The sequence below is a fragment of the Caballeronia sp. S22 genome, from assembly GCF_964261745.1.
Classification (GTDB): Bacteria; Pseudomonadota; Gammaproteobacteria; order Burkholderiales; family Burkholderiaceae; genus Caballeronia; species Caballeronia jiangsuensis.
Genome location: NZ_OZ180035.1, coordinates 2907076 through 3022418, shown reverse-complemented (window position 1 = coordinate 3022418; position 115343 = coordinate 2907076). Strand labels below are relative to the sequence as shown.

General features: G+C 61.7%; 95 protein-coding genes and 1 other RNA gene (2 of these 96 only partly in view). 78 read left to right on the top strand and 18 right to left on the bottom strand.

From position 1 onward, the window contains the following. The 3 genes in view from lptC to kdsD are tightly spaced (at most 5 nt apart) and all read right to left on the bottom strand, a layout consistent with a single transcriptional unit that may run on beyond the window. Positions 1-6, bottom strand: the 5' portion of a protein-coding gene (lptC, locus tag ACEN42_RS14130) for an LPS export ABC transporter periplasmic protein LptC (RefSeq protein ID WP_187607438.1). 597 nt of this gene lie to the left of the window's left edge; 6 of the gene's 603 nt are visible here — the first part of the coding sequence; its start codon is at positions 4-6; its stop codon lies off the left edge, out of view. Between the two features lie 5 nt (positions 7-11). Continuing rightward, entirely contained in the window at positions 12-551 is a 540-nt protein-coding gene (locus tag ACEN42_RS14125) for a KdsC family phosphatase (RefSeq protein WP_371880256.1), read from the bottom strand. Beyond that, the gene (gene kdsD / locus ACEN42_RS14120) at positions 551-1534 is read right to left on the bottom strand and encodes an arabinose 5-phosphate isomerase KdsD (protein WP_238285248.1); all 984 of its coding nucleotides are present in this window, start codon (positions 1532-1534) and stop codon (positions 551-553) included. The genes ACEN42_RS14125 and kdsD overlap by 1 nt, the downstream gene beginning before the upstream one ends. A gap of 160 nt (positions 1535-1694) precedes the next feature. On the opposite strand from kdsD, the gene ACEN42_RS14115 reads away from it, so the two are divergent. The 5 genes from ACEN42_RS14115 to purU are packed head-to-tail and all read left to right on the top strand — an operon-like array spanning position 1695 to position 6689. Continuing rightward, entirely contained in the window at positions 1695-3689 is a 1995-nt protein-coding gene (locus ACEN42_RS14115) for a monovalent cation:proton antiporter family protein (protein WP_035497599.1), read from the top strand. A gap of 60 nt (positions 3690-3749) precedes the next feature. Then, entirely contained in the window at positions 3750-4316 is a 567-nt protein-coding gene (locus ACEN42_RS14110) for an adenine phosphoribosyltransferase (RefSeq protein WP_371880255.1), read from the top strand. A 1-nt stretch (position 4317) separates the two neighbouring features. Beyond that, positions 4318-4929: a LysE family translocator gene (locus ACEN42_RS14105; protein WP_371880254.1), complete on the top strand. Its 612-nt coding sequence runs from the start codon at positions 4318-4320 to the stop codon at positions 4927-4929. 13 nt (positions 4930-4942) lie between these two features. Further along, a complete protein-coding gene (locus ACEN42_RS14100; protein WP_371880253.1) occupies positions 4943-5788 on the top strand; it encodes a DUF4743 domain-containing protein in 846 nt (281 codons plus the stop codon). Between the two features lie 31 nt (positions 5789-5819). After that, entirely contained in the window at positions 5820-6689 is an 870-nt protein-coding gene (gene purU / locus ACEN42_RS14095) for a formyltetrahydrofolate deformylase (protein WP_035497603.1), read from the top strand. Between the two features lie 68 nt (positions 6690-6757). On the opposite strand, the gene ACEN42_RS14090 is transcribed toward purU, so the two are convergent. Both ACEN42_RS14090 and uvrA read right to left on the bottom strand, forming a co-directional pair. Further along, positions 6758-7849 carry an AI-2E family transporter gene (locus ACEN42_RS14090; protein WP_187607445.1) on the bottom strand — a complete coding sequence of 364 codons (1092 nt, stop codon included), beginning with the start codon at positions 7847-7849 and terminating at the stop codon, positions 6758-6760. A 109-nt stretch (positions 7850-7958) separates the two neighbouring features. Then, positions 7959-10832 carry an excinuclease ABC subunit UvrA gene (uvrA, locus tag ACEN42_RS14085; RefSeq protein WP_187607446.1) on the bottom strand — a complete coding sequence of 958 codons (2874 nt, stop codon included), beginning with the start codon at positions 10830-10832 and terminating at the stop codon, positions 7959-7961. A gap of 341 nt (positions 10833-11173) precedes the next feature. Here uvrA and ACEN42_RS14080 point away from each other — a divergent pair, with 341 nt between their 5' ends. The 10 genes from ACEN42_RS14080 (at position 11174) to ACEN42_RS14035 (ending at position 24997) form a co-directional block, all read left to right on the top strand. After that, positions 11174-12376, top strand: coding sequence for an MFS transporter (locus tag ACEN42_RS14080; RefSeq protein WP_371880252.1), 1203 nt, complete (start codon positions 11174-11176; stop codon positions 12374-12376). A gap of 117 nt (positions 12377-12493) precedes the next feature. Continuing rightward, positions 12494-13036, top strand: coding sequence for a single-stranded DNA-binding protein (locus ACEN42_RS14075; RefSeq protein WP_371880251.1), 543 nt, complete (start codon positions 12494-12496; stop codon positions 13034-13036). 253 nt (positions 13037-13289) lie between these two features. Continuing rightward, the gene (locus tag ACEN42_RS14070) at positions 13290-14483 is read left to right on the top strand and encodes a tyrosine-type recombinase/integrase (RefSeq protein WP_371880250.1); all 1194 of its coding nucleotides are present in this window, start codon (positions 13290-13292) and stop codon (positions 14481-14483) included. Then, the gene (locus tag ACEN42_RS14065; RefSeq protein WP_371880249.1) at positions 14480-16165 is read left to right on the top strand and encodes a tyrosine-type recombinase/integrase; all 1686 of its coding nucleotides are present in this window, start codon (positions 14480-14482) and stop codon (positions 16163-16165) included. The genes ACEN42_RS14070 and ACEN42_RS14065 overlap by 4 nt, the downstream gene beginning before the upstream one ends. Beyond that, positions 16095-18095: an integrase gene (locus tag ACEN42_RS14060; protein WP_371880248.1), complete on the top strand. Its 2001-nt coding sequence runs from the start codon at positions 16095-16097 to the stop codon at positions 18093-18095. Before ACEN42_RS14065 ends, ACEN42_RS14060 begins: the two co-directional genes overlap by 71 nt. Then, positions 18095-18514 (top strand): hypothetical protein, encoded by a 420-nt coding sequence (locus ACEN42_RS14055; protein WP_371880247.1) that lies wholly within the window; start codon positions 18095-18097, stop codon positions 18512-18514. Before ACEN42_RS14060 ends, ACEN42_RS14055 begins: the two co-directional genes overlap by 1 nt. A gap of 682 nt (positions 18515-19196) precedes the next feature. Continuing rightward, the gene (locus tag ACEN42_RS14050) at positions 19197-19859 is read left to right on the top strand and encodes a response regulator (RefSeq protein WP_371880246.1); all 663 of its coding nucleotides are present in this window, start codon (positions 19197-19199) and stop codon (positions 19857-19859) included. Next, complete coding sequence (locus ACEN42_RS14045) at positions 19834-20664, top strand: response regulator (RefSeq protein WP_371880245.1); 831 nt, start codon at positions 19834-19836, stop codon at positions 20662-20664. The genes ACEN42_RS14050 and ACEN42_RS14045 overlap by 26 nt, the downstream gene beginning before the upstream one ends. Positions 20665-20775: 111 nt before the next feature. Beyond that, a complete protein-coding gene (locus ACEN42_RS14040; RefSeq protein ID WP_238209684.1) occupies positions 20776-21426 on the top strand; it encodes a response regulator transcription factor in 651 nt (216 codons plus the stop codon). A 406-nt stretch (positions 21427-21832) separates the two neighbouring features. Then, entirely contained in the window at positions 21833-24997 is a 3165-nt protein-coding gene (locus ACEN42_RS14035) for an ATP-binding protein (RefSeq protein ID WP_371880244.1), read from the top strand. Between the two features lie 31 nt (positions 24998-25028). On the opposite strand, the gene ACEN42_RS14030 is transcribed toward ACEN42_RS14035, so the two are convergent. After that, complete coding sequence (locus ACEN42_RS14030; protein WP_371880243.1) at positions 25029-25964, bottom strand: LysR family transcriptional regulator; 936 nt, start codon at positions 25962-25964, stop codon at positions 25029-25031. 441 nt (positions 25965-26405) lie between these two features. On the opposite strand from ACEN42_RS14030, the gene ACEN42_RS14025 reads away from it, so the two are divergent. From ACEN42_RS14025 to ACEN42_RS14015, 3 genes are all read left to right on the top strand, one after another. Beyond that, positions 26406-27566 (top strand): porin, encoded by a 1161-nt coding sequence (locus ACEN42_RS14025; RefSeq protein WP_238209691.1) that lies wholly within the window; start codon positions 26406-26408, stop codon positions 27564-27566. Between the two features lie 210 nt (positions 27567-27776). Further along, entirely contained in the window at positions 27777-28190 is a 414-nt protein-coding gene (locus ACEN42_RS14020; protein ID WP_371881131.1) for a CHRD domain-containing protein, read from the top strand. A 25-nt stretch (positions 28191-28215) separates the two neighbouring features. Continuing rightward, entirely contained in the window at positions 28216-29160 is a 945-nt protein-coding gene (locus ACEN42_RS14015; protein ID WP_371880242.1) for an alpha/beta hydrolase, read from the top strand. On the opposite strand, the gene ACEN42_RS14010 is transcribed toward ACEN42_RS14015, so the two are convergent. Next, a complete protein-coding gene (locus tag ACEN42_RS14010; RefSeq protein WP_187607454.1) occupies positions 29130-29978 on the bottom strand; it encodes an EcsC family protein in 849 nt (282 codons plus the stop codon). The genes ACEN42_RS14015 and ACEN42_RS14010 overlap by 31 nt on opposite strands. A gap of 105 nt (positions 29979-30083) precedes the next feature. Here ACEN42_RS14010 and ACEN42_RS14005 point away from each other — a divergent pair, with 105 nt between their 5' ends. Together ACEN42_RS14005 and ACEN42_RS14000 are read left to right on the top strand one after the other, a co-directional pair. Then, entirely contained in the window at positions 30084-31679 is a 1596-nt protein-coding gene (locus ACEN42_RS14005) for an MDR family MFS transporter (protein WP_187607455.1), read from the top strand. Between the two features lie 17 nt (positions 31680-31696). Beyond that, positions 31697-32167: a MarR family winged helix-turn-helix transcriptional regulator gene (locus tag ACEN42_RS14000; RefSeq protein WP_187607456.1), complete on the top strand. Its 471-nt coding sequence runs from the start codon at positions 31697-31699 to the stop codon at positions 32165-32167. On the opposite strand, the gene ACEN42_RS13995 is transcribed toward ACEN42_RS14000, so the two are convergent. Next, positions 32164-33438 (bottom strand): amino acid deaminase, encoded by a 1275-nt coding sequence (locus tag ACEN42_RS13995; RefSeq protein WP_371880241.1) that lies wholly within the window; start codon positions 33436-33438, stop codon positions 32164-32166. The genes ACEN42_RS14000 and ACEN42_RS13995 overlap by 4 nt on opposite strands. A 145-nt stretch (positions 33439-33583) precedes the next feature. Here ACEN42_RS13995 and ACEN42_RS13990 point away from each other — a divergent pair, with 145 nt between their 5' ends. The 4 genes from ACEN42_RS13990 (at position 33584) to ACEN42_RS13975 (ending at position 38079) form a co-directional block, all read left to right on the top strand. Next, positions 33584-34471, top strand: coding sequence for a MurR/RpiR family transcriptional regulator (locus tag ACEN42_RS13990; protein WP_035497626.1), 888 nt, complete (start codon positions 33584-33586; stop codon positions 34469-34471). Positions 34472-34473: 2 nt separating this feature from the next. Then, positions 34474-35958 (top strand): amidohydrolase family protein, encoded by a 1485-nt coding sequence (locus ACEN42_RS13985; RefSeq protein ID WP_187607458.1) that lies wholly within the window; start codon positions 34474-34476, stop codon positions 35956-35958. Positions 35959-35989: 31 nt separating this feature from the next. Further along, the gene (locus ACEN42_RS13980; protein ID WP_371880240.1) at positions 35990-36370 is read left to right on the top strand and encodes a RidA family protein; all 381 of its coding nucleotides are present in this window, start codon (positions 35990-35992) and stop codon (positions 36368-36370) included. A 158-nt stretch (positions 36371-36528) separates the two neighbouring features. Further along, positions 36529-38079, top strand: coding sequence for a trypsin-like serine protease (locus ACEN42_RS13975; protein WP_371880239.1), 1551 nt, complete (start codon positions 36529-36531; stop codon positions 38077-38079). A gap of 123 nt (positions 38080-38202) precedes the next feature. Here ACEN42_RS13975 and queF read toward each other — a convergent pair whose 3' ends face one another. Genes queF through ilvA form a run of 3 tightly spaced genes read right to left on the bottom strand, consistent with a single transcriptional unit; the run spans position 38203 to position 41468 of the window. After that, entirely contained in the window at positions 38203-39027 is an 825-nt protein-coding gene (queF, locus tag ACEN42_RS13970; RefSeq protein WP_371880238.1) for an NADPH-dependent 7-cyano-7-deazaguanine reductase QueF, read from the bottom strand. Next, positions 39024-39938 carry a 5'-nucleotidase gene (locus ACEN42_RS13965; RefSeq protein ID WP_371880237.1) on the bottom strand — a complete coding sequence of 305 codons (915 nt, stop codon included), beginning with the start codon at positions 39936-39938 and terminating at the stop codon, positions 39024-39026. The genes queF and ACEN42_RS13965 overlap by 4 nt, the downstream gene beginning before the upstream one ends. A 6-nt stretch (positions 39939-39944) precedes the next feature. After that, positions 39945-41468: a threonine ammonia-lyase, biosynthetic gene (gene ilvA / locus ACEN42_RS13960; RefSeq protein WP_035497941.1), complete on the bottom strand. Its 1524-nt coding sequence runs from the start codon at positions 41466-41468 to the stop codon at positions 39945-39947. 526 nt (positions 41469-41994) lie between these two features. On the opposite strand from ilvA, the gene ACEN42_RS13955 reads away from it, so the two are divergent. The 19 genes from ACEN42_RS13955 (at position 41995) to ACEN42_RS13865 (ending at position 67820) form a co-directional block, all read left to right on the top strand. Further along, positions 41995-46089 carry an FAD/FMN-binding oxidoreductase gene (locus ACEN42_RS13955; RefSeq protein ID WP_371880236.1) on the top strand — a complete coding sequence of 1365 codons (4095 nt, stop codon included), beginning with the start codon at positions 41995-41997 and terminating at the stop codon, positions 46087-46089. A 36-nt stretch (positions 46090-46125) separates the two neighbouring features. Next, the gene (locus ACEN42_RS13950; RefSeq protein ID WP_035497633.1) at positions 46126-46560 is read left to right on the top strand and encodes an HIT family protein; all 435 of its coding nucleotides are present in this window, start codon (positions 46126-46128) and stop codon (positions 46558-46560) included. Between the two features lie 9 nt (positions 46561-46569). Then, positions 46570-46977: a gamma-butyrobetaine hydroxylase-like domain-containing protein gene (locus tag ACEN42_RS13945; RefSeq protein WP_187607464.1), complete on the top strand. Its 408-nt coding sequence runs from the start codon at positions 46570-46572 to the stop codon at positions 46975-46977. A gap of 84 nt (positions 46978-47061) precedes the next feature. Beyond that, positions 47062-47793, top strand: coding sequence for a bifunctional demethylmenaquinone methyltransferase/2-methoxy-6-polyprenyl-1,4-benzoquinol methylase UbiE (ubiE, locus tag ACEN42_RS13940; protein WP_035497635.1), 732 nt, complete (start codon positions 47062-47064; stop codon positions 47791-47793). Between the two features lie 25 nt (positions 47794-47818). Further along, the gene (locus ACEN42_RS13935) at positions 47819-48832 is read left to right on the top strand and encodes a Tim44 domain-containing protein (protein WP_187607466.1); all 1014 of its coding nucleotides are present in this window, start codon (positions 47819-47821) and stop codon (positions 48830-48832) included. 169 nt (positions 48833-49001) lie between these two features. Then, positions 49002-49673, top strand: coding sequence for an SCP2 domain-containing protein (locus ACEN42_RS13930; protein WP_371880235.1), 672 nt, complete (start codon positions 49002-49004; stop codon positions 49671-49673). 21 nt (positions 49674-49694) lie between these two features. Continuing rightward, a complete protein-coding gene (ubiB, locus tag ACEN42_RS13925; RefSeq protein ID WP_187607468.1) occupies positions 49695-51266 on the top strand; it encodes a ubiquinone biosynthesis regulatory protein kinase UbiB in 1572 nt (523 codons plus the stop codon). 11 nt (positions 51267-51277) lie between these two features. Further along, complete coding sequence (locus ACEN42_RS13920) at positions 51278-51895, top strand: methyltransferase domain-containing protein (RefSeq protein ID WP_371880234.1); 618 nt, start codon at positions 51278-51280, stop codon at positions 51893-51895. A gap of 1190 nt (positions 51896-53085) precedes the next feature. Next, a complete protein-coding gene (gene ltrA / locus ACEN42_RS13915; protein ID WP_371880233.1) occupies positions 53086-54786 on the top strand; it encodes a group II intron reverse transcriptase/maturase in 1701 nt (566 codons plus the stop codon). Between the two features lie 131 nt (positions 54787-54917). Beyond that, positions 54918-55274: an FmdB family zinc ribbon protein gene (locus ACEN42_RS13910; protein ID WP_371880232.1), complete on the top strand. Its 357-nt coding sequence runs from the start codon at positions 54918-54920 to the stop codon at positions 55272-55274. A gap of 132 nt (positions 55275-55406) precedes the next feature. Next, positions 55407-56069: a DUF502 domain-containing protein gene (locus ACEN42_RS13905; protein WP_187607471.1), complete on the top strand. Its 663-nt coding sequence runs from the start codon at positions 55407-55409 to the stop codon at positions 56067-56069. 93 nt (positions 56070-56162) lie between these two features. After that, on the top strand, positions 56163-57965 hold the full coding sequence (aspS, locus tag ACEN42_RS13900) for an aspartate--tRNA ligase (RefSeq protein WP_187607472.1): 1803 nt from the start codon (positions 56163-56165) through the stop codon (positions 57963-57965). Positions 57966-58074: 109 nt separating this feature from the next. Next, positions 58075-58551: a dihydroneopterin triphosphate diphosphatase gene (nudB, locus tag ACEN42_RS13895; protein ID WP_187607473.1), complete on the top strand. Its 477-nt coding sequence runs from the start codon at positions 58075-58077 to the stop codon at positions 58549-58551. Continuing rightward, the gene (locus ACEN42_RS13890) at positions 58548-59843 is read left to right on the top strand and encodes a phosphatidylserine/phosphatidylglycerophosphate/cardiolipin synthase family protein (RefSeq protein ID WP_371880231.1); all 1296 of its coding nucleotides are present in this window, start codon (positions 58548-58550) and stop codon (positions 59841-59843) included. Before nudB ends, ACEN42_RS13890 begins: the two co-directional genes overlap by 4 nt. Positions 59844-60114: 271 nt before the next feature. Continuing rightward, positions 60115-60789 carry a TetR/AcrR family transcriptional regulator gene (locus ACEN42_RS13885; RefSeq protein ID WP_371880230.1) on the top strand — a complete coding sequence of 225 codons (675 nt, stop codon included), beginning with the start codon at positions 60115-60117 and terminating at the stop codon, positions 60787-60789. Between the two features lie 67 nt (positions 60790-60856). Next, positions 60857-62644, top strand: coding sequence for an acyl-CoA dehydrogenase C-terminal domain-containing protein (locus ACEN42_RS13880; RefSeq protein ID WP_371880229.1), 1788 nt, complete (start codon positions 60857-60859; stop codon positions 62642-62644). A gap of 715 nt (positions 62645-63359) precedes the next feature. Further along, positions 63360-65789 (top strand): 3-hydroxyacyl-CoA dehydrogenase/enoyl-CoA hydratase family protein, encoded by a 2430-nt coding sequence (locus tag ACEN42_RS13875; protein ID WP_371880228.1) that lies wholly within the window; start codon positions 63360-63362, stop codon positions 65787-65789. A 14-nt stretch (positions 65790-65803) separates the two neighbouring features. Then, positions 65804-67000, top strand: a complete 1197-nt coding sequence (locus tag ACEN42_RS13870; protein ID WP_371880227.1) for an acetyl-CoA C-acyltransferase — start codon at positions 65804-65806, stop codon at positions 66998-67000. Between the two features lie 55 nt (positions 67001-67055). After that, a complete protein-coding gene (locus tag ACEN42_RS13865; protein WP_371880226.1) occupies positions 67056-67820 on the top strand; it encodes an enoyl-CoA hydratase in 765 nt (254 codons plus the stop codon). Positions 67821-67826: 6 nt separating this feature from the next. On the opposite strand, the gene fdhD is transcribed toward ACEN42_RS13865, so the two are convergent. Beyond that, entirely contained in the window at positions 67827-68654 is an 828-nt protein-coding gene (gene fdhD, locus ACEN42_RS13860; protein ID WP_035497652.1) for a formate dehydrogenase accessory sulfurtransferase FdhD, read from the bottom strand. Positions 68655-68844: 190 nt separating this feature from the next. Here fdhD and ACEN42_RS13855 point away from each other — a divergent pair, with 190 nt between their 5' ends. Further along, the gene (locus ACEN42_RS13855) at positions 68845-69324 is read left to right on the top strand and encodes a nitrate reductase associated protein (protein WP_238209721.1); all 480 of its coding nucleotides are present in this window, start codon (positions 68845-68847) and stop codon (positions 69322-69324) included. Between the two features lie 199 nt (positions 69325-69523). Continuing rightward, a complete protein-coding gene (locus ACEN42_RS13850; protein WP_371880225.1) occupies positions 69524-72637 on the top strand; it encodes an EAL domain-containing protein in 3114 nt (1037 codons plus the stop codon). A 13-nt stretch (positions 72638-72650) separates the two neighbouring features. Here the strand turns inward: ACEN42_RS13850 and ACEN42_RS13845 are convergent, their stop codons facing one another. Beyond that, positions 72651-73046 (bottom strand): acyl-CoA thioesterase, encoded by a 396-nt coding sequence (locus ACEN42_RS13845; protein ID WP_187607483.1) that lies wholly within the window; start codon positions 73044-73046, stop codon positions 72651-72653. 234 nt (positions 73047-73280) lie between these two features. Here ACEN42_RS13845 and ACEN42_RS13840 point away from each other — a divergent pair, with 234 nt between their 5' ends. Next, entirely contained in the window at positions 73281-75158 is a 1878-nt protein-coding gene (locus ACEN42_RS13840; protein WP_371880224.1) for an ABC transporter ATP-binding protein/permease, read from the top strand. A 396-nt stretch (positions 75159-75554) separates the two neighbouring features. Here the strand turns inward: ACEN42_RS13840 and ACEN42_RS13835 are convergent, their stop codons facing one another. Next, on the bottom strand, positions 75555-76943 hold the full coding sequence (locus ACEN42_RS13835; RefSeq protein WP_371880223.1) for an MFS transporter: 1389 nt from the start codon (positions 76941-76943) through the stop codon (positions 75555-75557). A gap of 285 nt (positions 76944-77228) precedes the next feature. Here ACEN42_RS13835 and ACEN42_RS13830 point away from each other — a divergent pair, with 285 nt between their 5' ends. From ACEN42_RS13830 to ACEN42_RS13805, 6 genes are all read left to right on the top strand, one after another. Further along, complete coding sequence (locus ACEN42_RS13830) at positions 77229-78200, top strand: LysR family transcriptional regulator (RefSeq protein WP_371880222.1); 972 nt, start codon at positions 77229-77231, stop codon at positions 78198-78200. Between the two features lie 108 nt (positions 78201-78308). Beyond that, entirely contained in the window at positions 78309-79622 is a 1314-nt protein-coding gene (locus tag ACEN42_RS13825; protein WP_035497661.1) for a Glu/Leu/Phe/Val dehydrogenase, read from the top strand. A gap of 309 nt (positions 79623-79931) precedes the next feature. Further along, positions 79932-80825, top strand: a complete 894-nt coding sequence (locus tag ACEN42_RS13820) for a glutamate/aspartate ABC transporter substrate-binding protein (RefSeq protein ID WP_035497662.1) — start codon at positions 79932-79934, stop codon at positions 80823-80825. A gap of 68 nt (positions 80826-80893) precedes the next feature. Further along, positions 80894-81634: an amino acid ABC transporter permease gene (locus ACEN42_RS13815; RefSeq protein ID WP_035497664.1), complete on the top strand. Its 741-nt coding sequence runs from the start codon at positions 80894-80896 to the stop codon at positions 81632-81634. Next, positions 81634-82311 carry a glutamate/aspartate ABC transporter permease GltK gene (gltK, locus tag ACEN42_RS13810; RefSeq protein ID WP_035497665.1) on the top strand — a complete coding sequence of 226 codons (678 nt, stop codon included), beginning with the start codon at positions 81634-81636 and terminating at the stop codon, positions 82309-82311. The genes ACEN42_RS13815 and gltK overlap by 1 nt, the downstream gene beginning before the upstream one ends. Continuing rightward, positions 82308-83033 (top strand): amino acid ABC transporter ATP-binding protein, encoded by a 726-nt coding sequence (locus ACEN42_RS13805; RefSeq protein WP_035497667.1) that lies wholly within the window; start codon positions 82308-82310, stop codon positions 83031-83033. Before gltK ends, ACEN42_RS13805 begins: the two co-directional genes overlap by 4 nt. Before the next feature lie 48 nt (positions 83034-83081). On the opposite strand, the gene ACEN42_RS13800 is transcribed toward ACEN42_RS13805, so the two are convergent. Continuing rightward, positions 83082-83984 (bottom strand): class II glutamine amidotransferase, encoded by a 903-nt coding sequence (locus ACEN42_RS13800; RefSeq protein WP_238209730.1) that lies wholly within the window; start codon positions 83982-83984, stop codon positions 83082-83084. 179 nt (positions 83985-84163) lie between these two features. Here ACEN42_RS13800 and pyrC point away from each other — a divergent pair, with 179 nt between their 5' ends. The 3 genes from pyrC (at position 84164) to rnpB (ending at position 86483) form a co-directional block, all read left to right on the top strand. Then, positions 84164-85234 (top strand): dihydroorotase, encoded by a 1071-nt coding sequence (gene pyrC / locus ACEN42_RS13795; protein ID WP_371880221.1) that lies wholly within the window; start codon positions 84164-84166, stop codon positions 85232-85234. Between the two features lie 10 nt (positions 85235-85244). Beyond that, on the top strand, positions 85245-86057 hold the full coding sequence (locus tag ACEN42_RS13790) for a DUF3025 domain-containing protein (RefSeq protein ID WP_371880220.1): 813 nt from the start codon (positions 85245-85247) through the stop codon (positions 86055-86057). Between the two features lie 12 nt (positions 86058-86069). Then, positions 86070-86483, top strand: an RNA gene (gene rnpB, locus ACEN42_RS13785) — RNase P RNA component class A. 66 nt (positions 86484-86549) lie between these two features. Here rnpB and ACEN42_RS13780 read toward each other — a convergent pair. After that, complete coding sequence (locus ACEN42_RS13780; protein WP_035497674.1) at positions 86550-86972, bottom strand: OsmC family protein; 423 nt, start codon at positions 86970-86972, stop codon at positions 86550-86552. Positions 86973-87544: 572 nt separating this feature from the next. Between ACEN42_RS13780 and rplM the strand changes: the two genes are divergently transcribed. From rplM to erpA, 3 genes are all read left to right on the top strand, one after another. Further along, positions 87545-87973: a 50S ribosomal protein L13 gene (gene rplM / locus ACEN42_RS13775; protein WP_008351572.1), complete on the top strand. Its 429-nt coding sequence runs from the start codon at positions 87545-87547 to the stop codon at positions 87971-87973. 11 nt (positions 87974-87984) lie between these two features. Then, the gene (rpsI, locus tag ACEN42_RS13770) at positions 87985-88377 is read left to right on the top strand and encodes a 30S ribosomal protein S9 (RefSeq protein ID WP_035497678.1); all 393 of its coding nucleotides are present in this window, start codon (positions 87985-87987) and stop codon (positions 88375-88377) included. 211 nt (positions 88378-88588) lie between these two features. Next, positions 88589-88954, top strand: coding sequence for an iron-sulfur cluster insertion protein ErpA (erpA, locus tag ACEN42_RS13765; RefSeq protein ID WP_035497680.1), 366 nt, complete (start codon positions 88589-88591; stop codon positions 88952-88954). Positions 88955-89018: 64 nt separating this feature from the next. Here erpA and ACEN42_RS13760 read toward each other — a convergent pair whose 3' ends face one another. Then, positions 89019-90110, bottom strand: coding sequence for an anhydro-N-acetylmuramic acid kinase (locus tag ACEN42_RS13760; protein ID WP_371881130.1), 1092 nt, complete (start codon positions 90108-90110; stop codon positions 89019-89021). Between the two features lie 383 nt (positions 90111-90493). On the opposite strand from ACEN42_RS13760, the gene tyrS reads away from it, so the two are divergent. The 3 genes from tyrS to ACEN42_RS13745 are packed head-to-tail and all read left to right on the top strand — an operon-like array spanning position 90494 to position 92863. Further along, positions 90494-91753: a tyrosine--tRNA ligase gene (tyrS, locus tag ACEN42_RS13755; protein WP_371880219.1), complete on the top strand. Its 1260-nt coding sequence runs from the start codon at positions 90494-90496 to the stop codon at positions 91751-91753. A gap of 4 nt (positions 91754-91757) precedes the next feature. After that, positions 91758-92216 (top strand): D-aminoacyl-tRNA deacylase, encoded by a 459-nt coding sequence (gene dtd / locus ACEN42_RS13750; RefSeq protein WP_035497684.1) that lies wholly within the window; start codon positions 91758-91760, stop codon positions 92214-92216. Continuing rightward, positions 92213-92863: a histidine phosphatase family protein gene (locus tag ACEN42_RS13745; RefSeq protein WP_371880218.1), complete on the top strand. Its 651-nt coding sequence runs from the start codon at positions 92213-92215 to the stop codon at positions 92861-92863. The genes dtd and ACEN42_RS13745 overlap by 4 nt, the downstream gene beginning before the upstream one ends. 423 nt (positions 92864-93286) lie before the next feature. On the opposite strand, the gene ACEN42_RS13740 is transcribed toward ACEN42_RS13745, so the two are convergent. Beyond that, positions 93287-94690 carry a transposase gene (locus ACEN42_RS13740; protein WP_371880217.1) on the bottom strand — a complete coding sequence of 468 codons (1404 nt, stop codon included), beginning with the start codon at positions 94688-94690 and terminating at the stop codon, positions 93287-93289. A gap of 191 nt (positions 94691-94881) precedes the next feature. On the opposite strand from ACEN42_RS13740, the gene ACEN42_RS13735 reads away from it, so the two are divergent. From ACEN42_RS13735 to tssF, 17 genes are all read left to right on the top strand, one after another. Then, a complete protein-coding gene (locus ACEN42_RS13735; RefSeq protein WP_371880216.1) occupies positions 94882-95133 on the top strand; it encodes a PBPRA1643 family SWIM/SEC-C metal-binding motif protein in 252 nt (83 codons plus the stop codon). 255 nt (positions 95134-95388) lie between these two features. Then, positions 95389-98097: a type VI secretion system ATPase TssH gene (gene tssH, locus ACEN42_RS13730; protein ID WP_371880215.1), complete on the top strand. Its 2709-nt coding sequence runs from the start codon at positions 95389-95391 to the stop codon at positions 98095-98097. Positions 98098-98150: 53 nt separating this feature from the next. Further along, entirely contained in the window at positions 98151-98681 is a 531-nt protein-coding gene (gene tssB, locus ACEN42_RS13725; RefSeq protein WP_238285159.1) for a type VI secretion system contractile sheath small subunit, read from the top strand. Positions 98682-98719: 38 nt separating this feature from the next. Further along, entirely contained in the window at positions 98720-100216 is a 1497-nt protein-coding gene (gene tssC / locus ACEN42_RS13720; RefSeq protein ID WP_238285152.1) for a type VI secretion system contractile sheath large subunit, read from the top strand. 124 nt (positions 100217-100340) lie between these two features. Then, positions 100341-100826: a type VI secretion system tube protein Hcp gene (locus ACEN42_RS13715; protein ID WP_238285148.1), complete on the top strand. Its 486-nt coding sequence runs from the start codon at positions 100341-100343 to the stop codon at positions 100824-100826. Between the two features lie 99 nt (positions 100827-100925). Continuing rightward, positions 100926-101441 (top strand): type VI secretion system lipoprotein TssJ, encoded by a 516-nt coding sequence (gene tssJ, locus ACEN42_RS13710; protein WP_371881129.1) that lies wholly within the window; start codon positions 100926-100928, stop codon positions 101439-101441. A 33-nt stretch (positions 101442-101474) separates the two neighbouring features. Then, positions 101475-102818 carry a type VI secretion system baseplate subunit TssK gene (gene tssK, locus ACEN42_RS13705; protein WP_238285146.1) on the top strand — a complete coding sequence of 448 codons (1344 nt, stop codon included), beginning with the start codon at positions 101475-101477 and terminating at the stop codon, positions 102816-102818. Between the two features lie 11 nt (positions 102819-102829). Next, positions 102830-103093 (top strand): PAAR domain-containing protein, encoded by a 264-nt coding sequence (locus ACEN42_RS13700; RefSeq protein ID WP_371880214.1) that lies wholly within the window; start codon positions 102830-102832, stop codon positions 103091-103093. Between the two features lie 71 nt (positions 103094-103164). Further along, positions 103165-104439 (top strand): type VI secretion system protein TssL, long form, encoded by a 1275-nt coding sequence (tssL, locus tag ACEN42_RS13695; protein ID WP_371880213.1) that lies wholly within the window; start codon positions 103165-103167, stop codon positions 104437-104439. A 31-nt stretch (positions 104440-104470) separates the two neighbouring features. Further along, positions 104471-108484, top strand: a complete 4014-nt coding sequence (tssM, locus tag ACEN42_RS13690; RefSeq protein ID WP_371880212.1) for a type VI secretion system membrane subunit TssM — start codon at positions 104471-104473, stop codon at positions 108482-108484. 61 nt (positions 108485-108545) lie between these two features. Then, positions 108546-110174 (top strand): type VI secretion system Vgr family protein, encoded by a 1629-nt coding sequence (locus tag ACEN42_RS13685; RefSeq protein ID WP_371880211.1) that lies wholly within the window; start codon positions 108546-108548, stop codon positions 110172-110174. Next, positions 110143-111558, top strand: a complete 1416-nt coding sequence (locus ACEN42_RS13680; protein WP_371880210.1) for a LysM peptidoglycan-binding domain-containing protein — start codon at positions 110143-110145, stop codon at positions 111556-111558. Before ACEN42_RS13685 ends, ACEN42_RS13680 begins: the two co-directional genes overlap by 32 nt. Before the next feature lie 97 nt (positions 111559-111655). Next, on the top strand, positions 111656-112105 hold the full coding sequence (locus ACEN42_RS13675) for a hypothetical protein (protein ID WP_371880209.1): 450 nt from the start codon (positions 111656-111658) through the stop codon (positions 112103-112105). A gap of 863 nt (positions 112106-112968) precedes the next feature. Then, complete coding sequence (locus tag ACEN42_RS13670; protein WP_371880208.1) at positions 112969-113673, top strand: TagK domain-containing protein; 705 nt, start codon at positions 112969-112971, stop codon at positions 113671-113673. Continuing rightward, positions 113670-114482: a type VI secretion system accessory protein TagJ gene (locus ACEN42_RS13665; protein WP_371880207.1), complete on the top strand. Its 813-nt coding sequence runs from the start codon at positions 113670-113672 to the stop codon at positions 114480-114482. The genes ACEN42_RS13670 and ACEN42_RS13665 overlap by 4 nt, the downstream gene beginning before the upstream one ends. Continuing rightward, positions 114463-115023 (top strand): type VI secretion system baseplate subunit TssE, encoded by a 561-nt coding sequence (gene tssE, locus ACEN42_RS13660; protein WP_238286195.1) that lies wholly within the window; start codon positions 114463-114465, stop codon positions 115021-115023. The genes ACEN42_RS13665 and tssE overlap by 20 nt, the downstream gene beginning before the upstream one ends. A gap of 62 nt (positions 115024-115085) precedes the next feature. Further along, a protein-coding gene (tssF, locus tag ACEN42_RS13655) for a type VI secretion system baseplate subunit TssF (RefSeq protein ID WP_371880206.1) crosses the window boundary here: on the top strand, positions 115086-115343 show its beginning. The gene runs 1635 nt beyond the window's last position; the window shows 258 of its 1893 coding nt (coding positions 1-258); the start codon lies at positions 115086-115088; its stop codon lies beyond the right edge, outside the window.

The window sequence follows — 115343 nt, the reverse complement described above, 5'->3', positions numbered from 1 at the left end:
TTGCATGGGCTTCAGCCTCCGAGCGCCGCGGCGAGCAGTTCGTCGTAGCGATGTTGCGCGCGCAGGATCGCGTCGCAGACTTCGCGCACGGCACCGTGTCCGCCGCGCGCTTCCGCGACCCAGTGCACGCGCTGGATCACTTCGGGATGCGCGTTCGCGGGCGCGGCCGCGAAGCCGCAGCGGCGCATGACCGCGAGGTCGGGCCAGTCGTCGCCCATATAGCCGCATTCGTCGGTGGCGATGCCGGTCGTATCGAGCAGTTCGGCGAGCGCGACGGTTTTGTCGGCGACGCCCTGATAGAGATGCGTGATGCCCAGTTCGCGCGCACGCGCCGCGACGATGCCCGACTGCCGGCCCGTGATGATGGCCGTCTGCACGCCGACGGACTGCAGCATCTTCACGCCGTGGCCGTCGAGCGAATTGAACGACTTCATCGCGTCGCCGTCGGCGGTGAAGAAGAGGCTGCCGTCGGTGAAAACGCCGTCGACGTCGAATACCATCAACTTGAGGCGGCTCGCGCGTTCGGCGGCGGTGAGAGGCTTCTGCGCCATCAGATTACCTTCTTGGAGAAGAGGTCGTGCATGTTCAGTGCGCCGATCAAAGTCGCATCGGCGTCCACGACCAGCATCTGATTGATGCGATAGCGCTCCATCAGTTCCACGGCTTCGACCGCGAGATGATCCGGCGCGATCGTGCGCGGATTGCGCGTCATGACATCGGCGAGCTTCAGCGCGCGGAAATCGCCGTCGCGCTGCAGGATGCGGCGCAGGTCGCCGTCGGTGAAAATACCGTGGACGTGACGGTTTGCGTCGATGACCGCCGTCATGCCCATGCGCTTGTCGGTGATCTGGAAGAGCGCGTCCGAAACAGTCGCGTCGAGCGATACGACCGGCACTTCGTCGCCCACGCGCATGACGTCGCGCACGTAGGTGAGAAGACGTCGCCCGAGCGCGCCCCCCGGATGCGAGCGCGCGAAGTCGTCGGGACCGAAGCCGCGCGCATCGAGCACGGCGACGGCGAGCGCGTCGCCGAGCGCCATCGCGGCGGTCGTGCTGGCCGTGGGCGCGAGATTCATCGGGCACGCTTCCTTTTCGACGCGCGCGTTGAGGTGCATGTCGGCCAATTGCGCGAGACTCGATTCGGGACGGCCGGTGATCGCGATCAGCTTCGCCCCGAGCCGCTTGATGAGCGGCAGAATGGCAACAAGCTCCTCGGTTTCGCCCGAATTGGACAGCGCGATGAAGATGTCGTCGGCGGTGACCATGCCGAGGTCGCCGTGGCTCGCTTCGGCGGGATGCACGAAGAACGCGGGCGTGCCGGTGCTCGCGAGCGTCGCGGCGAATTTGCGCGCGACATGGCCCGACTTGCCGATGCCCGATACGACCACGCGGCCGCGACAGGCGAGCAGCGTTTCGACCGCGCTCGTGAAGTTTTCGTCGAGAAGTTCGGAAAGCCCGCGAACGGCGTCGGCTTCGATCTGGATTACGTTGCGAGCCAGCGCCAGTGCCCGGTCGCCATTGATTTTCGCTATCATGCGCGGAGTATAGCAAAGGCGTTTCTGAGCCGCCCCGCCGGGAGCGCGGCGCGCCGCCGCCTATCCGCCCCCGCAAGCCCTGTCGTCAGGGGCCTTTTTAAGATGCCGGAGCGCCAGAAACACGCGCCTCGGAACACTGACGAACGAGGACGCTAGCCGGATGACCTCTCCGCTCGAAATGACGCTGTTGCTGCTGCTCTGCTCCGTGGCAGGCGTCGTCGTATTTCGCTATTTCAACCTGCCGCCGATGCTCGGCTATCTGACGGTCGGCATCATCGTGGGACCGCATGCAGCGGGCATCGCGCCGGATTCTGACCGCGCGCAGCATCTCGCCGAATTCGGCGTCGTCTTCCTGATGTTCTCCATCGGGCTCGAATTTTCGCTCTCCAAACTGCGCTCGATGCGGCGCATCGTGTTCGGCCTCGGCGCGAGTCAGGTTGCGGCGACGATCGCGCTCGCGCTGATCTTCGGCTGGATCGCCAATTTCTGGATGGAGATGTCGTGGCAGGCGAGCTTCGCGCTCGGCGGCGCGATGTCCATGTCCTCCACCGCCATTGTCAGCAAGCTGCTCGCGGAGCGGCTCGAACTCGAATCGGAGCATGGCCGCAACATCTTCGGCGTGCTGCTGTTCCAGGATCTGGCGGTCGTGCCGCTGCTCATCATCATCGCGGCGTTCGGCAACGGCAATTCGTCGCAGCTCGCGATGTGGCTCGGCATCGCGGCGGTGAAGATCGTCGTCGCGTTGACGGTCCTGCTGTTCATCGGCCAGAAGTTCATGACGCGCTGGTTCGATCTCGTCGCGCGGCGCCGCTCGCAAGAGTTGTTCATGCTGAACCTGCTGCTGGTGACGCTGGGCGCGGCGTTCATCACCGACAAGTTCGGCCTGTCGCTCGCGCTCGGCGCGTTCATCGCGGGCATGCTGATCGCCGAGACGCCGTATCGGCATCAGGTGGAAGAAGACATCAAGCCGTTTCGCGACGTGCTGCTCGGTCTCTTCTTCGTGACCACCGGCATGCTGCTGAATCCGCGCGTGATCTGGGAACATCCGCTGCTCGTGCTCGGCTTTTTCGTCGTGCCGATCCTGCTCAAGGCCGTGATGATCACCGGTCTCGCGCGTGCGTTCGGCGCGGCGCCGGGCGTCGCGATGCGCACGGGCCTCGGGCTTGCGCAGGCAGGCGAATTCGGTTTCGTGCTGCTGAACCTGATCCTCGATTCGCATCTCGTCAACTCGACCATCCTGCAGGCGATTCTCTCCGCGATGCTGCTCTCGATGCTCGCCGCGCCGTTCATCATCCAGAACGCGGACCGGATTGTGCTGCGGCTGTCGTCGACGGAATGGATGCTGCAGTCGCTGCAGATGACGAAGATCGCAACGCAAAGCCTCAAGCAGAGCGGCCACGTGATCATCTGCGGTTACGGCCGCGCGGGGCAGAACCTCGCGCGCATGCTGGAGCAGGAAGGCATTTCCTACGTCGCGCTGGATCTGGACCCGGACCGCGTCGCGGCAGCCGCGGCGGCGGGCGAATCGGTCGTGTTCGGCGATGCCGGGCGGCGCGAGTCGCTGCTCGCGGCGGGGCTGCATCGCGCGGCGACCGTCGCGATCACCTACGCGAACACGCCGTCGGCGCTGCGCGTGCTGCACAACATCCACGAACTCGCGCCGACCTTGCCCGTGATCGTGCGCACGGTCGACGACGCCGATCTCGAAAAGCTCACCGCCGCCGGCGCGACGGAAGTGATTCCGGAGATCGTCGAAGGCAGTCTGATGCTCGCGTCGCACACGCTCGTGCTGATGGGCGTGCCGATGCGGCGCGTCGTGCGGCGCGTCGAGGAAATGCGCGACGCGCGCTACAGCCTCCTGCGCGGCTACTTCCACGGCGCCGACGATGTCGACGACGACGATGGCCACGAGCAGGTGCGGCTACAATCCGTACCCATCGACGCAAATTCCGAAGCCGTCGGGCATTCGCTCGACGATCTCGGGCTCGTCGGCAATGGAGTCGAGGTGACCGCGATCCGGCGCCACGGCATCCGGGGCGTCGAACCCGACCCCGAAACCAAGCTGCGCGCGAACGATATCGTCGTGCTGCGCGGCCTGCCCGAAGTGCTTGCGCAAGCCGAGGAACGGCTCTCGCGCAACCGCCGGGCGGCGTAGTCATCCTCTTTTGTCACCAAGGCGAACGCGCGGCCTCACAGCGCGGACTCCGGAGAAGTCATGTCCATTTCCCCTTCGAACGCCCAGCTCGACGCCGCGCGTTTCATCAAGGAGCGCGTGCGCACCGTCGAAAACTGGCCGCAGCCCGGCGTGCAGTTTCGCGACATCACGACGATCCTGCAAGACCGACGCGCGCTGCGCATGCTGATCGATCTGTTCGTGCAGCGCTATATCGACGAGAACGTCAACGTGATCGCCGGCATGGATGCGCGCGGCTTCATCATCGGGCCGATTCTCGCGTACGAGCTGAGTCTCGGCTTTGTACCGATCCGCAAGAAGGGCAAGCTGCCATACAAGACGCTCTCGCAGTCGTACGACCTGGAGTACGGCAGCGCGACCGTCGAGATTCACGAGGATGCGTGCAAGCCGGGCGATCGCGTGGTGATCGTCGATGATCTGGTCGCGACAGGCGGCACGATGATGGCCGGCAAGATCCTGCTGGAGCGGCTCGGCGCGGAAGTGGTGGAAGCGGCCGCGATTATCGATCTGCCCGATCTCGGCGGCTCGAAACTGCTGCGCGCGAACGGCGTGCCGCTTTATACGGTGTGCGAATTCGGCGGACATTGAGATGCCCAACTTTCTGCTCTTTCTTGCCGCATCGGTCGCGATCACGATTGCGCCCGGCCCGGACAATCTGCAAGTGCTCGCGCGCGGCATCTCGCAAGGACGTCTCGCGGGCGTCGTCGCCGCGCTCGGCTTCGCGTTCGGCGTGATCTTCCATACGACGCTCGCCGCGCTCGGCATCGCGGCGCTGCTGCGTTCGTCGCCGGTCGCGTTTCAGGCGGTGAAGCTCGCGGGCGCGGCGTATCTCGTCTGGATCGGCATCAAGGCTTTGCGCAGTCATGGTCTCTCGACGGCGCACGCGCGCCCGAGCCAGCCGCTTTCGACCGTGTTCCGCCAGAGCGTGATCGGCAACATGCTGAATCCGAAAGTCACGCTGTTCTTCATCGTGTTCCTGCCGCAATTCGTCGATCCGCATGGCGCGCAAAGCGTGATGCTTCAGATGTTCGAGCTCGGCGGACTGTTCATGCTGCAGACGGTCGTCGTGTTTTCGCTCTTCGGCATCGGCGCGGGGATGATCGGCGTATGGCTGAAGCGCCGTCCGCGCGTCGGCGTGTGGCTCGACCGGCTCGCGGGTGCGACGTTCATCCTGCTGGGCGTTCGCGTCGCCTTGCGCTGATCGGGGTTTGTGCATGACGCTGCCTGCCATTATTTCCGCGCGCCAGTTCGATGCTGCCGCGCACGCGCCGTTTTTCATCGGCGATGAACGCGTCGGCTGGATTCGCCGCACCGACGTCGACGCGCTGCGGCGCTGGCCCGACGTCTTCGGGATCGACGAGACATCGGTTCGGCTGAACGCATCGCTCGCCGATGTGAATACGCGCAGCGCCGCGCTTGGCGCGGTCATCGGCGCGTTGTACGCGGAAGGCCGGATTCCCGGCTGGCGCGACGAAACCTACGCGATCCGCAACGACTTCGACGCGCCGCCGCTCGCGTTCATCGAGCGTGCGGCGTCGCGCTTCTTCGGCACGATGACCTACGCGGTGCATCTGAACGGCATCGTAAAATATCGCGATAAGCCGCCGCAGTTGTGGATCGCGCGCCGCAGCGAGACGAAGGCGACCGATCCCGGCATGCTCGACAACATCGTGGCGGGCGGCATCGGCTGGGGCTTCGAACTGATGCCGACGCTCGTGAAGGAATGCTGGGAAGAGGCGGGCATGAGCGCCGGGCTTGCGCAAACCGCCGAGCGCGGCCGCACGTTTCATGTGCTGCAATCCTTGTCCGAAGGCACGCAGGCCGAGCAGATCTTCGTCTACGACGTCTCGCTGCCGCCCGATTTCGCGCCGCGCAACCAGGACGGCGAAGTCGGCGAGCATCGTCTTGCACGTATCGAAGAGGTCGCGCGCTGGATCGAGGAGGGCAAGCTCACCGTCGACGCCAGTCTCGCGACGCTCGATTGCATGCTGCGTCACCAGTGGATCGACGAAGACGCGTGCGAAGGTATCGACGCGCTCTTCGATCCGCCGCCGCTCTGAACACCAAGAATCAAACGAACGAGGAAAGGTCATGTCGACCGAACATAGTTTCTACCTGAAGTTGTCGTGCCCGGACCGGCCGGGAATCGTGCATGCCGTGTCGGGTTTCCTGTTCAACCTCGGCGCCAATATCCTCGACTCCGCGCAGTTCGGCGACAGCCGCACGGGCGAGTTCTTCATGCGCGTGCATTTTCAGCAAGTCGGCGGCGATCCCGGTATCGACGCGCTGCGCAAGTCGTTCAGCGACCTCGCCGACGAATTCGGCATGCGCTGGGAGCTGCACGACGCTTCGGTGAAGCCGCGCGTCGTCATCATGGTGTCGAAGATCGGGCACTGCCTGAACGATCTGCTGTTCCGCTATCGCACCGGCCAGTTGCAGATCGAGATTCCGGCGATCATCTCGAATCACAAGGATTTCTATCAACTCGCCGCGAGCTACGACATTCCGTTCCATCATCTGCCGCTGCTGAAGGCGACGCCGGATGCAAAGGCCGCGCAGGAAGCGCGCGTGCTGGAAATCGTCGATCAGCACGATACCGATCTCGTCGTGCTCGCGCGTTACATGCAGATTCTGTCGGCGAACATGTGCGAGAAACTCGCGGGCCGCGCGATCAATATCCATCACTCGTTCCTGCCGAGCTTCAAGGGCGCGAAGCCGTACTATCAGGCGTTCGATCGCGGCGTGAAGCTGATCGGCGCGACCGCGCACTATGTCACGTCCGATCTCGACGAAGGCCCGATCATCGAGCAGGAAGTGGAGCGGGTCGATCACAACATGACGCCGGATCAACTGACGGCGATAGGCCGCGACGTCGAATGCGTGACGCTCGCGCGCGCGGTGAAATGGCACGCGGAGCATCGCATTCTTTTGAACGGGCACAAAACGGTCGTGTTCCGTTAATCGCCCTTCAAATGCAGAAACGCCCGCAAGAAATTGCGGGCGTTTTCATTTATGGCGACCGGATCGAATCAGACAAGCCGCAGATAAATCAGCTCACGCTTGATATACGCGTAGAAAATCGGCGCGGCGACCACGCCCGGAATGCCGAATGCGGCTTCCATTGCGAGCATCGCGAGAAGCAGTTCCCAGGCGCGCGCCTCGATCTGGCCGCCGATGATGCGCGCATTCAGGAAGTATTCGAGCTTGTGGATGACGATCAGAAACGCGAGCGACGCGACCGCCGTGCCGAACGACACCGACAGCGAAATCCCGACGATGATCGTATTGGAGATCAGATTGCCGATCACCGGCAGCAGCCCGACGATGAACGTCACCAGCACGAGCGTCTTGGAGAGCGGCAATCTCTCGTGAAAGACCGGCAGCGCGACGAGCAGATAAAGCGCGGTGAAGACGGCGTTGATCGCCGAAATCTTGATCTGCGCGAACACGATGCGGCGAAACGCGTCGGCGAAGCGCGACACGCGCGCGATGAGCGCCGTGGACAGCGGCAGGCGATGATTCGACGGCCGCGGTGCGCTGACCGCAATGATCGCGCCGATGATCATGCCGATCAGGATATGCCCAAAGCCGCGCGCCATCTCCTTGCCGCCTTGCTGAAGCATTTCGGCGTGCCTGTGCATCAGCTCGGTAGCTTTGTCCTTCATCTGGCCGGCATCGACCGGCAGATAGTTCGCGATCCAGTCGGGCACGCGCAGGCGCGCGCTCGACGTGATGGTCATCAACTGGTCGAGCAGCTTTTGCAGGCTCGGCACGTCGTGCTCGAAATGCTCGATGGTGGCGACGGTGGCGCCCGTCAGCCCGCCGACGATGATCGCGGAAATCAGCCCGACCGCAATGAGTCGCGCGCCCTTGCTCACCACGTGGCGTTCGATGACCGGCGAGATCATGTGGACGAGCTGGAACACGAGCATGCCGGCGAGAAGGCCGCCCAGCAGTTTCAGATCGAGGACCAGCCACATCGCGAAGAGCGCGAGGATATAGCTGCCGATCTCCACCGCGGACAGCTTCGGCAAGCTCATGTCGCTCGTCAGCCTGACGTGGCGTGTGGGCAGGTCCCGTACCCGCGCCTCCTCGTTGGCAGCTTCGTTGCGCTTCGGCATGACTGCGTTCCTTTCCCCTGCTGCGTACGACGGTTATTCGTGCCGCGACGAGCGGCGCATTCCAACAGTCCGGCTGGCGGCGCCCGGCCACGAGGCCCGGCGCCGTGGTTCAAGCCGCCGATTTGGCCCGTTGCAGCAAGGGTGCCAGATATCTGCCGGTAAAACTCGCTTTTGACTTCGCGACCTGCTCCGGCGTGCCCTGGGCGATGATCTGGCCGCCGCCCGCACCGCCTTCCGGACCGAGGTCGATCACCCAGTCGGCGGTTTTGATCACGTCGAGATTATGCTCGATGATGACGACCGTGTTGCCCTGATCTCGCAGCCGATGGATCACTTCGAGCAGCAATGCGATATCGTGGAAGTGCAATCCGGTCGTCGGTTCATCGAGGATATATAGCGTCCGACCGGTATCGCGCTTGCTCAGTTCCAGCGAAAGCTTCACCCGCTGGGCTTCGCCGCCCGACAGCGTGGTCGCGGACTGGCCGAGCCTGATGTAGCCGAGACCGACATCGAGCAGCGTTCTCAGCTTGCGCGCGACCACCGGCACCGCCTTGAAGAACTCGTGCGCCGCCTCGACCGTCAGATCCAGCACTTCGCTGATGTTCTTGCCCTTGTACTGGACTTCGAGCGTTTCGCGGTTATAACGCTTGCCGTGGCATACGTCGCAGGGCACGTAGACGTCCGGCAGAAAGTGCATTTCCACCTTCAGCACGCCGTCGCCCTGGCAGGCTTCGCAGCGTCCGCCCTTTACGTTGAACGAGAAGCGGCCCGGATCGTAGCCGCGCTCCTTGGCTGCCGGCACGCCCGCGAAGAGTTCGCGGATCGGCGTGAAGAGGCCCGTGTAGGTGGCCGGATTCGACCGCGGCGTCCGGCCAATGGGCGATTGATCGACGGCGATCACCTTGTCGAAATGCTCCAGACCTTCGATCGACTCGTACGGCGCAGGCTCCGTTGCCGAGCCGTACAGATGCTGCGCGACCGCGTGCTGCAGCGTGTCGTTGATGAGCGTCGACTTGCCCGAGCCGGACACGCCCGTCACGCAGGTCAAAAGTCCGACAGGCAGGTCCAGCGTCACGCGTTTCAGATTGTTGCCGTGCGCCTCGACGATGCGCAGCATGCGCTCGTCCGGCGCGGTGCGCTCGGTTGGGTAACTGATCGTGCGCTTGCCGGACAGATACTGGCCGGTGATTGAGTTCGCGTCTTTCTGCACCTGAACCGGCGTGCCCTGCGCGACGATCACGCCGCCATGCACGCCCGCGCCCGGTCCCATATCGACGACGTAATCCGCCATGCGGATCATGTCCTCGTCGTGCTCCACCACGATCACCGAATTGCCGATATCGCGCAGATGCTTGAGCGTGTCGATGAGCCGGTCGTTGTCGCGCTGATGCAGGCCGATGGACGGCTCGTCGAGCACGTACATCACGCCGGTGAGCCCGGAGCCGATCTGCGACGCGAGCCGGATGCGCTGCGCCTCGCCGCCGGAGAGCGTTTCGGCACTGCGTTCCAGCGACAGATAATCCAGCCCGACGTTGTTCAGAAACGAGAGCCGCGCGACGATTTCCTTGATCACCTTGTCGGCGATTTCGCCCTTCGCGCCTTCAAGGCGCAGCGTCTGGAAATAGCCGAGCGCATCGCGCAGCGGCCAGCCGCTGATTTCGTAGATGCCGCGCGCCTGATCGTCGGCGCCGACTTTCACGAAGCGCGCCTCGCGCCGCAGACGCGTGCCTTCGCAGGCCGGGCAGGGCTGATTGTTCTGGTATTTCGCGAGTTCCTCGCGCACGGCGGCGGAATCCGTCTCGCGATAGCGCCGCTCCAGATTCGGGATGATGCCTTCGAACGCATGCTCACGAACCGACGCGCGCCCGCGCTCGTTGATGTAGGAGAACGGAATCGCCTGCTTGCCCGAGCCGTACAGGAGGATCTTGCGCACTTTCTCGGGCAGGTCCTCGAATGGCGCGTCGATCTCGAATTCATAGAACGCCGCGAGGCTCTGCAGCATCTGGAAATAGAACTGGTTGCGCCGGTCCCAGCCCTTCACCGCGCCCGCCGCGAGCGACAGCGACGGATGCGCGACCACGCGCTTCGGATCGAAGAACGTGATCTGGCCGAGGCCATCGCACTCGGGGCACGCGCCCATCGGATTGTTGAACGAGAAAAGGCGCGGCTCCAGTTCCGGCAGCGAGTACGAGCAGATCGGGCACGCGAACTTCGAGCTGAAGAGCTTTTCCTTGTCCGTGTCCATCTCGAGCGCGATCGCGCGGCCATCGGCCAGACGCAGCGCGGTTTCGAACGATTCCGCGAGGCGCTGCTTCATGTCCGGCCGCACCTTCAGGCGGTCGATCACGATGTCGATCGTGTGTTTGTCGTTCTTCTTGAGCTTCGGCAGCGAATCGACTTCGTAGATTTTCGCGACGCCCTCGTTCGCAGTGCCGCCGCCCGAGCGGATGCGAAAACGGATGAAACCCTGCGCCTGCATTTCCTCGAACAGTTCGACGTGCTCGCCCTTGCGATCCGCCACCACAGGCGCGAGGATCATCAGCTTGGTTTCTTCGGGCAGCGCGAGCGCGGCATCGACCATTTGCGAGACGCTTTGCGCCTCCAGCGGGATCAGATGATCCGGGCAGTAAGGCGTACCGACGCGCGCGTACAAAAGACGCAAATAGTCGTGGATTTCCGTGACGGTGCCGACGGTCGAGCGCGGATTGTGCGACGTGGCTTTCTGCTCGATCGAAATGGCGGGCGACAAACCTTCGATCAGATCGACGTCCGGTTTTTCCATCAACTGCAAAAATTGCCGCGCATACGCCGAGAGGCTTTCCACGTAACGGCGCTGGCCTTCCGCATAAAGGGTGTCGAACGCGAGCGACGACTTGCCCGACCCGGACAGCCCCGTGATCACGATCAGCTTGTGGCGCGGCAAGTCGAGATTGACGTTCTTCAGATTGTGGGTGCGAGCCCCACGAATGCGAATTTCTTCCACGAGTTCGTTCCGGCGTTTTTCGGGTGCTTTCGGATGATTTCAGCGGCGCTTTCATCTGCACGGACGGGCCATACAGCCATTGCCGGGCGGAAAGAGAGAGGGCCAAACCTGCTACTATAACGACTTTTAAAGGGCGCAGCTCCCGGGCCCAAGGGCCGGATGCACGCCAATCGGCCGGCGCGGGGACTTGCCGGCCATCTGCGGGGCGAGCGCCGGCGCGACGAGCTGTACGCGCACACGATGCGTTCCATATAGTGCCGTTTCGAGCAAGAACAAGGCGACCGCGCCTGGCTGCGCCGCAGGCCAGGCCATACGCGACCCTCATCCTTTTCCCGTTTCTGATGTCCAATCCGTCTGCCACGTCTACACGTCTCTCCGCGCCGGAGCTGCGGGCGACCGTGTCGCTCGCCGCCATCTTCGCGCTGCGGATGCTCGGTCTTTTCATGATCATGCCGGTGTTTTCCATCTATGCGAAAACCATCCCCGGCGGCGACAACGTGCTGCTCGTCGGCATCGCGCTCGGCGCGTACGGCGTCACGCAGTCCATGCTCTATATCTTCTACGGCTGGGTTTCCGACAAGTTCGGACGCAAGCCCGTCATCGCGTTCGGCTTGCTGGTGTTCGCGCTCGGGAGCTTTGTCGCGGCCATCGGGCATTCGATGGCGTGGATCATCGCCGGGCGTGTGATTCAGGGCATGGGCGCGGTGTCGTCGGCGGTGATCGCGTTCATCGCCGATCTGACCCACGAGGAAAACCGCACCAAGGCGATGGCGATGGTCGGCGGCAGCATCGGCGTGTCGTTCGCGGTGGCGATCGTCGGCGCGCCCATCGTGTTTCACTGGGTCGGCATGAGCGGGCTATTCACGGTCATCGGCGTGCTGTCGATCCTCGCGATCGGCGTGGTGTTCTGGATCGTGCCGGATCCGCCGGCGCATCCGGTCCACGTGAAGGCACCGTTCGCCGAAGTGCTGCACAACGTCGAGTTGCTCCGTTTGAACTTCGGGGTGCTCGTGCTGCACGCCACCCAGACGGCGCTGTTTCTCGTCGTGCCGCGCATTCTGGAGGAAGGCGGACTGCCGGTCGCGTCGCACTGGAAGATTTACCTGCCCGTGATGGCGCTCGCTTTCGTGATGATGGTTCCGGCGATCATCGCCGCCGAGAAACGTGGAAAAATGAAGAGCGTCATGCTGAGTGCGATCGGGCTTATCCTGATCGGCCAGTTGTTATTGGGCGCCGCTCCCCATACGCTGTGGTCCGTGGCTGCCATTCTGTTCGTGTACTTTCTCGGCTTCAACGTGTTGGAGGCGTCGCAGCCGTCGCTCGTGTCGAAGCTCGCACCGGGCACGAGAAAGGGCGCGGCGGCGGGCGTGTACAACACGACACAGTCGATTGGCCTTGCCCTTGGCGGGGTGATCGGCGGCTGGCTGCTGAAGCTCGACGGGCCGAGCGCGGTCTTCTACGCTTGTTCGGCGCTGGTGCTCGCGTGGCTCCTCGTCGCGGCATGGATGAAACCGCCGCCGCGCAGAACCGGGCGCGCCGCCTGAGCGATATTTGAATCATCGAATCAAGCCGGCATGGTGTGGACGAATTACGTCTGAAGACGGAATCGGTCCGATTGCAGCATTCGGCTGACAGTTAGCAAGGAATCTACCGGAGAAATCATGGCATCAGTCAACAAGGTCATTCTCGTGGGCAATCTGGGCGCCGACCCGGAAACCCGCTACCTCCCGAGCGGCGACGCCGTGGCGAACATTCGTCTCGCGACGACGGACCGATACAAGGACAAGGCCTCCAACGAGTTCAAGGAACTCACGGAGTGGCATCGCGTGGCGTTCTTCGGCCGACTCGCGGAGATCGTGAACGAATATCTGAAGAAGGGCTCGTCGGTGTATATCGAAGGGCGTATCCGCACGCGCAAATGGACCGATCAATCGGGCCAGGAGCGCTATTCGACGGAGATCGTCGCGGATCAGATGCAGATGCTCGGCGGCCGTGGCGGCGCGGCCGGCGGCGGCGATGACGGCGGCTACAGCCGCAGCGCGCCGATGGAGCGTTCCGGCGGCGGCGGCGGGCGCGCACCCGCAGGCGGACGCCCGAGCGGCGGCGGCGCGGGTGGCGCTGGTGGCGCCGGCGGCGGTTCGAGCCGTCCGAGTGCGCCGGCAGGCGGCGGCTTCGACGACATGGACGACGATATCCCGTTCTGAAGTTTCGTAACCGAGAGTGTAAAGATCGACCCCGCCTTAGTGCGGGGTTTTTCTTTTTCTATAAGGGCCTGCGGGAAGTTGACAGGCTGCAACAGTAAACGAAGGGGTACCGCGGCTCCCGCGTTTTTGCGCTCGTAAGCCGCGATGGTCAATTTCCGGCTGCGAACTAGGCCGGACGGCCTTCAGCAAGCGTTGTCACGGAAAAGACGTAAACATTACCTAGGTTGGATCGCATGCGTGTGCGGAGGCCTCCATGAGCGCGCGATTCCACATCATTGTGATTCGGCATCCAGGCGGTGAGCGTCTGCCCGCATTGCTGGACGCGGATCGACAACCTGTCACATGGATCAACGTCTACCTGATCAAGCGCCTGCGCCTGCGGCTATCAATGAATAGCCTGATCAAGACGCTGTACGTGCTCGGACAGTTGTGGACCTGGTCGACATCCGAGCGCTTCCCGCTTCAAGCGCGACTCGTTTCTGGCCATGGCTTGAGTCAGGATGAAATTGTGAGCCGCCTGTACCCCTGGTTGCGGCGTGATTTCCAGACGTCGGGCAAAGTGACAAAACTCGTCGTTGCGCCGAGTACCGTAGCCTTCCGGCTCAACGTCGTCGCTAAATGCATCACCTGGCACCTCGAGTGCGCGATGTCAGCCTTGCCGGTTGGCGCGCCTGAGATCGCGGACATCCAGTCGAGAGTGAGTTTCACGCAGCGTTGCTTCGCGACGCTCGCCCAAGCCGGACGGACCTCGGCGGAGCATGCCGCTCCGTTATCCTCGGAGCAGTTAGACAGGCTCATCAAGGTCTGCCATCCCGACTGTCCCGAAAATCCTTGGAAGGCGCCGTATCGGCAGCGCAACTACCTCATCGTTCTGCTCTTAGCGATGCTGGGTGTGCGGCGAGGAGAGTTGCTCAAGCTGCGGGTCTCAGATTGTTTGCTATCCGGCGATGCTCCCGCCGTGCGCATCGTGCGGGCACCTGATGATGCCGCTGATCCGCGGGTGGCCGAGCCGCAAGTAAAAACAGAGCCAAGACACGTACCGTGCGACCGGTCTCTGGCACGGATACTCAACGACTACATTTGTGGCTCTCGTCGGCGAATACCGGGTGCTTCGCACATGCCCTTCTTGTTCTTGAATCGCAACGGCGGCCCCTTGAGCCTTGTACGTGTCAATGGGATTCTGAGCCAAGTCGTCGCGTCTCATCCCGAGTTCGAGCATCTCCACCCCCATCAGTTGAGAAGCACATGTGCCACCGAATTCAGGGCAGCCGGGCTCGCTAACGGTCTCGACGACGAACGCGTGACGAGAAACATGATGTACTTCTTTGGATGGCGCTCAGCGGACTCAGTTAAGCCGTATATCGACGCGGCCATCCGACGAGAGGCGCACGAAATCGGGCTGCGCTATCAGGTCACCTTGTTCGCGCGATCGGAGGGGAAATCATGACCAACGACGATGTGAATCGGGCGATGGCCACACACCTGTGGCGTTATGGACTGCCTCGATTGCCCGAAGGCGAGATCGACCGAGATGGTAGACGAGTGGATCTGAGTGGCGTTAGCTGGCGATGCAACGCTGCAACCGCGCACGTCGCCATCAATTGGCCGCGTCTCGAAGTGAGCAACGTCATCGTGAGTTACGCGCTCCGTCGCTGGGCCATCATGCTCACAACGCAAAAATCCGGAGCCAGTGTCGGGCAAGCTGTAAAGACAATAACGAGCGTGCTTGCTGGGAGGGCAATAGAAAGTCGAAGAGTCGTCTCGTCGCGTCGGGCGAGTCTCTGGGAGGGCCTCAGCGACATAGACAATCCTCAGGATCTTCGCCCGGCATTGCGCGCGGTAGTAGAAAGTTCGATCCAAACGCTGCGCGAGTCGAAACAACTTGCCAGCTTCTACGTGATCCGTCGGTGGTACGTCTGGTGCGCCGAAATGCTCACTGGCCTTGGATTCGACAAGTCGTTCGCACAGGATCTTGATGAGATACGAATTCCGGCACGGCCGTCAAAACTGGCTGTAGAACTCGAAGACGAAGATTGCGGTCCGTTGTGGGATGTTGAAGTGACAGTGCTGCGTCGAGCGTTGAACGATGACGCCTCAATGCAGCGCGTCGACGTCATGCAGCGCGTGGCGACGGCGCTCAGCCTCGCCTACGGGCGCAATCCAGCCAACTTCTGCCTGTTGCGCGAGACCGACCTGCGCAATTCGCTTGAGGGATTCGCGGTGCCCGCGCAATGGATGCTGTCTATTCCGAGAATCAAGAAGCGTGGCGTCGGTCCACGACAAGCGTTCGTCGAAGAGCGAGTAAGTGAAGAACTGTTGACGCTGTTGCGGCAATTACTCGAGGTCAACAAGACAGTCGACTGCGGCCGCTACCCCAGACCGCTCTTCATGCGCAACCGGGTAGACAAGTGGCGCCAGGACACTGACATGGGCGAGTTTGCCTACCATATAACGTCCTACCAGTTCGCCGACCTAGTGAAGGGATTCGCGCAACGAATGTCGCTTGTCTCGCCGCGCACCTTGCGTCGCATTCGAATCGCGCCGCGTCGATTGCGCTACACGTTCGCGACGACGATGGTGGAGCTTGGCGTTTCGAGAGGCATGTTGGCAACGATGCTTGACCACTCCGATACGCAACACGTCCACGTCTACTACGCGCTTAAAGGCCGGCGCATGACGCGCATCCTCGATCGCGCGGCAGCGCTGAAACTCGGGCCGTTGATGGCTTTGTTCAGAGGCAGGGTCGTCCCGTCAAGCGATCACGCAATCAACGGCGAGCGGCAGGACAAGCGTGTCGTCTTTGTTGGCGACATGAGGGCAATCGATCCAGTGAATATCGGCTCATGTGGCAAAAGCGGCTTGTGCGCGCTAGATCCGCCGTTCTCCTGCTACGTGTGTCCCAAGTTCCAACCCTATGCGCAGGCAGACCACCGCGCGGTGCTCGATGCTTTGCTCGCGGGTCGTGAAGCACGTGCTGAACGATACGGAACCCGCATCGCGGTGCAACTGGACGATGTGATCTACGCAGTCGCTCAGGTCGTCGATGTGGTGGAGGGCAATGACCATGGAACCGGCAAGATCGCGCAAATCAATGGCGGCGCCTTATTGCGTAGTCGGGGCGCTCTCTAAGAATTGGATTGTTAATGAAGCAACGCTAATTGCTCATGCGCAGGCAGTTATCCCCTTTGCGGGCGTCGAGTGGAAGAGCGTGATCTGGGATGTGTCGGAAGCGTACCGGCATCGCATGCGTGGCTATAAAGCCGACAAACCTGTGCAGCGACTGCTGTTCACGCGACATGGGGCGGGACCACGGAAGCTGGGCAAGGCACTGGGCGGTTCATTTGGCGACGTGGTGAAAGCGCTGGTTTGCATGCGGCACCGCCAACGTGGCCAGTCTGCAATCAGTCATATGGTGTTCGTACGCGCCACGCGCTACGTGTATGAGGCGCTGGCCGATCGTGCGTACGAGATCAGCGAGCTGAGCGCCGATCATCTGGATGCTGCAGCGGATGCTCTGTTCGAGCGGGAACGCGAATCATCGGCTTACAAGGTAATAGGTCACATGGAAGAGTTCGCCGATATGCTGGATCGCAATGGCCTGTGCCGGCTACGGCTTGACTGGCGCTACCGTCGCAAGCTTCGTCCTCGTTTCTCCAGCGACGGTAGGCGTCCAGGTAATGTCGGCGGCATCAAGCCGCGCGAGCGCCTTCCCGACGAACGCGCGATACAGGCCATCGGCGCGCTGTACCAGAGCATTCCCCGCGGTCTACCCTCCACCGATCCGGCGAGCGCAGACCGCATCATCGTGCTGGTTGCGACGCTGATGGTTTGCACCGGGCTGCGTATCGGAGAAGTCTTGACCTTGCCGGCTCGGCCGCTCTCGTCGGCTCAGGATGGCAGCAAGGCCCTACGGTATGCCCGGCTCAAAGGCAGGGCAGATGATGTCGCGGTCGAGTGGACGCATAAGCCGCTGCTTGGCGAGACGGAAACTCTCGTCGAAGAGGTACTCGCAGAAATGCATCTGGCGACTGAAGGCGCACGCAGCGTATCTCAACGCTACAACGAGACGCAGGATTTACTCGCTGATGCGCAGTGCCCGAGTGAGGTGAATAGCGCTGAGCTTGTTTCGGTGCTCGGTCTGAGAAGCACCAATGTGATGCAATTCCTCAGATGTCGGGACATCCCTCATCGACTCGTGGGCGGAAGAGTTCAGGTGCGCCGGGCAGATCTGCATAAAGGCCTGCTGCAAGATCATTGGACAAAGCCAGTCATCCCGGGCGGCGCCGGATCTAGCCTGATGCTGCACGAAGCGCTTTGCGTGGTCTATGCCAACCAGATGCATCGGGGAACCAGGACAACTCTCTGCTATGCGGCGCGTCCCATTACGGATCAGAACGTCAGCGACTTCCTGGGTGGTCGGGGCGAATGTGCTTCGGTCTTCGAACGTCACAAGATGGTGATGGAGGGTGGAGGGAACATCGATATCCGCTCACATGGCTTCCGCCACTTCCTCAATCACCTGCTGGATGAAGGCGGTGCGCCGGATTTGGTCCAGACGAAGTGGTTTGGCCGCAAGTATCCGGCGGACACGAAGGCCTACCAGCACATGACAGCCGTCGAGCGGGCCGCGCACGTGGTGAGCGAGGTCATGGGTGGCCGCATGAAAGGCGTAGTCGCCGATATCGCCGGAACGCTTCCAGCCGATCGTGCGAAGACGTTTCTCGCAGCCCGAATTCAAGCGGTGCATGACGTCGGCCCGGGTATGTGTTTGCACGACTTCCAGATGTCGCCGTGTCCGCGGCATCTGCAGTGTACGGCCGATTGCAATGACTATGTCTGGCGTGACGGCGACCTCGAACGCGCCGACGAACTGAAGCGTCAGGCAGCGGTCGTCAGCATCAGCTTGGAGACGACTCGCGAGCTTGCACATGATGGCGTCATGGCGCCGGACTGGGCCACGCACCTGCAGTCCAAGTATGTCCAGTTGATGACTCAACTCGCGTTGCTCGGCTTCGACCAGACTGAGCTTGCACGCTATATTGAAAAAGAAGGTCCGTGATGGTCAGATCGATCCGTGCCAACGCAAAACTCGACGAAGGCAAGATGGCCAGCATCATTGCTGAACTGCATCGCTGGCGGGCCGGCGAATTGGGACGAAACTTGACGTGGGGGCGCATTGAGGATTGCTCTGGCTATACGCGGCAAGCGTTGAGCCGCCATCCACCGATCTTGCGAGCCTACCAGGCGGCCAAGCGCGCGCTGGACAAGCCTAAACGTCGTTCTCGGACGCGATCGACCAGTGACGAGATCCTGTACCTCGATCAGATGATCCAAAGTTTGCGTGAGCAGCTCAGCCATTACGAGGCAGCCGAGCGGGCGTGGATCGAACGCTGGCAGCGTATTGCCTACCACTGCTCACGGCGAGGACTGAGCGTTGACGAGTTGGACGGCCCGATCGACGAGCAGCATCGACGATAACGCATTGCCTCGAAGCAGCACTCGAGTTCGGCAAGCTGCACGAAAGTTAAAAGCGCGTATGAATTCGTCTTCATTCCGCGTTGCTTCATCGTAGGCGGCATCTAAACTGGCTTCACTCCCGCGCTCGGCGCATCGAAAAAAGCCGCTCGGTCGGCCAATATTTACGGAGCCTCGAAGCTATTCTTCTCCGACGCGGTGCCCACAAGGCGTCTGCGACAAATGTTGACAGGCAGTCGAAACAGAACCGTTCTGACCCACCGATAACGATTCGCGCATCGAAAGATGGGCCTCCGGCTGACATAGCCCGAGGCCCATCTTTTTCGTCCCGACAGGGCGTTTTCTGAATTATGTTGCCCGCTCACCCTTTTCCCGCCTGCGCATATTAATCTCTTGGAATCGCATGGACGACGGGTGCGCCCGGAATGGAACCGAAAGGCTTCGAAGCCTAATCGGACTTCTCCTATGGTCTGTTAAATATTCGCAATCTATTTTGAAAGTGATTTTTCAAGAAAATACAAGAGTAGTAATTATTTGCTTGCCGTCATTGATTTAGGTATTTGTAAGCGAATTTGTTCGTCGTATTTAACTAAACACAAATTCGGACGAAACATGCCTATGTCGATTGGCTCGGATTAATCCCCCGAGCAAGGCCGACCCAAGCAAACTCACCAAGACCAACAACTTGAACGGGGGCCCCTTGAAGCTTCGAATCGTATTGGCTGACGATCATCCTTTCGTACTCCTAGGGATGAAAGGGCTCTTTGCCGCAGACCACGGAATGGAGGTCGTCGGCGAGGCGAATAATGCGAGCACTTTGCTGGCCGAGCTCGCCGTCACGCCATGCGACGTTTTGGTCACAGACTTTGCCATGCCCGAGCCGGGAGTCGATGCAAATGACGGCCTTCGTCTCATCCGCAAGGTGCGTCAGGAGTTCGCGGACATCAGCATCGTCGTGCTCACCAGCGTAAGCAACGTCGCGATCCTGCGCTCCATTTTGAACGCTGGCGCCATGAGCCTCGTCAGCAAGGCCGAGCCGATCGAACTCGTGGGGACGGCCGTGCGGCATGCGAGCGTCGGACGTCGCTTCGTCAGCGCGTCGTTTGTCGCCGCGCTCGCGGAGGCGGGAACGGAGACCGACTTTTCCGATGAGGAACCGCGGCTTTCTCCGCGAGAGATCGAAGTCGTTCGCTTGTTTGCCAAAGGTCATTCAATTACGGAGATCGCGAAAGAACTCGAGCGCGATGTCCGCACCGTTAGTCGTCAGAAACGCGATGCGATGAATAAGCTCGGTGTAAGAAATGACCCCGGATTGTTCGCCTTTGTTCGCGCACGCGGACTGGGATGATTATTTCGATTTGCTTTTTTCATTTCGGATGCCTCTTATGTATCTAAATGCTTCGATATCCGATGCTTCCGTTTCATTTTTGGATTCTGAGTCGAATCCGCAATACGAGAAGAGGTTTGAGTCAATGGAGTTCGGGAACGGGAGCCAAGTATTCTCGCACGCTAAACGGATAAGACTGGCGATAGCGGATGATCATCCCCTCGTCATCCTTGCAATCGAGCGTTTTGCCGGGAATTTTCCCAGTGTGGAAGTTGTAAGTCGCAACGCAAATTCGACACAGCTCGAAGAGTCGCTCGCTCGCGGCGAATGTGACGTAGCGATTATCGACTTCTTCATGCCGGGCGGGCGCTATGGCGACGGCATCGAGTTGATACAGCATATTGCGAACCGGTATCCCGAGGTCCGCATTGTCGTCCTGTCTCGCAACGACGACGCCACGGTCGTCAAACGTGCACTGCAAGCGGGCGCGCATGCGTTCCTGAGCAAAGAGGACAGACTCGACCTGATTTACGTAGCCATCGTTTCGGTCATCGCCAATGAGACTTACCTCGGACCAGGAATTCGTAGAACGCTGGCGCTGGCTGACGCCGAAAGTCACGCACGTTTCATTCGGCAGAAACTAACGAGCCGCGAACTAGAAGTGATTGAACGTTATGCGCGAGGCGCGAACGTCACAGAGATCGCCAAGGAACTCGGCCGTAGCGTGAAGACGATCAGCGCACAAAAGTGCGCGGCCATGCGAAAGCTCGATTTATCGACTGACGCTGATTTGTATCGATTTATCTCAGACAGCGGATTGATCTAGCGGATTGCGCCGCGCAGAGGGCGCGTAGTCAATCGAGGCCGGCAAGGAGACAGCGCGCAGTCGATTGACGACTGTTGCGCACCGGACCAACCTCAACAGAACGCACAAACAATGAGAACAAAAACGCTAAAAAGGGCGATTGTTGCGGACGACCATCCGGTCGTTATCAAGGGCATTCAAAGCTTCCTGGAGCGCCACGGCGCGATACGCGTGGTCGCGACTGCTCGGGACACATTGGAGCTTGCCGAAGCAGTCGATACGACACCGTGCGACTTCGTTTTCTCGGATATCGGCATGCGCGGCATCGACGGCGAAAGCAGTTCGATCGGCTTTCTCCGGCGGTTGGCGTGGCAGGAGAGTCGCCCGAAGGTCATCGTCCTCACGATGATTTCGCACACGCGAATGTTGGCGGGCCTCGTTCAACTCGGGGTGGACGGCGTAATCGACAAGCGCGACGGACTCGAATATTTACTCGATGCGATATCGGTGGTCGAGGCGGGTGGCTGCTTCCTTTCACCCTGCGTGGAGGCGGCGGTCAGGCATATGTCGGGGACGTCGCCGGCGCGCGCGGGCGTATTGAGCCGACGCGAGTGGGAAGTGTTCCAACTCTACGCGCGCGGCCTTCTGATTCAGGAAATCGCGGATCACTTCGGGCGAAGCCGCAAGACGATTGCAACGCAAAAGCGAAGCGGCATGCGCAAGCTGGGCCTCGAAAGCGAAGAGGAACTGGTTGCATATCTGCAGAAGGTCTGCCTGATCTGAAACGTCGCGGCCACCGGTCGTGCGGAATCTCGGAGCAAATTGGGACGGTTCTGATTCGATTCTGACAGGTTGCGGGTCAGACTCAACTCATTTGGTTTGACAGGCAGGCGCGAAGCACAGGGGCACTCATCCGTCGAAAACGGCGAACTGACTCCTTCGTGGGCTTGCCCAGCCGGCCAGGTAACTTTTTTGTGGCCGGAGTCGCCGTACCGAGGGGTTCGAATTGAGATTTTTGTTCGCGCGTTGTTTGCTTCTTCTCAGCTTGATAGGCATGACCGCGCCGCTGTCCAGCCAAGCGGCCGAGCCGCGTAGTCACACCAGCACGTCGCAGCTAACCGCTGACGTCCGCCCCGAACCGAAGAGCGCGGCAGTCCCGTTCAAACTCGATGAACCGGAGCGCAGTTACTTGCGGACGCTGGAGCCGATCGTCGTCGGGTTGGTCGAAGCGTCGGGCGAGTCCGCCGATGAGTCGCTTCAGCGGCCAGAAGCGCCACTGGAAGCAGTCGAGAAAATGCTCGGCGTCACGTTCAAACCGCAGCACTTCAACGATTGGGCGAAGGCCGCGTCGGCATTTCAACGGGGCGAGATCGATATGATCGTCGCGTCGAGCACGCCGGGAAAGCTGAACTATGCCATGCACTCCGAGTTACAGCCGCTCGATCTGCTGATCAGGCGAGCGTTGGCGCAATCCTCGGCGACGCAATCGGCCGCCGCGCAGACGGCTGAACCAGCCGTCTGGAGCATCACGGCATTGCGTCTGATGCCGGCGCTCATCGGCATTGCCGCAGTGTTGTTCGTCACGCTTCGCGCCTTTATTCGACTGCAACAGGAGATGAACCGACGTGTGGAAACGGAGCAGCGTCTCGGTACGCAACTCAGTTTCCAGCAAACGATGATGGAGGTGGTTCCGTATCCGCTCGTCGCGAAGGACATGCAAAACCGCTACATCACGGTGAATCGTGCCTTTGAGGAGGCGCTCGGGGTGCGGCGCGAAGACGTCATCGGGCGCACGAGTCTCGAAGTGACGGCGTGGGGCGACGCGCATAGCCGCGTGCTACACGAACTGACTAGTATGACGCTGGCCTCCGGCCAACGACATGAAGTCGAAGCGGAATTCTCCGACAACCAAGACCACCCGCGCTGCGGCCTTTTCTGGACCGGCGCGTTCACGGAGTTGAACGGAGAGCGAGCGGGTGTCGTCGGCACGATGATCGACATCACCGATATCCGCGATGCCGAAACTCGCGCGCGGCAAACCGAGCGCCGACTTCACGACGTGACGCGGTCGCTGCCAGCCGTCGTGTTTCAGTTGCGCCGCGCGAGCGACGGCACGTACAGCCTTCCCTATATTGACGGCGATACCCGGCAGTTGCTCGCTTTGGACGTCCTCGCTCTGGCCGATGATCCGATTCACGCATTGACGCGTATTCACGCCGAGGACAGCGCGCGTCTGCTCGAAGAAATCGAAACGTCGGCGCGCACGCTCGAGCCGCTGCATACCGAGTTCCGCTCGACCGTAGAGGGGATTACGCGCTGGATTCGCGCCGACCTCGTCGCGCATCGTGAAGACGATGGCGCCGTCGTATGGAGCGGCTATTGGGCCGATGCCAGCGTCGAGCATGCCCGTGCAGACGAACTCGCTCGTGCGCGGGATATCGCCGAAGCGGCATCGCGCGCGAAGGACGACTTCCTGGCCATGATGAGTCACGAAATCCGCACGCCGATGAACGGCGTTCTGGGGCTCGTCGAAGTACTCGAGAACACGTCGCTGAATTCCGATCAGTCCCAGATGCTCGGCATGATTCAGGATTCCGCGAGTGCGCTCCTGCAGATCCTGGACGATCTTCTCGACTATTCGAAGATCGAGGCCAACCGGTTGACGATCGAATCGACTCCGATCGATTTGCGCGAACTCGTGGACAGCGCCGTAGGTCTGCTTGCCGGAAGGGCGCATGAAAAGGGTCTGCGCGTGCGTGTCGACGTGGCGCCGGAAGTGGCAGCGACAGTCAGAGGCGATAGCGTGCGCCTGAGGCAGGTTCTCTTCAACGTGATGAGCAACGCGATCAAGTTCACGATCAGAGGCGATGTCGCCCTCCACGTGCGCGCGGTCGAGCAACGCGCGTCGGAACAGGTCATCGAACTGTGTGTAAAGGACACCGGCATCGGGATTGCCGCGGAGGCTCAGCAAAACCTCTTCGAGCCATTCGTGCAAGCGGAGGCTTCCACGACGCGCCGTTTCGGCGGTACCGGGCTCGGACTGACTATCTGCAATCGTCTCGTCGCGTTGATGGGCGGCACGATGAGTCTCGAAAGCGCGGTCGGCGTCGGAACTGCGATGACCGTTCGTCTCACGATGCCCGTCGAAACCTTGCGGTATCAGATCGACGGATTGCGTGGCAAGCGCGGCATCGTCGCGATCGAAGACGATCGCGTGGCGGCTGCGCTCATGCATTACGGCGAGGCGCTCGGTCTGGAGTTTCAGCGTTATACGCCCGATGAACTCGCGCGATCGGAGCCTGAGTCGCTCAAATACATCGAGATCGTCTTTCTGAGCGATACCCACACGCTCGCGTCTCCGCTCGGATCGCGCGTGATTCACGTCACCGAGAAGCCAAAGCCTACCGGGTACCGAATCCTCGAAGACGACATCCGCGTAAGCGTCAATCCGATATCGTGGCATGGGCTCGGCGCGGCTTGCGTTGCCGCATTGACCGGCATGCCGCAGATCGCATCGGGCCTCACGCTCTGCCACGAAGCGAAGATGGCGGCGCCGGACCGGGAAGACGCGCTGCGCAGCGGCAAACTCGTGCTCGTGGCCGAAGATCATCCGGTGAACCAGGAATTGATCCGCAATCAGCTTTCGCTACTCGGATTTGCTTGCGACGTCGTGCACGATGGCGCTGAGGCGCTCGCTGCGTTAGCGGACACGCGCTATGGTTTCCTGATCACGGACTGCCACATGCCGAACATGACAGGCTACGAACTCGCGCGTCGCATCCGGGCCGATGAAGTTGGCACGGCGCGCCGCCTGCCGATTCTCGGCATCACGGCGAGCACCGCGCCCGACGAGTTGCAGAAGTGCCGCGATGCGGGCATGGATGACCGTCTCGTGAAGCCGACCCGGCTCGCTACTTTGCGCGAGCATCTGAATCGCTGGTGGGTGAACGCTAGCGCCGCGTCTGAGTCTCGCACGCAATCAGCGCAAGCTCCCATCGTGCGGCCGCGCGATGACGACGAACTTGATCTGAGCGCGATGGCTCAACTCTGGGGTAGTGAAACGACAGTGAAGGCTTTGCTGGACGCGTTTGTATCGTCGTTCCGCGAAGATCTCGTGGCGCTTCGGTCGTTGCTGGATCGTGGCACGGTGGATAATCTGCGAGATTGGCATCATCGCGTCTTCGGTGCGGCCAGCGTTCTGCAGTATCGGCCGCTGCTTGCCGCACTGGAGGAATTTCGTCGCGATCTGCACGTGAAGACCCGCGACGCGCGCCGTCGCGAAGGATTTGCGCTGATCGCACGATGCGAAGAACTCGTCGAGCGTATCCACGCGCAAGGCGCCGCGATTCTTTGATCGGGCCACGCCGCGTGGTGCCGCCGTCTTCCTATTTCGGAAATGCTCCGGAATCCGCTTCGACTGATTCGCGGTCGCGGAAATAGGCCAGCGCGAAATCCACAAATGAGCGCGTCTTCGCAGGCACATGTCGGCGTCCCGGGTAGACGATCGAAACTTCCTTGTCTGCGTCCTTGAGCGTGTAGCCCGGCAGCAGGCGCACGAGTGATCCCGTTTCGATATCCTGCGTTACATAGCTCTCCGGCAGTACCGCAATGCCCATTCCGGAAAGCGCCGCTTGCCGCAACATGTGCGAGCTGTTCACTGCGTATGCCGGATCGAGCGCGACGCTTTCCTCCACACCCGATGGTCCGACAAAAGACCACGTCGATCCGTGTATGTCCGCCGACGGCGCAAGAAACTCGTGCGATGCCAGCAATGCCGGCCGGCCGGGCGCGCCGCGCCGCGAAAGATAGGCTGGCGATGCAACGAGCACTGACGCCACTTTGACCAACGGGCGGTTGATCAGCATGCCGCTGTTGACGAGATGCGGCACGACGATGCCGACGTCGAAGCCTTCCGCAACGAGATCGACCGGACGATGCAGCAGCGTCAGACGCAGCTTCACGTTCGAGTAGCGCTCCATGAATTCTCGCAGCATCGGCGTGAGTCCAAGCAACGAAAAAGACGCCGATGCCACCAGCTTGAGCGTGCCTGTGGGATCCACGGAACTGGTCCCCACCGATGCCTCTATCGCCTCGATTTGCTCGAATACCGCGCGGCAGCCTTCGGCATACGCGCGACCGGCTTCTGTCAACGAGACGCTGCGCGTCGTCCTGTTCAGCAAGCGCGTGTTGAGATGCACTTCGAGCAGCGACACGTAGCGCGTTATCACGGCGTTGGAGAGATCGAGCGCGGCGGCGGCGCGGCCGAACGACTCGGTTTCCGATACCTTCAGAAAGACGCGCATCGCTTGAAGTTGATTCATTGAGAGAGCGATGTGAGAAGCGCCTTTCGACGCTTCGAGTATGTGAATCGATGCAAGCGGCTGGATCGCAGCCTCGCGTGCGCGATTCTAGAGTGCCGTAACACGCTCGAAAATCGGAAGGTTCTGATCCGGACCCGCTGTCTCAATGCAGCCACTGTCGCATGTATGCAACTCAACGGTCCCGAGGCGCTGGCGATACACGCGTGATCTGATCTGTAAGTCCTCGTGGCCTAAGTGTTTATCCATATTGAAATTGCACTTTTCGAATTATTCAAAAAGGCTTTTGTGTTTCGTTCGGCGGTTTCTCAAAAAGACCGGGCAATAAACTTTGTCGTGCCGAATATCGGTGCTGAGCTAAACGAGCGAAGAGGCAAATTAAGCTCGACAGGCGTTCGGCCTGAAGCAACCCATCGAGTCCCACGACTCAGCAAAGGAATACGCATGAAAAAGAATTTGATCGTCACGGCCATCGCAGCTTTGGCCGCATCGTTCGCAGGCGCTGCCAACGCACAGAGCAGCGTCACGCTGTATGGTTTGGTCGACGCAGGCTTCACGTACGTGAACAACGTTCAGGCTCCGGAAGGTGCTGATCATTTCAAGAACAACTCGTTCAGCATGACGGGCAACAATGTTCAGATGAGCCGTTGGGGTCTGCGCGGTGCGGAAGACCTGGGCGGCGGCATGAAGGCGATCTTCACGTTGGAGAATGGCTTCGACGTGGCAAGCGGTTCGAGCATCGGCAGTGGCTTTAGCCGTCAGGCATTCGTCGGTCTGTCGACGAATGCAGGTACGGTGACGCTGGGTCATCAGACCGACTCCGTGGTCGACTACCTCGGCCCGCTGAGCGCGACCGGCACTTGGGGCGGCACGTACTTCGCACATCCGGGCAATCTGGATAACCTGAACGGCGATGCGTTCCGTGAAAACAACTCGATCAAGTTCCAAAGCGCGAACTACGCTGGCTTCTCGTTCAGCGGTCTGTACGGCTTCTCGAATGCCGCAGGCAGCTTCGCGGCAAACCGCGCGTACAGCATCGGTGCAGGCTACGCAAACGGCGGCCTGAAGCTCGGCGCAGCATACATGCAAGCGAACGGCATGAACACGAACGCAGGCCCGACCGCGGGTGCGATCGTTGGTGGCCCGACGACTGTGCCGAACCAAGACCTCATCTTCGCCGATCGTCAGCGCACGTTCGGTGCAGGCGGCAGCTATTCCGTCGGCGCTATGACGTTCGGTGCGATTTGGACGCAGATCCGCCAGAATGACAATGTGCCGGGCACTGGTTCGAACATCGTCAACAACTACGAAGTGAACGGTCGTTATGCTCTGACGCCGGCGCTCTCGCTTGGCGCCGCCTACACGTTCACGAACGCCAAGTTCGCGCAAGAGGAAGGCGACTCGACCCGTGTTCGCTTCCACCAGTTCGGCGTGCAGACGGACTACGCTCTGTCCAAGCGCACGGACATCTATGCTGAAGGCTTGGTGCAAATCGCCAGCGGCTTGCCGGAAGGTGTAACGCCGAACGCAGGCATCAGCGGCGTCGCCTTGTCGTCGAGCAGCCGTCAGGTTGTCGTGTCGACGGGTATCCGTCACCGCTTCTAAAGCCATCGGAGTAGTACCGAGTTTTAGCTAGCTAGAAAAAGGGCGCCGCGAGGCGCCCTTTTCGCATGTGTGCCTCTCGCGACCCAAGCGAAATGCACCCCGCATCCGGATGCTCTACCATGGCGATGCGGTCATCGCACCGAAAGACGCGCTGTCCGCCAAAACAGGAGAGGAACAATGACCTCGACATGCAGACCACATGTACGCTGGATGACCGTTCTGATGCTCGCCCTTCTCGCCTCGGGCGCCGCGCGAGCCGACACCGTCGCCCTGAAAGCCAATCTCCAGCCTTCGAGCGAAGTCCCGCCGCGCGTAAGCAAAGGCCACGGCACCGTGGACGCGACCTTCGACACCGACACCAAAGTCTTCACCTGGACCGCAACCTACGCCGAGTTATCGGGTCCCGTGACGATGGCTCATTTCCACGGCCCCGCGCCTGTCGGTCAGAACGCGAAAGTGCAGGTGCCTATCGACAAGAAAGCGCTCGCGAGCCCCATGAAAGGACAGGCGACGCTATCGGATCAGCAAGTCAGCGATCTGATGACGGGGCAGTGGTACTTCAACATCCACACGCAGGAAAATCCGACCGGCGAGATTCGTGGTCAGGTAATGCCGGCGAATTGACGCGCGCAGGCGGGAACGATCGACGATGAGCTGGCAAAGCGCCCTGGCTTGCTGGGCAGTCCGCATGCGCATGCGTCCGCACAGCGCGAAGCCCGAACTCGACGTCGAATTGGCGCGAAGTTATGCATCCCGTCGAATCTGGTCGCCGCGCGTGCCGAAAGGCTGGCGGCTCGATATCCGCGAGACGAGCGACGAAGGCGCACCACGCGGCGAATGGCTCACACCGCCGACGAATCCACGCGCAACCATTCTCTATCTGCATGGCGGCGGATATTACTTCTGCTCGCCGCGCAGCCATCGCGCGATCACGTTCGGATTAGCCACGCGGTCAAATGCGAGTGTCTTTTCGCTCGATTACCGTCTTGCGCCCGAACATCGCTTTCCTGCGGCGCTCGACGATAGCGTCGCCGCATACCGTCGATTGCTCGGAGACGGCGTTTCCGCGCAATCAATTGCGATAGCAGGAGACTCGGCCGGCGGCGGTCTCGCGCTCGCGACGCTCCTCGCGCTACGCGACGCGGGCGATCCGCTTCCCGCAGCCGCAGTGCTGTTCTCGCCGTGGACCGATCTGACCTGTAGCGGCGAGTCGATGCGGACCAACGACGGCCGCGATCCGATGTATCACGCGTCGGTATTTCCTCTGGTGGCCGCGCAGTATCTGGGCGCAGCCGATGCGCGAAATCCCTACGCATCGCCCGTATTCGGCGAGTTCGAAGGCTTGCCGCCGCTGTTGATTCAGGTCGGCGACACCGAACTCTTGCTGGATGATTCGACTCGCATCGCGACGAAAGCGCGCGCGGCTGGCGTGCGTATCGAGCTGGATATCTGGCGCAACGTTCCGCATATCTTCCAGATTTGGGCGCCGTTCATGCCCGAAGCACGCGATGCCCTCGCGCGCGCCGCCGCGTTCATCGGCGGCGCAATCTCCGCGCCCCGGGCTCATCTTCCGCCCATGACCTCGATCGTCTGATAGGCCCGCTCGACGGCCGATGCGCCATAGCGCCGCTCCAGCCTGCGCACGGTGAAATGTCCATGCGCCATCTGCTGAAAGTGGTCGATGAACACCGTGTTGACCATCGCGCCGAGCACCGCGCCGATCGCCGGAATCGACTTCGCGGCCACCTGTTCGCTGACCTGCACCGAGAACCTCGACGCGATCGTCTGCAAGAATTTGAGCAGCGCCGTCGATCCATGACTGCCGAGTCCCTTCGCGGCGATTTCGTTGGTCGCGCGCGAAACCGACTGCGCGAGCGCGCCGCGCACGATGAAATAGCCGATATCGGCGTTGTCATCGCTGGCTTTGGCGCCGCCCATGCCGAGCACCATCATGCATTGCAATTGAGTCTCCACGCGATGCACGTCCTCGCCCTCGCTACGCGCGATATCGCAGATCGAGCGGAACATCAGCGTGGTCGTCACCGGCAATTCGACCGGCAGTGCGAACAGCCCGAACGCGCCGCCCGCCGCGCCGGTCGTCGCGACGGCCAGCTTGTGCATCAGGTTGTGCGGCTTGTCGGGCGGCGGCGCGAGCAGCGAATCGGACGGCGCGCTCTTGCCGATCGTGCGCAGCGCGAGCTGGAGGCACTTTTTCAGCGCGAGTTGCGTCGCTTCATCGACTTTGTCCTGCGCGGCGGCCGGCATGCGTCCCATCAGCTTTTCGATGGGCGCGCCGACGACGCTCGCCAGCTTCATCGTCAGCGACGGACTTTCCAGGGCTTCCTTCGCGCGGGTCAGGGCCGCGAAATCTTCGGTCGTGAGCGGCGAGGTAATGATCGGCGTCGGTTCCATGCGATGTCTTCTGTCCGGTAAATGGTGAATTGCCACGAAAATTAGAGTGCCTCACCGTGCTATGATTCCATTTCCGTTGACTAGTCAATTATTGCGCTTACAAAAATGGCCGTTCACACAGCCGCGCATCATTCCAGCGGACAGGTTCTGCCTTTCCGCGAATCCCTCATGGCGATGCTGGGCGTCTCGTTCGTCACGATGCTCGTCGCGCTCGATCAAACGGTGGTCGGCACCGCGCTGCCGACGATCGTCGCCGAGCTTAAAGGCTTCGATCTCTACGCGTGGGTCGCCACGTCGTATCTCCTGACTTCCGTCATCACCGTGCCGATTTTCGGCCGGCTCGGCGATTACTACGGCCGCAAGCCCTTCGTGATCGCGTCGATCGTCGTGTTCACCGTCGCGTCCGTGCTCTGCGGCCTCGCCAACAGCATGATGTTCCTCGTGCTCGCGCGCGGGTTGCAGGGCATCGGCGGCGGGATGCTCGTCGGCACTGCTTTCGCGTGCATCGCCGATCTCTTTCCCGACAACGTCGTGCGCCTGCGCTGGCAAGTGCTGATGAGCTCGGCGTTCGGCATCGCCAACGCGGTCGGACCGACGCTCGGCGGTTTTCTCACGCAATACTACGGCTGGCGCTCGGTGTTTTACGTGAATCTGCCGGTGGGCGTGGTCTCGCTCTTTTTCGTGTGGCGCTTTCTGCCGCATCTGCGCCACGTTGCGCATGAAGGCAAGATGCGCCTCGACTGGCCCGGCGCCGTACTCATCGCGGTGGCGCTCGGCGCATTGCAATTGTTCGTCGAAATGCTGCCGAAGCATGGCGTCAGCGCTGAGAGCGTCGCGCTGCTCGCGATGAGCGTCGCTGCCGGCATCGCGCTGTGGAAGTGGGAAATGCGCTGCGACTACGCGATTCTGCCCGTCGACATGTTCCGCAACAAGGCGCTCGCCGCGCTCTTCACGCTCGCGATTCTCGGTGGCTTCACGATGTTCTCGCTGCTGTTCTATGCGCCGTTGCTGTTTCAGGGCGGCTTCGGCATGTCGCCTAAGGACGCGGGCATCGTGATCACGCCGCTTGTCGTGTTCATCACGATCGGCAGCATCGTGAACGGGCGCATCGTCACGCGTCTGAAGAACGCCAATCTGATGCTGTATGTCGGCTTCGCGTTGCTCGCCGTGTCGTGTCTGGGTATCGTCGTCGCCACACACAACATGCCGCGCTCGATGTTGCTCGCGATCATGGTGCTCGGCGGCCTGGGCCTCGGCTTCGTGATGCCGAATCTCACCGTGTTCGCGCAGCAGACGGCAGGGCGCGCGCATCTCGGAATCGCGACCGCGTTGCTGCAATCGCTGCGCATGATCGGCGGGATGATCGGCACCGCGCTCACGGGTACGCTCGTGAGTCATCTGTACGCGAGCGGCGTGAATCTCGCGCTCGAACGAGATCACGCGCTGCGCTGGGCCGGCGATCTCTCCGATCCGCAGATTCTCATCAACCGCGAAGGACAGCAGGCGCTGCTTTCGCAACTGACTGCCGCTGGACACAACGGCGCGATGTTGCTCGAAGCCGCGCGCGAGGCGCTGGTCGCGGCGATTCACATCGGCCTGGCGCTGGCGGCGCTGGTCGCGGTGGTGTCGCTGTGGCAGTCGCGCCGCGTGCCGCCGGTGCGCCTGAAAGGGCCGCAGGAACCCGTCATCCTCGCCGAATGACTACGGAAATCGAAAGCATGAATGAACAGGACCGTATCGCCGTGGTGCAGCAGTTCGGGCGCACGTATCGCGCGTTCATGTCGGCGTTCGAAGCGGCCGTCGGCCAGCCGATGCCGCGCTGGCGCATTCTGCTCGCGTTGCACGAGCACGCGGGCGTGCTGTCGCAGAAGCGACTCGTCGAACGTCTGAAGGTGGACCCGGGCGCGCTGACGCGGCAACTGAAGACGCTGGAAGGACTCGGCTGGATCGTGCGCAGCGTCGATGCACGCGACAATCGCGTATCGAACGTCACGTTGACGGCGCAAGGGCGCGCGATGGCCGAAGAGAGCCTGCCGCGTCGCAACGCGTTTCTGCACGACACGATGGCGTCGCTGCCCGATGAGGCGATCGAAGCGTTGTCGAGCGCGCTTCACATGTTCGAGCGACGCATTCAGGAAGTAGCGGCCGCGAATGCGTCACAAGCGGCCGCCGTCGAAGAAAAAGCTTAAAAGAACGTTTCGATCACTTCGGTGACGCGATACTTCGGATCGACGACGAGCACCTGACGCCACTTATCGAAGGTCAGGCATGGGTGCGAGATGTCGAACGCAATCATGTCGCCGACCTTCACGTCGTCGCCCGGCTTGATCCGCAAGTACGCGTGCTGGTCCATCAGGCCGAAAATCTCCCAGCCTTCGTCGGGCGAAACGTCGCGCGGCGCTTCATTGCCCGGACGATAATGCTTCGCCGGCTCGGGCATGCCCGCATCGAACGCGGAGTCGCGCTTGCCGAGCCCGATGATCGCGCGATCCGGCTCGGGAATCGACTGCACGTACGCCCACAACTGCAGCGCCGGCTTCAAACCTTGCCCCATCTTTTTCGCGATCGGATTGCGCGCGAAGATCTCGTTCTGCGCCTTCTTGTAGATGCCGACGTCATGCGTCAGATAGCAGCCCGGGCGCAGCACGACTTCGATCGCGTCGCTGTTGGCCTTCGCGAATTCGTCAGCGACGACGTCGTACCACGCCGATCCCGCGCCCGAGAGAATCGCGGGCTTGCGCGCGATCTTGCCTTCCGCGATCAGCTTGCGCGTCGTATCGACGGCGCTTTGCAGGAACTCGCGAACTTTCGTTTCGTCCTGCAGCACGCCTTCATACAATTCGATGCCCGCGAGTTCGATCGTGCCCTGCCAGCGCGCGATCGCGGCGAGCACGGCATCGCGCTGCGCGTCGTCGCGCACGCCGGTGCGTCCGCCCGGCACGCCGAGCTCGATCAGCACGTTCAGCTTCTTGCGCACCGAGCTGAAGAATTCGCCGAGCTGATCGACGCCATCGGCTGAATCGACCAGACAGAAAAACTCGAAATTCGGATCGGTGAGCAACTCGGCGATCATGCCCATGTTGCGTTTGCCGACGAGCTGATTCGCCATCAGGATGCGATGCACGCCGCCGCGATACGCCGCGCGCACCTGATGCGCGGTCGCGAGCGTGATGCCCCACGCGCCGGCGTCAAGCTGACGGCGAAAGAGCTGCGGCGCCATCGTCGTCTTGCCGTGCGGCGCGAGCTTCACGCCGTACTCGCCGACGAATGCCTGCATCCACTTCAGGTTGTGCTCGATGCGATCGGAATAGAGCACGGCGGCGGGCAGACTCACGTCCTCTTCGAGCAGACTCCATTGCAGGCGCGACGCGTCGTTCAACTGGATGCTCGTGCCCGGCACCATGCCGAGACCCTTGCCGAACGGGTCGATCGTCGCGTTCTGATAGTTTGTAACTTTCATGTGCTACTACTCCATCGTCCGTTTAAATAAGCCCTGTGCACGACTCGATGCGCATCAGAGTTGACGGTGCTATGTTAACCAAAGTAGCATCCGCGATGGAAATGTTATTTAGTAACACGGCCATCACGTAAACCCGCAACCCGATATGAACGGCCACGCCGACATGCTCAGTTTCGACATCGTCGCACGCATCGCGGAGCGCGCGCCCGAGTTGCGCAGCGCCGAGCGCAAGGTCGCCGCGCTGATTCTCGACGATCTGACGGGCGCATCGCGCGCGAGCATCGGCGCGCTGGCCGACAAGGCGGAAGTGAGCATCGCCACCGTGACGCGTTTCGCGAAGGCGGTCGGCTGCGTGGACGTGCGCGAACTGAAGCTGCGGCTCGCGCAGGCGGCCGCGGTAGGTCAGCGCTTCCTGAAGCGCGAGCCGGATGCCGTGCCCGATTCGCTCGCCGCGCGCATCTTCGAGGAAGTGCAGGCGACGCTGGCGCAGAATCAGGGCGCGCTTGCCGCGTCGCCGATCGCCGAAGCCGCGGACGCGCTCGCCGCGGCATCGATGATCTACGTGTTCGGCATGGGCGGCGGCTCGACCGCGCTCGCCGATGAAATGCGCTTTCGTCTCGTGCGGCTCGGCCGGCCGGTCGCGTCGTATCAGGATGGGCTGTTGCAGCGAATGGTCGCGTCGACGTTATCGAAGGAACATGTCGTGGTGGCGCTATCGGTGACGGGACAGACACCGGAGATGGTCGAAAGCTGTCAGCTCGCGAAGCAGTACGGCGCGCGCGTGATCGCGCTCACCGCGCCCGCGTCGCCGCTGGGCGCGCTCGCGGACTGGCTGATTCCGGTGATCGCGATCGAATCCGACTTCATTTACAAACCGTCGTCGTCCCGCTACGCGATGATGATGGCGCTCGATTTGCTCGTCACCGAACTGGCGGTCAAGCAGGCCGACCACAGCCGCGAACTGTTGCGCCGCATGAAACACGCGCTCGATTCGCATCGCGGCGGCGGCGAGCGTCAACCCTTGGGAGACTGATCATGGAATCGTTGAAAGCCGACACGCTGATCGTCGGCGCGCGCCTGATCGACGGCACGGGCGCGCCCGCCGTCGAACGCGATGTCGCCGTGCGCGACGGGCGCATCGTCGCGATCGTTGCGCCGGGCGGCCTGTCCGGCTGGAGCGCCGACGAAACCTTCGACGCCGAGGGCAAAGTACTCGCGCCCGGTTTCATCGACGTCCATACGCACGACGACACGCACGTGATCCGCTCGCCGCAGATGATGCCGAAGATCACGCAGGGCGTGACGACGGTGATTGTCGGCAATTGCGGGATCAGCGCGTCGCCGGTGACGCTGAAGGGCGATCCGCCCGATCCGATGAACCTGCTCGGCGATGCCGCCGCGTTCAAGTATCCGACCTTCGCCGCGTATGTCGATGCGGTCAACGAAGCCCGTCCGGCGGTGAATGTCGGCGCGCTGATCGGGCATACGGCGCTGCGCAACAATCATATGGACCGGCTGGATCGCGCGGCCAGCGGGGATGAAGTCGCGGGCATGCGCGCGCAGCTCGAAGAAGCGCTGGATAACGGCGCGCTCGGCTTGTCGAGCGGGCTCGCGTACGGATCGGCGTTCAGCGCGCCGCCGGAGGAAGTGCAGGCGCTGGCCGAGCCGCTGGCCAAAGCGGGCGCGCTCTACACAACGCACATGCGCACCGAATTCGACGCGATTCTCGATGCGATGGACGAGGCGTATCGCGTCGGCCGTCATGCGCGCGTGCCGGTGGTGATTTCGCATCTGAAGTGCGCGGGGCCGTCGAACTGGGGGCGCAGCACGGAAGTGCTGAAGTCGATCGAGACGACGCGCGACGGCCAGCCGGTCGGCTGCGATTGTTACCCGTACAACCGCAGTTCGTCGACACTCGATCTGAAGCAGGTGACCGGCGATATCGACATCACGATCACATGGTCGACGCCGCATCCAGAAATGGCGGGCAAGCTGATCCGCGAAGTCGCCGACGAATGGAAAGTCAGCCAGCAGGAAGCGGCGAAGCGCCTGCAGCCGGCGGGCGCGGTGTATCACAACATGTCGGAAGACGACGTGCGGCGCATCCTCTCGCATCCCGCGACGATGATCGGCTCGGATGGCTTGCCGAACGATCCGCTGCCGCATCCGCGTTTGTGGGGCGCGTTTCCGCGCGTGCTCGGCCATTACGCGCGCGATACGGCGTTAATGCCGCTCGAAGAAGCCGTGCGCAAGATGACGAGTCTGACGGCGCGGCGTTTCAGTTTGGCCGAGCGCGGCGAGGTGAAGGTCGGATATCACGCGGATCTGGTCGTGTTCGATCCGGAGCGTGTGCGCGATGCCGCGACGTTCGCGAAGCCGCAGCAGGCGGCCGACGGCATCGACGCGGTTTGGGTAAATGGCGTTTTGACGTATCGCGAGCAAGCCGTGACCGGCGCGCGCGCGGGACGTTTCGTGGCGCGCGGCGCGGCATCGAAGCTCGATGCGCAGGGCGCGTTTTGAATTCTTGGGTTATTGAAAAAGGAGCAGGACGATGAAGCGTTATGGCGTGGAAGGTGGCAAGGGACAAGGCGGCGCGCACATGCCGTTCGCACGCGCGGTTCAGGCGGATGGCTGGCTGTTCGTGTCGGGCCAGACGCCGATGGAAAACGGCGAGGTGATCAACGGCGGCATCGTCGAGCAATCGCACAAGGCGATTCAGAACGTGATCGCGATTCTGAAGGAAGCGGGTTACGGCACGGAAGATGTCGTGCGCTGTGGCGTGTGGCTGGACGATCCGCGCGATTTCGCGTCGTTCAACAAGGTGTTCAAGGAGTACTTCGGCGCGAATCCGCCGGCGCGGGCTTGTGTGGTGTCGTCGATGGTGATCGACTGCAAGGTCGAGGTGGATTGCGTGGCTTATAAGAAGCCCTGAACTGCTGAGCGCGTGTTCCGGCTTTTCGAAGGCGGAACACGCGTGCACTGCCCCTATGATTCGACGTTCTTTCTGATGCCACGCGTTGGTCTTGCGTCGTCATTTAAGAATTTGTCAGCGGATTTTTTCAGCACCTCAGCGGTATTCTTCATCTCTCGGTGAATTTTGATGTTCATCGGGGAACTTCCATAAAAAATTTTGGCATCCTGAGTAATCAGGCCGTCAAACGACTTGATGTGGTGATTAATCAAGTCCAAAAAAAGAGAAAATCAGGAATGAAGAAGAAAATCTGGAGCGCTGGGCTGGCCGCGCTGGGGATTTGCTCGTCGGCACAAGCTTTGTATATCGATGAGGCAACCTTCAAATCTTACGGCGGCGATGTATCGAACGTAGCGAACAGCATCAAGACGCACAACAACACATTGCGCTCGTTCAGTTACCAGGCGCCGTGGAGCGGCGTCGGTGATCTTGGCGGATGCACCGGAACGTGGCTCGGCGACAAGGCTGGCTGGAGTTACATCCTGACCGCCGCGCATTGCTCCGGGTATTCCGCAACCGAAACCTCGGTCAACAGGACGTTCACGGCGCCGGGTGGACGCGTGATCGCATCGGGCCAGGGCACCGCTTATGTACCGCCGCAGCGCGTCAACATACCGCAAGGCCTGGGCGGCGCGTCGACCGATATCGCCATTCTGAAATTGCCTTCACGCAATCCATTGCTCGACGCCGCGGGCAGGCCCCTCGAGCGGCCTATTCTGAACGATGCGATGGATGAACAGGGCCGCGACGTCATCTACGTCGGTTACGGGGCTTGGGGTGTGGGCATGCAAGACAATGGTTTCTGGCCGCAGGACGGCGAGCGGCGCCTGTATGGCCGCAGTCGGATCGATCGCGTCTTCGAGTCGGACTACGGAATCGGCGCGGCGTACCAGCCAGTCGGGCCTTCACCGAGTTGGGCGCGCGTTGCGTCGGGCGACAGTGGATCGGCCGCGTGGCAGATTCGCGACGGCAAGGCGGTGATCGTCGGGGCGATCAATACCTACAGCGAATATGTCTCGAATGCCGCGCGCGTTTCGAAATGGGCGGGCTGGATCAAGTCGGTCTATCCGGACGCGCGCTTCCTGTCGAGCGAACAGCCGGAAGGCTGCATCGTCAGCCTCAATACGGGTGCGCGGTATTGCTTGCCGGTGGGGGCTTCGTCGGGCTACTCGCTACCTTCGTGGATCTACGCGAACGATGTCTACGTCGATGCCTCACCGGGCGCCGCGGTCACGCTTTCGGATTGGGACAACCTTTCCTACGCCCGGGTCGCGAACTTTATCGGGACTGTGGAGAACAGTGGGCTGAAAAGCGTGAAGGCGGCGAACGGGCAAATGCTCGATTTCTCGCAACCGCGTTCCATGGCTGTCGTGCGCGATACGACACCGGTCGGTTGTATCGTCAGCCTGACGAGCGCCGCGAAGTATTGTTTGCCCGCGGGGCAGCGGTCGGGTTACGCGCTGCCCGCCTGGATCTATGCGCAGGAAGTGCAGGTGGAAGCTCCGCCGGGACTTGGGGTGATGCTATCGGACTGGGACAACCTTTCGTATAACCGGGTTGCGACGTTTCCCGGCCTGGTCCAGAACTGGGATCTGAAAAAGGCAAGAGCATGGAACGGTGAGGACTTGGACTTCTCGCGGCCAAGGTCGATGCGAGTCGTTCAGCAGTAACACCGGATTGGCGACGGGCCACGCGGTGCGCGCCGAGATGCGCGCTGGCTGCGTGGCCCGAAGCGGTGGCGCGCTAACGATCGCGAATCACGCTACCTACCCCTTGGCCAAGCCGTCGCAGAATTACTGCCGCGCGAGCCGCGCATTATCCGGCATCGGCAGATTAAAGTTCGTCCGAAACGGATTGATATCCAGCCCGCCACGCCGCGTATAACGCGCATACACCGCAAGCCGCTCCGGCTTGCATTCCCGCATGATGTCCATGAAGATGCGTTCCACGCATTGCTCATGAAACCCGGTATGTCCGCGGTACGAAACGATATACCGCAACAACCCCGCATGATCGATCTGCCCGCCGTAATAACGGATCTGCACGCTGCCCCAATCCGGTTGTCCCGTCACCGGGCAATTCGATTTCAACAGATTCGAGAACAGCGTTTCATCCGTCGGCGCTTCGTCATGAGTCGCCTTCAGCAAGGAAGGATCGGGCGAGAAAACATCGCAATCGAGATCGAGACGGTCCAGCGACAAACCCTCGAATTCCTCCATCGCCAGCTTGCCGAAGTCGCCCGGCGCCGCGAGCTGCACCGACACCGTCGCGCCACAGATCGCGGACACATCGCGCTTGATGGCGGCGCGCACATCGTCGATGGAATCGAACTGCGTCTGCGCGAACGAGCCAAGATACAGCTTGAACGACTTCGACTCCACGATATTCGGCGAGTCCGCCGGCACGAAGAACGTCGCGACCGCGATCTGCGGCTTGCCGCGCCGGTTCAGCCACGACAATTCATAGGCGTTCCAGATATCCGTGCCGAAGAACGGCAGCCGCGCAGGCACGCCGATCGAATCGCGCGCGCGCTTGCGGTCGATCGGGAACAGCAGCGATGCGTCGTACTGTTCGGTGTAGTGGACGGGCTTGCCGAGCGGAGATTGGTCGGGTGTCATGATGCGTTCGCAATGCCGCTGAGAACGTGCCCCGTCGCAGTGACGACGCGAGCCGATTCGCAGTGGCGAAATTGATCGTCGAAGAAAAAATCGGGCTCGAATTCACGCAGGAATTCGCCCTTGTCGAGGCCACCGAGAAACATCGCTTCGTCGATTTCGATGTCCCAGGCCATCAGCGTGCGGATCGCGCGTTCGTGTGCGGGCGCGGAGCGCGCGGTGACGAGCGCGGTGCGGATGTGCATCGGCGAGCGGCTTTCGTTGTCGTCGGCGATGCGCTGCAGCTTGTTCAACGCCGCCAGCAGCGGCTTCAATGGTCCGCCGGGAAGCGGCGAATCCTTCTTCTGCGTCTCGTGGCCGACGAACGCGCCGAGCCCCTCGCTTTGAAACACGCGCTCGGCTTCGTCGGAGAACAGAACGGCGTCGCCATCGAACGCGATGCGAATCTCGTCCGCATAACGGCTCGCGGCGCGCGGCGTTTCCGGCAGCACGCGCGCAGCGGGAAAACCGGCGGCGAGCGCGTCGCGCACATCGTCCGGATTCGCCGACAAAAACAGCGACGCACGCAGCGGCTTCAGATACGCGAACGGCGAACGGCCGCGCGTGAACACGCCACGCTCGATCGCGAGACCATGTTCTCGGCACGAATGAAACGCGCGCAGACCGCTGATCGGATCGCTGCGCGAAAGAATCACCACTTCCACGCGCTGCTCGTCCGCGTTCAGCGCGAGCAGCTTGCGGATCAGCCCGAACGCGACGCCCGGTTTCGCGGGCGTCTCCAGCCGCGAGCGTTGCAACGCTTCGTATTGCGCGAGATCGCCCGTCTCGAAGACGCGGTTCTCTTCCTCGAAATCGAAGAGCGCGCGCGACGAAATCGCGACGACGAGCTTGTCTTCGAGCGTGAACTTCGGCATCGCCGCTTACGCCAGGAACAGCTTGTACACCGGGTTCGCGCCTTCGTCCCACCACGGATAGCCGAGCGTCGCGAGGAAGCGCTCGAACTCCGCGTTGTCCGACTGCGGCACCTGAATGCCGACGAGAATCGAGCTATAGTCCGCGCCCTGATTGCGATAGTGGAAGAGGCTGATGTTCCATTCCGGCGCCATCGACGACAGGAATTTCATCAGCGCACCCGGGCGCTCCGGGAATTCGAAGCGAAGCAGGCGTTCGTCCTGCGCGAGCGGCGAACGGCCGCCGACCATGTAGCGGATGTGCTGCTTCGAGAGTTCATCGTGGGACAGATCGACGGTCGCGAAACCATGCTCGATGAACGACGTCATCATCTGCGCCGTTTCCTTGCGCGACTTGATCTGCACGCCGACAAAGATATGCGCCGCGCTCTGATCGGCGATGCGGTAGTTGAACTCCGTCACGCTGCGTGTGCCGACGAGCTCGCAGAAGCGCCTGAAGCTGCCGCGCTCTTCGGGAATCGTCACGGCGAACACGGCTTCGCGCGCCTCGCCGACTTCCGCGCGCTCCGCGACGAAGCGCATGCGGTCGAAATTCATGTTCGCGCCCGACGTCACGGCGACGAGCGTCTTGCCTTCGATGCCTTCGCGTTCCGCATAAAGCTTCGCGCCCGCGACGGCGAGCGAACCGGCCGGTTCCAGCACGCTGCGGGTGTCCTGGAACACGTCCTTGATCGCGGCGCAGAGTGCGTCGGAATCGACGGTGACGACTTCATCGAGCAGTTCGTTGCACAGCCGGAATGTTTCCTCGCCGACGAGCTTCACCGCCGTGCCGTCCGAAAACAGGCCGACTTCGCTCAACGTGATGCGCTCGCCCGCTTCGATCGACTTCGCCATCGCGCAGGAATCCTCGGTCTGCACGCCGATCACCTTGATCTCCGGCCGCACCGCCTTGATGTACGCCGCGACGCCCGCCGCGAGTCCGCCTCCGCCGATCGGCACGAAGATCGCGTGAATCGGAGCCTGGTGCTGGCGCAGGATTTCCATCGCGATGGTGCCTTGTCCGGCGATCACGTCAGGATCGTCGAACGGATGCACGAAAGTCAGGCCGCGCTCTTCCTGAAGCTGCACCGCGCGCGCATAGGCGTCGCTGTACGACTCGCCCGCCAGCACCACTTCGACAGTCGGCCCGCCGTGCGCGCGGATCGCGTCGATCTTGACTTGCGGTGTCGTGGTCGGCACGGCGATCACCGCGCGGCAGCCGAGACGCGCCGCCGACAGCGCCACGCCCTGCGCATGATTGCCCGCCGACGCCGTGATCACGCCGCGCGCGAGTTCGTCCGCCGACAGATTCGCCATCTTGTTGTACGCGCCGCGAATCTTGAAGGAGAACACCGGCTGGTTGTCCTCGCGCTTCAGGAACACGGAATTGCGCAGACGCGCCGACAGGATGCGCGCGGGTTCGAGCTCGCTCTCCCGCGCGACGTCGTACACGCGCGCGGTCAGCACTTTCTTCAGGTAGTCGGGATGTGTCATGCGAGGAATCGTCACGCGGCAATGGTGCGCGCGGTTTTTTGAGGGCGAAAGCATCAATCATAGCGCCAACCGCGCGCTTTCCGGGCACGCCATGCGTTTCGACCGTCCGGACGGTCGTGCAAAACAGCGTCGAAAATGACACGAACGCGTCGCGAATGCGCACGCAAATGCCCCTTCTCGCTGCTAGCAACCGCGAACGCGCGCCACCGCGATGGGTTAGAATTTCCTTTTACGAATCAGCAATCAGGATCGGCAGATGCACCGGCAGCTTCGGATCGATTTTTGGGCGCATGTCTCCCGCGCGTCGCACCCGGCGGCCGAGCGGCATGCGCGCCACGCGCGATCGTGGCGTTGATCCAGGGCACATCGAAGGCGCCGTGAATGGAGTTCACCTCGCTGAGTTCCGCGCTGCGTGACCCGGCGGCCTTCGCCAAGATAAGTTTCATTCGAAAATTTGCGCCCCCACGCGCATCGTCGGCGTTTCCGCTTTTCGAAGCGCGAGCGCCGGCACACCGAACCGTCGAACATGAACGCACCTCAAGCCTTCGATCCGAACGGCGCCCATGCCGCCTTGGCGCTCGATGCCGAGCCCCGTCTGCGCGAAATTCCCTATAACTACACGTCGTTTTCCGATCGTGAAATCGTCATGCGACTCCTGGGCGACGAAGCCTGGGCCGTGCTCGACGAACTGCGCAACGAGCGCCGCACGGGCCGCTCGGCGCGCATGCTGTATGAAGTGCTCGGCGATATCTGGGTCGTGCGCCGCAATCCGTATCTGCAGGACGACCTGCTCGACAACCCGAAGCGCCGCGCGTTGCTCGTCGAGGCGCTGAATCACCGGCTCGCGGAAATCGAAAAACGCCGCAGCGCCGATCTCACCGCCCACAGCGACGAAGCCGGCAGCCGCGAGCGCGCTGGCCGCGTGCAGTTGCTGATTGCCGCCGCGCGCCGCGCCGTCGACGATTTCGCCGCCGAGTTCGGCCGCATGGCCGACTTGCGCCGCCGCGCGTCGCGCGTGCTGGGCAAGGAGACGCAAAAGGACAACATCAAGTTCGACGGCCTGTCGCGCGTCTCGCACGTCACCGACGCGACCGACTGGCGCGTCGAATATCCGTTCGTCGTGCTGACGCCGGACACCGAAGGCGAAATCGCCGGTCTGATCAAGGCGTGCTTCGAACTGGGCCTGACCGTGATTCCGCGCGGCGGCGGCACCGGCTATACCGGCGGCGCGATTCCGCTCACGCCGTTCTCCGCCGTCATCAACACGGAAAAACTCGAGCAGCTCGGTCCCGTCGAAATGACCGATCTGCCGGGCGTCGATCACAAGGTCGCGACGATTTTCTCCGGCGCGGGCGTGGTCACGCGGCGCGTCACGGAAGCGGCGGAGCAGGCGGGCTTCGTGTTCGCCGTCGATCCGACTTCGCTCGATGCATCCTGCGTCGGCGGCAATGTCGCGATGAACGCGGGCGGCAAGAAGGCCGTGCTGTGGGGCACGGCGCTCGACAACCTCGCCTGGTGGCGCATGGTCGATCCGGAAGGCAACTGGCTCGAAGTCACGCGTCTGGATCACAACTGCGGCAAGATTCACGACGTCGAAGTGGCGCGCTTCCGGCTCGACTGGTTCGACGGCAATCGTCCGCCGGGCGAGAAGCTTCTGCGTAGCGAAAACCTCGACATCACCGGCCGAACGTTCCGCAAGGAAGGGCTCGGCAAGGACGTCACCGACAAATTCCTCGCCGGCCTTCCCGGCGTGCAGAAAGAAGGCTGCGACGGGCTGATCACGTCCGCGCGCTGGATTCTGCACAAGATGCCCGCGCACACGCGCACCGTCTGCCTCGAATTCTTCGGCCAGGCGCGCGACGCGATTCCGAGCATCGTCGAGATCAAGGACTATCTGTTCGAAACGTCGAAAGAGGGCGGCGCGATCCTGGCCGGTCTGGAGCACCTCGACGAGCGCTATCTGCGCGCGGTCGGCTATGCGACCAAGAGCAAGCGCAATGCTTTCCCGAAGATGGTGCTGATCGGCGATATCGTCGGCAATGACGCCGATGCCGTCGCCGCCGCGACCTCCGAAGTCGTGCGCATGGCGAACGGCAAGAGCGGCGAAGGCTTCGTCGCGGTGAACGCCGAGGCGCGCAAGCGCTTCTGGCTCGACCGCTCGCGCACGGCGGCGATCGCGAAGCACACGAACGCGTTCAAGATCAACGAAGACGTCGTGATTCCGCTCAACCGCATGGGCGAGTACACGGACGGCATCGAGCGGATCAATATCGAGCTGTCGATCAAGAACAAACTGCAACTCGTCGATGCGCTCGAAGCGTTCTTCCGCACCGGCAAGCTGCCGCTCGGCAAGACCGACGACGCGAACGAAATTCCCAGCGCCGAGCTGCTCGAAGATCGCGTGCAACAGGCGCTCGATCTGTTGAAGCGCGTGCGTGAGCGCTGGACCTTCGTCGGCGAAAAGCTCGACATGCCCTTGCGCGAGGCGCAGCACTATCTCGTCAATCTCGGCTACGCGGCGCTTGCGGAGAAATTCGCGGATCGCGTCGACGTGCAGCCGGACGCGAACATCTTCCACGTTGCGCAGGATCGCACGGTGCGCATCTCGTGGAAGCAGGAGATTCGCGGGGAACTGCGCCAGATCTTCAACGGCGGCGAATTCAAGCCGATCCTCGACGAAGCGCAGGCCATCCACAAGCAGGTGTTGCGCGGCCGTGTGTTCGTCGCGCTGCACATGCACGCGGGCGATGGCAACGTGCACACCAACATCCCCGTCAATTCCGACAACTACGCGATGCTGCAGGACGCGCATCACGCGGTGGCGCGCATCATGAAGCTCGCGCGTTCGCTCGACGGCGTGATCTCGGGCGAGCATGGCATCGGCATCACCAAGCTGGAGTTCCTGACCGAAGAGGAAATCGGCGATTTCCGCGCGTACAAGCAGCGCGTCGATCCGCACGGACGCTTCAACAAGGGCAAGCTGTTCGAAGGCGCCGATCTGCGAAACGCGTATACGCCGAGCTTCGGGCTGATGGGCTACGAATCGCTCATCATGCAGCAGTCGGATATCGGCGCGATCTCCGATTCGATCAAGGACTGTCTGCGCTGCGGCAAGTGCAAGCCGGTCTGCGCGACGCACGTGCCGCGCGCGAACCTGCTGTATAGCCCGCGCAACAAGATTCTCGCGACTTCGCTGCTGGTCGAGGCGTTCCTGTACGAAGAGCAGACGCGACGCGGCGTGTCCATCAAGCATTGGGACGAGTTCAACGACGTCGCCGATCACTGCACGGTCTGCCACAAATGTGTGACGCCGTGCCCCGTGAAGATCGACTTCGGCGATGTCACGATGAACATGCGCAATCTGCTGCGCAAGATGGGCAAGAAGAAGTTCAACGCGGGCAACGCGGCGGGCATGTTCTTCCTCAATGCGACCAATCCGCAGACCATCAATCTCGCCCGAACCGCGATGATGGGTGTCGGCTACAAGGCGCAGCGTTTCGGCAACGACGTGCTGAAGAAATTCGCGAAGAAGCAGACGGCGAAACCGCCGGCGACGGTCGGCAAGCCGCCCGTGGTCACGCAGGTGATCCACTTCATGAACAAGAAGATGCCGGGCAATCTGCCGAAGAAGACGGCGCGCGCGCTGCTGGATATCGAAGACAACAAGATCGTTCCGATCATCCGCAATCCGAAGACGACCACCGTCGATTCGGAAGCTGTGTTCTATTTCCCCGGCTGCGGTTCGGAGCGTCTGTTCTCGCAAGTCGGGCTCGCGACGCAGGCCATGCTGTGGGAAGCGGGCGTGCAGACCGTGCTGCCGCCAGGCTATCTGTGCTGCGGTTATCCGCAGCGCGGCTCTGGGCAATACGACAAGGCCGAGAAGATCGTCACGGACAATCGCGTGCTGTTCCATCGGGTCGCAAACACGCTGAACTATCTCGATATCAAGACCGTGGTCGTGTCGTGCGGAACCTGCTACGACCAGCTCGCGGGCTATGAATTCGAGAAGATCTTCCCGGGCTGCCGGATCATCGACATTCATGAATTCCTGCTCGAGAAGAACATCAAGCTCGACGGTGTGACGGGCACACGCTACATGTACCACGACCCGTGTCACTCGCCGATCAAGACGATGGACCCGGTGAAGCTCGTCAACGATCTGATGGGTTCGCAAAACGACGGCTACAAGATCGAGAAGAATGATCGCTGCTGCGGCGAGTCGGGGACGCTCGCGGTCACGCGGCCCGATATTTCGACGCAGGTGCGTTTCCGCAAGGAAGAAGAGATCCGCAAGGGCGCGGCCAGGCTGCGCGGCATTCCGCTCGTCGCGGAAGCGGGCGCGAACGCCATCAACATGTCGAACGCGGCGGCCGGCGCGGCGGGCGCGCAACCGGGCTCGGTGCTCAAGGCCGGCGACGGTCCGCAGCCGAATGGTCAGGACGTGAAAATTCTCACGAGCTGCCCGTCGTGTCTGCAAGGCCTGTCGCGCTACAACGAGGACGCCAACATCGAGGCGGACTATATCGTCGTGGAAATGGCGCGCAAGGTGCTCGGCGAGAACTGGATGGAACAGTACGTCGAACGCGCGAACAATGGCGGTATCGAGCGCGTGCTGGTGTAATAGCGAAATCGAGGTTTGATTCGCTAGAGGTTTGAGATGGACTGTGTGTTTTGTCGTGAAGACGGCGGCGAGGTACTCTGGTCGGACGACGCGTTGCGCGTCGTCCTTGCCGATGAGCCCGACTGGCCGGGCCTGTGCCGCGTGATCTGGGGCGCGCACGTCGCCGAAATGTCCGATTTATCGGATGGCGACCGCGCGCGCGTGATGACGGCCGTGAACGGCGTCGAACGCGCGATGCGCCGCGTGCTGGTGCCGGAGAAGATCAATCTCGCGAGCCTCGGCAATCAGGTGCCGCATGTCCATTGGCACATCATTCCGCGCTTTTCCAACGACTCCCGCTTCCCTCTGCCGATCTGGGCGCCGCGTCAGCGCACGGTCTCCGAATCGCAGCTATCGAAGCGCCGCGCGCAGGCGACGCTCTTGCGCGAACAGGTGCGCAACGAGCTGAACCAGGCGTTCGGCCATCAATAAGGCAAGACCATGAGCGGACTCACTTCAACGACGCCGATTCCCACCGGCGTCGTCGTGCATTCGAAATCCCGCGTGCTCGAACTGCAATACGGCGACGAGTCGTATCGCGTGCCGTTCGAGCTGTTGCGTGTCTATTCGCCTTCCGCCGAAGTGCAGGGGCACGGACCGGGCCAGGAAACGTTGCAGACCGGCAAGCGCGAGGTGACGATTATCGGCATCGATCCGGTCGGGCATTACGCGCTGCAACTGAATTTTTCGGACGGTCACAATACGGGCATCTATTCTTGGGACATCCTGCACGACCTGGCGACGCGGCAGGAAGACTTGTGGCGCGAGTATCTGGGGAAACTGGAAGCCGCGGGCGTGGACCGCGACACGCCGATGGCCGCCAAGCCGTCCGGCGGCCATTGCCACTGAGTATCAACGCCGCGGCATAACGCCGCACGGCCGGCGCGACGATTGCGCATACATAGAACGAACAACAGGCGAGGAAAGAGCGCGATGAGCAAGACCCACTTCGGATACGAAACGGTCGACGAGCAGGACAAGGCGAAGAAAGTGGCGGGCGTGTTTCACTCCGTCGCGGGAAACTACGACTTGATGAACGACCTGATGTCCGGCGGACTGCATCGGATCTGGAAGCATTTCACGATCGGGCAGGCCAAGGTGCGGCCGGGCTACAAGGTGCTGGATATCGCGGGCGGCACGGGCGATCTGGCGATGGCCTTCGCCAAACAGGCAGGCGAAACGGGCGAAGTCTGGCACACGGACATCAACGAATCGATGCTGCGCGTGGGCCGCGACCGGCTGATCGACAAAGGCGTGCTGACGCCCGCGCTGCTGTGCGACGCCGAGAAGATTCCCTTCCCGGACAATTATTTCAATGTCGTTACGGTTGCTTTCGGACTTCGTAATATGACGCACAAGGATCGTGCGTTGGCGGAAATGACGCGTGTCCTCAAGCCGGGCGGAAGATTGCTGGTTCTGGAATTCTCGAAAGTGTGGGAACCGCTCAAAAAGCCGTACGATATCTACAGTTTCAAGATCTTGCCGTGGCTTGGCGAAAAAGTGGCCAAAGATGCGGACAGCTACCGGTACCTGGCGGAGTCTATTCGCATGCACCCGGACCAGGAAACTTTGAAAACAATGATGGAACAAGCGGGCCTGGATCGAGTCGAATATTACAATTTGTCAGGTGGCGTGGTAGCGTTACACGTCGGGACAAAATTTTGATGTTCCACTCTCAAAAGGATTCGATATGTTCGACTCGCGCAAACCCCAATCCCGGGGTTTCCTGAACCTCTTCTTCAGGAAGGCCGGAATCTTGGCGCTGGCTGGCGTTATTGCGGCCGGCGCAATCTTCGCGGAAACGGCGGAAGCCAAGCGCATGGGCGCTGGCCGCAGCATGGGCCGGCAGTCGGCCACGGCGACGCAGCAGCATCAGGCGACGCCGCCGTCGCAATCCATGCAGCAGGGGCAGGCCGGTCAGGCGGCGCAGGCTCAGCGCGCGCAACCCGCACCGGCTGCGCCAGCAGCGGCGCAACCCGCGCGTAATCGCTGGCTGGGGCCGATCGCCGGTCTCGCGGCGGGTCTGGGCATCGCGGCGCTGCTGTCGCACTTCGGGCTGGGCGAAGCCTTCGCCGGCGCGATGGCCAACATGATCATGATCGCCTTGATCGTGCTGGCGGCCGTCATGCTGTTCCGCTTCATCATGCGCAAGCGTCAGGGCAATAACACGCCTGCATACGCCGGCGCCGGTTCGGCCTCGGGTTCGCCGTACGGCGCGACCACGCGCACGAGCCTGAATCAGGATCCGCCGCAAGTGCCGCAGCAGCCGACCGGCTTCGGTGCGAATTACATCGAATCTCCGGTGCAGCAGCAGGCCGTGAATCCGAATGTGCCGGCCGGCTTCGACACAGACGCATTCGTGCGTAACGCGAAGGTTTACTTCGTGCGGCTGCAGGACGCGTGGGATCGCGGGAACGTCAACGACATCCGCGAATTCACGACGCCCGAAATGTTCGCCGAAGTGAAGCTCGACGTCGACGCCCGCGGCAGCGCGCCGAATCGTACGGATGTGGTGCAACTCAACGCCGATCTGCTCGGCGTCGAGGATCGCGCGAACGAGTATCTCGCGAGCGTGCGCTTCCACGGGCTCATCCGCGAGTCGGAAGGTGCGGCGGCCGAGCCGTTCGTCGAGGTATGGAACCTGTCCAAGCAGAAGTCCGGCAACGAAGGCTGGCTGCTGGCAGGGATTCAGCAGGTCAGCTGAGCCTGACCGCGCCCCTGGCCGAATGGCCGGGTGTCGGCAACCGTCAGTGTGTTTGCCGGTTGCGGCGGTAGAATAGAAACCCGCGCGAGAAGCGTCTCGCGCGGGTTTTTTCATCTCACAGCCGATGACGAACGCAGACGAATCCGCCCGTCCCGCAGCAAATCCCGCCTTGAAGACCGTATCCAGTGGATTCGCGGCCGCCGTGAATCATCTGCTCGTGCGCGAGCCATGGGCGCTCGAGCGCCTGAAGCCGTATGCAGGCAAGCGAGTGAAATTGTCGTGCACGCCGGTTTCGATCGCGCTCGTGGTGCAACCCGACGGTCTCTTCGCGGCAACCACCGACGCCGAGGCGGGCGCATTCGATGTAACGATCGCCGTGCCGCTCGATGCGCTGCCTGTGTTTCTGCAGGGCGGGCAGGCGGCGGTGATGAAGCATGTCCGGATCGAAGGCGACGCCGAATTCGCAACGACTCTCGCAAAGCTCGCGGAGCATCTGCGCTGGGATCCCGAAGAAGATCTGGCGCGCGTGATCGGCGATGCACCCGCGCATCGCGTGGGACTCGTCGCGCGGGCGGTGCAGGAGCAGGCGCAGCGCACCGGGCGGAATCTGCTGGACACTTTCACCGAATATTTCCTCGACGAGCGCCCGCAACTCGTGCGCAAGAGCGCGCTCGACGCGTTCAACGCCGAGCTTTCGAGAACGCGCGATGCGCTTGCGCGCGTCGAAAAGCGCATCGAGAGGATCGAACAACAAACCGGACAACCATCCGGACAACCACGGCCGGCGAGCGGCGCCTCAGCGCGATCCGGCGGCGAGTCAGTGCGCGACTCGCACGAATAACGAGCTGAAGCGATTCGAACCATGCGTTTTCTGCGTTTTCTCAAGATTTTTTTTACGATCGTCCGCTTCGGGCTCGATGAGCTGGTGATGAGCGGCATCGACGATCGTCGCGTGCGCCTTCTCATGCGCATCACGACCTTCGGCCGCAGGTTCGACATCGAACGCGGAATCCGTCTGCGGCTCGCGCTGGAAAGCCTCGGACCCATCTTCGTAAAGTTCGGCCAGGTGCTGTCGACGCGGCGCGATCTTTTGCCCGTCGATGTCGCCGATGAACTCGCCAAGCTTCAGGATCAGGTTCCGCCGTTCGATTCGGCGGTGGCGGTGTCCATCATCGAAAAGTCGCTTGGTGCGCCGATCGACGAACTGTTCGACGATTTCGAGCGCGTGCCGGTGGCGAGCGCGTCGATCGCGCAGGTGCATTTCGCGAAGATCAGGAACGGCGAGCATGCGGGCAAGGCCGTCGCGGTGAAAGTGCTGCGTCCGGGCATGCTTCCCGTGATCGACTCCGATCTCGCGCTGCTGCGCGATATCGCGACGTGGGCCGAGCGTCTGTGGGCGGACGGCCGGCGCCTGAAGCCACGCGAAGTCGTGGCGGAATTCGACAAATATCTGCACGACGAGCTCGACCTGATGCGCGAGGCCGCCAATGGCAGCCAGTTGCGCCGGAATTTCCAGGGCCTCGATCTGCTGCTCGTGCCGGAGATGTACTGGGATTTGTCGGCGCCGACGGTGCTCGTCATGGAGCGCATGGTCGGCGTGCCGATCAGCCAGGTGGAGACCTTGCGCGCGGCCGGCGTGGATATTCCGAAGCTCGCGCGCGAAGGCGTCGAGATTTTCTTCACGCAGGTGTTCCGCGACGGCTTCTTTCACGCCGACATGCACCCCGGCAACATTCAGGTGAGCCTCGATCCGGCGACCTTCGGGCGTTATATCGCGCTGGACTTCGGTATCGTCGGGGCGCTGTCGGACTTCGACAAGAATTATCTAGCCCAGAACTTTCTCGCGTTCTTCAAGCGCGACTATCACCGTGTCGCGACGCTGCACCTCGAATCCGGCTGGGTGCCGCCGAGTACGCGCGTCGAGGAACTGGAGAGCGCGATTCGCGCGGTTTGCGAGCCGTATTTCGATCGCGCGCTGAAGGACATCTCGCTCGGGCAGGTGCTGATGCGCCTGTTCTCGACGTCGCGCCGCTTCAACGTCGAGATCCAGCCGCAACTCGTGCTGTTGCAAAAGACGATGCTCAACGTCGAAGGGCTCGGGCGTTCCCTCGATCCCGAGCTCGATTTGTGGAAAACGGCCAAACCGTATCTCGAACGCTGGATGAACGAGCAGATCGGCTGGCGCGGCTGGTACGAGCGCCTGCAGATGGAAGCGCCGCAGTGGAGCAAGACCATTCCGCAATTGCCGCGGCTGATTCACCATATCCTGGCGGAGCAACACGATTCGCCGAAGAGCGGCAGCGACGAACTCATGCGGATGCTTCTCGCCGAGCAGAAACGCACGAACCGCCTGCTCGTGACGCTGCTCGTCGCCGGTCTGGTCGCGATGGCGGGCGCGGGTGTCGTCGTCGCGCAGTTCTTTCTTCATCCCTGAAGGCCGACATCATGAGCGATCCGACGAATCCCGATGTTCCCGACTTCGAAAACCGCGATCCGAATTCGCCGGGGTTCTGGGACGAACGCTTCGACCAGCAGTTCACGCCGTGGGATCAGGCTGGCGTGCCGGAGGCGTTCAAGACGTTCGTCGCGTCGCGCAATGCGCAGAATGTGCTGATTCCCGGCTGCGGCAGCGCGTACGAAGCGCTCTATCTGGCCGAGCGCGGCTGGCCGGTGCGCGCGATCGATTTCTCCGCGGGCGCCGTCGAGGCGGCGCGCGCGCAACTCGGCGCGTATGCGGGCGTCGTCGAAGAGGCGGATTTTTTTGCCTACGAGCCGCCTTTCCCGCCCGATTGGGTCTACGAGCGGGCGTTTCTGTGCGCGCTGCCGAAAGTCCGCTGGCAGGATTACACCACCCGGATGGCAGCCTTGCTGAAACCGGGCGCGCTGCTCGCCGGTTTCTTTTTCATCGGATCGACACTGAAAGGGCCGCCGTTCGGCATCGAGCGTGGCGAACTGGACGCGCTCTTGACGCCGCACTTCGAATTGATCGAAGAGCGCGAGGTGAGCGGCTCGATCCCCGTATTCGCCGGCCGTGAACGTTGGATGACCTGGCGACGTATCTGAACCGGCCATCTTGAAATCCTTCGACGGCGCCCCGATATATCGGGCTCAAGCTTGCGCGCGTCGTCCCGAGATTGGCGGGTCGAGTTTGCGGCTATAATTCAAGGCTTTGGTGCGACACGCACACTCGTGTCCGGCGGCCCCACGACAAGGGGCATCGACCGTCGGAAATCAGTTGGGGTCGCGGTCCTGACTGCTCTGCTGACCATAGTGCTGGCACTTTGAGGCCGGCAATTTGTAGTGAAGCGATACCTGGAAGGGTAGTGCCGGGTATCGCCATAGGCGATTTCCTGGTATTGCATCCGCCGGAATCGCATTGCATTAACTCGGTCACCACCGAGTTCCGCCCTGTCAGCGGCTTCAACTCCGCTGACACGCGGATTGTTGTTTGCAAGTCCTACGCCACAAGCTAAGGGATTCGCTAGCGGTACGAGTGGACAACTCGATGCGTCATTGTTCAACCCAACCTCGCATTTGTTGGGTAGTGAACCTGTTGTACGACCAGCAGTAGCCTAGGAGGACATGCGTCACTGGTAACGGTGGGGTGTGAAGCTTCTCTGACAATAGGTCCTGGCTTGCCAGTATGTGTGGATCGTGAGGTCTGCACATAGATACTCCCAGCAGCGCGGGGGTTGAGTCCTTAGGCTGGCTGATATGGCTAACGCAAGTGAACTACTGATAAACCTCGTAAGAATTGTGGTGCCTAAGCTGCTGTGTGGCACCGACCAAAATGGTACGCGGTTGGCTGATCCGCTCGAAGCTCGGATCACGTCGTCATCACACCGCCGGGGGAGAGGTAGAGCCTAAGTCAGTCGTGTGATGCATCGGGAACGTGGTAAGCCCGTATTGTTGCCGGGGAGGTTGCTCGGCAGGCGAACCGTGAGGAACGCTGTGGATGGTGCGGGTATGGGAGGACGGAGAAAGCGAAAGTCGGGCTGTAATGGTTCGGATAGGAGTTGCAACATCACTCCACGCGAAAGCGGGCAGACTTCCGTCTGGTCTACCGTCGCAAGACGGCTGGCTAACCCTCTGGTACTTGGTTAGATGCGGGTGCACGCACCCGTGTTGCAGTGTTTGTTCGAGACATGGGTGCATGTACCTATGTCGAGTTCTGTTGTTCCCCAGCGGGTGTATCTGCCCCGCTGGGGGAGATGCGCCTTCTGCCGGGGTCTAACCTAAGGTAGGAGAGCAGCATGAGAGTATCGAGTCGAAAGACTGGGTCTGCGCTTTCCCATGTCCCTGACAAGTGGCACGCCGTAAATTGGCGGCTGGTTGAACGGAATGTGAGAGGGATGCAGATACGAATTGCGAAGGCGACGCGAGAAGGCGACTGGCGCCGGGTGAAAGCCCTGCAACGGATGCTAACTCGCACGTTGTCCGCGAAGCTGTACGCGGTACGACGTGTTACGCAAAACCAAGGTGCGCGTACGGCTGGAGTCGATCGCGAACTGTGGGACTCGCCTGAGAGCCGATGGGAAGCTGTCGGCAGATTGAAGCGGCGCGGATATAGGGCTTTGCCATTACGGAGAGTCTTTATCCCCAAAGCCAATGGGAAGGAACGCCCTCTGGGTATCCCGACCATGCGGGACAGGGCGATGCAAGCCCTGTATCTGCTGGCATTGGAGCCGGTAGCAGAGTCTACGAGCGACCCGAACTCCTATGGATTTCGGATCAGCCGCTCGACAGCTGATGCTATGGGCCAATTGCGCGGTTGTCTGTCCCGCCGGGATTCGTCCCAATGGGTCCTAGACGCTGACATTGAAGGCTTCTTCGATCACATCAACCATGACTGGCTGATCGCAAATGTCCCCATGGACAAGAGCATCCTGCGGAAATGGTTAAAGGCTGGCTTGATTTACAAGGGTCAGTTTCAGGCGACGCGGGCCGGAACGCCCCAGGGAGGGGTGATCTCTCCCACGCTGGCGAATATGACGCTGAACGGGTTAGAACGGGACCTAATCGCGCACCTCAGTGCGAAATTGGGAATCGGGAAGGCCAAGAAGCTGAAGGTCAATGTTGTGCGATATGCAGACGACTTCGTTGTCAGCGGAGCTTCTCGCGAAGCTCTCGAACTCGAAGTCCGCCCCTGGGTCGAAGCATTCCTAGCCACACGAGGGTTGCGACTGTCCGAGGCGAAGACGCGGATCGTTCACATTGAAGACGGCTTTGATTTCCTTGGGTGGAATTTTCGGAAGTACAACGGAAAATTCCTTCCGACCCCAAGCAAGAAGAACGTGCAAGCGTTCTATCGCAAGGTGGCGGATACGATCAGTGGCAACAAAACAGTTAAGCAGGCGGAGCTTATTGACCTGCTGAACCCTATGTTGCGTGGTTGGGCGCAGTATCACCACCACGTCTCTGCCAAGCGGGCGTTCAGCCGCACGGAGTTTCTAATTTTCAAGCAACTCTGGCGGTGGTCCAAACGACGTCATCCACGAAAGACGGTCGAGTGGGTGAAGAGGAAGTACTTTCACACTATCGATAGTCGGCATTGGGTGTTTGGCGTCCCACGGATCGCAAAGGACGGTAGTAGGGTGATAGAGGAGCTGTACTCGCTTAGTGGTACGGCTATCCGCTATCCGACGAAGATTCAAGGGGAGTTCAATCCCTTTGACCCTGCGTGGGAACAGTACGGTGAGCAATTGCGACAGACGCGCATGCAGTACTCCAAGCGCCATCTCAAGCAATGGGTCATTTTGTATATGTCGCAGGACGGGCGGTGTGCGCTCTGCGACGGGGTTCTGACCGACGAGACCGGTTCGCACAACCATCATCTGGTGTATCGGATGCACGGTGGGACCGACGCGCTGTCGAACCGGGTACTGCTTCACCCTCACTGCCACCAGCAGGTGCATGCCTGTGGTTTGACTGTGACTAAACCGGCTCTGCGGTAGCAGAGTTTTGCTCATGTAGGCTTGAGCTGTATGCGGGGAAACTCGCACGTACAGTTCTTAGGGGGCCCTTTCTCCGCAAGGGGAGGGGGCTACCCTACCAAGCGTCGACAGATCATTGTAGGAAGAGTGCCATGCCGATTTACGCGTACCGCTGCGCACACTGCGGCCACGAAAAAGACGTGCTTCAGAAACTGAGCGATGCGCCGCTCACGCAATGTCCCGCCTGCGGAAAGGACGCTTTCTCGAAGCAGGTGACCGCCGCCGGATTCCAGTTGAAAGGCTCCGGCTGGTATGTCACCGATTTCCGAAGCGGCAACAACGGCGCGAAGAGCAACGCGGCGAACGCGCCGGCGGCGAAATCGGATGACGCTTCTTCGTCCGGCTCCGGCAGCTCGAATTCGGGCGACGCAACGCCGGCCAGTACTACGTCATCGTCGGATGCCGCCAAGCCTGCTGCGGGCGCGTCCGCATCGTCGGACGCAGCCTGAAACGCCGGGTCGGCACGTCCGCCTGGCGATATGTCGCGTAGATGACCTCGCCGACCGCGCAATTGGGCGCGGCTCGCCTGCCAAGCCGGATCTTCGACACAGTCGAGCCGGCGCAGCCTCCGCCCCGTGTAAATGACGACAAAAAAGACTACGCTGAAATCCGTGTTCCTCACCGGCCTGCTCGTGCTGGTGCCGCTCGCGATCACCTTGTGGGTGCTGGGCCTCGTCATCGGGACGATGGACCAGACGCTTCAGCTCCTGCCGGAATCGTGGCAGCCCGAGCGCGTCGTGGGCTTCCATCTGCCGGGCGTCGGCGCCGTGCTGACGATCGCATTCATTTTCATCGTCGGACTGCTGACGCAGAACTTCGTCGGCCAGAAGCTCGTGAAATGGTGGGACGCCATCCTGAGGCACATTCCGGTGGTCGGGCCGCTGTACACGAGCGTCAAGCAGGTGTCCGACACGTTGCTCTCTTCGAGCGGTAACGCGTTCCGCAAAGCGCTCCTGATCGAATATCCGCGCAAGGGCTCGTATACCATTGGCTTTCTGACAGGCATTCCGGGTGGCGACGTGCTGAACCACCTCGACGAAGAGCACGTGAGCGTCTACGTGCCGACGACGCCGAACCCGACATCCGGCTTTTTCCTGATGATGCCGAAAAGCGAAGTCGTCGAACTGGACATGACCGTCGACGCCGCACTGAAGTACATCGTCTCGATGGGCGTGGTGGCTCCCGCCCCGAGCGCGCCGGCGCCGGTCGCGCCCGCCCGCCGCCCCACCGAGCCGCCGATGTAATGCCGGCGCGCGCGAGCCAGGAGTCCGCCGAACGAAAGAGCGAGGCCCGAACGCGCGAGCCGTTGATCAACGAACAACGAAAGACACAACATCATGTCGATGCGATCTGAATACTGCGGTCTGGTGACCGAGGCCCGCCTGGGCCAAACCGTTTCGCTGTGCGGCTGGGTGCATCGCCGCCGCGACCACGGTGGCGTTATCTTCATCGACTTGCGCGATCGCGAAGGGCTCGTTCAGGTCGTCTGCGATCCGGACCGCGCCGAGATGTTCAAGGTGGCCGAAGGCGTGCGCAACGAGTTTTGCGTGCAGGTGAAAGGCGTCGTGCGCGACCGTCCTGAAGGCACGGTCAACGCGAACCTCACGAGCGGCAAGATCGAAGTGCTGTGCCACGAGCTGACCGTGCTGAACGCATCGGTCACGCCGCCGTTCCAGCTCGACGACGACAACCTGTCGGAGACCACGCGACTCACGCATCGCGTGCTCGACCTGCGCCGTCCGCAAATGCAGAAGAACCTGCGCCTGCGCTATCGCGTCGCGATGGAAGTGCGCAAGTATCTCGACGCGCAAGGCTTCATCGACATCGAAACGCCGATGCTGACCAAGAGCACGCCGGAAGGCGCGCGCGATTACCTCGTGCCGTCGCGCGTGAACGCGGGTCAGTTCTTCGCGCTGCCGCAGTCGCCGCAGTTGTTCAAGCAGTTGCTGATGGTCGCGAACTTCGACCGTTACTACCAGATCACCAAGTGCTTCCGCGACGAAGACCTGCGCGCCGACCGTCAGCCGGAATTCACGCAGATCGACTGCGAAACCTCGTTCCTGACCGAGCAGGAAATCCGCGATCTGTTCGAAGAAATGATCCGCCACGTCTTCAAGGAGACGATGGATGTCACGCTGCCCGCGAAATTCCCGGTCATGCTGTATTCGGAAGCGATGCGCCGCTTTGGTTCGGACAAGCCCGATCTGCGCGTGAAGCTCGAATTCGCCGATCTCACGGATGCCGTGAAGGACGTCGACTTCAAGGTGTTCAGCATGCCGGCCAACTCGAAGGACGGCCGTGTCGCTGCCCTGCGCGTGCCGAAGGGCGGCGAACTGTCGCGCGGCGACATCGACGGTTACACGGAATTCGTGCGCATCTACGGCGCGAAGGGCCTCGCGTGGATCAAGGTCAACGACAAGTCCCGTGGCCGCGACGGCCTGCAAAGCCCGATCGTCAAGAACCTGCATGACGCGGCGCTCGCGGCGATCATGGAGCGCACGGCGGCGCAAGACGGCGACATCATCTTCTTCGCGGCGGATCGCGCGAAGGTCGTGAACGACAGCCTCGGCGCGCTGCGTCTGAAGATCGGCCATTCGGAATTCGGCAAGACGACCGGCCTGCTCGAAACCGGCTGGAAGCCGCTGTGGGTCATCGACTTCCCGATGTTCGAGTTCGACGAGGAAGAGAACCGCCACGTGGCCGCGCATCATCCGTTCACGAGCCCGAAGGACGAGCACCTCGAGTATCTAGAAACCGATCCGGGCCGCTGCCTCGCGAAGGCATACGACATGGTGCTGAACGGCTGGGAAATCGGCGGCGGCTCGGTGCGTATCTTCCAGGAAGACGTGCAGAGCAAGGTGTTCCGCGCGCTGAAGATCGGCGCGGAAGAAGCGCGCCTGAAGTTCGGCTTCCTGCTCGACGCGCTCCAGTACGGCGCGCCGCCGCACGGCGGTATCGCGTTCGGTCTGGACCGCATCGTCACGCTGATGTCCGGCGCCGATTCGATCCGCGACACGATCGCGTTCCCGAAGACGCAGCGCGCGCAGGATCTGCTCACGCAGGCGCCGAGCGAAGTGGACGAGCGCCAGTTGCGCGAGTTGCACATCCGTCTGCGTCAGCCGGAGCAGAAGGCGCACTAAGCAGCTTTCGTTGTCGATGTGATGAAAAAGGCGCCGAGTGCGCCTTTTTCGTTTTTTGCGTTACAGTCTTTGGGCACAGACAAACAATGAAACGCGCGTTCACCAACACATGCAGAAGCCGCCCAAAATCCCCGAATCCGTGCTGGTCGTCATTCATACGCCGGAGCTCGATGTGCTCATCATCGAACGCGTGGATCACAAGGGCTTCTGGCAATCGGTGACGGGCTCGAAGGATCGCATCGACGAACCGTTCGTCGAGACCGCGGCGCGCGAGGTGCAGGAAGAGACGGGCATCGTGATCGGCAGCGCGCTCGTGCCCGAGAACGCGCTGCTCGACTGGCATCACAGCATCGAATACGAGATCTATCCGCAATGGCGGCATCGCTACGCGGAAGGCATCACGCGCAACACCGAACATCAGTTCAGCCTGCTCGTGCCACATTGTCTCGAAGTGACACTCGCGCCGCGCGAACACACCGCACACTTGTGGCTGCCGTTTCGCGAGGCTGCCGACCGATGCTTCTCGTGGTCGAACCGGGAAGCCATCCTGCAATTGCCCGAGCGCCTCGCGGCGCATAGCCGATGATCGGACTGCGTCCGCGGCGCAGTTTCAAGCGGTTGCGCCAGGCGCTGTTCTCGGGCCGCCGCCCGCCGCGCTTTTGCTTCACGTCCGGCAATCACGTGCGGCTCTTCAAGGGCGGCGTGCATTTTTTCCCGGCGCTGATCGAGCGGATCGACAACGCGCGCAAATCGGTGTCGCTCGAAACCTACATCTTCGCCAACGACGATATCGGCCGCGCCGTCTCCGATGCGCTCGTGCGCGCGGCCGAACGCGGCCTGAAGGTGCGTGTGATCACGGATGGCATCGGCACGGAAAGCAATCTGCCGATGTTCAAGCTCTGGCGGGAGCGCGGCGTCGATCATCGCATCTACAACCCGCATCTGCTGTTCGGGCCGCTCGGCTTCTCGCGCACGCATCGCAAGCTCGCGCTGATCGATGAAACGTACGCGTTTTGCGGCGGCATCAATATCGTCGATGACTACGATCAGAACGGCACGCGTCTCGAACGGCCGCGCTGGGATTTCGCGATGGAGGCGCAAGGCCCCGTCGTCAAGGACGTGCGCGAAGCCTTCGACCTGCAATGGCAGCGGATTCGACTGGGCGTGAAACCGCGACAGCCGACACAGCCGGCCTGTGAGCAACAGGAAAGCGAAAGCGCACGCGCGCCTGGCCGATGGAACGCCCGCCGCGCGATGCTGGCGCGCCGGCGCGCGCGGCTCGGTGAAATCCACGCGGTCGACCAGCCGTGCGTTGCGTTCGTCGCGCGCGATAACCTGCTCAATCGGCGCGCGATCGAAAAGGCGTATCTTCGTGCAATCGCACACGCAGAGAGCGAAGTGTTGCTCGCGAATCCTTACTTCATGCCGGGGCGCAGGTTGCGGCGCGCGCTGGTCAATGCGGCCGGGCGCGGCGTGCGCGTGTCGCTGGTTATCGGTCGTAAGGAATTCGTAGCATTGGACTACGCGACGCCGTTTCTCTACGGCAACCTGCTGAAACACGGCGTGAGGATCGCGGAATACGAGAAGACGATGCTTCACGGCAAGGTCGCGGTCGTCGATGCGGACTGGGCGACCATCGGCTCATCGAACCTCGATGCGCTTTCGCTCGTGCTCAACAACGAGGCCAACATGGTGCTCGTGAATCATCCCGAAATCGGCGGATTACACGACGCCATTCTTCAGGCATTTGATGAAGGCCGCCCGATCGATGAAAAACACTATGCATCGCGGCCTGTTACGGAGCGAGCGCTTAATTGGCTGGCCTACAACACTTACCGCGTGATGATGAAAATGATCACCATCGGTCAGTACGATTAACCTGCTATTTCGCATCGATTGCGTAAAAATACTGGTCAGCAGGCATCATTGGAGAAAGGTTCCCACGAATCGGGAACTCGGGCAGTCACTTACAGGCAGTCCGTACATAAAACGCGACAATGGGCTCGGACATCGTTGAGATTTATCCTATAGACATGTCCTAGCGTTTTAGAAACGCGTATCTAAAAATCTGCTTGTATCACCAGCGTTCGGCCATAATAATAGAACGGCCGTTCGATTTTACGGGTCACATAAGAACGGTAGGGACATCATGCGAAAAGGCGAACAGACGCGGGCCGCGATTCTCGACGCAGCGCTGGAGTTGGCAAGTCGGGACGGGCTGGAAGGGCTGACGATCGGCCTGTTGGCCGAGCGGATGCAAATGAGCAAGAGCGGTGTGTTTGCGCATTTCGGGTCGCGAGAGGATTTGCAGGTGGAGGTGGTGCGCGAGTACCACCGGCGCTTCGAAGATGAAGTGTTCTTTCCGAGCCTGCGCGAAGCGCGCGGCCTGCCGCGATTGCGCGCGATGATGAATCGCTGGATGGAGAAGCGCATCCAGGAAGTGACCACGGGTTGCATCTATATCAGCGGAGCGGTGGAGTATGACGACCGCGCCGCGAGCGCCGTGCGCGAGCAGCTCGTGCACAGCGTGAGCATGTGGCGCGAGGCGCTGTTGCGCGCGATCCGCCAATCGAAGGACGAAGGGCATCTGAAGGCGGAGACGGATCCGCATCTGATGCTGTTCGAGCTGTACAGCTTCACACTCGGCCTGCATCACGATGCGCGCTTCCTGCATCTTCCGGAAGCCGTGCAACTGACGCGGGACGCGCTGGACAAGACGATCGTGTCGTATCAGACGTCGAATGCGGGATCCGCAACGGCCATCCCTCAACCGACTGCGAATGCGGCGACGAACCTGACATCGCAACACACCGACAGCCGTTAGCGGCGCCGTCGAATCGAAGGTGGTTCGGCGGCGCGCAACCAGACGCTTGAAGAAACTGGAGAGATTCATGGGACAGTACGCCGCCCCCCTTCGCGACATGCAGTTCGTGCTGCACGAAGTGCTGAACGTCGAAGCCGAATTGAAGAGCATGCCGAAGCATGCCGACCTCGACGCCGACACCATCAATCAGGTGCTCGAGGAAGCCGGGAAGTTCTGCTCCGAAGTCGTGTTTCCGCTCAACCAGAGCGGCGACCGCGAAGGCTGCACCTACGCCGGCGATGGCGTCGTCAAGACGCCGGCCGGCTTCAAAGAGGCGTACCGCCAGTACATCGATGCGGGCTGGCCCGCGCTCGGGTGCGATCCCGAGTACGGCGGCCAGGGTTTGCCTGCGTTCGTGAACAACGCGCTGTATGAAATGCTCAATTCGGCGAATCAGGCCTGGACGATGTATCCCGGCCTCTCGCACGGCGCGTACGAGTGTCTGCATGCGCACGGCACGCCGGAGCAGAAGTCGACCTATCTTTCGAAACTCGTTTCGGGCGAGTGGACCGGCACGATGTGCCTGACCGAGCCGCATTGCGGAACGGACCTCGGCATCCTGCGCACGAAAGCCGAGCCGAATTCCGACGGTTCGTACGCGCTCACCGGCACGAAGATCTTCATTTCGAGCGGCGAGCACGACATGGCCGAGAACATCGTCCATCTGGTGCTCGCGCGTCTGCCGGGCGCGCCGATGGGAACGAAGGGCATCTCGCTTTTCATCGTGCCTAAGTTCGTCCCCGATGCAAACGGTGCGATCGGTGAACGCAACGGCATCAAGTGCGGCTCGATCGAGCACAAGATGGGCATCCACGGCAACGCGACCTGCGTGATGAATCTCGATGGCGCCACGGGCTGGCTCGTCGGTGAGGCGAACAAGGGCTTGAATGCGATGTTCGTGATGATGAACGCGGCGCGTCTGGGCGTCGGGATGCAGGGACTCGGCCTGACCGAAGTCGCGTATCAGAACTCGCTCGTGTATGCGAAAGAGCGTCTGCAGATGCGCTCGCTCACCGGCCCGAAGGCGCCGGAGAAGGCTGCCGATCCGATCATCGTGCATCCGGACGTGCGCCGCATGTTGCTCACGCAGAAGGCCTATGCCGAAGCGGGCCGCGCGTTCACGTACTGGGCGGCGCTCAATATCGACAAGGAACTCTCGCACGCGGATGAATCCGTGCGTCAGGAGGCCGCCGATTTCGTCGCGCTGCTCACGCCGGTCATCAAGGCCTTCCTGACGGACAACGCGTTCGAAGGCACCAATATGGCGATGCAGATCTACGGCGGCCACGGCTTCATCTCCGAATGGGGCATGGAGCAGCACGTCCGCGATGCGCGCATCAACATGATCTACGAGGGCACGAATTCCATTCAGGCGCTCGATCTGCTGGGCCGCAAGATTCTCGGCGATATGGGCGCGAAGCTGAAGCGCTTCGGCAAGCTCGTTGCTGATTTTGTCGAGCAGGAAGGCGTGAAGCCGGAGATGCAGGAGTTCATCAATCCGCTTGCCGATATCGGCGACAAGGTGCAGAAGCTCACGATGGAGATCGGCATGAAGGCCATGCAGAATCCTGATGAGGTCGGCGCTGCGGCCGTGCCTTATTTGCGTACTGTCGGGCATCTGGTGTTTTCGTATTTCTGGGCGCGGATGGCGCGGGTTGCTCTGGACAATGCCGCTTCCGACGATGCCTTCTACAAGGCCAAGCTCGGCACTGCGCGGTTTTACTTTGCCAAGCTGCTGCCTGAGACCGCTTCGACGATTCGTGCTGCTCGTGCCGGAGCTAAGCCGATGATGGATTACGACGAAGCGCTTTTCTGATTTTTTGGCTTGTGCGCCGCCGGATCCCGTATTCGTGGTGGTCTATTGGCACTGCCCCTGTGCGGGGCGGCAGTCACTTTCTTTGCTGCTGCAAAGAAAGTAACCAAAGAAAGCAGCTCGTTCAGGCCCGCGGTCACACGCACGTTGGCCACGCTTGCCAGCCGCCCGTGGCCCTCGCCTAAGTGTCGCCCTCACAGGCCCATCCGGCTTGGATCGCGCACGGTCTGACGAGCCAGTAGTTTGAGCGCGCTGGCTCAGCACGAAAGAGCATCGGCACAGCGCTACGCGCTGCCGTTGGGTATGCAAGGGAAACCAACGGCGCACATGTGCAGCGCATTGAGATGGCATTGTTTGCAAAGAAGCGTGCGCAAACCCGATTGACCGGTCGGCCGCGAAGCGGGCCGGAGCTATTTGGTGCTGAACCAGTTTCTTGTGTGGTGCGATGTATCAGACCGTGCGCGGTCCAAGCCCCGCGAGACCTGCGAGGGCACTCGCTATAGCCGGGCCATTCAGCCAATCGCCTGTGCCGCGGCCGGTGTGAAGTGCTTAGGCTGGGGATAGCTGTTTCTTTGGTTACTTTCTTTGCAGCAGCAAAGAAAGTGACCCCCGCCCCGGGGAGGGGCAGAGCAAATAGACCGACACGAACTCAGGATTCCACGAAGAACGAAGGCCCCCGAATCAACCCACCTCTCACGAACCCCGGAGTGACAAACCTGTGAGCACCCTGAACATCAAAAAAGTCGCCGTGCTCGGCGCGGGCGTGATGGGCGCGCAGATCGCCGCGCATCTGATCAACGCCCGCGTCCCTGTTCTGCTCTTCGATCTTCCCGCGAAGGAAGGCCCGAAGAACGGCATCGCGCTGAAGGCCATCGAGAACCTGAAGAAGCTGTCGCCCGCGCCGTTCGGCGTCAAGGACGACGCCCAATACATCGAGCCCGCCAACTACGACGACGATATCGCGAAGCTCGCCGAATGCGACCTCGTGATCGAAGCCATCGCCGAGCGCATGGACTGGAAGCATGATCTCTACAAGAAGGTATCGCCGCACATCGCGCCGCAAGCAATCTTCGCGAGCAACACGTCGGGCCTGTCGATCACCGAGTTGTCGAACGGCTTCTCCGATGAACTGAAATCGCGCTTCTGCGGCGTGCACTTCTTCAATCCGCCGCGCTACATGCATCTGGTCGAGCTGATTCCGACCGAATCCACGAAGCCCGAAATCCTCGACCAGCTCGAAACCTTCCTGACGAGCGTGATCGGCAAGGGCGTCGTGCGCGCGAAGGACACGCCGAACTTCATCGCGAACCGCGTCGGCATTTTTTCGATTCTCGCGGTGATCGCGGAAGCCGAAAAGTTCGGCCTGCGCTTCGACGAAGTCGACGACCTCACCGGCGCGCGTCTCGGCCGCGCAAAGTCCGCGACGTTCCGCACGGCGGATGTCGTCGGTCTCGACACGATGGCGCACGTCATCAAGACGATGCAGGACAACCTGCACGACGATCCGTTCTTCTCCGTCTACAAGACGCCGCCCGTGCTCGAAGCACTGGTGAAGAACGGCGCGCTCGGCCAGAAGACGGGCGCCGGTTTCTATCGCAAGGAAGGCCGCGCCATCAAGGTGCTGGACCCGAAGACGGCTTCGTATGTCGATGGCGGCGCGAAGGCCGACGAACTCATCGGCCGCATTCTGAAGCGTCCGCCCGCCGAGCGCTTCAAGCTCCTGCGCGAAACCGACAACAAGCAGGCGCAGTTCCTGTGGGCGATTTTCCGCGACGTGTTCCACTACATCGCGGTGCATCTCGAATCGATCGCGGACAACGCACGCGATGTCGATCTCGCGATCCGCTGGGGCTTCGGCTGGAATCAGGGGCCGTTCGAAAGCTGGCAGGCGGCAGGTTGGCAGCAAATCGCGAAGTGGGTACAGGAAGACATCGATGCAGGCAAGGCGCTCTCGAACGCGCCGCTGCCCGCGTGGGTGCTCGACGGTCCCGTCGCCGGGAAGAACGGCGTGCACACGAACGAAGGCTCGTGGTCGCCGAAAGCGAAGCGCTTCGAGCCGCGCTCGACGCTGCCCGTCTATGAGAAGCAGGTGTTCCGCGCGCCGCTCGTCGGTGAGACGGGCGCCGATCCGAAGACCTTCGGCAAGACGCTGTTCGAAACCGAGAACGTGCGCGCCTGGCTCGATCGTGACGATGGCGACATCGTGATCGTCTCGTTCAAGACGAAGCTGAACACGATCGGCGCGGGCGTGATCGACGGCCTCACGCAAGCCATCGAGCTTGCCGAGAAGTCGTATCGCGGCGTCGTGATCTGGCAACCGACGTCGCTGCAACTCGGCGCGCCGGGCGGGCCGTTCTCGGCGGGCGCGAACCTCGAAGAAGCAATGCCGGCGTTCATGATGGGCGGCGCGAAAGGCGTCGATCCGTTCGTGAAGAAGTTCCAGCAAGGCATGCTGCGCGTGAAGTACGCGAACGTGCCGGTGGTGTCGGCGGTATCGGGCATCGCGCTCGGCGGCGGCTGCGAACTGCTGCTGCATTCGGCGAAGCGCGTCGCGCATGTCGAGAGCTATCTAGGTCTCGTGGAAGTGGGCGTCGGTCTGGTGCCGGCGGGCGGCGGGCTGAAGGAAGCCGCGTTGCGCGCGGCGGAAGCGGCCAGCGCGGTCAATGCGACGACCGATCTGCTCAAGTTCCTGCAGAAGTCCTTCGAAAACGCGGCGATGGCGAAAGTCTCGTCGTCCGCGTTCGATGCCCGCGCGATGGGTTATCTGAAGCCGTCCGACACGATCGTCTTCAACGTGCACGAACTGCTCGACATCGCGAAGAACGAGGCGCGCGCATTGAGCGCGTCGGGCTATCGTCCGCCGTTGCGCGTGAAGCAGGTGCCGGTGGCGGGGCGCTCGGCGATCTCGACGATCAAGGCGTCGCTCGTGAACATGCGCGACGGGCGCTTCATCAGCGATCACGACTATCTGATCGCGAGCCGCATCGCGGAAGCGGTGTGCGGCGGCGACGTCGAAGCGGGCAGTCTCGTCGACGAAGAATGGCTGCTGGCGCTGGAACGCCGCGCGTTCGTCGAACTGCTCGGCACGCAGAAGACGCAAGAGCGAATCATGGGCATGTTGCAGACCGGCAAGCCGGTTCGCAACTAATCGCGGAGCAATCAATGAGCAAACAACTTCAAGACGCATACATCGTCGCCGCGAGCCGCACGCCGATCGGCAAGGCGCCGCGTGGCGTGTTCAAAAACACGCGCCCCGACGAGCTGCTCGTTCATGCGATCAAATCCGCGGTCGGGCAAGTGCCGGGACTCGACACAAGCGTGATCGAAGATGCGATCGTCGGCTGCGCGATTCCCGAAGCCGAGCAAGGTCTGAACGTCGCGCGCATGGGCGCGCTGCTGTCGGGCTTGCCGAACACGGTCGGCGGCGTGACGGTGAACCGCTTCTGCGCATCGGGCCTGACCGCGCTCGCGATGGCGGCGGACCGCATTCGCGTCGGTGAAGCCGAGGCGATGATCGCGGGCGGCTGCGAGTCGATGAGCATGGTGCCGATGATGGGCAACAAGCCGTCGCTGTCGCCGCATATCTTCGATCGCAACGAAGACGTGGGCATCGCCTACGGCATGGGCCTGACGGCGGAGAGGGTCGCGGAGCGCTGGAAGGTGAGCCGCGAGGCGCAGGACGCGTTCGCGGTGGAGTCGCATCGCCGCGCGCTGGCCGCGCAGCAGGCGGGCGAATTCGCCGATGAAATCGCCGCCTACACGCTGAACGAGCGCTTTCCGGATCTCGCATCGGGTGAAGTGCGCGTGAACAATCGCGAAATCAGGCTCGACGAAGGCCCGCGCGAAACGAACCTGGAAGGGCTGGCGAAGCTGCGTCCCGTGTTCGCGAACAAGGGCTCGGTCACGGCCGGCAACAGTTCGCAGACGTCGGACGGCGCGGGCGCGCTGATCGTCGTGTCGGAAAAGATCCTGAAGCAGTTCAACCTCACGCCGCTCGCGCGCTTCGTGAGCTTCGCGGTGCGCGGCGTGCCGCCGGAGATCATGGGCATCGGGCCGAAGGAAGCGATTCCGGCCGCGTTGAAGGCGGCGGGCCTCAAGCAGGACGACATCGACTGGATCGAGCTGAACGAAGCCTTCGCGGCGCAGGCGCTCGCGGTGATCGGCGATCTCGGTCTCGATCCGTCGAAGGTCAATCCGCTCGGCGGCGCGATCGCGCTCGGCCATCCGCTCGGCGCGACGGGCGCGATCCGCGCATCGACGGTCGTGCACGGCCTGCGCCGGCGCAACCTGAAGTACGGCATGGTGACGATGTGCGTCGGCACCGGCATGGGCGCGGCGGGCATCATCGAACGCCTTTGATCGCGAATGGTCCGCGAGCGTCGTTGCTCGCGGACCGACATGAAGGAGACAGCGGATGGAAATTCAGATCGAACGCGCGGACGGCGTGCTGAGCATCGTGCTCAATCGTCCGGAGAAGAAAAACGCGATCACCGCGGCGATGTATCAGGAAATGGCCGACGGCCTCTACGAAGCCGAGATGGACCCGACCGTGCGGGCCGTGCTGATTCGCGCGGTGGGCAGCACGTTCAGCGCGGGCAACGATCTCGACGATTTTCTGAACGATCCGCCAAAAGGCCTCGACGCGCCCGTGTTCCAGTTCCTGCGGCGCATCAGCGCCTTTCCGAAGCCGATCGTGGCGGCGGTCGCGGGGACGGCGGTGGGCATCGGCACGACGATGCTCCTGCACTGCGACATCGTCTACGCGAGCACGAACGCGAAGTTCTCGCTGCCGTTCTCGCAACTCGGACTGTGTCCCGAAGCGGCGTCGAGTCTGCTGCTGCCGCGCACGGCGGGTTATCAGCGCGCCGCGGAAAAGCTCCTGCTCGGCGAAGCGTTCGACGTGAACGAAGCAATCGGCATGGGCTTCGTGAACGGCGCGATCGATGCCGCCGAGCTCGACGCCTACGCGTTCGAAAAGGCGAAGCGGCTGGCGATGCTGCCGGCCTCGTCGCTACGCGTGACCAAGTCGTTGATGAAGGGCGCGCAAACGCATGAAGTGAGCGCGCGCATGGAAGACGAAGCCGCGCACTTCGCGCGGATGCTCGTCGCGCCCGAAGCACGCGAAGCGTTTCAGGCATTCTTCGAGAAACGCAAGCCGAACTTCAGCCAGTTCGAATAAGGCGCTTCACTCGACGTCGTATTCGACGAAGCTGTTCTCGCGCGCGAAGCTGACGAGCCGCAAGCCCGCCTGCTTCGCGATCGAGATGGCGAGGGATGTCGGCGCGGAAATCGTCGCGACCATCGGAATGCCGACGCGCGCCGACTTGCGCACGAGTTCATAGCTCGCGCGGCTCGAAAGAAACACGAAGCCTTGCGTCGTGTCCTCGCGGCGCAGGATCAGATGGCCGATGAGCTTGTCGAGCGCGTTGTGCCGCCCGACGTCCTCGAAGGCGTAGCGCACGGCGCCGGTTTCGTCGCACCACGCGGCGGCGTGCAGTCCGCCTGTCAGCTTCGTCAACTGCTGATGCGCGGGCAATTCGCGTGCGGCGCGCTCGGTCGCATCGGGCGCGAGACGCGCGAGAAAGCCCGTATCGGGCACCTGTTCGGGCTGAAGATCGAGCAACTCGATACTTTCGATGCCGCACACGCCGCAGCCCGTTCGCCCGGCGAGCGCACGGCGCTTGTCCTTGAGCGACGCGAACGCCTGCTGCACGACCTGCAAATGCACTTCGGCATGCGGCAACGCGACGCCGTCATCGCGGAAGTAGACCTCGATGTCGTGAATGTCGCTGCCACGCTCGACGATACCTTCCGTCAGCGAGAAGCCCACGGCGAACGCTTCGAGATCGCGCGGCGTGCACATCATCACCGCGTGCGAGATGCCGTTGAAAACGAGTGCGACGGGCCATTCCTGACCGACGTTGTCCGCTGCGATCGCGCTCTCGTTCCTGCGATGCCTGCGCACCTGACGCTCGACGAAGCCCGGTTGGTCGTCGGTTTCGAGTTGATTCACTTCAATGCTCCTGACCGCTCACTTCGAGTAAAGTCGGGTATGTGATTTGCTGCCTATCGTTGCTGTTCGCACGCATCGCGACGCGAACAGCGGCTAGATTGCAATGGTTCCAGCCAGATCCAAGGCCCTACAATAACTTAAGCGGGCGATGCGCGTCGCGCACCCCTGCTCAATCCAACGAGGCTTCGCCATGGGACTTTACGACGCCGCCCGTCTCTTCGGATTCGAAGTCGAATCCTCTGACAATCTGCGCTTCATTCCGCTTGCGGTGCGCTTCAATCTCGATCGCTTCGGCAAGCGCATCACGCTCGATCAATGGCAGCAGCTTCCTTACGACGATCGCGCGCTGCTCGCACGCTTTCCCGTCGAGGACGATGCCGAACTCGAGAAGAACTTCGACCTCGCGCTCGAAGAGATGATGAAGACGCACGTGAACGCTGCGCCCGAGAAGATCGAGCGCGATCCGGACCCCGTGTGGATGCACGCCGATGCCGTGCCCGAAACCGTAATCCGGCAAAGCAGCCTGTCGGGCGTGAGCGCGCCGAGTCTCGATCGCTGGGGCGCGCTCGACCGCTTTCAGCGTTATGCGCTTGCGAAACTCTCGCGCAACACCGACAAGGTCAATCACGATTTCCTGCCCGCGATGAAGGAATTCGGGCTGGTCGACTGAAGGCTAGGCGCGCGCAAACGTTAAGCGCGCGCTTTAATCGGATTATTTGCGGGCAAGCCCTAAATATAGGGCGAGCGGTGCCGTTATTGGGCGTTATCCATTAATCGCGGCGTGTACGCATTTCACGCCGCGCATTCGCGTGGACGCGCGTTGCCTCGATGCGCATCCGACGCGCACTCAAGGATTCAGCCCGCCGCTCATGACCCGATTCCTCTCCAGAGGTTTGCTCGTCAATATCGCCGTGGTATTGGCCGCGCTCGGCGCGAATGCGTTCGTCGCCTGCGAGCGCATCGGCGGGCTGCGCGAAAGCGACGCGCGCACGCTGCGCTCGATGAGCCTCCTGCGCGATCTCGCGGCCTGGCGGGGCGCGCTTGGCGAATCGCTCACGCAACTGAGCCGCTTCGAAGCCACCGGCATCGCCGAAACCGACGCACGCCATCAGGAGCGCGAAGCCCATCTCGACGCGCTCGAAAGCGGACTGCGCGCGCAGATCGCGATGGAGCCGGGCATGACGGGCGCCTTCGATGCGCTCGCCGCGCGCGCCGCCGAAATGCGCCGCGACGCCGGTCTCGCGTTCGAGCGCGCGAAACGCGCCGCGCCCGACGAATCCCGTGCGTGGGCCGACGCCGCGTTCGTCACGCTCGGCGAAGATCAGCAGAGCGTCGATGATGAACTCGACTTCGTGCGCTCGCGCATCGATAACGCGACGATCATCGCGCTCGATCAGTCCGCGCAGGCATCGAGCGGCGCGATGCTGCTGCTCGTGTTCACGATGCTCGCCGGCAGCGCGGTGCTGATCTATCTGTTCGCGAGCCACGAGCGGCAGTCGCGCGAAAAACTCGGCGTCGTGCGCGCGAGACAGCGCAGCAACGAACGCTTTCGCGGCATGTTCGAGGCGCATCCCGTGCCGATGTGGATCGTCGATCGCGAGACGATGCGCTTCGTCGCCGTGAATCAGGCTGCGATCGAACACTTCGGTTTCAACGAGCCGGAGTTCATGAACATGACGCTGCGCGATCTGCACCATGCGGACGACTTCGACAGCTTCGCCGCACGGCTCGCGCGCAGCGTCGGCGAGAGCGGCGAGCGTGCCGCCTCGGGGCAGGGATCGGCGGGCGTGTGGCGCTATCGGCGCAAGGACGGCGCGATCGTCGGCGCGGATGTGTCGCATCACTCGCTCACGTATTCGAATCGTCCGGGCATCTTCATGCTGGCGAACGACGTGACCGACCGCATCAACGCGGAAGCCGAGGCGAGAAGATCGAACGAGATGCTCGAAGCTGTCATCGACAACATTCCGCAGCGCGTCTTCTGGAAAGACCGCGACTTGCGCTATCTCGGCTGCAACAACGCGTTCGCGCGCGATGCGGGTCTCGCCTACAACGAGCAGGTCATCGGCAAGACGGATTTCGACCTGCCGTGGAGCGCGCTCGCCGACATCGTGCGCGCGGACGACGAGGAAGTCATCGTCACGACGGTGCCGAAGATGCATTACGAGCGCGACATCGTGATGGGCGAGCAATTGCGCACCGTGGTCACGAGCAAGCTGCCTTTGCTCGACGGCGAAGGGCAGACGATCGGCGTGCTCGGCTCGTATCACGATGTCACCGATCACAAGCGCGCCGAACTCGCGCTGCGCCTGCAAAGCCGCGCGCTCGACGCGAGCGTGAACGCGATTCTCATCACGGGCGTCGTGAACGGCGCGAACGTGATCGAGTACGCGAATCCGGCGTTCAAGCGCATCACGGGCTACGACCCGAGCGAGGTGATCGGCCAGGACTGCCGCTTCCTGCACGGCCCGGACGGCGATCAGGACGGACTCACCGCGATCCGCCGCGCGCTCGCCGTGAACATGGAGGCGAGCGTCGTGGTGCGCAACTATCGCAAGGACGGCGCGCTCTTCTGGAATCAGCTCTTTGTCGCGCCGGTGCCGGACGCGCAGGGCATGACGACGCATCACATCGGCATCATCAACGACGTGACCGATCTGATGCGCTATCAGGAAGAGCTCGAATATCAGGCAAATTACGATACGCTCACGCGCCTGCCGAACCGCAATCTGCTGCGCGACCGCTTGCAGCACGCGATCGAGACGGCGCGGCGGCGCGAGACGAAGATCGCCGTAGTCTTCATGGATCTCGATGGCTTCAAGAACGTCAACGACAGTCTGGGTCACAGCGTCGGCGACCGCCTGCTCGCGGTGATCGCGGAGCGGCTCGCGCGTTCGGCGCGATCGAGCGATACGGTCGCGCGTCACGGCGGCGACGAGTTCGTGGTCGTGCTGCCCGATCTCACCGACGAAGCCGGTCTGATCGCATGGATGGAGCGCACGCGCGCGGCGATTTCGGAGCCGGTATGGCTCGACGACACCGAGCTTTACGTCGGCTGCAGCATGGGCGCGAGTCTCTATCCGCAAGATGGCGACGATGCCGAAACCGTGATGAAGAAGGCCGACCTCGCGATGTATCGCGCGAAGGACATGGGCCGCAACACGTATCAGTTCTATCAGCCGGAGATGAACGCGAGCGTCGGCGCGCGCATGAATCTCGAACGCCGATTGCGACGCGCGCTGCGCGATGGCGAGTTCCTGCTGCACTATCAGCCGCAGGTGGACATGACGACGCGATCGATCGTCGGCATCGAGGCGCTTGTGCGCTGGAGCGATCCGGAGCAGGGGCTCGTGTCGCCGGCGTCGTTCATTCCGGTGGCGGAAGAAAGCGGGTTGATCGGGCCGCTGTCGGAGTGGGTGTTGCGCGAAGCATGCCGGCAGAACAAGGCGTGGCAGGATGCCGGTCTGCCGCCGGCGCGCGTGTCGGTGAATCTGTCGGCGCGGCATTTTCAGCAACGCGACATCGCGCGGCTCGTGACATCCGTGCTCGAAGAGACCGGACTGGAACCGCGCTATCTCGAACTCGAACTCACGGAAAGCGCGATCATGCGCAACGCCGAGGAAGCGATCACGATGCTCTCGGAGTTATCGGCGCTCGGCATCGGCATTGCGATCGACGACTTCGGCACCGGATATTCGAGCCTGTCGTATCTCAAGCGCTTTCCGGTGCATCGTTTGAAGATCGATCGCTCGTTCGTGGCGGATATCGGCTCGTCGGGCGATGACGAAACGATCACGTCGGCGATCATCGCGCTCGCGCATTCGCTGGAATTGCAGGTGATCGCGGAAGGCGTCGAAACGCACGCGCAGCACGACTTCCTGCGCGAGCGCGATTGCGACGAAATGCAGGGCTACCTGTTCTCGCGCCCGATGCCGCACGAAGCGATTCCGGGCTTGCTGCGGCAGGGCGTGCTGCCCCACTGATCGCGTCGCGTGTCTAGTCGCGCGACGGCAGCACGCGCGGACGGCGATCGCGGTCGGTCGCGACGTACGTGAGCGTCGCTTCCGTGACCTTGACGACTTCTTCGGCGAGGTTCATGCGCTGCGCCCAGACCTCGACCGACACCGTGACCGACGTATTGCCGGTCTTGACGATATCGGCGTAGAAGCTCAGCAGGTCGCCGACGAACACCGGATGCTTGAACAGGAACGAATTTACCGCGACGGTCGCGACGCGGCCGTTCGCGCGGCGGCTCGCCGGAATGGAGCCGGCGATGTCCACCTGCGCCATGATCCATCCGCCGAAGACGTCGCCGTGGACATTGGCGTCGGCGGGCTGCGGCACGACGCGCAGCGCGACGTGCTTTTCGGGAAGACTGGATTGGTCGGTCATGGAAGGCGTTCCGGTTTGCAATGCGGCGGGAAGGCTGGCGGGCGCGAGCGGCCCCTTGAACCTTCTGCGACAATGCATATTTATGAATAAGCCCACCGCGCGCGAGCGGAAACCTCGATTACGCCGGGGCTTGCAGTAAATTGTACGGGAAAGCATGCGAGAGACGTGCGCCCGTTTCGCCGATAACAGCGTCCCCACGCCGCGCCCAAGCGACGCGTTCACACGATACGACTCATGCGCCGCTATTCCAGCAGCGAGCCCGGCCCGATGGCCCAGGGTCCGCGCAACGACTGGCAGACGATTCGCTCGCTGCTGCCTTACCTCACCACGTACAAATGGCGGGTCGCGTTCGCGCTGACGTGCCTGATCGGCGCGAAGGTCGCGAACCTCGGCGTGCCGATCGTCATGAAGCGCATCGTCGATAGCCTCGCTTCAGTGCAGCATCTCACCGCGCTCGGACGCGCGGACGACGCGCCGGGCATCGTGCTGATCGGCGGAATCGGGTTGCTGGTGATCGCTTATGCGGGCGCGCGGCTTTCGACCTCGCTCTTCACCGAGCTTCGCGAACTGCTTTTTGCAAAGGTCACCGAGAGCGCCGTGCGGCAACTCGCGCTGCAAGTGTTCCGGCATCTGCATTCGCTGTCGCTGCGTTTTCATCTGGAGCGGCAGACGGGCGGCATGTCGCGCGATATCGAACGCGGCACGCGCGGCATCCAGCAACTCGTTTCGTATTCGCTCTACAGCATCCTGCCGACGCTCGTCGAAGTCGGTCTCGTGCTCGCGTTCTTCGTGACGAAGTACGAGGCGTATTACGCGATCGTCACGCTTGCCGCGCTCGCCACGTATATCGTGTTCACGGTGAAGGTCACCGAGTGGCGCACGCATTTTCGCCGCACGATGAACGATCTCGATTCGAAGGCGAACTCGCGCGCGATCGATTCGCTGCTCAACTACGAGACCGTGAAGTACTTCGGCAACGAAGAGTGGGAAACGCGTCGTTACGATGAGAACCTGCAGCGCTATCGCGCGGCCGCGATCAAGTCGCAGCGCTCGCTGTCGATGCTCAACTTCGGCCAGCAGATGATCATCGGCCTCGGCCTCGTGTTCATTCTGTGGCGCGCGACGCAGGGCGTGATGGCGGGACGTCTCACGCTCGGCGACCTCGTGCTCATCAACACGTTCATGTTGCAGCTTTATATCCCGCTGAATTTTCTCGGCGTCGTGTATCGCGAGCTGAAGCAGGCGCTGACCGACATGGACCGCATGTTCACGCTGCTCGGCGCGGGCCGCGAAGTCCCCGATGCGCCGAACGCGCAGCCGCTCGCCGTGCGCGGCGGCGAAGTGCATTTCGAGAGCGTCAGCTTCGCGTACGAGAAGGCGCGGCCGATTCTGCATGACGTCGACTTCACGATTCCGGCAGGCACGACGACGGCCGTGGTCGGACACAGCGGATCGGGCAAGTCGACGCTCGGGCGCTTGCTGTTCCGCTTCTACGATCTCGATCGCGCGCAGGGCGGCGGCATCAGGATCGACGGACAGGACATTCGCGACGTGACGCAGGATTCGTTGCGCGCGGCGATCGGCATCGTGCCGCAGGACACCGTGCTCTTCAACGATTCGATCTACTACAACATCGCGTACGGGCGTCCTTCCGCGAGCCGCGACGAAGTGATCGCGGCGGCGCGCGCGGCGCATATCCACGAGTTCATCGAGACGCTGCCGGCGGGTTATGACACGCCTGTCGGCGAGCGGGGGCTTAAGCTCTCGGGCGGCGAGAAGCAGCGCGTCGCGATCGCGCGCACGCTTTTGAAGGACCCGCCGATTTTGATTTTCGACGAAGCGACGTCGGCGCTCGATTCGAAGTCCGAACGCGCGATTCAGCGCGAACTCGATTCGATCGCGCGCGAGAGGACGACGCTCATCATCGCGCATCGGCTATCGACGGTCGTGCATGCGCAGCAGATCATCGTGATGGATCACGGGCGTATCGTGGAGCGGGGGACGCATGCCGAGTTGCTGCGTGCTGGCGGGCTGTTTGCGCAGATGTGGGCGTTGCAGCAGCAGCGGGCGGAAGAGTCGGTGGTGGATCAGCGGGATACGGCGGGGGTTTGACGAAGAGAATTCCTAAAAGTGGAATGAACTGAGAGGTTTGGCACCGACTTACGCAGCCTTGCATTAGCCGAGTAGTTATACTCTCTGGCGTCATTTAATAAGGATAGCTTGTTAAATGGCTCGGTAACGCGCTACTCCGGCACGGTAGTTTCGTCAGATAACAAAAAGCAACTAGAGGCAGAAATGGGAAGTCTCAGCATATATCATTGGATGATTGTCATCGTGATTGCGATCGTCACGATCTACCCTTAGGTGAGGATCATTCAACGCACAGGCCATTCGGGCTGGTGGATTCTCGCAGGTCTTATTCCAGTGCTCAACTTGGCCATGTTGTGGGCTTTCGCGTTCGCACGCTGGCCGGCGCTCGACGGCGACCGCCGGCCATAATCCGCAGCCTCACTCCATCGCGTGAGCGCCTCCGATCGCGATGCCATCATGCGCCTGCGATGCAGTGGACGACCACCGCAGCCACTGCCCACGCAGCAGGAACAACGCGCCGAACGCGCAGGTCGCGAGCACGCCGAAGGTCGCGAAGCCCATCTGATAGCTGCCCGTGCTTTCTTTCGCGATGCCCATGACCACCGGCAGATAAAACCCGCCGATGCCGCCCGCCGCACCGACGATCCCCGACAGCAGTCCCGTCTTGCCCTTCCACCGATGCGGCACGAGCTGGAACGTCGAGCCGTTGCCGAGACCGAACGCGATGTACAGGCAGATCAGAATCGCGAGACCGCCTGCTACGGGCGGCATCCAGATCGCGAACGCGAAATCGCCGATCGCGATGGCCGCAAGCAGCACGAGCAGCGCGCGCACGCCGGTCACGCGATCCGCGAGATAGCCGCCGAAGGGCCGCACGATCGCGCCGAGAAACGCGAGCAGCGACATGAAAAGTCCCGCTTCGAGCTTGGGCATCTGATAAAGCGACGTGAGCAGCAGCGTCACATACGACGACATGCCGACGAAGCCACCGAACGTGATGCTGTAGATCAGCATGATGACCCACGTGTCGCGCTCGCGGAGCACCGACCGATAGTGTCGCGGCAGCACCGCGATCGCGATCAGCGCGCCGATCACCGGCAATAGCAGCACGCCGGTCCTGCCGCCGCCAAACACGCCGCCGTTCACCGCGAGCACCAGCACGATCAGGCTGACGAGCGTCACCACGAAGCTCCCCAGCGCGCGCATCGTGCTGCCGGCTTTCTGACCGGCATCGGAGGCCCATGCGAAAAGTGCGACCGCCGTGATCGCGAGCAGCGGCAGCGCGGCGGCGGTCGACATCTGCCAGCCGAAGGCATCGGCGAGATGCGGGAACAGGAAGCCATCGAGCACCGCGCCGATGTTGCCCGCGGCGGCGAGACCCAGCACGAGCCCTTGCACCTTCGGCGGATAGTTGCTGCCGGCCATCGGCAACGCGACGGCGAAGCTCGCGCCGCCCATGCCGAGGAACACGCCGAGCACGAGCAGCAACGCATACGACGGCACGCCGGGCAGAAGCGGCAGCACGATCGACGGAATCGACGAGAGCACGACGCCCATCAGCGCGACGCGCCTTCCGTCGGTCGACTGATAAAGATTGCCGAGCGTCACGCGCAGGATCGCCGCGGCCAGCACCGGCACCGCGACGAGAAAGCCTTGTTGCGCGGCGGACATCGTCACGTCGCGGCCGATGAACGGCGCGAGCGGTCCGTACAGCACCCAGACGGTGAAACCCGTATCGAAGTAAAGGAAGCAGGCGAGCAGCGAGCGCCAGTTGCCGCTCCTGAGCGACGCGATCAGATTGGACATTGCGGAGTTCCGTGTACGTGCGTGCTGTCGGATGAGCACGCGACGGCGCCAGAAACTGCAAACATCATGCCAATGAGATGCATGTTTAAACGACGCATCGCGGTCGAGCGAATGTGGGCGCGGATGCGTTCAGGCGTGCGGTCTTATCGGCACGGCTCGCCAGGAAACTCGACGGCACCGCGTACGTGCGCAACCGCATACGAATGGTGCGCCACGCCTTCGCGCGGTTCATGCGCCCGCTAGAATGCGTTCTTCGCCGAACACGCGCCTCGCGCTCGAAATCGCATGGAACTGAAATGGCTGGAAGACTTCGTTTCGCTAGCGGAGACGCGCAGCTTTAGCCGCTCGGCCGAGCTTCGACACATCACGCAGCCCGCATTCTCGCGGCGCATCCAGGCGCTGGAGGCGTGGCTCGGCACGGAGCTCATCGACCGGTCGGTGTATCCGACGCGGCTCACACAAGCCGGCAACGTGTTCTACGAGCAGGCGCTCGCGATGCTCTCGCAGTTCCACGAAGCGCGCACGCTGCTGCGCGGACAGGGCGGTGTGCCCTCGGCGACCATCGAGTTCGCTGTGCCGCACACGCTTTCGCTCACGTACTTTCCGCGCTGGCTCGAACATATCGAGGCGCGGCTCGGGCGCATCCGCACGCGCCTGCGCGCGCTCAACGTTCACGATGCGGTGCTGTCGCTCGTCGAAGGCGGCTGCGATCTCGTGATGGGGTATCACCATCCAAGCCATCCGGTCGCGCTCGATCCCGCGCGCTACGACATGCTCACGCTTGGCGCCGAACCGATCAGTCCGTTCTCCGCGGTCACCAAGGGCGGACGCGCGCGCTTCGCGCTGCCCGCGACCGCCGAATCCCCGGTTCCTTATCTGTCGTACACGCCTAATGCGTATCTCGGACGCATGACCGAAGTCATCATCGCGACCGCGCCCACGCGGCTCTATCTCGACAAGGTCTATGAAACCGACATGGCCGAAGGCCTCAAGGCGATGGCGCTCGCCGGGCACGGCGTCGCGTTCCTGCCGCACAGCGCCGTGGAAGATGCTCTCGAAGAAGGGCGGCTCATCCGCCTCGATCGCGGCACGCGCGGCACGCCCGCCGGCCAGTTCACGCTGACGATGGAAATCCGCCTCTATCGCGACAAGCTCGCAGCCCAAGGCGAGGAGCCGCGACAGGCGTTGATGCGCGCGCTATGGGATGCGGTCGGTGAGGAACTGTTGAAGGCATCGCCCGGGAAGCCCGCCGCATAAGGCTCAGCGACGTTATGCATAAATTGCATGATGGGATAAGGAAACGGCATTGGATTTGGAAACGGCGTTTTTCGACAATGAGCCCATTCCTTCACCGCTGGAGCATCAATGTCTGCCTCGAAGCAACCTGTGCAAGCGCCGGACGCAAAACACGCTATCCCGTCGTATCTCCATGCCGATGATCTCGGTCCCTGGGGAAACTATCTTCGCCAGGTCGATCGCGTCGCCCCGTATCTCGGTTCTCTCTCGCGCTGGCTCGAAACCCTCAAGCGCCCGAAGCGCATTCTCATCGTCGATTGCCCGATCGAACTCGATAACGGCACCGTCGCGCACTTCGAAGGCTATCGCGTGCAGCACAACACGTCGCGCGGCCCGGGCAAGGGCGGCGTGCGTTATCACCAGGACGTGACGCTCTCCGAAGTGATGGCGCTGTCCGCGTGGATGTCGGTGAAGAACGCGGCCGTGAACGTGCCGTACGGCGGCGCGAAGGGCGGTATCCGCGTCGATCCGCGCACGCTGTCGCGCGGCGAGCTCGAGCGCGTAACGCGCCGGTACACCAGCGAGATCGGCATCATCATCGGGCCGAACACGGACATTCCCGCGCCGGACGTGAACACGAACGAGCAGATCATGGCGTGGATGATGGACACGTACTCCATGAACCAGGGCCAGACGGCGACGGGCGTCGTGACCGGCAAGCCGATCTCGCTCGGCGGCTCGCTCGGCCGCAAGGAGGCGACGGGCCGCGGCGTGTTCGTCGTCGGCACGGAGGCGGCGCGGCGCATCGGCATGGATATCGAAGGCGCGCGCATCGCGGTGCAGGGCTTCGGCAACGTGGGCGGCATCGCGGCCAAGCTGTTCCAGGAAGCGGGCGCGCGCGTGATCGCCGTGCAGGATCACACGGGCACGATTCACAACTCGAAGGGCATCGATGCGGTCGCGCTGCTCGATCACGTCGCGAAGAACGGCGGCGTCGGCGGCTTCGCGGGCGCGGATCCCGTGCAGGCCGAAGAGTTCTGGATGATCGAAAGCGACATCCTGATTCCGGCCGCGCTGGAAAACCAGATCACCGAGAAGAACGCGTCGAAGATTCGCACGAAGATCGTCGTCGAAGGCGCGAACGGCCCGACCACGACCGCGGCGGACGACATCCTGACCGACAAGGGCGTGCTCGTGATTCCGGACGTCATCGCGAACGCGGGCGGCGTGACGGTTTCGTATTTCGAATGGGTGCAGGACTTCTCGAGCTTCTTCTGGACCGAGGACGAGATCAATCAGCGTCTCGAACGCGTGATGCGCGAAGCGTTCGCCGGCGTGTGGCAGGTCGCGAGCGAGCACAAAGTGTCGGTGCGCACGGCGGCGTTCATCGTCGCGTGTACGCGGATTCTGCAGGCGCGCGAGATGCGCGGTCTCTATCCCTGATCCGGTGCGACGGCGCGTTCGCCGCAACGGTCCGCGGGATGCGGGCAGAGTTCGCGCCCTTTGAATGATGCGGGCGGCATTTCCTCGGAAATGCCGCCCGCATTTGCATGAAAGCTACAAGTCGACCGGCTAGTTGTATTCGGTCAAGCATCCGCGCGAAAACGCCAGTAATATGCGCGGTCGCAACCAGTTGCAACCCTACTGCAATCGGGCGTCTCACAAATAAGACGGCTTGGGTTAACAATCATTCTTTCAGAATAATTACCCTGCTAAACTTGCCCCGGTTTTTCGCCACAGGAGATCGAACACATGAAGGTTAAAAAGGCTGCGCTGCTCGTCGCCGCGCTCGGGTTTCTCGCAACCGGCGCGTACGCGCAAGACGCCGGCACGCTGAAGAAGATCAAGGACACGGGCGTGATCTCGCTGGGGCATCGCGAATCGTCCATTCCCTTTTCCTACTATGACGACAAGCAGAACGTCGTCGGCTACTCGCACGAGTTCGCGCTGAAGGTCGTCGAGGCCGTCAAGCAGAAGCTGGGCATGCAGGATCTGAAGGTCAAGCTCACGCCGATCACGTCGCAGAACCGCATTCCGCTCGTGCAGAACGGCACCGTCGATATCGAGTGCGGCTCGACCACGAACAACGCCGAACGCCAGCAGCAAGTCTCCTTCTCGAACACGATCTTCGTGATCGGCACGCGCCTCATGACCAAGAAGGATTCGGGCGTGAAGGACTGGGCCGACCTGAAGGGCAAGACCGTCGTGACCACGGCCGGCACCACGTCCGAGCGCCTGCTTCGCAAGATGAATCAGGACAAGAACATGGGCATGAACATCATCAGCGCGAAGGACCACGGCGAGTCGTTCCTGACGCTGTCGACGGGCCGCGCGGTCGCGTTCATGATGGACGATGCGCTGCTCGCCGGCGAGCGCGCCAAGTCGAACAACCCGAACGATTTCGTGATCGTCGGTGCGCCGCAATCGCATGAAGCGTACGGCTGCATGATCCGCAAGAACGATCCCGAGTTCAAGAAGGTCGTCGACGACGCGATCGCCAAGGTCGAAACGTCGGGCGACGCGGACAAGATCTACAAGAAGTGGTTCGAAAGCCCGATCCCGCCGAAGGGTCTTAACCTCAACTTCCCCGAAAGTGAAGACATGAAGGCTCTCTACAAGAGCCCGAATGACAAGGCAATCGACTAACCGGTTCGAGTCTCGAACGAACGAAACGGAAGGAGCTTGCTTCTTCCGTTTCTTTTTGGAGTGAGTCCATGTCTTACCACTGGAACTGGGGCGTCCTGCTGAGTCCGGTTTCGACCGGCGAGCCCACCACCTATCTCGGCTGGCTGATCTCCGGCTTCTGGGTGACGATTACCGTGTCGCTCGCGGCCTGGGTGATCGCGCTCGTGGTCGGCTCGTTGTTCGGCATCTTGCGCACGGTCCCGAATCGCACGCTGGCGGGCATCGGCACCGTCTACGTCGCGATCTTCCGCAATATTCCGCTGATCGTGCAATTCTTCGTCTGGTATCTGGTGATACCGGAGCTGCTGCCGCCTTCCATGGGCAACTGGTTCAAGCAACTGCCGCCGAGCGCGCAGTTCTTCTCGTCGTCGATCATCTGTCTCGGGCTCTTCACCGGCGCGCGCGTATGCGAGCAGGTGCGCTCGGGCATCAACGCACTGCCGCGCGGACAGCGCAACGCGGGTCTCGCGATGGGCTTCACGCAATGGCAGACGTATCGTTACGTGCTGATGCCGGTCGCGTACCGCATCATCGTGCCGCCGCTCACGTCGGAATTTCTCAACGTCTTCAAGAATTCGGCGGTGGCGTCGACCATCGGTCTGCTGGATCTGTCCGCGCAGGCGCGCCAGCTCGTCGACTACACGGCGCAGACCTATGAGTCGTTCATCGCGGTGACGGTCGCCTACATGCTCATCAATCTGGTCGTGATGCAGTTGATGCGCTGGGTCGAAGCGAAAACGCGGCTGCCTGGCTACATCGGAGGCAAGTAATGCATCAGTTCAACTGGAGTGACATTCTTGCGCAGTGGCCCACGCTGATGACGGGCGCCAAGATCACGTTGCAGATCACGGTGCTCGCGATCGTCGTCGGCATCGTGTGGGGCACCGTGCTCGCGCTGTTCCGCCTGTCGGGCGTGAAGCCGCTGCAATGGTTCGCGAGCGCATACGTCACGCTGTTCCGCTCGATCCCGCTCGTGATGGTGCTGCTGTGGTTTTTCCTGATCGTGCCGCAGCTGCTGCAGAACGTGCTCGGGCTGTCGGCGGACATCGACATTCGTCTCGCTTCGGCGATGGTCGCGTTCTCGCTGTTCGAGGCCGCGTACTATTCGGAAATCATTCGCGCGGGCATTCAGGCGGTGCCGCGCGGTCAGGTGAACGCGGCCTTCGCGCTCGGCATGACGTACGGGCAGGCGATGCAGCTCGTCGTGCTGCCGCAGGCGTTCCGTGCGATGGTGCCGCTTCTGCTCACCCAGGCGATCGTGCTGTTTCAGGATACGTCGCTCGTCTACGTCATCAGTCTCGCGGACTTCTTCCGCACGGCGACGAACATCGGGGATCGCGACGGCACGTCCGTCGAAATGGTCCTGTTCGCGGGTGCGTGCTATTTCGTGATCTGCGTGGTGGCGTCGGCCCTCGTCAAAAGTCTTCAGAAAAAGGTCGCAAGATGATCTCTATCAAGAATGTTTCCAAGTGGTACGGGCAGTTCCAGGTGTTGACGGACTGCACGACCGAAGTGAAGAAGGGCGAGGTCGTCGTGGTGTGCGGCCCGTCGGGTTCGGGCAAATCGACGCTCATCAAAACCGTGAACGGCCTCGAGCCGTTTCAGAAGGGCGAGATCACGATCAACGGGCAATCGTTGACCGACAAGAAGACCAACTTGTCGAAGCTGCGCTCGAAGGTCGGCATGGTGTTCCAGCACTTCGAACTGTTTCCGCATCTGACGATCACGCAGAACCTGACGCTCGCGCAGATCAAGGTGCTCGGCCGCTCGAACGACGAAGCGATGCAGAAGGGTTTGAAGCTGCTGGATCGCGTGGGCCTGCGCGCGCATGCCGACAAGTTTCCGGGCCAGCTTTCCGGCGGTCAGCAGCAGCGCGTGGCGATTGCGCGCGCGTTGTCGATGGATCCGATCGCGATGCTCTTCGACGAGCCGACGTCCGCGCTCGATCCGGAGATGATTAACGAGGTGCTCGACGTGATGGTCGAACTCGCGCAGGAAGGCATGACCATGATGTGCGTGACGCACGAAATGGGCTTCGCGAAGAAGGTGGCGAATCGCGTGATCTTCATGGACAAGGGATTGATCGTCGAGGACGATCAGAAGGAAGCGTTCTTCGCGAATCCGCGATCCGATCGCGCGAAGGACTTCTTGGCGAAGATCCTGCACTGACCCTGTCGTGAAAGAAAAACGGCGCTTCCGAAAAGAAGCGCCGTTTTTTTATTCGATCCCGAGTTCCGATTCCACCGCTGCCGTCGTCCGGATCTCGCCCGCTTCGAGCGCCGATCCGACGCACGCCTTCGCGAGCGGCTCCGCCGCCTTCTTCGCGATTTCCTCCGGCACGGGAATATTCACCGTGCGCGAGAGATCGCCTTTCTGGAACATCGCGAGATCGCCGGGCGCGAAGCGCGTCCAGGTTTCATTGTCGGTGAGCGGGGACGTGGCGATCACGGCGACGCGGTCTTCCGGCGTCGTGTACTTGGCGAAGTCGATCGACATGTCCGCGTCGATCAGATGCGCCGTCGAGAACGGCCAGCTGCGCACCAGATAGTACAAATGCGTCGAGCAGTGCGAGAAGAGCGCCTGTCCGTTCGACATCAGGAAATTGAAGACGCCGTATTGCGTGATGTCGCGGGTGAGCACGGCGAGCGCGTCGAAGAGTTCGTCGAGCGGCGGCTGCGAGCACGGAAACGCGCGGCGCAGGCCTTGCAGCAGCGCGCAGAACGCGAGCTCGCTATCGGTCGTGCCGACCGGCTGATACACGCCGGTGAGTTCGGGCGAATGGCCTTTCAGATCGCCGTTGTGCGCGAAGATCCAATGACGGCCCCACAACTCGCGCATGAACGGATGGCAGTTCTCGAGCAGGATATGCCCCTGCGTCGCCTTGCGGATATGCGCGATCGTGTTCTTCGATTTGATCGGATAACGCTTCACCATGTCGGCGAGCGGCGAGCTGGCCGACGACTGATGATCGATGAAGAGCCGGCAGGCCTTGTCTTCGAAGAACGCGATACCCCAGCCGTCGGCATGATGATCCGTGACGCCGCCGCGCGCCGCGAAACCGGTGAACGAGAACGTCACGTCGGTCGGTTCGGCGCAATTCATTCCGAGAAGTTGGCACATGATGCTGGGGCGGGCGGCTTATGGCCTGTTGTTACAATACGTACGACAAGCATATCACCGAGGTCGGGCCGAAAAAATCGCGCAACCGCTCATAACGGCGCGCGTTGTGGAATTCCCACGGCGGTTTTTCCTCTCCTCGCGTGGACTTGCGCCATTCCAACGTTCCCCGTCATCACGCCATGTCCGCTAACTCATCCTCGCCCAATTCGCTCACGATCGCGCGTCCCGACGACTGGCATCTGCACGTGCGCGACGGCGCGACGCTCGCGGCGGTCCTGCCGCACACGGCGCGCCAGTTCGGCCGCGCGATCATCATGCCGAACCTGAAGCCGCCCGTGACGACCACCGCGTTGGCCGCGGCGTACCGCGAGCGCATCCTGGCGGCGCTGCCGAAAGAGGGCGCGGCCGCGCGCTTCGAGCCGCTGATGACGCTCTATCTCACCGACAACACGCCGCCCGACGAGATCCGTCGCGCGAAAGACAGCGGCTTCGTGCATGGCGTGAAGCTGTATCCGGCGGGCGCGACGACCAATTCCGACGCGGGCGTGACGGACCTCGGAAAGTGCGCGAAGACGCTCGAAGCGATGCAGGAAACCGGCATGCCGCTCCTGGTGCACGGCGAAGTGACCGATGGCGACATCGACGTGTTCGATCGCGAGAAGGTCTTCATCGACCGCGTGATGACGCCGCTGCGCCGCGATTTTCCGGCGCTGAAGGTCGTGTTCGAGCACATCACGACGAAGGACGCCGCCGATTACGTGCGCGAGGCCGAAGGTCCGATCGGGGCGACGATCACCGCGCATCATCTGCTTTACAACCGCAACATCATGCTGGTCGGCGGCATGCGGCCGCATTACTACTGCCTGCCGGTGCTCAAGCGCGAGACGCATCGCGTGGCGCTCGTCGAAGCGGCGACGTCCGGCAATACGCGCTATTTCCTCGGCACGGACAGCGCGCCGCATCCGAAGGGCCTGAAGGAACACGCGTGCGGCTGCGCGGGCTGCTACACGGCGCTGCACGCGCTCGAACTCTACGCCGAAACCTTCGACAAGGCCGGCGCACTCGACAAGCTCGAAGGCTTCGCGAGCTTCCACGGCGCGGACTTCTACGGCCTGCCGCGCAGCAAGGAAACGGTGACGCTGGAACGCGGCGCCTGGACGTTGCCCGCCGAATTCACCGCCGGCGACTCGACCATCGTGCCGTTGCGCGGCGGCGAGTCGATCAACTGGCGCTTCTCCGACGCGCATTGACGCCGCGAACGTGAGCGCGGGTTTCGCCGATATCGACTGGGCGCGGCCCTGGCTCGCGTCGATCGAAGCCCGCGGCAGGCGCTGGCAGGCGGCGGCGCTCGCCGGTTACGACGAATACCTCGCGACGCTCAACGAAGACGCGGCGTCGGCCTCGCTCGTGACCGGGCGCGGCGAGCCGCTTGCGTTCATCGCACAGGAAGAACTGCCGGTCGGCGCTTCGTACGAAGGGCATATCGCGCAGACTGGCCGCGTGCCGACCCGCCACAATTTCCACGATTTCTTCAACGCGTCGATGTGGTTCGCGTATCCGCGCATCAAGGCGACGCTCAACGCGCGACAGGCGCAGCAGATCGATGCGCTCGGCGTCGGACCGACGCGCGGCGGCGTGCGCGACGCGCTCACGCTCTTCGACGAAAACGCGGTGCTTTTCGCCTGCGCCGACGCATCGCTCGCCGATGCACTGCGCGGCTTCGGCTGGCGCACGCTGTTCGTCGACGAGCGCGCGGCGTGGGGCACGCGCTGCGAGGCGCGCATCTTCGGGCACGCGTTGCTGGAAAAGCTCGTTGCGCCGTACAAGGCGTGCACGGGGCACGCGTGGATCGTCGACGTTCCCGCCGACTATTTCACGCTCGACGATGCCGCGCGCCGCGCGCTGATCGACGAACGTGTGGCGCAGGGCCTGAACGCCGGGCCGCTCGATAGCCGCGCGTTCGCGCCGCTGCCGGTGCTGGGCGTGCCGGGCTGGTGGACGGCGAACGCATCTCCCGATTTCTACGACGATGTATCCGTGTTTCGCCCGGGCCGCCGTAATCGCCAATGTTAGAATCGATGCCGCAAAGCGGGCCAGGCAATCGCGGCCTCGACGGTTTCGGCCGAAAAGGGCGAGGAAAGTCCGGACTCCACAGGGCAGGGTGATGGCTAACGGCCATCCGTGGCAACACGCGGAACAGGGCAACAGAAAGCAAACCGCCGATGGCTCCGGGCGCAAGTCCGGAGATCAGGTAAGGGTGAAACGGTGCGGTAAGAGCGCACCGCGGACGTCGCGAGACGATCTGGCACGGTAACCTCCACCCGGAGCAATTCCAAATAGGCAGGCGTGCATCCACGCGATGCAGGACGGGGCCCCCGTCCGTCTGCGGGTAGGAAGCTTGAGCGCGTCAGCAATGGCGCGTCTAGAGGAATGATTGCCACGCGCGTTCGGTTTCGGTCGGCGCGTGCACAGAATCCGGCTTATCGGCCCGCTTTGTCGTCATTCAAAAGAGAAGAGCCGGCGTCTTTCGACGTCGGCTCTTCTCATTTCCGCTTGCGGGCAGGCTTACGCTTCGACGATCTCGAACGAATGCGTGAGCTCCGCAGTCTTCGCCAGCATGATCGACGCCGAGCAATACTTGTCGTGCGACAGGTTGATCGCGCGCTCGACCGTCGCCGGGTTCAGGTTCTTGCCGGTCACGGTGAAATGAAAATGGATCTTCGTGAAGACCTTCGGATCTTCGCTCGCGCGATCCGCCTTGAGCGTGACCGAGCAGCCCTGGATTTCCTGGCGGCTCTTCTTCAGGATCATCACGACGTCGTAGGCAGTGCAGCCGCCGGTGCCGAGCAGCACCATTTCCATCGGGCGCGGCGCGAGATTGCGGCCACCGCCTTCCGGTGCACCATCCATATTGACGAGATGGCCGCTTCCCGTTTCGGCGGCGAAGGCCATGCCGTCTTGTCCCATCCAGCTAACTTTGCATTCCATGCTCAGGCTCCAGCTGCTCAGCGCGTCGTTACAGAAACTTTATTGTAGCGGTTCAGGGATTCTCGACGGGTCGCTGCTTAGAGCATCCACGGGTTGACGAAGCGAAAATCGGCGAGGCGGTTCGTCCTTCGACAGCAAGATTTCAAGTCGAGGATGGCCTCTAAAGCCAAAATAGGCCGGATGATCGACGCGAAACTTTCATAAGTACATGAAAATACGCGAAAATTCTGGATGACGCTCATCGTCTTCATATTTCAAATAGTGAAACTCACTTTCACCATGCAAATCTTCTTGCTTTGCAGCATGACCGTGCCTATACTCGTTCCTGTCTCCTCCACCTCCTCCTTGGTGGATTAAGCCCGAGCCTCAGCTGCCCGGGCTTTTTTTCGTCCTCGCGTCGCGCAAAGCAAATCTTTGACGCAGCAGCCAAATTCCCTTTATAATTCAAAGTTCTCTTCGCTACACGCCCGCGGAGAGAGGCTTGTGAGAGCCTGCACGCGTCTCGAACGCACTCATATAAGCAGGGCCGAACAACGCAAAGTTCAAGGGCAGATCAATTTTTTGGATCGATCATGAAGACGTTTTCCGCAAAAGCCGAAGAGGTGACGCGCGAATGGTACGTGATTGACGCGACGGATAAGGTTCTCGGCCGTGTCGCCAGCGAAGTGGCACGCCGTCTTCGCGGCAAGCATAAGCCTGAATTCACACCGCACGTCGACACCGGTGATTTCATCATCGTCGTCAATGCCGGCAAGCTGAAGGTCACCGGCAACAAGACCACGGACAAGAAGTACTATCGTCACTCGGGTTACCCGGGCGGCATCTACGAAACGACGTTCGGCAAGATGCAAGAGCGTTTCCCGGGCCGCGCGCTCGAGAAGGCTGTCAAGGGCATGCTTCCGAAGGGTCCGCTCGGCTACGCGATGATCAAGAAGCTGAAGGTCTACGCCGAAGCAACGCATCCGCATACGGCTCAACAGCCTAAAGCGCTCGAGATCTAAGGGGAGCCCACATGATCGGTAACTGGAACTACGGTACGGGCCGCCGCAAGAGCGCCGTCGCTCGCGTCTTCATCAAGTCGGGCAAGGGCGAGATCATCGTCAATGGCAAGCCCATCGCCGACTATTTCTCGCGCGAAACGTCGCTGATGATCGTGCGTCAGCCGCTCGAACTCACGAACCACGGCACCACGTTCGACATCAAGGTCAACGTGAATGGCGGCGGTGAGACGGGTCAAGCAGGCGCGGTCCGCCACGGCATCACGCGTGCGCTGATGGACTACGACGCTACGCTCAAGTCGCAACTGTCGAACGCAGGCTTCGTCACCCGCGACGCGCGTGAAGTGGAACGTAAGAAGGTCGGTTTCCACAAGGCACGCCGCAGGAAGCAATTCTCGAAGCGTTAAGCGCTTCGGCGTTTCGCCGTTGTCGGACACCGGCTACCGGCGAAACTGCTGCAAAAGCCGCCCGCACCTTGGTGCCGGCGGCTTTTTCGTTTTGGCGCGCCAGAACAGGATCATGTCGAATTTGCATATAGCCCATTGATTTCATGGACATTCGGCACGATATTGAGATCAGCCCTACAATAGCGGTTAGAAGCTTAATTGGAGAGTTCGAATGAGCGCTGTCAGCGACACCCCCACGACCGAAATGCCGTTGCCGTTCGTCTTCACCGACGCGGCTGCAGACAAGGTCAAGCAATTGATCGATGAAGAGGGCAATCCGGATCTGAAGCTGCGCGTGTTCGTGCAAGGCGGCGGATGCTCGGGTTTCCAGTACGGTTTCACGTTCGACGAAGAAGTCAACGAAGACGACACCGTGATGGACAAGGCAGGCGTGCAGTTGCTGGTCGACTCGATGAGCTATCAGTATCTCGTCGGCGCGGAGATCGACTATAAGGACGACATCAACGGCGCGCAGTTCGTCATCAAGAACCCCAACGCCACCACGACTTGCGGTTGCGGTTCGTCGTTCTCGGTCTGAGCACGAATCAATCGATGTAAGCGAAACGGAGCCTTCGGGCTCCGTTTTTGTTTTTCCGCGCGCTTCAGTGCGGGTAGATCGCGCCGAGCACCCGCCCACCCGATGCGCCCGTCACCGCGGGCAGATTGCCCGGCTCGCGCGCGACACAGCGCATCGCGAGCCACGCGAACGCAAATGCTTCGACCTGCTGCGGCGGCACGCCGAGCGCCTCGGTCGTCATGACGGGCACGCCTGCGACGCCGCCGTCTTCCAGCGCCTGCTGGAGCATCTTCATCAAAACCGGATTGCGCGCGCCGCCACCGCACACGTACACGGCGCGCACATCCGACGCGTGACGCGCGATCTCACGGGCGACGGTGGTTGCGGTGAGCGCGGTGAGTGTCGCCTGAACGTCGGCGGGAGCGAGGCTCGCGAAGGCGGCGAGCTTCGCGTCCATCCATGCCGGGTTGAACAGATCGCGGCCCGTGCTTTTCGGCGGGGGCAGTTCGAAGAACGGCTCGTCGAGAAGGGCGTCGAGCAGCGCCGGATGCACCTCGCCTTGCGCCGCGAATTGGCCACCATCGTCGTAGGCTCGTTGCAGATGACGCAACGCCCATTCGTCGATCAACGCGTTCGCCGGGCCGCAATCGAAGCCGCGCACTTCGCCGCTTGCCGCAAGAATCGTGATATTGCTGATGCCGCCCAGATTGCACACGACGCGCGTTTCGTTCTTTTCGCCGAAGAGCGTCGCGTGAAACGCCGGCACGAGCGGCGCGCCCTGGCCGCCCGCGGCGACATCGCGGCTGCGGAAATCGGCGATCACGTCGATGCTGGTCATCTCCGCGAGCAGCGCGGGATTGTTGATCTGCCGCGTGTAGCCCTTCTCCGGCCGATGCCGCACCGTCTGGCCGTGAACCCCGATCGCGCGCACCTTCGCCGCCGAACAGCCGCTCATGCTCTGCAATTCGTGGCAGCAGACGGCGTAGCGCGTCGCGAGCGCATTGGCGGCGAGCGCCTCGCGTTCGAGCTCGTTGTCGCCGGGCGATTGCAGTTCGAAGAGCGCATCGCGCAAGCCTTTCGAGAAGGACACATGCGCTTCGCCGATCACGACAGGCGGCTTGCCCGTCGCGAATTGCACTGCGACGCCGTCCACGCCATCCATGCTGGTTCCGGACATCAAACCGAAGTACACGCCATCCGCCTTGCCGGTTTCGATTGCTTCGGTTTTCTTGGGCACGCTGCTCTCCTCTTCGATGCCATGTTGCGGGTTTTGCTCAAGCGGCGATTATCCGCGTTATGGGTCGAATCGTTAAGACGCGTCTGGCGTGGTCTTGTATCGACCGATGCATTCCGACACGAAACGGCGCGAATGACCGCGTCATCGCGTAAAATCCTGAGCCTGAACAAGCAATTGCGCGAGATTTCGTCATTTTCCGCGCGCGCCGCGTTTCGACGCGCGGCGTCCCATCCGGCCACGCCGGACCGCTGCGACGGCATCGAGGCCAGATCGCGCCGCCGTTCGCCAGTCATCGAACCCTTTTGACTTCACAAGCCGCAAGCATGACCACAGATTCCAACGCTTCTTCCGCGCCCGCCGCCGCGCAGAGCTTTCCGATCACCGACGATGTGAAAAACGCGCTCGCCATCGCGAAACGCGGCTGCGACGAACTGCTGATCGAAGACGAATTCGCGCAGAAGCTCGCAAGAAGCGCGGCGACGGGCAAGCCGCTGCGCATCAAGCTCGGTCTCGATCCGACGGCGCCCGACATCCACATCGGCCATACGGTCGTGCTGAACAAGATGCGTCAGTTGCAGGATCTCGGCCATCAGGTCATTTTCCTGATCGGCGACTTCACTTCGCTGATCGGCGATCCGTCCGGCCGCAACGCGACGCGCCCGCCGCTCACGCGCGAGCAGATCGAAAGCAACGCGAAGACATATTTCGAGCAGGCTGCGCTCGTGCTGGATCGCGAGAAGACCGAAATCCGCTACAACAGCGAATGGTCGATGCCGCTCGGCGCCGACGGCATGATCAAGCTCGCATCGCGTTACACGGTTGCGCGCATTCTCGAGCGCGAGGATTTCACGAAGCGTTTTCAAGGCGGCGTGCCGATCTCCATCCACGAATTCCTGTATCCGCTGATGCAGGGTTACGACTCCGTCGCGCTGAACGCGGATCTCGAACTCGGCGGCACGGACCAGAAGTTCAACCTGCTCGTCGGCCGCGAATTGCAGAAGCAGTACGGCCAGGAGCAGCAGTGCATCCTGACGATGCCGCTCCTCGAAGGCCTCGACGGCGTCGAGAAGATGTCGAAGTCGAAGAACAACTACATCGGCATCAGCGAAAAGCCGACCGAGATGTTCGGCAAGGTGATGAGCATTTCGGACGTGCTGATGTGGCGTTACTTCGAGTTGCTGTCGTTCCGCAGCATCGAGGAAATCGCGCGCTTCAGGAAAGAGGCCGAGGGCGGCCGCAATCCGCGCGACTTCAAGGTGATGCTCGCACAGGAGCTCGTGACGCGCTTCCACTCTTCGTCGGATGCGGAACGCGCGCTCGACGACTTCAATCATCGCGCGAAGGGCGGCGTGCCGGACGACATTCCGACGGTGACGCTCGCGGGCGCGCCGCTCGCGATCGGCCAGTTGCTGAAGCAGGCGGGTCTCGTGCCGTCGACGAGCGAAGCGCTGCGCAACATCGAGCAGGGCGGCGTGAAGATCGATGGCGCGACCGTCTCCGACAAGGGCCTGAAGATCGAAGCGGGCGAGTTCGTGGTGCAGGTGGGCAAGCGCCGTTTCGCGCGCGTCACGCTGACCGCTTGAGCCGATGATCGCGCTCATACAGCGTGTGAAGCGCGCCGATGTGCGCGTGGGTGAGCGCGTGACCGGCGCGATCGACGCGGGCTTGCTCGCGCTGGTCTGCGCCGAGCGGGGCGACAACGAAGCCGCCGCCGACAAGCTCCTCGCCAAGATGCTTGCCTACCGCGTGTTCAGCGATGCCGCGGGCAAGATGAACCTCCCGGTGCAGAACATGGATGGCGCGGGCCGCGCGGGCGGCGTCCTGCTGGTCTCGCAATTCACGCTTGCCGCGGATACGTCGAGCGGCCTGCGCCCGAGTTTCACGCCCGCCGCTCCGCCCGACGAAGGCAAGCGGCTTTTCGATTACTTCGTCGAGCAGGCGCGCGCGAAGCATCCGATCGTCGAGACGGGCGAATTCGGTGCGGAGATGCAGGTGTCGCTCGTCAATGACGGGCCGGTTACTTTCTGGCTTCAGGTGCGTCCATGACGACTCAGGTCCTTTTCATCCGGCACGGCGAGACCGACTGGAATCGCATCAAGCGCATTCAGGGGCATATCGACATTCCGTTGTCCGAGCACGGCTTCCTGCAAGCCGAACAGCTCGGAGCACGCCTTGCTCGCGAAAACCGTATCGACGCGGTTTATTCGAGCGATCTGCAACGCGCGCAGCAAACGGCGCGTCCTTTCGCGGATGCGCTGGGGCTCGAATTGCGTTTGTCGGAAAAATTGCGCGAGCGATTTTACGGCGCGTTTCAAGGCCACGACAGCGATGAGATCAGCGATAAATTTCCCGCTGAATACGTCGAATGGCAGACGCGCGATCCCGGTTTTTCACCGCCCGGCGACGGCGAATCGCAGCGCGTGTTTTATCACCGCGTCGTGCATGCGATGGAACCGATCGTTGCCGCGCATCCGGGCGGACGTATCGCGGTCGTCGCGCATGGCGGCGTGCTCGATTGCATTTATCGATTCGCGATGAAGCTGTCGCTGCAGGAACCGCGCATGTGGCCGTTGCTCAATTGCAGCGTCAATGTGGTGGACTTTGAGGGCGGCGGCGCGATGGTTGTGTCGTGGGGTGATGTCACGCATCTGACCACGGATACCGACGACGATAGTTTTCGCAGAAAGGTCTAGCCCTCTTTCGTTGACGACGCGACGCAACTCGTTTCAGTCTTCATTCGCTGCGTGGTGAACTACGCACGCTAAATTTATACTCTGCATGCCTTCCAGGTAAACGCATCATTTGACGTTTAGGAAGAAGCGGCCCGCGCGTGCGTTGTAGTCAGTCGCCCGCTGGCTCTCGGCTGCAACACCATTCGAGTGATCCACACTACGGCGCTTCAGCCGAATTCCTGTCACTTCGACAGATCCCATTCGATAATTGTCTTGACCTACTAATCATTGGCGTGGTGAGTGGCGATCCTGACATTATCGCGTCGGCGGCGCGATTAAAAATTAAGCAAATGTTGTGAGTATTGTCTTCGGGCAGCCTTTGCTGGAATATTAGATTGACTATTTAAGCGCCTCGAGAGTGCCGTGTTCGGCGCGGTCTTGAAGCTATGTGGCCAGGCGGAACATCTCGAAGTTGTCAGGGTCCTGCCTTTCGGCGATGAATTTCGCAAAGAAATTGGTTTTAGTGCTATTCACGAGAAATTCGGGCAGGCATTGGCGTAGTGCATTGGCGACGACCAATTCCGATGGGGGGATGCCGGGGCGGATGGTGCGCAGCCAGGATGCAAATGAACTCCAGACGAGTGAAGGGAACACCACTGCCAGGTACTGAAGCAGTCCCTGACAGATAATGCCGGCCTGGATGAAGACGTGGTAGGCGTGTGTCTTGCGCTTAATGGCGTTGCGGTACTCGAGGGATTCGCGATGAAGGTATTGATCGCGGTTTTTGCGGCCAAGCGGCTTCATGTCTTGCATCCAAAAGTGGTAGGCGAAAGTGCCGATCCGATGTACCGCCTGTTTGAAGGTGTGTTCGATCTTGAAGCGCAACCCGTACAAGCGAATGATCTGGATGGGATCGAGGCTGAGATCGGTGCACATCAACAGGCACGAACCCCTGCAAGGGTGAATCACTGCCACGAAGCGAACCACCCGTCCTCCGCACGCAGGCCACAGTAGATCGCGGACACGATACTGAATGGTGAGGTCGTGCTCGCCATAGACAGGGCTGGCGGCTGATTTCGAGAACTGGGGTTCAGCCAGGAGCGATTTCAGTTTGACCTTGTCACCGTAAAGTCTGGGGCGGCCTCGTTTGCGCGGTCCTTGCTGCAGGTACGGGACATAGGCGACTGCATTGGATTTCACGCGTGTGACCAGGTGGTTGTCCTGATCGCGCAGGCCTTTGACGATCTTGCGAGCAGCGTAGTAGGCATCGGCGACGAAGTAGAACGGCTCCTTCACCGAGACGATATCCAGCAGCGCAATCATCTTGTCGAGCAAGGTACGCCGATCGCGGTTGGACCACACGAGACCTTCGTGAATGCGCACGGCCAGCGGTATGGCAAAGACGCTCTGGGCGGCCCCCACGAGTATGCTGACCGCCTGCATGGAGTGTCCCATTATGTATTCGGGCTTGCTGTTGGAGTCGGACTGTTGATGCAGCAGTTTGACGCCGGGCATCTTCTTGCCGGACTTGGCCACCTTGATGCCGTCTCCGACCAGGACGCGCCGGCCATTGACGCGTAGCGGATCCGGGAACAGGCGCAACACCGCCTGAGTCCACAGCGCCGTGAGCTGATCGAGTTGCACGGCGTTGCTGTGCAAGCTGTCACGCAGCTTGTTGTACAGAGCAGGTCGCAGCTTGAGTGCACGCACGACGCTGGTCACGCCCAACAACTCGGTGCGCACCGTGAAGCCGGCCACGACGGTTGCGAACCACATGAAGCTGCGCAGGCGCGAGAACGCCGGGCGCAGTAACCAGATCGCGTCCCACCAAGCCATCCAAAGCGTCATCGTTAGTCTTCGAGCTTTCGTATTGACTAGTTTGCATAGTACTACTAAATTAGTAATCTAAAGAACGGCAGTTGAAAAAACTGCGCCGGGGAGGTTACGAATGTTTTAACCAACCGTACAGGCTTATATGCTGCACGAAACGGGCGTCAGGTTTAATCTCCGCCCCCTTAACCGCAATCACAGGATCGAACATGCCAAAGATTGGCTCAGAACAACGACCGATCATTGTCCGAGTGACGTCAGATGATCGTGCTCACTATGTGGCGCGAGTATGCCAGCAGAACGGCTGGCATTACATCATTGGCTTCGAAGGTTCAGAGGACATTTCTGACCTTGAGAATGCGCTCAATCCACCGTTACCCATGCAGTCCACGAAGGTGGAGCGCAATATCCCATGTCCCTGCGGCTCGGGGCGCAAATACAAGAAGTGCTGCGGCTCTTAGGCGAACGGGAGTGGATCGCCGAGAAGTGGACTGACGCTCTCGATCGTCGAATCGAGACCGTGAAAAGGGCGAGCAAGAACTCGGCACTCTTGAGTTAAGCGCCTGTCCGAATAATTTAGATAGCAGGATTGTTGGTCGATCGAGATAAATTTGTTGCAAATTTGTAGTTAGGAGTACGTTTCAAAGAATTTGGGGAAAAGACCGCCGTCTGCTGGTGCGGCGCAAGTCGAGCGTTAAAAATAACATATACCAAGTATGACCATTTCTCGTCAGGCGCTTTTCGGTAAGCTAGGCGTCACGCTTTACCGAAGCATCGAATCAGCCACCTCCTTCTGCAAGTTGCGTGGAAATCCGTACGTCGAGCTCGTGCACTGGTTGCACCAGATCCTGCAGCAACCCGACAGCGATCTGCACCGTATCGTGCGACATGCGGGCATCGACCGCGACGCTCTCGATCGCGACTTCACCCGTGCGCTCGCTTCACTGCCCGCGGGCGCGAGTTCAATCAGCGATTTTTCCTGGCATATCGAAACGGCCATCGAGCGCGCGTGGGTTCTCGCCACGCTGAGTCACAGCGATCGCCGCGTGCGCGGCGCGTGGCTGCTGGCGGCCCTGGCGGGTAACGCAGAACTGCGCCGCGTGCTGCTGTCGATCTCTCCCGCGTTTGCCAAAATTCCGGTCGATCAGCCCGATGAACTGTTCGTCGCATGGATCGACGGCTCGCCCGAAGCGGAGGACCGCACGTACGATCATAGCGAATTCGATCCGGATTCCGCACCTGGCGAAGCCTCCGGTGCTATGCCGGCTGCCGGCAAGGGCGCTGGCCTGGAGCAATACTGCACCGACATGACGGCGCGTGCCCGTGCGGGTGAGATCGAGCCGGTGATCGGCCGTGAGTTGGAAATCCGCACGATGATCGACGTGCTGTTGCGCCGTCGGCAGAACAATCCGCTGCTGACCGGCGAGGCAGGTGTCGGCAAGACCGCCGTGGTCGAAGGGCTGGCCCTGGCGATCGCCTCCGGCAACGTGCCTCCCAGACTCGCCGATGTGCGGCTGCTCAGCCTCGACGTCGGCTCACTGCTCGCTGGCGCGAGCATGAAGGGCGAATTTGAGGCACGTCTGAAGGGCGTGCTCGAAGCGGCGACCAAATCCGCTGCGCCAGTGATTTTGTTCATCGATGAGATTCATACGCTGATCGGCGCGGGCGGCCAGGCAGGGACTGGCGATGCTGCCAACCTGATGAAGCCTGCGCTCGCACGCGGCAAGGTGCGTACCGTCGGCGCGACGACCTGGGCTGAATACAAGCGGCACATCGAGAAGGATCCCGCGCTCATCCGGCGCTTTCAAGTGCTGCAGGTCGGCGAGCCGTCCGAGGCGGCGGCCATCGATATGGTGCGCGGGCTCACGCAAACGTTGTCGCATCATCACGGCGTAGTCGTACGCGACAGTGCAATTCGCTCGGCGGTTACGCTGTCGCATCGCTACATTCCCGCGCGTCAGTTGCCTGACAAGGCCATCAGCCTGCTCGACACGGCCTGCGCCCGAGTTGCGCTGTCGCTGCACGCGACGCCGCGCGAGCTGGACGACGTGCGCCAGCGCCTGGCCGCGGCCCGCGCGGAGGAAAGCCTGCTCGCCCGGGAGGCGCAGTTGGGCATCGAATCCGGCAAGACGTTGAGCCAGGTGCGCACGCGTATCGACGAACTGGCGACGCGCGAAATCGCCGTCGACACAGACTGGCGCAAGCAGGCCGAAGCGGCCCAGAAGCTGCTCGCCGCACGCGAAGCAGTGTCGGCGGCCGCGTCGCATCAAGTCAGCGACGAGGCGGATGCGCAACCGGCTCCATCTTTGGATACGCTGCGCGCGCTCGAACGTGCGCTGGCCGAATTGCAGGGCGACAAGCCGCTAGTTTTCCCCGAAGTGGACGATGCGATCGTCGCCGAAATCGTCTCGGACTGGACCGGCATTCCGGTCGGCCGCATGATGACCGACGAGCTCAGCGCCGTCCTTGCGCTCCCCGACACGCTGGAAGCCCGCGTGATCGGCCAGAGCGACGCGTTGCGCCGCATCGGTGAGCTCGTGCAGACGGCTCGCGCCGGTCTCACCGATCCGAAAAAGCCACTCGGCGTGTTCCTGCTCGTCGGTCCGTCCGGCGTCGGCAAGACTGAAACCGCGCTGGCGCTTGCCGACGCGCCATACGGTGGCGAGCAGAACCTGATCACCATCAATATGAGCGAGTATCAGGAAGCGCACACGGTGTCGGGGCTCAAAGGCGCGCCACCGGGTTATGTCGGCTACGGCGAAGGAGGGGTGCTCACCGAAGCCGTCCGCCGCCGTCCGTACTCGGTTGTCCTGCTCGATGAAATCGAAAAAGCGCATCACGACGTTCACGAGATGTTCTTCCAGGTGTTCGACAAGGGCTACATGGAGGACGGTGACGGCCGCTACATCGATTTCCGCAACACCGTGATTCTGCTGACCAGTAACGTCGGCAGCGATCTCACTTCCAGCTTGTGCGCTGATTCGTCGCTCGCTCCCGACGCGGCGGCGCTGCGCGAGGCGCTCACGCCCGAACTGCTCAAGGTGTTCCCGGCTGCGTTTCTTGGACGCGTGACAGTGGTTCCGTATCGTCCGCTGGCCGATGACGCGCTCGGACGCATCGTGCGTCTCCACTTGAATCGCGTGGTCAGCCGCATGGCGCAGAACCACGGCATTGCGCTTGGCTACAGCGACGCCGTGATCGACTACATCGTCGCGCGCTGCCTCGTGCAGGAAACCGGCGCGCGAGTGCTGATCGGCTTCATCGAGCAGCACATATTGCCGCGTCTGTCCGCCCTTTGGCTCGACGGATTCGCAGCCCGGAAGAAGATTGCGCAAATCGCGATCGAAGTGACTGACGCGGATGCCGTGCCTTCGGGCGCGCTCGCCTTCGAGGCTGAATGCGCGCCTGCCGGCGAGCCGGACTAAGCAGCCGCGCTAGCAGCTTAGCCTTTTCATATATCAAGTTAGGAATACTGTTTATGACCTCAAGCAGTTCGCAGAAATTTATCGCGCGCAACCGTGCGCCCCGCGTGCAGATCGAGTACGACGTCGAAGTCTACGGCTCGGAAAAGAAGGTGGAGCTACCTTTCGTGATGGGCGTGCTCGCCGATCTGTCGGGCAAGCATCCGGTGGAACCGCTTCCGCCGGTGTCCGACCGCCGCTTTCTCGACATCGACATCGACAACTTCGACGAGCGCATGAAAGCGATTCGCCCGCGCGTCGCATTCGCGGTGCCCAACACGCTCACCGGCGAGGGGCAGATGATGGTCGATATGACCTTCGAGAGCATGGAAGACTTCTCGCCCGCCGCGATCGCGCGCAAGGTCGAGCCGCTGCGCCAACTGCTCGAGGCGCGTACCCAACTCGCCAACCTGCAGACCTACATGGACGGGAAGTCGGGCGCGGAAGCCCTCGTCACGAAACTGCTGCAAGACCCGGCTCTGCTCAAGTCGCTGGCCGCCGCGCCGAAGCCCGAGCGCGCCGTCGGCGAAGCTGTCGGCGAAGAGTAAGCGCGTAGCCCAGACGATTGAATTCAAGGATTCACACCATGAACAAGAAAGCACCAGAAGCGGCGCTCGCCCAGGCAGCGTACGCACAATCCGATTTCACCGAACTGCTTGAAAAGGAGTTCCGCCCGAAGACCGAACTGGCGCGCGAAGCCGTCGAGTTTGCGGTGCAAACCCTTGCCGCGCAAGCGCTGTCGCAGTCGATCACGATAAGCGACGACGCTTACAAGAGTATCGCGGCGATCATCGCGCAGATCGATCGCAAGCTTTCGGACCAGATCAACCTGATTTTGCATCACGAAGACTTCCAGCAGCTGGAATCGGCCTGGCGCGGTCTGCATCATCTCGTGTCGAACACGGAGACCGACGAACACCTGAAAATTCGCTTCATGGATTTGTCGAAGAACGAATTGCACCGGACCATGCGGCGCTACAAGGGCATCGCGTGGGATCAGAGTCCGCTTTTCAAGCAGATCTACGAAGAGCAGTACGGCCAGCTCGGCGGCGAGCCGTACGGCTGCCTGATGGCCGACTACTTCTTCGATCACACGCCGACCGACGTCGACCTGCTCGGCTCGATCGCGAAGGTCGCGGCTGCGGCGCATACGCCGTTCATCGCCGGTGCAGCACCCTCCGTGCTGCAGATGGAGTCGTGGCAGGAACTCGCCAACCCGCGCGACCTGACGAAGATCTTTACGCAAAACCTCGAGTACACGGCTTGGAATTCGCTGCGCAACACCGAGGACGCACGTTACATCGGTCTCGCGATGCCGCGCTTCTTGTCGCGTCTGCCATACGGCGCGAGCACCAATCCGGTCGATGAGTTCGACTTCGAAGAGGAAACGGGCGGCGCGGATCACAGCCGCTACGCGTGGGCCAACGCTGCGTACGCGATGGGCGTCAACATCAACCGCTCGTTCAAGAAGTACGGCTGGTGCTCGTTGATCCGTGGGGTGGAGTCGGGCGGGACGGTGGAAAACCTTCCGTGCCATACGTTCCCGACGGACGACGGCGGCGTCGACATGAAGTGCCCGACCGAGATCGCGATCTCGGACCGGCGCGAGGCCGAGCTGTCGAAGAGCGGCTTCATTCCGCTGATCCACCGCAAGAACACCGACCATGCGACGTTCATCGGCGCGCAGTCGCTGCAAAAGCCGGCCGAGTACCACGACGCCGATGCCTCCGCGAACGCAGCGCTGTCTGCACGACTGCCGTACCTGTTCGCATGCTCGCGGTTCGCGCACTACCTGAAGTGCATCGTCCGCGACAAAATCGGCGCTTTCCGCGAGCGCGACGACATGCAACGCTGGTTGAACGAGTGGGTCATGCACTACGTCGATGCCGACCCGGTCAACTCGTCGCAGGAAACCAAGGCGCAGCGTCCGCTGGCGGCGGCCGAAGTGGTGGTCGAGGACGTCGAAGGCAACCCCGGCTATTACCAGGCCAAGTTCTTTCTGCGTCCGCATTTCCAACTCGAGGGCCTGACCGTTTCGCTGCGACTGGTGACGAAGCTGCCTTCGATCAAGGATGCGGCGTAAATCCGGACAAACGGTCTGACTAACGTCCGACCTCAGAAATCGCGTCAGCGACGCGACCCTCGACCACGGGTGAGCATCATCGATGCGAGCCCGGCGGTACTTTGATAACAATAAGGAGTGTTATATGGCACAGGACATTTTCCTGAAAATCGACGGCATCACCGGCGAATCGCTTGATGACAAGCACAAGGACGAGATCGAAGTCCTCAATTGGAACTGGGAGATTCGTCAGGAATCGACGATGCACTCGGGCAGCGGCGGCGGTGCTGGCAAAGCGACCGTGTCGGACCTGCTGTTCGAACACAACATCGACCGTTCGAGCCCGAACCTGATGAAGTACGCGCTGACCGGCAAGCATATCGATCAGGCGACGCTCATCATGCGCAAGGCCGGCGGTAACCCGCTCGAGTATCTCAAGATCACGATGAGCGACGTGCTCGTTACGCGTGTCGCGCCGTCGGGCAGCCGCAACGACAGCGACCACAGCCGCGAGAGCGTTTCGCTGTCGTTCGCCAAGGTCAAGCAGGAGTATGTCGTCCAGAACGCGCAAGGCGGTTCGGGCGGCGCGGTCACGGCCGGCTTTGACATCAAGGGCAACAAGGAAGTCTGAGACTGACTGACTAGCCTCATGGCCCGGCGAGAGTCTGCTCTCGCCGGGCAATTGCGTTCACATGTTTTCCAGATTCACCGGATTCCGAAAGTATTCAGCATGCGTTTGATACTGAACATCGCCGTTCTGGCGTGCGCCCTGTGGCTTTCGGCGTGCGCCAGCAGCAGCGAGCCCAAGCCGAAAGAGCCGACCCGGCTCGAGCTTAACGTCGCCGCGCAGAGCGACGTCAATCTCGACGAAAAGGGTCGCGCCGCGCCGATCGTCGTGCGCATCTATGAGCTCAAGAGCGATGGCGTATTCAACAGCGCTGATTTCTTTTCCTTGCAGACGCAAGACAAGACTTTGCTCGCGAACGATCTTGTGAAGCGCGACGAGTTCGAGATGCGCCCTGGCGACAAGAAGCAGATCCTGCGGCGCGGTGATCCTGAGACGACGGCGATCGGCGTGATCGCCGCCTACCGGGACTTGCCCAACGCGGTGTGGCGCGAAACCTTTGCGCTGTCGCCAGCGCCCGACGCCGCCTGGTATCGCTTCACACCCAAAGTGAAGTTGACGATCACGGTGGGCTCCAAGGCGGTCAGGATCACCGACGCCGCCAAGCCCGAAAGCAAATAAATCGCGTACAAGAATCACTTAGCGGACGAGATCATGAGTTGGTATGCAAAGGTCACCTGGCAGGAAGGACTCTTCTTCCGGCCACAGTTGTTCCAGCAACAAGAGCGCTACTTCGAGAAATACGCGCATATGCGTGCGACGCCGCTGTCGCCGTTCTTCTTCGGTTTCACACACTATCGCCTCGATCCGGAGTCGCTCGCGCTCGGCAAGGTCATTCTGCAATCGGCGACCGGCGTATTCGCCGACGGCACGCCGTTCGACGCCCCCGGCAACACTCCGCTTCCCGTGCCCTTGACGGTGCGCCACGAGCATCTCGGACAGGTGATCTTCCTGGCCGTGCCTGTGCGGCTGCCGAATTGCGAGGAAACCACATTCGACGCTTCTCCCGAGTCGCTGGCGCGCTATCAAGTTTTCGACACCGAACTGCGCGACACGAATTCGGTCGGCCTCGCACCGGAGTTGGTCCAACTGTCCAGCCTGCGTTTGCGCTTAGTGCCGGAAAAGGAGATGGGGGAGGCGTGGATCGGCCTGCCCCTCACTCGTGTGACGGCCATTCGCGCAGACGGGAGCCTCGAACTCGACACCACGCTCGTTCCGACCGTCACTGGATTCGGCGCGAGTGAGCTCCTGATGAGCTGGCTCTTCAAGGTTCAGGACCTCGCGCGCATGCGTGCCGACGCGCTCGCCAGCCGCCTTGCCGGCAGCGTCAACAGCACGGCCAGCGCCGCGACGGTCAGCGACTATCTGCTGCTGCAGATCCTCAACTGCTACGAACCGCAACTGAAGCATCTGTTGCTCGTGCCTTCCACCTCGCCCGCCGAAATCTACCAATTGCTGCTCGGCATGGCGGGCGAACTGTCGACACATCTGCGGCCTGGAACGCGGCGACCGCTGACGGTTCCGTCGTACACGCACGGCGAGCCGCATACGTGTCTGAAGCCGCTCGTCGATGAGATCCACGACATGCTCAATCAGGTGTTGGTGCGTAGCGCCCAAAAGATCATGTTGGTCGAGCAGGGACATGGTTTGAGCAATGCCGTGATCGATCCAGCCGAGATGCGCGACTTCACTGCCGTGGTGCTGGCCGTCAATGCGGCCATGCCGCCGGACGTGCTGCAGCAGCGCTTCCAGACGCAGGCCAAGGCGGGACCGTCCGAAAAGCTGCAGGATCTCGTGCGCAGCCATCTGCCCGGCATCGGCTTGCAGGCTATGCCGGTCGCGCCCCGCCAGATCCCCTACAACGCGGGCTACCTGTATTTCGAACTCACGCAGAACGGTCCGCTTTGGGAAGAAGTGGCGCGCTTCGGCGGGCTCGCGTTGCACGTCGCCGGCGACTTTCCGCAACTCGACCTGCAATTGTGGGGCGTGCGCGGATAGGGAGATCTCTCATGACTCGACACGTCATTGTTGTTGGCGACACGCTCGCACCGCACGGCGGACAAGTCATCGCCGGTTCCCCGGCCGATTTGATCGATGGCCGCGCAATGGCTCGCGTCGGCGATCCCGTCCGCTGCGAGGAGCACGGCGCGAATGTGATCGTGGAAGGCGAAGCGTCGTTTCTGTGCGCGGATTTCCCAGTCGCGCTCGAGGGACACCGCGCGCAGTGCGGCTGCACGCTCGTCAGTCTCCAGCCCACCCTGGCCGTTTCGTAATCAGGCCGTGACGGGGCGGTCGCCATGCCGCCGACGCCCCGTCATGGCGATTCGCACCGAGTTCTAACTCCATGAGTCAACCGACCAACCCAGACTACCCGTCGGACGCCACCGTGGCGTACGCGGACGAACCGTATCTGTCGAGCGTTGCCTCGAACGCGCCGCCGGCCGATGCGATTTCGCTTCGCGACCGGCTGACCGCGGTCAAGGAGGCGCGCAACCCGCTGCTCGAGGCTGCGCGTCCGCTGCTACGAGCGCTCGCCGACATGCCGAAACATCTCCAGGCCGGCGCCGGGCTGCGACTGCGCGAGTTGCTCGAGCAGGAAGTCAGGAGCTTCAGACGACTCTGCGAGCAGTCCAACATCAGGCGCGATCACATGATCGGCGCGAGCTATTGCCTGTGCACCGCGCTCGACGAAAGCGTCGGACAAACGAGTTGGGGGCATGCGACCGAAGCGGCGGCGGACTGGATCCGCAAAGGACTGGCTTCGACTTTCCACGAAGACACCAAGGGCGGCGACAAGACTTATTTGCTGATCGGCCGTTTGCTGAGCGACACGCAAGAGCACCGCGATCTGCTTGAAGTGATCTACCGGATTCTGAGTCTCGGCTTCATCGGGCGTTATCGATATGACAGCGACGGCACGCGCAAGCACGACGCCGTGCGTCAGCGCCTCTACACCGAGATCACGGCTGGCCGCGACGCCTTGCCGATGTCCCTGTCGCCGCATTGGCAATCGGACGCGCGGCGCAAGCGTATGTCGCTGTACGACTTTCCCGTGTGGCTCACCTTCATTGTCCTGGCGGCGAGCCTTCTCGGCTTGTTCGGCGTCTACAAGTACCAACTGATGACTCGTGGCGCGGAGGTCCAGAAGCAGATCGCGGATATCGGCCACCTGACGCCGCGGCCCGCGCCAACCATGCTGCATCTGAAGGAACTGCTCAAGAATGAGATCGCCGCAGGCACGGTCAGCGTGGACGAAGACGCGGGCCACAGCGCAGTGACCTTCCGGGGCGACGCAATGTTCCAGCCGGGCGGCGCGGCCGTCAAGACGGCGATGAGCGGGCTGATTGCAAAAATCGCCGGGGAGATCGTCAAGGTGCCTGGAAAGGTGACCGTTCTCGGCTACACCGACAACGTACCGATCCGCAGTCGCGCATTCGCCTCGAACCAGATGCTGTCGGAGGAGCGAGCCGCGCAGGTCATGCAGATGCTGCAATCCGCCGGCGTGGCGGCAAACCGTCTCACGGCCGAAGGCAAGGGCGAAGCGGATCCGATCGGCGATAACCGCACCGCGCAAGGCCGTGCACAGAACCGCCGTGTTGCGATCGTCGTCACGCCCTGACGGCGAGACGGATCGAACTCCGAGAAATTAAATGAAGAAGTTCCTGTCGTTCCTGGCCTCGCGCCAGTTCCTCGCCTTCGTGGCGCTCATGATCGTCGCGCTCGTCGTGTGGTTCGTGGGACCATCGTTTTCGTTTGGCGATATTCGTCCTCTGACCGGCATCGGCATGCGCGTGATGGTCATCGCGCTGATGTTGGCCGGCATGCTGTTCTGGCTCGCCGGATGGTGGCTCAGCGTCGTCGTCGCGACCGCGCTGTGCCTGTTGATCTGGAATGCGTCGTCGCTTATCGCCTTTGGGCAGAACGCGCCGTTCGAGCCAGCGGCCACGCGCGTGGCGACGATTGCGGCGGTGCTGCTGCTGTTCATCGTGTATTGGGGCTTTCGCATCACGCAGCGGATGCACGAAGACGCCGCATTCCTGAAGAAGGTCATGCAATTCGGCCGCGCGAAAGAGGAGTCGCTGGCCGCAGGGCGTCTGAAGCGGCTCGAGCCCATCGTGTCAGGCGCCATCGCCCGTCTCAAGTCGATGCGTACCGGCGCGCGCGGAATCGGCAGACTCTTTCAGGGTCAGCGCTATCTGTACGAGCTGCCGTGGTACATCACGCTTGGCTCGAACGGTTCGGGCAAATCGAGCGCCCTGTTGAACGGCGGGCTGACATTTCCGGTAGCTGAACAGATGCAACGCGCCGCCGGTGAAGTGAACGGCGAGGCCGCCTCTGTCGACTGGTGGTTGACCAACGACGCAGTGCTGATCGATACGATCGGCTATTACACGCGGCATGGGACTTCGCCGAGCAGCCGGATGGCCTCGGCTTTGACCTCGGCTGCCGACACCTCGCCCGTGCGGGATCCGGCGCCGGAGGGGCGACGGCCAGATGCAGCGGCTCAGGCGAGCGAGCCCGCGCCGCCGATTGTCGCGACCGTCGATCCGCAGGAACTCGACAGCGCGGAATGGCTGGGCTTTCTCGGCATGCTGCGCCGCCATCGTCCGCGCGCGCCGATCAATGGAGCGTTGCTGAGCGTCGATCTCGAAACACTGCTCAGTGGCGACGAGCACGCTCGCATTGCCGAAGCGGCGGCCTTGCGTGGCCGGCTCAACGAACTACGTCAGGAATTGGGCATTCGCTTCCCGGTGTATCTGATCGTGACCAAGCTGGACCGACTGACGGGCTTCTCCGAGTACTTCAGTTCGTTGACCTCCGAAGGCCGGGCCCAGGCCTGGGGTTTCACGCTGCCCTATGCGAAGGAAACCATCGCGAAAGAGGGACTACATGCGCGCTGTCACAGCGAACTGAATCTGCTTACGGACCGCCTGGCCGCTGCGATCGACACTCGTTTGCAGGACGAACACGATGTTACTCGGCGCCGCCGTCTGTGCGCGTTGCCGGAGGAGTTCGAGGCGCTCACGCATCGGCTGCTCGATCTGCTCAATCGCGTCTTTCTCGATTCCCGCTATGACGACACGCAACTGCATTCGACCTTGCGCGGCGTCTACTTCACGAGCGCGCAGCAGCGCGGTGTCGAACTGGCGGCCGATCGACACACGGTGACGCAACGTCTGTTCGCCTCATTGTCGGATCAGCCCGCTGGTGTTCCGCTGCCCGAGACGCATCAGAGCTACTTCCTGCAAGGCCTGCTCAACCAGGTAGTGTTTCCCGAGGCGCACCTGGTCAGCCCGAACCTGCGCTGGGAGTACCGCTATCGACTGCTGCGGCTGATCGGTCACACGCTCGCGCTGGTTCTTTTCGGGTGGCTGGCGACGGGAATGTACGTGAGCTTCGGCCACAACGACCGCTATCTGACCGTGATGGAAAGCAAGGTTCACGCGTTGACCGCGCGCGTCACCGGGCTTTACAAGGATCCGAAACCCGATGCGGTGCCCGATGTGCTGACCGAAGCGCGCTATCTACCGACCTACTCCGGGCTGGACTTGTCGGATCCCGAAAGCGCGTGGCGTTACGGCTTGTATACGCCAGGCACTATCGTTGACGAAAGCCGCGTCACGTACAGGGCGTTGGAGGACAACCTGCTGTTACCGCAGATCGTGCGACGCATTGAAGCCGTGATCGCGCAGGGCATCGCGGCGCAGGACTCCAGAATGACCTACGACGCGCTGCGCGTTTACCTGATGCTGCAAGACAAGTCGCGCTACGACGCCGCCACGGTCAAGGCCTGGGTGCTCGATGACTGGGCGAAGAACGATAGCGCGGCGGCTTTTGGCGGGCGCGCATCGATGATCGACCACGTGCAGCAATTGTTCTCGGGCGAGCGCGTAGTGCAGTCCCCGCTCATCCGCAACGATGCGCTGATCCAGCAGGCGCGCGCGTTTCTCGATGGCAGCAACGCCACGGAGCGTATCTATCAGCGCGCCAAGGAAGCGATGATGAAGGAGGCCCCCGACGAGTTCACGCTGCTGCGCGCGGTCGGGCCGCAGGCCGGCACGGTCTTTACGCGGGCGAGCGGAGCGCCGCTCTCGCGCGGCGTGCCCGGACTCTATACGTACGACGGCTACCGCAACCTGTTCGACAAGCGTCTGTCGGAGTTCGTCCAGATTGCCCGCGACAACGATGCATGGGTGATGGGGCGCTCCTATCTGGACGATGCTCAAAAAAAAACTGCTGACCTGATACGTTCCGCCGCCGGTGCGGACGACGCACTGACCGACGCTGTGCGTCGTCAGTATCTGCTCGAATATGCCCAACAGTGGGATGCGTTCCTCGGCGACGTCCGCACGGTCAGCGGAACGAGCCTCGCGTTCGACTTGCAGGTGCTGCGCGGCTTCGCCGCGCCGGATTCGCCGCTCGCACGCTTGGTGCGCGCAGCCATGCGGGAAACGACCCTTACCCAGAGCCAGGCCGCGCCGGATGGTTCGCTGCTCCAGAAGGCTACGAGCCAGATCACCACGAAGGCAGACAAAACGCTCGGCATTCGAGCCTCGGAGCGCGTCGAACGTGAACTTGTCGACAGCCATTTCGCCGCCCTGCGCGAAGTGGCGACCGGCAACTCGGACTCGCAGCCAGGCGCTCAACCCACCGCCTCCGCCCAAACCGACAAGACCGGGCTGGACGGCATCACCGCGTTGCTCAACGATTACTACACCGCGCTGACGATCTCCGACAACGCACTCGTCAACAACAGCATGCCGCCAGCGAGTGACGCGGGCGCCAAACTGAAGATGACGGCCAACACGATGCCCGCGCCACTGCGTGCAGTGCTGCTACAGCTCGCGGCCAATGGCTCACGCGAAGTGAATCGAGGCATCGGGCAGTTGCTGTCGCGTCAGTTGCAGGCGGTCGTCGGCGACACTTGCCGGCTGGTCATCGAGGGCAACTTTCCGTTTTCGCCGACCAGTGCACGCGATGTCGGTATCGACGATTTCACGCGTGTGTTCGCACAGGGCGGTGTCATCGATGACTTCTTCAATAAGACCCTGGCGCCCTTCGTCGATACGTCGGCCAATCCGTGGCGCTATCGCACGCTGCCTGGTGCGACCGAGCCGGTGCAGGGGCCTGACCTGCTGCCGTTTCAGAAGGCCAAGGTGATCCGAGACGTGTTCTTCAATGATCCAGCCAAAAAGCAGATGGCGTGGAAGGCTGACATCCGCATCATTGAACTCGATCCGAACGTGATGAGCCTTTCGCTGGACATCGATGGCCAAACGATGCTGTATCAACATGGCCCGGTCACGCCGTTCACCGTGAGTTGGCCGGGGCCACGCGGCGGCGCACATGTCGAATTGACGGCGAATCCCCGCATCAAGCCGGACACGTCGACCATTTCCGTTGATGGGCCGTGGGCGCTGATGCGTCTGATCCAGAAAGGCCAAATAACGGAAACAGCGAGCGCTGGACATACGCGGGTGGCCTTCGCCCTCGATGGGCGCAAGACGGTGCTCGACATCCAGAGCGCGGGCAGCGTTCCCAATCCGCTTACGAGCGATGCACTGAAATCGTTTCAATGTCCGAGTTCGATGGCGACGTTCTTGAGTTTGCCTGACAGCGGACCGCCGCCGGGTCTGCCGGCCGCTCCGGCGCATGCAGGTTGAACGCGAGTTGATTTACGCGTGACGCGCACCTCGGTGCGCGCGAACGCATAAGGGGGATTGAATGAACATCACGCAACAAGGACGCGTCGTCGAGATATCCGGCGCGGCACTTCCGCAATGGGTCGGGCAGTCTGTGCTGTCTGTGACTTCGCTCGACGGGCGCGAGAAGCTCGGCAAGCTCTACGCTTATACCGTCGCGCTCAAGACGCATCACGCGTCGGCGCTTCCCGTCTACAAGGCGCGCGCGCTAGTCGATGCCAGCAAGCTGGTCGGCACCGAACTCTCGTTATCGATCGCTTTTGAGGGCAAGGGAGAGTTCGTCCCGGGCCTGCCCGGCAATCTCGGGCAAGGCAATGTGGGCGCGGGTACGCGCGTCGTTTCCGGACTGATCACGCAGTTCGCGCTCACTGGAGAGGACGACAAGCACACTTATTATCAGGCTACTGTGAGGCCGTGGTTTTGGCTTGCTACACGCAATCGCGAAAACCGCATTTTTCTGAACAAGAGCGTAGTCGAGATCACGCAGGCCGTGCTCGACTCCAAGCTATATCCATTCCAGTACGAGTTGCGGCTCGCAGCGCCGGGCCTGCAAGGGAAGTACCCGAAGCGCGACTATGTACGTCAGATGTGGGAATCCGATTTCCATTTCCTGACGCGGCTGTGGCGCGAGTGGGGTGTGTACTTTTTCATGGACGACTCGACGCTCGTTTTGTGCGATTCGCCAGGCGGGCATCGGCCGCACGAAAACATGTACGACTCGATTCGCTATCAGCCGCCGATTGGCGCGCGCATCGACGAAGAGCATATCCATCGACTGAAGGTGTCCCATGCGATAACCGCCGGCGCGGTGACGCTGACCGATTACGATCCGACGCTTTCGCGCGCGAAGCTCACCGATAAGGTCGAGCGCGAGAGCTTCGCGTCATTCGACAACGCCGAGCATTACGGTTGGGGCGAGTTCTCGCAACCACGGGCGGGAGCGACCGGGCTGGCCGGCAGGCCGAACGACTTCGTGAGCGAAGCGCACTATCTGGCTGGCGTACGCGCCGATGCGCTGCGCGCGCGGCAGCTGCGCCTGAGGGGGCGAGGCAATCTGCGCGGCCTGGCGGTCGGCCATACGTTCTTTCTGACCGATCATCCGGACAAGGCGGTCAATGCCGAATATCTGGTGAGCGGGATCGATCTGCATATCCGCAACAACGGCGAGACGAGCGGGGAAGCGACTTACGAGTGCCGTTGCGACTTCGCGTTGCAGTCGGCGAATGCGTTCTTCAAGAATCAGCTGAGGAACAAGCCGCAATGCGGCGCGGAAACGGCCGTGGTGGTCGGCCCGGATGAGCAGCCGATGTGGGTCGACGGCTATGCGCGCGTGAAGATTCAGTTCATCTGGGATCGCGTTGGCCGGAAGGACGAGCAGTCGAGTTGCTGGGTGCGGGTGTCTTCGCCCTGGCAAGGGAGCAACTACGGGTTCATTGCCCTGCCCCGCATCGGGCAGGAAGTGACCGTCAGCTATCACGAAGGCGACCCGGACAAGCCGTTTATCGCGGATCGACAGGTGAATGATTTCAATCAGCCGCCGTGGCAATTGCCTAAGAATCAGGCGTTGACCGGGCTGCGCAGCCGATCCCAAAGCATACGCAGAAAAGGTTTCGCGTGCCGTGGGAACGGATCCTTCCATCAAACTCTCTGACCTGAACAGTGCGCAACTAGATGTATTTATAAATGCTATCGAGGCACAGGAGGGGAATTTTACTGGTACCGAAATTTGGGTCAAGGCGGCAAACATAGCGCTGTCCGATAGTTCCAAGCCACTTGGCAATCACAATATTATTGTCAAGCAAAATGGAATTACGAGAACTCTTCAGTCCGATCATGCTGGGTTGCTTCCATCGATTCCATTGTTTGGTGAACTAATCGAGGTTTTTGTGCAGGAAACTCAGTTAAGATTGAAAAAAATCGGCACACTCGATTCGAGTCTTTCAAAGGCGTATCTTTTTGTACGCGATATGTTCGTTGCAGAAGCGCATGCTGCAAAGCATTTCCTTAAAAATAAGGCAAAAATATCGGAAAGCTCGCCCTTTCTCTATCACGTCCAGCCACGCGACACGCTCTCACAAATCGCGAAGAAATTTCATACCACTGTGCGTCGCATAAAGTCAGATAACGAGTTGCGAGATGACGTGATCATTGCCGGACAGGCGCTGCGAGTTTCTCGGAATGCGAAGAAGGACGTTCCGACCAGTCAGCATGAGAGTAAATCTGCCGCAAAAAACCATAAATCGAAGTCTCCAGCGGCCCCGGACAAGACGACTCTTCCTACGAGTGGAGTGTCTGAGGCCCCCGTTGGTGCTGAAACCAAGCAAAAAGCGAAAAAAATATCGCCTGCAATAAGTGAAAGTCCGAGGCATGATGCTGACAGATCGACTACGGCGTCCGTCGTGGTCGAACGATCGCAAGACGGAGAAGGCGCCCCACTGGCACTAATAACAGACACACAACGCCAGAATCCTTGGATTGCGATTGCGATTGCGGAGGCAGAGCGCTGGAAGGGGGCAGACGAGAGTGAAATTACAAAGACGATGAATTATCACGGGTTAATCGATGACAAAAACTGGTTTAAATCGCTCGCCGGAAGTAAGAATGCGTGGTGCGCGGCGTTTGTGAACTGGGTCATGTCGCAAGACAATCGAGCAGTAGTAGCGGATCGCGGTGATCGACACCGTGCGCGTGGTTTTACGAGCGATTCCAATTTCGTGCGAATTGACGGTCCCATATTCGGCGCGATTGGCGTTCTTAAAGATAAAAGTCACGTATTTTTTATTTATGGAGTTGATGAACATTCCGCTCAAAATCTGGTGGTGCTCGGTGGAAATCAGGGAGGACACGGAGATTTTGGCGGCACGATTGATTTCAGCACCTTCAAGAAAGACAATATACTTTTTTATGTGCCTCTCTCATATCTGCCCTTGGCAAAGCAGCAACTGCAGAAAGGTGTTCAGCTCGAAAAGACTTCAGCCGCAAAGTTGAACAAAGAGCATCAAATCAAGGATCCAAAGGGAAATGGCACACGTTAAGCTTAATCACGCTATCGCGCTTTTGATTATCCTGACTTCCGTCTCCGTTGCGCGAGCAACTCAGCAGCCGAATAGCTGTATCACGCGAGACGAATCGATGGCCATTCGTCACGCGTTCTTTTCGAAGCTACCAGACGCCGACACCTTCGCCGCCTACGCGGGTGACGGGCGACTAAGAATTTTTACGAACGTAGCTGAGGGGGCCGCTTTAGAGGCCGATAAGGCGTCCACTGACAAGAAAATTCTTTGGCTGTCTAGCATCATGAAAACGCACGCGCGCCTGTTCTCGATTATTCCGAAAGTCAAAACGGTTCATTTTGCCTATATGAAGGGCCGTTTGCGAAATGCTCAAGCGTCGGTCGAAAGCCTCCAGAGTTCGGCGAGGTTTCCGCGAAACGAATGCGTCGAAGAGGTCATTTACGAGTTCCCACGGGGCGAGTGCGTGATGGCACAGCGGATAAATAGGCTGTCTTTTGATTTTACAAAGGACGATGGAGTACTGAGGTTTGCAGGAATCGAAATGTATTTAGAATCGTGCAGTGAATAAGGGTCCGCTTTTATCCATAAAACGTTCTAGTCAAGATAAGTAAAACACCTGAATGTAAATTAGCCTGTGCCGGGACCCACTATCTGCGAGCAAATTCAATATTATAGCGCCGCGGCTTTTGGCAGCGATCTGTGTGCCGCTTTGCTTGCGGTCGAGAGATCTGTCTGGCCAGACGAACGTTCGGTGCAATCGTACTGCGCGCCGCTGGGAAGCTTTGGACAGGCAAACGTTTGGATTGGAAAGTCTTCAGCTGACAACGTAGCGAAGTACGTTTCCTTTACGCGTATCGACGGAAGACTCGTGGATCATCGGCTAATTGGGATAGGCAACCTGCAATTTGGTTCGGTAACAGGAGACTATCCCAATTGATATGAACTATCGATTCTTCGTGAGTTCGAGAAAACCGAATACCGGTATCAAGTCGCCACGCAAGTTGATTGGGAGTTATCAAATTCAGGCCGACCGAAAAATTGTCGCGCTGAAATAATCTCTTGCGGATCAAGCGCCTCGAGCCTAAGGCTTTGCTGTTGAATTGGGGCGGTCTGCACGGCCATCGCGTATTCCAGGTCCGGTGGACGCCTGTTTCGACGTTCGGCTCGGATCAGACTCAGGCGCGTTGCACGTTGGCGACGCCAGTTGGTCACGTTTTTCGCCTGTTCTACATCGATCAAGTTCGTCTATGAGGTTTGGCGACCCGCGCGGCCACCGATCATCGGTGGCCGAACAAGGACAGGATCCAACTCGCCCTCCCCATCAAAAAGCCCAGGAGCGTAACTAATCTTCACACCGCCAAGCCAACCGATAGACGTCCGTTCACCCGTACTGTCTAATACGCGTCTCGAAGTTAGTTAAGTGTTCTTACTATGTCGATGTTGAAGGTTCCATGGCGGCGCCGAGGTATCGCTTCGGAAAGAAAAATTGCCAGCGAGATGCGCGCACCCGACAACGCTCCCCAGGGTAGGAAAGACAGCACTTGGATAGACCTTCTCACCGATGCCGACGGCCAGTTAAAAAGCGACCCGGTCCTCGGTCTCATAGGCGGAGCGGCTGACGAGGCCGGGCTCGAATCCATTCGAGCCGAAAAGGCGGCGGCATTGGACCACCAGACGAACGCATCAGCGGTATCCAATGCTTCGACGGATCTGATCAACTCGCTGCAACGCCAATACTGGCGTGCGCTCGCCGATCCGCACGATGTTCTCATGGGCTCATGGGCCTGGCAAGAGAACGAACCTGCGCCCCCGCCAATGATCGAAGCTGCCGAGCATGGCTGGCAGGCTCCGAAGGCATCGTCGCAGTACGAATCAATCGAGGCGTTGCTCTCAGGTCAGCGCACGCTCGAAGACGCTTTCGGCCAGATGACGCCCGGCCACGACGAACTGGAAGTGGACGCCGTGCCGGAAGTGCTGCGTCTTTTCGCACCGGTCGAATACCACGCGGCGGAAGCGCGCCGTTCGGCTGCGTTGCCACCCGCCTTGAACAGGCGCGAGCATCACGTATTGTCGGTCGACAGCGCTTTTGTCGCCCCCGCGGCTGCCGATCATGAAGGACCAGAGGAAATAGCATGACATCGTTAGAACAACAAATTCACGAGACCGAAACGCAGATTCGCGCGCAGCCGGCCAACACCTCTCATCGCTGGGCCTTGTTCCAACTGCTGTGCATGACGGGTGACTGGGTGCGCGCCATGCAGCAACTGCAATTGTGGGCAAAGCTCGGCAAGGAGCAGGATCGCATCGCGCAGGTGTTTCGTGATCTGGTTCGGGCAGAGCGCTGGCGCGCGAAAGTCATGGATGGCCATGAAAAGCCTTCCTTCATCGTGGAGCCGCCCGCCTGGATCGAAGGATTGTCCGAGGCCTTGCGCCTGAGTGCCGAAGGCCGTATCGACGAAGCCGATGCCGCGCGCGAAGCGGCGTTGGATGCCGCGCCGCTCACCGCCGCGCGGACGCCGCAAGGCGTAGCCGAGTGGGTGGCGGACAGCGACTCTCGCCTTGGGCCTGTGTTCGAGATCATTACGGCCGGCCATTACCGCTGGGTGCCATTCGCCGACATCGCCACATGGCACGTCACTCCGCCGAGCGCGCTCATCGATCTCATCTGGGCGCCGTGCGTGCTGACGCTGATCGACGGCAGCACTGTGCGCGGCTTCGTTCCAGCTCGCTATCCAGGCTCGGAAACCGGTTCCGACGCCATCCGCCGCGGCCGGGAAACGCTTTGGCGCGAAGCTGGCCGCACCGGCGTCATCGCGCTTGGGCAGAAGACGTGGGCAACGGCGCAGGGAGACTTCGGCGTGTTCGACTGGCTGCTCGGCGACTTCGGTGCGCGCGCAACGGCGGACGCGCAGGCAGTTCGAGAGGATGTCCATGACCCGTCGTAAAGTTCCGTTGCCTGACGGCGTCAATGGGGCGCGCACGCCGCGCCGCGCCGACGCGCGCATCATGCCGACCCTGCTCGATCGCCTGCGCGACGACGAACCGCGCAGCACGTCCGAGTCACCCGATGCATACGCAGTGTCGCGAAAGCAGATGCGCAGCATCATCCAGCGCGACCTGACATATCTTCTCAACACGACAAACATCGAGGACCGGATCGATAGCGAGCGCTATCCACAGGCAGCGGAGTCGACCGTGAACTTCGGAGTACCGCCGCTGACGGGTGAATCTCTCGCGTCGCTGCAATGGCCCAACATCGAGCAGGCGCTTCGCCGCGTGATCGAGCGATTCGAGCCACGTCTTCGCTCAGACTCACTCACTATCCGTGTGCTGGACGCGGACAAGGGTGTAACGCATCGCAACGTCCTGTCGTTCGAGGTTCGCGGCGAAATCCAGATGGACCCGTATCCGCTCGAATTCATGGTGCAGAGCTCGCTCGATCTGGAGACGAGTCAGATCGACATGAATAGCGCAGGCGCGGATTGAGCGCGCACGCGCATGCACGCCCACCGCGCTAACGAAAAAAGACGAACACGACGAGACTCTCAATGGATCCTCGATTACTGGATTATTACAACCAGGAACTCATCTACATGCGCGAGCTCGCCGTCGAGTTTGCGCAGGCGCATCCGAAGATCGCTCGTCGGCTCGGCATGCAAGCAGGCGAGGTGGCCGATCCGTATGTCGAGCGGTTGATCGAATCGTTCTGCTTCATGGCGGCGCGGACGCAACTCAAGCTCGATGCCGAGTTCCCGCGTTTCACCGGGCGGCTGCTCGAGGTGATTTACCCGAACTATGTCGCGCCG

What these genes read in the sequence shown, in the direction of transcription:
- ACEN42_RS14125 (WP_371880256.1), bottom strand. Translation starts at nt 551, where the DNA reads ATGGCGCAGAAGCCTCTCACCGCCGCCGAACGCGCGAGCCGCCTCAAG.
- kdsD (WP_238285248.1), bottom strand. Translation starts at nt 1,534, where the DNA reads ATGATAGCGAAAATCAATGGCGACCGGGCACTGGCGCTGGCTCGCAAC.
- ACEN42_RS14115 (WP_035497599.1), top strand. Translation starts at nt 1,695, where the DNA reads ATGACCTCTCCGCTCGAAATGACGCTGTTGCTGCTGCTCTGCTCCGTG.
- ACEN42_RS14110 (WP_371880255.1), top strand. Translation starts at nt 3,750, where the DNA reads ATGTCCATTTCCCCTTCGAACGCCCAGCTCGACGCCGCGCGTTTCATC.
- ACEN42_RS14105 (WP_371880254.1), top strand. Translation starts at nt 4,318, where the DNA reads ATGCCCAACTTTCTGCTCTTTCTTGCCGCATCGGTCGCGATCACGATT.
- ACEN42_RS14100 (WP_371880253.1), top strand. Translation starts at nt 4,943, where the DNA reads ATGACGCTGCCTGCCATTATTTCCGCGCGCCAGTTCGATGCTGCCGCG.
- purU (WP_035497603.1), top strand. Translation starts at nt 5,820, where the DNA reads ATGTCGACCGAACATAGTTTCTACCTGAAGTTGTCGTGCCCGGACCGG.
- ACEN42_RS14090 (WP_187607445.1), bottom strand. Translation starts at nt 7,849, where the DNA reads ATGCCGAAGCGCAACGAAGCTGCCAACGAGGAGGCGCGGGTACGGGAC.
- ACEN42_RS14080 (WP_371880252.1), top strand. Translation starts at nt 11,174, where the DNA reads ATGTCCAATCCGTCTGCCACGTCTACACGTCTCTCCGCGCCGGAGCTG.
- ACEN42_RS14075 (WP_371880251.1), top strand. Translation starts at nt 12,494, where the DNA reads ATGGCATCAGTCAACAAGGTCATTCTCGTGGGCAATCTGGGCGCCGAC.
- ACEN42_RS14070 (WP_371880250.1), top strand. Translation starts at nt 13,290, where the DNA reads ATGAGCGCGCGATTCCACATCATTGTGATTCGGCATCCAGGCGGTGAG.
- ACEN42_RS14065 (WP_371880249.1), top strand. Translation starts at nt 14,480, where the DNA reads ATGACCAACGACGATGTGAATCGGGCGATGGCCACACACCTGTGGCGT.
- ACEN42_RS14060 (WP_371880248.1), top strand. Translation starts at nt 16,095, where the DNA reads ATGACCATGGAACCGGCAAGATCGCGCAAATCAATGGCGGCGCCTTAT.
- ACEN42_RS14055 (WP_371880247.1), top strand. Translation starts at nt 18,095, where the DNA reads ATGGTCAGATCGATCCGTGCCAACGCAAAACTCGACGAAGGCAAGATG.
- ACEN42_RS14040 (WP_238209684.1), top strand. Translation starts at nt 20,776, where the DNA reads ATGAGAACAAAAACGCTAAAAAGGGCGATTGTTGCGGACGACCATCCG.
- ACEN42_RS14030 (WP_371880243.1), bottom strand. Translation starts at nt 25,964, where the DNA reads ATGAATCAACTTCAAGCGATGCGCGTCTTTCTGAAGGTATCGGAAACC.
- ACEN42_RS14025 (WP_238209691.1), top strand. Translation starts at nt 26,406, where the DNA reads ATGAAAAAGAATTTGATCGTCACGGCCATCGCAGCTTTGGCCGCATCG.
- ACEN42_RS14020 (WP_371881131.1), top strand. Translation starts at nt 27,777, where the DNA reads ATGACCGTTCTGATGCTCGCCCTTCTCGCCTCGGGCGCCGCGCGAGCC.
- ACEN42_RS14015 (WP_371880242.1), top strand. Translation starts at nt 28,216, where the DNA reads ATGAGCTGGCAAAGCGCCCTGGCTTGCTGGGCAGTCCGCATGCGCATG.
- ACEN42_RS14010 (WP_187607454.1), bottom strand. Translation starts at nt 29,978, where the DNA reads ATGGAACCGACGCCGATCATTACCTCGCCGCTCACGACCGAAGATTTC.
- ACEN42_RS14005 (WP_187607455.1), top strand. Translation starts at nt 30,084, where the DNA reads ATGGCCGTTCACACAGCCGCGCATCATTCCAGCGGACAGGTTCTGCCT.
- ACEN42_RS14000 (WP_187607456.1), top strand. Translation starts at nt 31,697, where the DNA reads ATGAATGAACAGGACCGTATCGCCGTGGTGCAGCAGTTCGGGCGCACG.
- ACEN42_RS13995 (WP_371880241.1), bottom strand. Translation starts at nt 33,438, where the DNA reads ATGAAAGTTACAAACTATCAGAACGCGACGATCGACCCGTTCGGCAAG.
- ACEN42_RS13990 (WP_035497626.1), top strand. Translation starts at nt 33,584, where the DNA reads ATGAACGGCCACGCCGACATGCTCAGTTTCGACATCGTCGCACGCATC.
- ACEN42_RS13985 (WP_187607458.1), top strand. Translation starts at nt 34,474, where the DNA reads ATGGAATCGTTGAAAGCCGACACGCTGATCGTCGGCGCGCGCCTGATC.
- ACEN42_RS13980 (WP_371880240.1), top strand. Translation starts at nt 35,990, where the DNA reads ATGAAGCGTTATGGCGTGGAAGGTGGCAAGGGACAAGGCGGCGCGCAC.
- queF (WP_371880238.1), bottom strand. Translation starts at nt 39,027, where the DNA reads ATGACACCCGACCAATCTCCGCTCGGCAAGCCCGTCCACTACACCGAA.
- ACEN42_RS13965 (WP_371880237.1), bottom strand. Translation starts at nt 39,938, where the DNA reads ATGCCGAAGTTCACGCTCGAAGACAAGCTCGTCGTCGCGATTTCGTCG.
- ilvA (WP_035497941.1), bottom strand. Translation starts at nt 41,468, where the DNA reads ATGACACATCCCGACTACCTGAAGAAAGTGCTGACCGCGCGCGTGTAC.
- ACEN42_RS13955 (WP_371880236.1), top strand. Translation starts at nt 41,995, where the DNA reads ATGAACGCACCTCAAGCCTTCGATCCGAACGGCGCCCATGCCGCCTTG.
- ACEN42_RS13950 (WP_035497633.1), top strand. Translation starts at nt 46,126, where the DNA reads ATGGACTGTGTGTTTTGTCGTGAAGACGGCGGCGAGGTACTCTGGTCG.
- ACEN42_RS13945 (WP_187607464.1), top strand. Translation starts at nt 46,570, where the DNA reads ATGAGCGGACTCACTTCAACGACGCCGATTCCCACCGGCGTCGTCGTG.
- ubiE (WP_035497635.1), top strand. Translation starts at nt 47,062, where the DNA reads ATGAGCAAGACCCACTTCGGATACGAAACGGTCGACGAGCAGGACAAG.
- ACEN42_RS13935 (WP_187607466.1), top strand. Translation starts at nt 47,819, where the DNA reads ATGTTCGACTCGCGCAAACCCCAATCCCGGGGTTTCCTGAACCTCTTC.
- ubiB (WP_187607468.1), top strand. Translation starts at nt 49,695, where the DNA reads ATGCGTTTTCTGCGTTTTCTCAAGATTTTTTTTACGATCGTCCGCTTC.
- ACEN42_RS13920 (WP_371880234.1), top strand. Translation starts at nt 51,278, where the DNA reads ATGAGCGATCCGACGAATCCCGATGTTCCCGACTTCGAAAACCGCGAT.
- ltrA (WP_371880233.1), top strand. Translation starts at nt 53,086, where the DNA reads ATGAGAGTATCGAGTCGAAAGACTGGGTCTGCGCTTTCCCATGTCCCT.
- ACEN42_RS13910 (WP_371880232.1), top strand. Translation starts at nt 54,918, where the DNA reads ATGCCGATTTACGCGTACCGCTGCGCACACTGCGGCCACGAAAAAGAC.
- ACEN42_RS13905 (WP_187607471.1), top strand. Translation starts at nt 55,407, where the DNA reads ATGACGACAAAAAAGACTACGCTGAAATCCGTGTTCCTCACCGGCCTG.
- aspS (WP_187607472.1), top strand. Translation starts at nt 56,163, where the DNA reads ATGTCGATGCGATCTGAATACTGCGGTCTGGTGACCGAGGCCCGCCTG.
- nudB (WP_187607473.1), top strand. Translation starts at nt 58,075, where the DNA reads ATGCAGAAGCCGCCCAAAATCCCCGAATCCGTGCTGGTCGTCATTCAT.
- ACEN42_RS13890 (WP_371880231.1), top strand. Translation starts at nt 58,548, where the DNA reads ATGATCGGACTGCGTCCGCGGCGCAGTTTCAAGCGGTTGCGCCAGGCG.
- ACEN42_RS13885 (WP_371880230.1), top strand. Translation starts at nt 60,115, where the DNA reads ATGCGAAAAGGCGAACAGACGCGGGCCGCGATTCTCGACGCAGCGCTG.
- ACEN42_RS13880 (WP_371880229.1), top strand. Translation starts at nt 60,857, where the DNA reads ATGGGACAGTACGCCGCCCCCCTTCGCGACATGCAGTTCGTGCTGCAC.
- ACEN42_RS13870 (WP_371880227.1), top strand. Translation starts at nt 65,804, where the DNA reads ATGAGCAAACAACTTCAAGACGCATACATCGTCGCCGCGAGCCGCACG.
- ACEN42_RS13865 (WP_371880226.1), top strand. Translation starts at nt 67,056, where the DNA reads ATGGAAATTCAGATCGAACGCGCGGACGGCGTGCTGAGCATCGTGCTC.
- ACEN42_RS13855 (WP_238209721.1), top strand. Translation starts at nt 68,845, where the DNA reads ATGGGACTTTACGACGCCGCCCGTCTCTTCGGATTCGAAGTCGAATCC.
- ACEN42_RS13850 (WP_371880225.1), top strand. Translation starts at nt 69,524, where the DNA reads ATGACCCGATTCCTCTCCAGAGGTTTGCTCGTCAATATCGCCGTGGTA.
- ACEN42_RS13845 (WP_187607483.1), bottom strand. Translation starts at nt 73,046, where the DNA reads ATGACCGACCAATCCAGTCTTCCCGAAAAGCACGTCGCGCTGCGCGTC.
- ACEN42_RS13840 (WP_371880224.1), top strand. Translation starts at nt 73,281, where the DNA reads ATGCGCCGCTATTCCAGCAGCGAGCCCGGCCCGATGGCCCAGGGTCCG.
- ACEN42_RS13835 (WP_371880223.1), bottom strand. Translation starts at nt 76,943, where the DNA reads ATGTCCAATCTGATCGCGTCGCTCAGGAGCGGCAACTGGCGCTCGCTG.
- ACEN42_RS13830 (WP_371880222.1), top strand. Translation starts at nt 77,229, where the DNA reads ATGGAACTGAAATGGCTGGAAGACTTCGTTTCGCTAGCGGAGACGCGC.
- ACEN42_RS13825 (WP_035497661.1), top strand. Translation starts at nt 78,309, where the DNA reads ATGTCTGCCTCGAAGCAACCTGTGCAAGCGCCGGACGCAAAACACGCT.
- ACEN42_RS13820 (WP_035497662.1), top strand. Translation starts at nt 79,932, where the DNA reads ATGAAGGTTAAAAAGGCTGCGCTGCTCGTCGCCGCGCTCGGGTTTCTC.
- ACEN42_RS13815 (WP_035497664.1), top strand. Translation starts at nt 80,894, where the DNA reads ATGTCTTACCACTGGAACTGGGGCGTCCTGCTGAGTCCGGTTTCGACC.
- gltK (WP_035497665.1), top strand. Translation starts at nt 81,634, where the DNA reads ATGCATCAGTTCAACTGGAGTGACATTCTTGCGCAGTGGCCCACGCTG.
- ACEN42_RS13805 (WP_035497667.1), top strand. Translation starts at nt 82,308, where the DNA reads ATGATCTCTATCAAGAATGTTTCCAAGTGGTACGGGCAGTTCCAGGTG.
- ACEN42_RS13800 (WP_238209730.1), bottom strand. Translation starts at nt 83,984, where the DNA reads ATGTGCCAACTTCTCGGAATGAATTGCGCCGAACCGACCGACGTGACG.
- pyrC (WP_371880221.1), top strand. Translation starts at nt 84,164, where the DNA reads ATGTCCGCTAACTCATCCTCGCCCAATTCGCTCACGATCGCGCGTCCC.
- ACEN42_RS13780 (WP_035497674.1), bottom strand. Translation starts at nt 86,972, where the DNA reads ATGGAATGCAAAGTTAGCTGGATGGGACAAGACGGCATGGCCTTCGCC.
- rplM (WP_008351572.1), top strand. Translation starts at nt 87,545, where the DNA reads ATGAAGACGTTTTCCGCAAAAGCCGAAGAGGTGACGCGCGAATGGTAC.
- rpsI (WP_035497678.1), top strand. Translation starts at nt 87,985, where the DNA reads ATGATCGGTAACTGGAACTACGGTACGGGCCGCCGCAAGAGCGCCGTC.
- erpA (WP_035497680.1), top strand. Translation starts at nt 88,589, where the DNA reads ATGAGCGCTGTCAGCGACACCCCCACGACCGAAATGCCGTTGCCGTTC.
- ACEN42_RS13760 (WP_371881130.1), bottom strand. Translation starts at nt 90,110, where the DNA reads ATGTCCGGAACCAGCATGGATGGCGTGGACGGCGTCGCAGTGCAATTC.
- tyrS (WP_371880219.1), top strand. Translation starts at nt 90,494, where the DNA reads ATGACCACAGATTCCAACGCTTCTTCCGCGCCCGCCGCCGCGCAGAGC.
- dtd (WP_035497684.1), top strand. Translation starts at nt 91,758, where the DNA reads ATGATCGCGCTCATACAGCGTGTGAAGCGCGCCGATGTGCGCGTGGGT.
- ACEN42_RS13745 (WP_371880218.1), top strand. Translation starts at nt 92,213, where the DNA reads ATGACGACTCAGGTCCTTTTCATCCGGCACGGCGAGACCGACTGGAAT.
- ACEN42_RS13740 (WP_371880217.1), bottom strand. Translation starts at nt 94,690, where the DNA reads ATGACGCTTTGGATGGCTTGGTGGGACGCGATCTGGTTACTGCGCCCG.
- ACEN42_RS13735 (WP_371880216.1), top strand. Translation starts at nt 94,882, where the DNA reads ATGCCAAAGATTGGCTCAGAACAACGACCGATCATTGTCCGAGTGACG.
- tssH (WP_371880215.1), top strand. Translation starts at nt 95,389, where the DNA reads ATGACCATTTCTCGTCAGGCGCTTTTCGGTAAGCTAGGCGTCACGCTT.
- tssB (WP_238285159.1), top strand. Translation starts at nt 98,151, where the DNA reads ATGACCTCAAGCAGTTCGCAGAAATTTATCGCGCGCAACCGTGCGCCC.
- tssC (WP_238285152.1), top strand. Translation starts at nt 98,720, where the DNA reads ATGAACAAGAAAGCACCAGAAGCGGCGCTCGCCCAGGCAGCGTACGCA.
- ACEN42_RS13715 (WP_238285148.1), top strand. Translation starts at nt 100,341, where the DNA reads ATGGCACAGGACATTTTCCTGAAAATCGACGGCATCACCGGCGAATCG.
- tssJ (WP_371881129.1), top strand. Translation starts at nt 100,926, where the DNA reads ATGCGTTTGATACTGAACATCGCCGTTCTGGCGTGCGCCCTGTGGCTT.
- tssK (WP_238285146.1), top strand. Translation starts at nt 101,475, where the DNA reads ATGAGTTGGTATGCAAAGGTCACCTGGCAGGAAGGACTCTTCTTCCGG.
- ACEN42_RS13700 (WP_371880214.1), top strand. Translation starts at nt 102,830, where the DNA reads ATGACTCGACACGTCATTGTTGTTGGCGACACGCTCGCACCGCACGGC.
- tssL (WP_371880213.1), top strand. Translation starts at nt 103,165, where the DNA reads ATGAGTCAACCGACCAACCCAGACTACCCGTCGGACGCCACCGTGGCG.
- tssM (WP_371880212.1), top strand. Translation starts at nt 104,471, where the DNA reads ATGAAGAAGTTCCTGTCGTTCCTGGCCTCGCGCCAGTTCCTCGCCTTC.
- ACEN42_RS13685 (WP_371880211.1), top strand. Translation starts at nt 108,546, where the DNA reads ATGAACATCACGCAACAAGGACGCGTCGTCGAGATATCCGGCGCGGCA.
- ACEN42_RS13675 (WP_371880209.1), top strand. Translation starts at nt 111,656, where the DNA reads ATGGCCATTCGTCACGCGTTCTTTTCGAAGCTACCAGACGCCGACACC.
- ACEN42_RS13670 (WP_371880208.1), top strand. Translation starts at nt 112,969, where the DNA reads ATGTCGATGTTGAAGGTTCCATGGCGGCGCCGAGGTATCGCTTCGGAA.
- ACEN42_RS13665 (WP_371880207.1), top strand. Translation starts at nt 113,670, where the DNA reads ATGACATCGTTAGAACAACAAATTCACGAGACCGAAACGCAGATTCGC.
- tssE (WP_238286195.1), top strand. Translation starts at nt 114,463, where the DNA reads ATGTCCATGACCCGTCGTAAAGTTCCGTTGCCTGACGGCGTCAATGGG.